The sequence below is a fragment of the Bacillus sp. WC2507 genome (assembly GCF_052656125.1).
Map to the genome: position 1 here is coordinate 4530264 of NZ_JBQXPN010000001.1, position 115343 is coordinate 4645606.

Sequence of the window (115343 nt, forward strand, 5' to 3'; positions counted from 1 at the left end):
TTGCTTTCTTTGTCTGCCTTCTTCTACAAATCCCATACGTTTGTACACCTTAATCGCTCTATCATTAACAGAAACTACGCCTAAGCAAATTTTCTCTAAACCTTTCTGCTCTTTAGCCCAACTAATAAGAAATTCAATTAGTTTCGTACCAATGCCTTGATTACAGTACGCCTCCCTTATCCCCATTCCCATTGTACCTGCATGTCGTAAGCGTTCTAGTTCATATCGATTGAAAATTAAAAAACCAACCACTTTTTTATCAACTTCATAAACTATGTAAAGATTACCTTTTTCATTACTTTTCCGTATCTTTTCAATTTCTGCATTACTATCATTTGGTAATTTATTTGGAGATACTATAAAAAACTTTGTAGTAGTTTCCAATAGTATAATTTCTTTTCTAATATCTATAATTGATTCTGCATCAATCTCTTTTGCAAATCGTATCACTAAATCACCTCGTACCTTTTTCTTTAAAAAATAACATTAAAACTATATAACGCTCAAAATGCAACATTACATATTGAGAATTTTTCCACTTTTGATACAATATCTTTACATCTATATAAAAGGAATGTATACAATGAATCCAATTTTAACAGCTGCAAAACAACTATTACATAAAGAAGAAACAATTTTATCTACTTTAAATTGTTCACTTACTGGCTATATAATTACGCATAAAGTTCCGCATCCAGGCATGCTACTTGCTACGAATGGAAGACTTCTCTTTTTTAGCCAATATAAAAACACATTCATTGCCGAATTTGATTATGAAAAAATTCTATCCATAGAAACGAAGAGAAGAATCTTTGATAAAAAAATAATATTTTACTATGAAGATGAATATATCACGCTGGGATACATTACAAGTTCAAATATTGAAGAATTCATAGACTTACTACGCAGAAAGTGCAAGACTAGTACGAGCTCATAATCAGTGGGGATCCCCCTGCTGATTCATTATTTTAACTCCTCCCACTTCACCCAAACTTCTCTCCCATTTATACGGTACGTATTATCCTCTCGATCCATAAACCCGTGCACAATAAACTCACGTCTAATCGTACAAAAATCATCATGGTATTGTTTTATAAATGTATTCATTTCTTTTTCCGTATATTGATTTCCAGCGTTTAATTTGCTAATTAAATGCTCTAACAATACTAGTTTTTTCTTCTTTTGACCTGGAATCGATTTTAAACGATCCTCTTTATCGAAAAAGTTACGGATAGTCGTATCCCTAAATTTCATTTCACTTTCAGTCATTTTATTGTCCCCCATTGATTTTTATACAATAAAACTTTATTGTTTGTCCTTACTATTCTTCTTCATTCTTTCACTTACAACATCCATAAAGTAATACCCACTAATTAGCACATAGTAAACTACAAGTATTCCTAGTGCATCTTTCATATTTATATATTTTTCTTTGTGAAACAAGAAAGATGATTAATGGATTTAAGATAAAATAATAAATAAGATTTCCTTTCATCATATCAACTCCCCTACCCTATGTTTCTCTGTAAATTGTTGTAAGTCCTTTTCACTTTTACTCCTCTCCTCCACACTTTTTTAATTTATTCATCATTTTTATAATTGTAACTTATTATTCAAATCAATAATTTCATATGGTAAATTATGTTATAATTAACTTATACATACTTTGGAGGGTACATAGTGAAAAAAGCTATTATAGTATTAAGCATCCTATATCTGATTTTAACTGTACATACAGGAGCTGTTCTTTTAGGAAAAGAAGATTATAGAAATGCTATCAATACATTAAAAAAAACGGAAGAAGTCTCTTCATTTCAATCTGCAAAAGACGGTGTAATTTTATTAAAAGGGACGTTAACTACTGCGCAACCTATTACAGAAGAAAAACTTCAAAATAAAGAATTCGCACTCCTTGAAATTAATACGTATAAACGCCGAAAGGCAAATTGGATAAACATTGATACTGAGCAGCATATTGCAAAGCAACTCTTATTAAACAATGAAACTCTTCCTACATTAAAAGAAATCCGTTTTTCAATGGAGCCAATTACACTGTTAGGAAAAGATATTTCTGCCGAAGATTACTCACTAAAAAAGGATGATACTCAATTAACAATTAAAGGTAAGGGCTACCGATATACAGGAATAGAAAACAAATCAGATACTCTTATTTTTGGTATAAAAAAAGGAGATACACTTGAAGGCTATAGTGGCTCAGAAATTCTAATAGGAAAAACAAAAGAGGATATTGCCAGGAACATGAAACTATATACTTTTGCTGAAAGATATGGTCCATTTGTTTGGATTGTAGCTACTATTCTCCTCATAAGTGTTGGTATACACTTGTTCCGTAAAAATAAAAAAACAAATAAAATTTCTCATCCAATAAAATAAAACCGATAAAAAAGGCACCTTTTCAGTGCCTTTTTTATTGGTCTTATTTACGCTTCAACCGATTGATTTTCAGCAATATTTTTAAACTGTCGTTTATGCATCCAAGTTAATGAGGCGATAGTTCCAAGTGATAACACAACGATGAAAATCATGAGTATTCCTATGTTTTGCCACATGAAGTTAAAGTCTCCACTTGATACGACTGCTTTCAATCCTGATACAGAGTATGTCATCGGTAACCAAGCGTTGAATGGTTGTAAAAACTTCGGAATCAATTCTAGTGGGAATGTTCCAGCACTTGTTGTAAGCTGAATAATTAATGTGATAATGGCAATAAAACGCCCTGCATCACCGAATGCTGTTACTAAACATTGAATTAATGCGATAAACGCTAAGCTTGTAACGATGCTAAAGAGTATAAAGTACGGAATGCTTTGTACTTCTACACCTAACCCAAATAGTAATATAACATCAGCTACTACCGCTTGAATAACTCCAACTGATAGTAAAACACCAAACTTACTAATAAACCAGCTAAATCCTGATTTCGGAACGCCGACTGTATCACGTAATGGATATACGATTGATAGTAGCAATGCCCCAACGAATAAACCGAGTGATAAGAAATATGGTGTGAATCCTGTTCCGTAGTTTGGAACTTCCGCCATTTTCTCCGTCTTCACTTTTACAGGACTTGCAAACATATCATACGTTTTATCGGTTCCTTTTACTTCACCCGTTTTCTCAGCCCCTTCGCCAAGTTTCTCAGCAAGTTCACCTGAACCGTCGTTTACTTTTACGAGGCCATCTGTCACTTTTCCTGAGCCGTCTGCTAGTTTATTTACGCCGTCGATTAGCTGGGTTGAACCAGTTGATAATGTACCTAAGCCTGTTGTTACTTGACCGGATCCATCTGCTAATTGCGTTATTCCGCCTGACATTTGGCCCGCTCCTGCAGATAATGTATCTAAACCACCTGTTACTTGGCTTGAGCCATCCGCTAATTTCGTTACGCCTCCAGATAATGTGCCTAAACCGCCTGTTACTTGGCTTGAGCCATCCGCTAATTTCGTTACGCCTACAGATAATGTACCTAAACCGCCTGTTACTTGGCTTGAGCCATCTGCTAATTGATTTACTCCACCTGCCATTTGGTTTGCTCCTGTAGATAATTGACCTAAACCGCCTGTTACTTGGCTTGAGCCATCTGCTAATTGATTTACTCCGGCAGATAATTGACCTAATCCTGCTGTCACTTTTCCTGAGCCGCTTTGTAATTGTGTTACGCCATCAATTAATTGAACCGATCCATCTTTTAATTTATCAGCACCTATTTTTGCATTATCTAATCCCTCACCAAATCCATAAAACTTACTAACAAATTCATTTTGTGCGTTCGTTAGTTTCTCAACACCACCCGCCAGAGTTTTCACCCCTGCTGGATTTGGTAATTGTTTTTGCAATCCATTTGTTGTTTGATGTATTTCGCCTGTTAATTGTTTTACTTCTTCATTTAATTTATTTGTTCCACCCGCTACTCCGGCAGCTTTTTGCTGAACTGTCGCTGTACTTTTTACAGCACTTGTTATGAATGGTTGTAACTGCTCTTGATATTCTTTTGGTAAACTTTCAATTTGCTTTTGTAAATTCGCTACATCTTGCGCTGCGTTTTTGGCATCTCCTGCTGTTGATTGTGTAAGTTCATTTAACTGATTTACATTCGCCCCAGCTCCATCTATTTTCTCATTTACTGTATTCAATATAGAAGGAACTTTCGACTGCATTTCCTCCAAGCCTGCAGCAGATTTTTGTACGTTACTATTTAAATCTTGCAATCCCTTTTGAATTTCTTGAGATCCTTTTTCTAATTGCCTTTGCCCTTCAGCAAGTTTTCCCATACCATTTGATAAATCAGTTGTTCCTGTTTTTAATTCGCCGGATTTACTTACTAATTGGTTCAAGCCACCGGTCACTTTCTCAGATCCATCACGCAATTCACCCGTTTTGCTATTTAACGTATTTAAACTTGCTGTTATTTTTCCGGAACCATCTACTAATTTTCCGATACCTGTTTGCATCTCACTTGTTTTGCTATTTAACGTATTTAAACCGTCTGTTACTTTTCCGGATCCGTCTACTAATTTCCCGATACCCGCATTGCTATTTAGTGCATGTAAACCATCTGTTACTTTTCCAGATCCGTCTACTAATTTCCCGATACCTGCATTGCTATTTAATACATGTAAACCGTCCGTTACTTTTCCGGAACCATCTACTAATTTTCCGATACCTATTTGCATCTCACCTGTTTTGCTGTTTAACGTATTTAAACCATTTGTCACTTTCCCAGATCCATCAAATAGTTTCCCTACTCCATCCTTCATCTCCCCAGACTTCCCTTGCAGTGTATGAAGGCCATCTGTCACTTTACTTGAACCATCGTGCAATTCACTTGATCCGTCGTGTAGTTTATTTGCTCCTTCCGCCCCATCTGCTAATCCTTTTGAGACGTCTTGAATGGAATCAAACATTTTCTCTGCATATGTTTTGGTTAACGTACTTGATACTTCAGTTTTAATCTTTTCAATGGCTGTTCCGCCAATTTGTGAAGATAAGAAGTTTAAACTTTCGTTTGGAATATATTCTAAGTTTAATGGTTTTGGATCATCTTTTAATAACGTTGTAGCGTTACTTGAGAAGTCATCTGGAATGCGTACTAACATGTAATACTTTCTACCTTCCATTCCTTTTTTCGCCTCTTTTTCACTTACAAATTCCCATTTAAAACTTGTATTATCTTTTAAGTTATCAACGAGCCCTTTTCCGACCTCAATTGGTTTCCCATCAAATACTGCACCTTTATCTAAATTGACTACCGCAACTGGTAAATCATCTAACTGTTTATACGGATCCCAAAAGGCCCATAAAAACATACCTGCATATAAAATTGGTACGAATAAAACCGCGATAATTGGAATTAATATTTTTTTACTTTTTATAATTTGTGTGAACTCTTTACGAAGTAACTGATTTCCTTTCATCATTTCTCCCCCTTTTTTTTGAATGACCAAAATGTTCATTTGGTCATTTTTACCCAAATAAAAAGGCTATACTTATTCATACATATGCCTTATCCCCGAATTTATACTATGCAAATGTTCCTTACTATGAAGTAAATATTTCTATTATCCCTCCTAAAATAAATATATGACCATTCTGTTCAAGTGGTCACTTTTTATAATAATAAAAGGATTATCTTAGTTTGACAATCCTTTTAATAAATAAAGTTCAAATAATTCTGCGATTTTTTCTTTTTCTAACGGTTTATGATTTTTTTCCCAATCAAAAATAAGCGATACGTATAAGCGAAGCATAATAAATGCTGTAATTTCTGGATCACATTTGCTAATTTCACCTTTTTCAATCGCAATCTTTAAATACGATTGAATGACAGAAACGATTTCCACATCTACTTGTTGCATCACTTCTTGTACTTCTTTCGTTCCCATATCACGTTCTTCTTGAATTAACTTAATCATGAGCTGATGTTCTTTTCTGAATTCTAATATGCTATATAATGCTCTATGTACATTTTCAAAAAATGAAACATCTGAACGAATTGCATGTTCTGCAACTTGCTTCATTTCTGTAATTAAATTAGAAATAATTTCACCAAATAGCTCTTCTTTATTTTTGAAAAAAGTATAAATCGTTCCTTTTCCTACATTCGCTAACTTCGCTACTTGATCCATCGTTGTTGCTTTATAACCGAACGCTGAAAAAGACTTTGTTGCAGCTTCAATAATAGAACGCTTTCGATCTATCGCCACATCGTCACCTCCAAAAATGACCAATTGGATAATATAGTCAATCAGTACATCTTTGATATTACCACACGCTTACATTCTATACAAGTTCTCTTTTTTATTATTTCCAGTATAAAAAATTCCAGTCAAGTTATATCATACTGTCCATAGTGTATCAGAAGAAAAGAGAAAAGGAAAAGGTGTTCTTGAGATATACATCTCAAGAACACCTTTTTATTATTTCAACATAGAAAGCATAACCTTCTCTAACTCTTCTTTATTTACATTCTTATCGAATACTGCTTCTCCTGGGTTCTCTAAACTATGATTAATAATAACGATTTGGTATGCACTATTTTTCCCTTTTGCAGGAACAATCATCTTCATACCTTGTAAATTACTATGCGAGTTATGAGTCGCATAGTATATTTGATTACCTTCTAGTTCGTACTGTTCAATGTTTTCTTCTACAACAAACAAAGCATGGAACGGATCTTTACTTTCCCCAAAAACTTGTGATTGAGAAATTGCATAATTTCCTTTTCCGTTTGTATATTCTAAATCAATAATTAATTCAGGTCTTCTCTTAATAAAATAACTTACCTTTTCATCCTTCAGATTGTATCCTTCAATTGTGTACGTTGGCTTCTTAATTTGAAAATCAACATGTTCCTGCGCTTCCTTCACCGTATAATTTAAAGATTCATGCACTTTGTCATCAAATGGTTTTGCTTGATCATAAAGTGCATATAATTTGTCACGATCAGCTTCTGTTAAACGCTCTTCTCTAAAAAATATTGACTCGTAGTCAGAATCTCTCGGAGCCCCTTTTTTCTGTATATTAATAATTTCTTTAGATAATTTTATGTACTGCTGGAATTCATCTTTTGTTAAAGCCTTTTCAGCTAAATATATATAATCTGTCTTTTGTTCATACACTCTTGCTGAATAATGATATTCTTTTTTCGCATTTTCTTCTGTACCATACAGCATATCTACAGCATTTTGGAAAGCATCCTTTGACTGCTCTACCTGATCCTCTTGTTTTTCTTGCCCTTCCGTTGCACGTGCGTTGAATAAAGAGAGGGATGCTATAGCAACTATAGCAATAACTCCAAGTAAAGAAAGACGATACGATTTCTTTTGGAACTTTTTAATCATAACGATTCTCCTTTTTAGTGTTCGTTTATTTCTACTTAAATTTGCTAGGCTTGGTGCTTGATAGGAATAGTGTTCTAGAAGGGTAATAATTGTATGACCGTATGCAATTTGCTCCTCTTTATCTATAAAAGTAAGCGCATATGCATCACAGGCTAATTCTTGATCTTCTCGCATACAGAAATAGGCGTACCAAAGAATCGGATTGAACCAATTTAATAGGAGTAAACTATACATAATCCAATTTACCGCTACGTCATTTCTCTTAATATGGGCTAACTCATGGTAAAAGACATATTGTAATTGTTGTTCATTTAATACTTTCATATGTTTTTTTGATAGTAATACTTTCGGACGAAAGAAACTAAATACGGTTGGACTCGCAATTTTTCCTGCTAGACGTAATGAAACTGCCTTCTTTATTTTCATAGACTGCTTACAGCGATTAAACACTGTAACGACCTGTTCATCTGTAATATCCGGTTGTTTCTTTATGTAAGAATATAAACGTCTATTTGTAATAAACGTTATGACTGCTAATATGATTACCCCAGCTAACCAAACATATAGAGCGATTTTGTATAAAGAAAATGCAGTCTGTTGTTCCGCACCCGCTTTTACTTCAGGTCCACTATTTTTTGTCACAGTTTCTGAATTTGATTCGAATTCCACTTTACGGTCGCTTTCTATGTTCACTATACTCTCAGTAGCCGGCATATTTTTTGGAATAACTTCCGACACACTAGAACTATAAGAAAGTAATGAATAAATGCTATAAGAGCTATCTGGTGACCATGGTAAAAGGAGTCTTATCATTAGTACGATCCACAGCATATATTGCCACCGGGGCGTTAATTTATTTCTAAATAGCACTTTTATACATAGAATAAATCCAACTAATATGCTAGCCATAAGTGACGTTTCTATAAGCCAATCAAAAAAATGAGGAAGGTATACATTTATAAGCGTGTCTATCATTGTTATCTATCCTTCCTCTTGTTCTCCTCAGTCTTCTCATCTAAAATGCGTTTCAGTTCATTAATATCTTCTGAAGATAATTTTTCCTCTTTTAAAAAATTAACAAGTAGTGGCTTAAACGCTGCGCCACAAAAACGCTTTAGCAAAGATTTCGTTTCAACTTGTAAATAATTATCTTGTGATACTAACGGATAATAAGCGTACATACGCCCTTTATCTTGATGGTAAGAAACGGCTTCCTTTTGTACTAACCGATTAATTAATGTCCGGATTGTTTTCGGTTTCCAATCCATTGCATCTTCCAGTTCTTCTATAATTTCATTCGCTGTTTGTGGAGAGTTCGACCAAAGTACTTTCATAATTTCTAATTCTGCTTCAGATATTTTAGGTAATTGATTTGTCATAGTATATTTCACTCCCTTGTATTACATTTGTAATCTATAACTAAGATTACAAATGTAATACTTAATTGTCAACCAAATTTTAGAAAAAAATACTTTCAACTAAACCTTACTTAACAACAAATTTCCCTTTTTTCAAATAATCAAATAAAAAAACCAAGAAAATCTTTACATTTAATAGTAATATAGAAAATAGACAAGTTTATCAAAATAGTGGAGGCTTTTTCAGTCATGATGCGTGCGCTTCGTTTAAATATAAAGCAAGCTTTTTGTAATCGTGTTTCTTTAATTATTATGTTTAGTGGATTCGTTCTTATTTGTATTTATCACTATTATTATGTAATTCGTTATTTAGGAGATCCAGCGAGTGGACCTATTTCAACAGATATGAAATGGATTGGATTTCGCGACAATGAAATGGACGTTTATTTGTTATTAATGCCAGTTATTGCGAGTTTTCCCTTTAGTACAAGTTACAATTCGGATAAGTCAGATGGTTTTAAACCGTTTGTGAGTAAGGGGATTTCTATCTTTACTTATTCAGTAACGAAATATATCGTTACGTTTTTTTGCGGAGGATTTCTTTATACGCTTCCATTCATCTTATCATTATTATTTTGCAAATTAACCATTCCAGACGGAGAACCTACAGCTGGTTCAGGCATCATAAATGATGAGGGAATGTTCGCAAACCTATATTTTGATGCACCTCTCACTTACATTACTGTATATATCGGAATTAATTTTTTATTTGCAGGTTTAATGGCCCTTTTAGGACTTGCTGCATCTGTATGGTCACAAAAGGACTATATGGCAATTCTCTTTCCATTTGCAGTTGCCTCCATTCCGTACGTCCTGCTAAATACAATACTTCCTTCAATAGGCGGAGCACCTTTTCATTTATATGATCCGAAACAACCATTGCAAGGCATGTCACCGTATATTTTAACGATGCAATGTACTTTCTTCCTTCTCGTTAGCTTATTCATGTATATACAAGGAGTAAAACGGGATCGAAAAAAATATAGAAGAAGACTGCAAAAAAGAGATCGGTGTAGAAAAGCGTTTCAAGCAATTTCAGACTAAATGATGATATGAATAAGAGCGTAATTCCCTAATTTAGCTTAGAGAATTACGCTCTTATTCTCATTTACATGTATCAATCTTATATTTTCAATACTCATATAATCATCCCCCCTTTACGGCGTACCTGCCAATCCCCATAAAATAACGACCGCCGCAAAATAAATCGCTTTAATACCTACAACTGAACATAATAAAATAATTGCATATTTACTTAATTCTCTTCTTGCACCTATTAAAGTAAAAATCACTGCCAAACTAAATGTTACATAGGACGATGCTGTATGTATTAAGTTATACGTAATGTCCAAATTTTGAGTAAGTCCTGTTATCTCCGCTACAAATTGGAGCATGACAATTGTACTAAAAAATATTGCAAGCTGATTCATTAACTTTCCATTTATTCCTGCTTGCATCTTTAACCTCCTTGTTAAAAAACTGAATTTTTAATCAATTTTAACATGATTTTCACAGAAAAAGAACGCTTAGTATATTAAGCGCTCTTTTTCAACTATTTAAGAAGCTTTCTTCAAATCGATTTGAGCAAGTACTGGGTCGTGGTCACTTACACGTCCATGTTCTTTCATAATGTTTGAGTTTAAGTGTACTGGATCTACAATTGTGTGTGGTGCGATGTTGTTTGTTACTAAAATATGATCTAACACTTGTGCATTTCCTTCATGAATGTACGTGTAGCGGTTCTCTTTCGGCACTGTGTTTAACATATTTTTTAAGTTTGTTCCTTCTAGTGTTTTTAGTGGTTTAGCGAACTCAAAATCGTTCATATCCCCTAACACAACAACTGGTGCATTCGTGTTCTTTTTCTGAATTCCTTGTACGAAGTGATTTACTTCTTGCGCTAATTGAATTCGTTTTTCTTCACTCATTAATACGAGCGGCTGCACTTTTCCAAATGGCGTTGCATCCCCTATTTTTGAGTTTAAGTGATTTGCAACGACAACAACGTTTTGTCCTTGGAACGTAAATTCTGCTGCAAGCGGTTTACGTGTACTTTCAAATAATGGGTTTTCATCTCCAATACGAACAACATTTTTATCAAGTAACTTCGGTACTGCTGCTAATTTCACGCGTGATGGGTTGTAGAAGAAACCGACGCGAATATTCGCTCCTGGTGCTCCCCCATCTAGATTATTATGCGGAGCAATTTCTACATACTCATACTTCGGTCCACGAATTTCTAGCACTGCATCAATGATACGTTTTGCGCTTAACGAAGCATCTGTTGTACCGTCATTAATTGTTCCATTATTATCTTGCATTTCCTCTACACCGATAATATCTGGCATTTTTAAATTGTATTTAATTGAATAGGCTAACGCTTTTACTTTTTCATCTGTTGTTTCTTTTTTATTCGCCGAGAAGTTTTCAATGTTATATGTAGCAACTGTTAACTTATCAAGACGAGGTTGAATATTTGCCCCTACTTGCTTAAATCCACCGTCCACTACAGATGGTAATTCTGTTACTGGTGAAATGCGGAACGAACCGTAATCATATCCTACTACCCCTGTTATATCTCCAGTGAAAGTATCTCCTACTTTTGCTACATAATCACGAGGTACCTTTACAGAAAGGCGCTCTGGGTTTAATTGATTTTCATCTAATAAAGGTGTGCCATATTTCGTTACGACTTTATCTCCACCATTTTTTACTGTTACATATAAATTCCCGTTTTTCTGAGGTGCAATAATTTTTGGCGTTGGCATCGTAACGCGCATACCTTCTACACTTTCATAAAAGTCGATTGCATCTTCATTTGGATCAAATAAACCGAATGCATCATTATCGATAATTTGATCAGGAATTTTCACACCGTTTTCCCCTAATACAATCGGTGCTGGTAAAGGTTGATCTTTTGCGATTACAGCAACACGGCTCGCCTTAATTTCCGTCGTCGTTAAGTCAGTTTCAAATCGTTCTGCATATCCAGGTCCAACGTATTCTTCTACTTCTCCATCAACTTGAATAAGATCTCCTACCGCTACATTCGCATCTTTTTTGTATACGTACATACCTTCTGACGTAGCTGGGTCATTATCCGGCTGATTATCTTCTATATAAAAACCATTTTTATCAAGCGCTGTGACAACGCCTTCCACATTGTATACTTTCTTCCCTTTGTAAGGAGAAATATGTGATTTTCCTTGAATATCATGAATACGAACCTGTTCATTGTTTACGATAATAAATGAAAACGTTGAAATTGCTGAAGAAGTAAACCCTTCTTTCTCTGCAATTGCTTTAATCACACTATTTTCATTCATTACAATTTGTCCGTTATAACGAACACTTTTATTTGTAGGGTTAGAGCCATCTAACGTATAGTAGATTGTTGCTCCTTCTGTATTCGTTGTTAATGTTACCGCTGTGCCCTTCGCAATTTCTCCGCCACCAGGCGAAGCTACTACATCGCTAACACGGTTTTGTCCTTCCCCTTGAAACTTATGAGCTGTTACGGATTTTAAACCTGGGCTACTAAAATATAATTCAAGCGTCCCTGTTAAACTAACTTTCTTCCCGATATTTTCAGGATGATCTTTCACGTTTACTGCTGCTCTCACATCGCCTTTTGGCAACTGAACAGGCATAATTTTGTCTGGATTCGTTTCATTTGGCGAATCCGCAATTGCTACGTTTGTATCATCAAACTTAGCCGGATCTTTCGTGTATTTAGAAGGACTTTGCGTATATCCGACAATATATCCTTCCACTGTCCCCTTCGTTTTCCCTTGCTGCTTAAATACTTGAATTGCTTTTTCTACTGACATAGAAGTCGTTTCTTCTGCCTGTGCTAAAGTTCCAGTAAATGAAAGCAATAGCAAGAATGATAAAAAGATACTTAACAATTTCTTCACAGCCATTTTCCTCTCCCTATTTCATATTTTCTCAGCATTTCTATCATATCAAATGATTCGTTATATAGAATGATATTTCGACAAATTTTACAAAAAATTTATTTAATTTACAAGCTTTCAAACTACAATACAAAATAATAATTTTACACCTTCTACGAATGCGAACTATAATAGTAGAGAGAGAAAACAGAAAATATCGAAATTTAATTGGCATGTAAAATGGATTCATTTGAATAGGAGTGATTGGATGGAAGTGCAAACAGAAACATACCGCGCAGCTATGAATGGAACATTAGAACGTCATTTTTCAGATATGATTGCCGTTATACCAACTAGAATTACAATTGAGCAGCTAAAACAGCGGCTAGAAACTGTCTCTACTAAAGTTGATGAGTTAAAAATTGTTTATAGTGATGAGACAAGCCTTATTGTTGAGTTACATATGGATGAAACAGTCATACCGTATGAACTGCATATTGATGAAACGAATGATCCTGAAGAATATAAACTGTACAATAGACAAGATTCCACAATCGTAGACCGTACTTTTGAAGATGCAGCTTATGGTACTGAAATTTTCACTCGCACGCTATTTGTAGGTGATGTACTGGACTGCTTTTTCCAGCAAATACAATTTTTATGGAACCTCGCTCCAGACTTATTATTTGTAATTGATTCAAGCGCAGCAATGAAAGTGATATCTAGAAACTATATTGAATATCACGTTGAAAATGAATTATTACCTGACATTCCTGACCTATACGTTATTCATTCTGTTTATGAAGACGATAAAGAAGGCGAGCCTACGCAATATTGGTTTCATACACACGGCCTTTTAAGAGCAGGCGTAACAGAAATAGAATTAATGATTCCAAATCGCATTTCTTCTTATTACGGCATTGGTGATCTCTTTCAAACATTTGCTAATAATGCCGTTGAGAATGGACAAGTCCCTATGAATGAGCCTATCGTTATCGCACATAGTCAGCAAGGTTCTATCCATACAGTAGCTGTTCCGTGGGAAAAAGGATTATCTTATATTGGGCATAAAACGAGTATGGATCAATTGTCTTCCATCGAGGATGAAGAAGTGAAACTACAACCAATAGATGCACAAAACGTATTCTTAGGCGGGATGGATGACCGAGATGAATACCATCAATCTCCATCCGTTCTCTTATTCAAATTTAATACTTCAGAAGAATATATTGAAAGTTTTTTCAAAGAACACGAGGAAGCTACAGGGCTTATGTTCTATAAAACAAATAGTGAAACCGACCGTATGGCTTACAATGCGAAGAATACTTTCGGGTATTTCAGCAATATTTTTCACATTGAACAATCAAATGAAGATTTTCGTTTCCTCGCTAAGTTTGGTGTCTCCTACGAAGAAGGAAAAAGTGAACATATGTGGTTTGAAATGCAAGACATTACGGAAGATTTCATTCAAGGAATACTCATTAATGAACCATATTTTATAAAAGATATGAGTGAAGGAAATAGTTATCATTTAGATTTTGATAACTTAACAGAGTGGGTTATTTATGCGGGAGATGCAGTGATAAAGCCAAATAACTTATATATGTTTATTGGCGAATAAATATTTTATATAACAAGCGAAACGCCTTCAATATGATTGAAGGCGTTTCATTTTATTGTGCAATTAATTCCGTATGCATTACTTTCTCCAAATGAGATAGCACACGCTTTGCGGCTTTCTCACCTTGATCAATACAGTCCGGAAGACCAGAACCAGCGTAAGAACTACCTGCCAAGTATATACCTGGCAACTCTTTCTCCATAAATGTTGTGAGTTTCTTCATTCGCTCGTTATGGCCTACTGTATATTGGGGCATCGCTTCTTTCCAGCGGCTTACGACTGTAAACTCTGGATCCTCTGTAATATCCATCGTCTTTCGTAAGTCTTCTAGCACAAGCTGAACGAGTTCCTCTTCTGTTTGTTCTACAACCGCTTCATCACCAGGTCGTCCAACGTAACAACGAAGAAGCGTTTTTCCTTCTGGCGTTGTATGTGGCCATTTTTTATGTGTCCACGTGCATGCTGTAATTGTGTAATCACTATTTCTTGATACGACAAATCCTGTACCATCGATATCACGCTGAATGGCTGATTTCGGAAAAGCCATTGCCACATTTGCAACTGATGTGGACGGAATGTTGCGGAAGAAACGAAACTGCTTGTACTGCGCGAACATAGATGGCAATACTTTATGTGAGCTTGCCACTACGACCGCGTCCACTTCTATTTCTTTTCCGTTACTAAGAATAATCGTATAGCCATCACCAAGTTTTGCAACTTTTTCAATGCGAGTTCCCTTTATTATCGTACCTTCATGTATCTTCGCTTCGAGAGATTCTACTATAGATTCTAAACCTGTTTTCACTGTTTGGAAGATTCCCTTTTTCGGTTCAGATGTCTCTTTTTTCGGAGCGAGCGTACGCATACCGAGTGAAATACTGCGATGTTTCTGCTCAATTTGATACATTTGTGGGAATGTTGACATTAAGCTCATTTCATCGATATCCCCTGCATAAATACCCGATAGTAATGGTTCGATTAAATTTTCAACCACTTCGTTGCCGAGGCGATGTCTGAAAAAATGCCCGAGTGATTGGTCAGATACTGGTTTTGATCGCGGCATTAACAGATCAAAACCAGCTCTTATCTTACCAATTGGGGAGAACAGCCTGGAAAATAGAAACGGCGTAATTTGCGTTGGAATTCCCATCATTGATCCGCTCGGCATTTTATGTAACCGATTGTTTACGAGGATAAATGATTGACCGGCCTTATTATTTACAAGTTCATCGCCAAGACCTAATTCTTTCGCTAATCTAGCTGCACTTTCTTTTCGTGCTAAGAAAGAATCCGGTCCGCGTTCAATTGTAAATCCATCTTTTCGAACGGTTTGAATTTTCCCGCCAAGTTTACCCGATGCTTCTATAAGTAATGTATCAATCGGCAAGTTCTTGTCACGAATATCTTTTTGTAAGTGATACATTGTTGTTAATCCTGTGATGCCACCGCCGATAATTACAACTTTTTTCCTCAAGCAGGCTCCCCCTTTCTTCTTACATTACAGATTCTTTTTTCTTTAATACAACATCTGTTAAGCAATCAATAAATGCATCCGATGCATTTGGCATTTCTGGACGATAATATTTCGCGCCAATTTCATCTGTCACAACTTTACACTCAAAGTCATTGTCATATAAAACTTCTAAATGCTCCGCAACAAATCCAACTGGTGCATACACGAATGAACTGTATCCATACTTTTCATTTAGTTCTCTCGTTAAATCTTGTACATCTGGACCAATCCAAGGATCTGGCGTGTTTCCTGCACTTTGCCAACCTACTGCATAGTTCGCTACTTCAGCACCTCTTGCAATATAATCCGCTGTTTCATTTAATTGATCTGGATATGGATCGCCCATTGCAATAATTTTCTCTGGTAAGCTATGAGCAGATACGATTAATACTGCTTTTTCACGCTCTGCGTCTGACATACCGTTATATATACCTTTCACTGCATCAACCCAGTACTGGATGAATTTCGGTTCTTTATACCAGCTATCAATGCCGTGAATTGTTAAGTTTCCAAGTTTCTCAGCTTCTTCTTGTGCTCGTCCTACATACGATTTCACGCTAAATGTAGAATAGTGCGGCGCAAGAACAAGTGCGATTGCATCTTGTATACCGTCGTTATGCATATCCTTCACTGCATCTTCAATGAAAGGTTCGATATGTTTTAAACCAAGATACATATGGTACTCTACTTCATCTTGTACTTCATTTAAACGCTGTTCTAACTTTTTAGCTTGCTCTAATGTAATAGTAGCTAAAGGAGAAATGCCACCAATTGCACGGTAACGCTCTGTTAAATCTTCTAGCATTTCAGGACTTGGCTTTCTTCCTCTACGAATATGTGTATAGTAACGTTCAATATCTTCTTCTTTATATGGCGTTCCGTATGCCATTACAAGCAAACCAATTTTCTTTTTCATACAGCTATTCTCCTTTACTTCGCTAACTGTTCTTTAGAGTATTCATGAATAAATGTAGTTAATTGTTTTAATGTATCTGGATTTACCTCTGGGAATACACCGTGACCTAAGTTAAAGATATAACCTGGCTCTTTCATCCCTTGATCTAAAATAGCTTTTACATGTTCTTCAATAACAGACCAAGGTGCTAGTAAGAATGAAGGATCCATATTTCCTTGTACCGCCTTATGAACACCGCGTGCACGTGCTTCTTCAATCGGTAAACGCCAGTCTAAACCTACAACATCAAGAGGTAAGTCATGCCATTCATTCACTAAGTGCGCAGCTCCTACGCCGTGCATAATCATTGGAACACCCATCGTACGAACTTCTGCAAAAATACGCTCCATCGCTGGTTTAATAAATATGCGGTAATCTGCTACATTCACTGTGCCAACCCAAGAATCGAAAATTTGAACTGCTTTTGCTCCTGCGTTAATTTGCGCTTTTAAATATGTAATAACCATATCTGCTAGCTTATCCATTAATGCGAACCAAGCTTTCGGCTCTGCATACATGAACGCTTTCGTATTATGATAATTACGAGACGGACCGCCTTCAATCATATAGCTTGCTAACGTAAATGGAGCTCCTGAAAAACCGATTAACGGTACGTCTAACATTTCAGTCGTTAATAAACGAATCGTATCTAATATGTACGGCACATCATCTTCTGGATTGATTTCCCCTAGTTTTTCTACGTCTTGTAAAGAACGGATTGGATTATCAATAACTGGGCCAATACCTGATTTAATTTCTACATCCACACCAATTGCAGGTAGTGGTGACATAATATCTTTATACAGAATTGCTGCGTCTACGTTATATTGATCAACTGGCAACTTTGTAACGTAAGCACATAGCTCTGGATTGTGTGTAATTTCAAATAAAGAATACTTTTCTTTTATCTTTCTATATTCCGGCTGTGAACGACCTGCTTGACGCATATACCATGCTGGTACATATTCGGTACGTTCCCCCCTACATGCTTTTAAAAATGTCTCATTTATAGTTCTTACCAAGACCCTTGCTCCCTTCCTTGCCAATGCTTTTGCTCTAAATACGTTCTATTCCGATATTTATCTTTTTTTACTATACAGCTTGTAAAAACAAAATGCATAACATTATGTACGTTGTTCATGAAATTGACACAAACATACGTAAAACCGCTTACTATTTTCACAACATTCTTATTATAGCACAGAGAAAAACTATGGTTTAGCTACTTTTGACTTTTCCCCTTCGCGATTCGTTTGTGTGTTATATGGTACAACGTAAAAACTAGGTTTTGAAAAGATGTTAACAAACTTTTCTTCATATTCTCCAGCACCGTTTACAGTGTCTACATGCGTATGAATACCATTTTCTACTCTATAAATTCGGTACATAATTCTTTCATCTGGAAGTGGTGTCCAGCTTAATTTCACTTTAAATAAACCGAAAGGGCTAAACGCTAATTTCATTTTCACATCTTCAATCTTGCGCAACCGAATTGGAGCACCGATTGTTTCCACACCTTCTGGTTTCATAAACTGCTCTTTCTGTTCTACATTTGCCTTCGTTAAAATTTTCTTAAACAATTTCGTTGCTGACGCACTTTCTCCTTGCAACTGATGCTCTTTATCCGTACGGTCATAACCAATCCAAACTGCACCTACTAAATTTGGCGTATAGCCAACGAACCACATATCTCTCGCTCCATTGTCGTCATTTGGTAAGGAAGTGGTACCCGTTTTCCCAGCTAACGCCCCGTTATATATACCTGCTTTCGCTGTCCCTTCCTTCACAACTCCTTCTAACATTTTCGTCATATACCATGCCGTTTGTTTCGAGAAAATTTTCGTTTCTACTTTTGGCGATTCTCCAATGACTGCGCCGTGTCTATTTAACACCTTTTCTATAACGTGCGGCTCAATAATAGCGCCATTTGCTAAAAATGCACGATACATTTTCACAAGGTCAAATGTTGAAACACCATTTTTCAATCCGCCAAGCGCTGTACTTAAACCAGCATCAGCAATATGAACATTGCCTTTCTCTAAATATTGCTTGCCTTCTTCTACCCCTAACTCATTTAATAAAGAAACTGCCGGTACATTTGCTGACTCTAAAATCGCATCGTACATCGTCATTTCTTTCGTATATTGACGATTGTAATTTCGAGGTTCATAACCTTCAAAAGAAGTTTTTTCATTCGTTAATAAAGAATACGGATTATATTTTTTCGTTTCGAGTGCTGGTGCATAGACAATCAGTGGTTTTAGCACAGATCCCGGCTGTCTTTTTGCAAAAACACGATTAAACCCTCTCGGGACATACTTTCTTCCGCCAATCGCAGCTTTAATTCCGCCCGTACGATTATCCATTAATAAAAAAGCACCTTGCGCCCCCTCTTCTTTACCAGGAAAATTCCTTGCATCTTGAAACTGGTTATACGCTACCTTTTGAATTTTTTCATCCATCGGTACGACAAACGTATATCCTCCTCGGAGTACCTCTTGATGAGACAACCCGTATAAACGAGCTGCTTCATCTATGACCATATCAATATACGGCATATATGCGAGCTCATTCTCATCTAAGTTTTTGTAAAGAGCAATCGTCTTTCCTTGATAACGTACGCTTTCTTCTGCAGTCAAATAACCTTGTTTATGCATAAGTGACAATACGAGATCACGGCGCTCCTTACTTTTCTCTGGAGAGAAATACGGTGAATATCCGTTTGGCGACTTCGGAAGGCCTGCAAGCATTGCCCCCTCTTCTACTGTTAAATCCTCTACATTTTTATTAAAATACAACTTTGCTGCAGCTTGAATACCATAAGCTCCATGACCAAAATAAATATGATTCATATACATTTCAAGAATTTGTTGCTTCGTATATTTTTGCTCTAATTGAAGGGAAATTGCGATTTCCTTTAACTTGCGTGTAAATGTTTTTTCACGAGTTAAAAAGACGTTTTTAGCGAGTTGCTGCGTAATCGTACTACCGCCCTCTACTTTTTCTCCAGCTAATGTATCTTTATAAAGAGCACGGAATATAGACGGGTAATCAATTCCTTGATGCTCATAAAAACGAGAATCTTCCACCGCAATAAACGACTGCTGTACATGCTTTGGAATTTGCTCGACTGGTACGATGTCCCTATTTTCTACATATAATTTCGTAATTTCTTTCCCTTTCTGGTCAACGATACGTGATGAAGAGTGGAAAACGAGCTGCTTTTCATCCATCATATAGCCACCAGCTAACACAATAAGTTTATAGAGTACAATCGCTAATACAATCGTTGCTAACCCACCTAATAAAGTCCACTTTACTTTCTTCATACATCGGCCTTCTTTCCAAATGATGGTACATTTATTATTTGAAAAAGAAGTATCTTTATGTATATAATCTTCGAAGTTTTTTACGAGAGTTGATATAATGGAAACAAACAATTAAGGGGGCATTAAAATGAAGGCTATTATTTCATACGAAACACCTCTAGAACAAGCACATTTCACTGCAAAAAATGATGAGAAGAATATGTTTTATAAAGAAAATACTGAAGAATCTGTAGAAGGATCACTTCAGTATGACGTACTAGACGCTGTTGGCGAATTTAACGGACAACCTGGCTATATCGTTTGTAACAACATTTCTGTAACAGACGAAGGTCGCCCTGTATTTGAAAACCGTTTTAAAAACCGCGCAGGCCTTATCGAAAACGAACCAGGATTCCAAGCGATCCGCGTTCTTCGCCCATTAAGTAACGATACATATGTTATCTTAACGATGTGGGAAACAGAGCAAAACTTTAAAGACTGGACAGAATCACGTTCATTTGAAAATGCTCATAAAAAACGCCCTGCACAAGCAGAGGGACAAGCTCAAGCGCATCCACATGCAGAGCAGCAAAAAAGTATTTTCTCTCGTCCGTCTTTTGTGACTACTTTTGATGTGTTAGTTTAGGTTTCGGCATTCGGCGTTGTCGGTATGTGAAATTATATTAACGATTTTCTGAATATATCTATCGTATCTTTGAATATATCAACGATTTTTCCAATATATCGACTTATCGACAAATCACGACACAAAAAAGGAAACACCATTACACACCGGTGGTTCCTTTTTCTTTATACCAATTATATATACGAAGCGCGTCTTCTTTTCGCATATGTTTCACATTATATCTATGCCCCGCTACTGATACGGCAGCTGTACATAACTCGTCTTTCTTTTGAAAACGCGACTGACTGTATCCTACTGCTTGAACATGCCTTCTTCGCATGATCCCTGTATATTTCGCAAGGCCACGGTATACCATGACTAACTGATTTTCTCGTATCATATATCCACCACTTTTATACCGAGCGTATGCAAGTAACGTAAATGTGATAAATAGTGGTATTAGCGTGAACAACGCAATATTTTGTTTAAAATATATACTCGCACCGATGATCGGCAGCGCAAGCACCGTACTTGTAATCCAGCCCATTATTACGTAACGGCGCAATGCATCCTTCGGTAAGTGAACGATTTCCTCTTCCATTTCATACGGCAACTGCAAATACGTAAGTAGCTGCTGGACATCTTTCTTTTTCATAAAAGGATGTAACATCACTTCATTTCCAGCCGATTCTATACTTTGAATGACTTCTACTTCAACAGAGCAATAACCGAAAGGCTGACGGAGAATTCCCTCTTTCACCGTAATCGCTTGAATGCGGTGTAATTTTAACACAAACTCTTTCTTATCAAATAACCCTTGCACGATGCGAACTTCATTTCCTTTTCGCTCTATTTTAAAGTTCGCATATTTTAACGCATAGCCAGCTGTTGAAATGACCCACGAAATCGCCATTAAAATCGCAGCCATAACGATTAATTCATATACACCGTTATCCATCACGTACGCTTCCACTTTATTAATAAGCCATTTTGGTAGAAATTGATTAAACTCTGAGTAAATAAGAAGAAGTCCAGAAAATACTAACCCGAATCTACCAGATGTAATAGATGCGAATAAAATTTCTTTCGCTGTTAACTGATAAACCGTCTTACTTCCTTCTTCCTCAGGCGCCTCTTCACTCACAATACTTCTTTCTTTATGTAATAATGCAATGAGTTCCTTCGCTTCCTCTTCTCTAATACCCGCTAACATCACTTCTGGCTCAGTCCCGCCGCCCGCTACTTCTATATTTAATTTCGTCAGTCCAAGCACTTGATAAATAATGTTAGAAGACGTACTAATATTTTGCACACGTTCTTTATTTAAGTAACTTTCCTTCTTTACAAAAACGCCGTGTTTAATATGTAAAATATTGTTTCCAACCCAGTACACTTTGAAATACCATTTTATAGCTGAGAAAATAGCCATAATAAATAATATGGCCAAGAGAACAAGATGAAATAAATACCAAGGTTTCACTTCGCCATCTGAGCGAAATAGAACAAGCAAAATAAAAGGCAACAAAGTCGCAACTCGAATACCTAACAATATCGTGATCGGATGTTGCCTCTTATACATCCTCATCACTCACTTTCGCAAGCTCTCCAATTTGTCTTTTCAACTGTTCTGCTTCTTCTTTCGTTAAGCCTGGAATACTATGAGAAGTTGCTGCTGTTGAAATATGTAATTCTGCTAAATTATATTTTCTCATAATCGGTCCTTGTTCAATCGTTACGTGCTGCACGCGAATCATCGGAATGAGCACGCGTTTTACAACGAACATTCCCTTTTGAATCTCAATCTCTTCTTCATTTAATCTGTAACTATAATAGCGTTGACGTAAATTTGGAAACACAAAATAATCAAGTGGGATAAATATAATAGCTCCTGTTACTAGCAAGCCAAACAACCAACCCCACCAATTAAAATTGATCATAAAAAAGAAATATGCAATTACGACTGCTAGTATAACCGCCGCCCCAATTAAAGCGTGAATTCGCCACACTTTCAGCATATTAGCATGAATCTCTCTTTCTAACGGCTGCATCTCATCACTCCAATTATATGAATTTATTAATTATATATTAGTTGGTATATACATATTTGTAAAATTATAGTTTTTACATCGTATCGATCATTTCTTTAAAATTCCCTTCATTAATGGCATACACTTGAAACTGAATGTAATCTATTTCATTCGTATCTGGTTTAGCAAATGGCAAAATGGTAAATTGAGAAGCTGATCTTCCTAACATATCTACAATCATAAGAGAAACGTCAATATATTCGAGATCTACACGGAATGCTACTGCTTCTCCCGTACATTCATACTCTTTAATCGCATCATAAGACTTATTCGCACTAATTAACATCACTTTTAATAGTTGGTTCAAATTTTCTGGTTTAAAATTAATCATATTCGCAGCTCCTTTTTTCAATAAAACACTACAAAAATAGTGTAATCTTATACTTTCATAGCTTCACACATCAATTATATTAAAAATAAAGCTAGTTTTTTATAAATTTTTTGATATAATTACTTACGGGAAAAGGGAAGAATTTTGTCTTCCCTTGTGTTTTTATTTGCATCTAGTACTTTTGCTAGATGCTTTTTTTTATGGAAAAAAGGTACCCTCATATACTTTGAGGATACCTTTTTCATCAATTTAGTGCATTTCAATAATTGTACCATCTTCGAATACTTTGAATACGCCAGTAAATCCTGGTCCAGCTGCGCCTTCTATTTTATATGTCGTACGCACTCTAATTTGATAATATTTCTTTCCATTCTCTACTTGCGTATGTTCTAGTGTGTAATCATAGTCTTCTTTATATTCATTTTTAATATATGCTTTAGCTTTCTCAAAAGTAAATGTATCTTGAGTCTTTCCTGTTTCTACCTTTTTATTATTTTCTGTCGCCACTTTTTGAGTCTTGTCTGCTTCTACTTTTTTATTATTTTCTGTCGCTACTTTTTGAGTCTTGTCTGCTTCTACCTTTTTATTACTCTCTGTCGCTACCTTTTGATTTTTTTCTGCCTCTGTTTTTTGAGTCTTTTCTGTTGCTACCTTTTGGTTCGTTCCTGCATCAGTTTTTTGTGCCTTTGCTGCTGTTTCACTCTTTGTAGTTTTTTCTTCTTCACTAATTTTCGTAACTAATCCTACTGCTTTTTTATTATACTCTTCAAGGTTCTTGTTATTTTTTGTTTCTGAAACTAGCTTATTTAATGTCTCTTTCGCTTCTGCATAATTTTTCTTATTTATTAACTCTTCACTTTTCGTCAGTTGCTCGCTATACTTCTTTTTTTGTTCTAAAATGGCTAGTAATGCTGTTCGTTCTTCCTTGGCCTGCTTTATAAGCGTAGTATTTCCATCCTTCATGTTCTCTACTTTTTCAAATGACTGAATTGATTCTTCTATCTTTGTTTCTTCTTTTAACTTTACTGCTTCCATCATGATTTTCGTTTGTTCTGCAAGCACTATTGCATCTGAATCGTCTTTTTTCTCATCCAGCGCTCGTTCAAACGATGATAAAGCATTCTTATATTCTTTATTCGTTAACGCGGTCTTCCCTGCATCTATTTCTTTTTCAAAATCTCCATTACTACATCCTGCTAACATTAAAAATGTAATCCCAATTACCGTTAATAACTTCCTCAATGTTTCTCCCCCTATGTATTCCTAAAACAATAACGTCATATGTATAAAAATCTGTGTAGTAATTAGACTGAAAGTAAATATGTACTACATTGTGTGTGGGAAAGGAAGTACATTTCATTTACTATCATTATTTAAAACTCCTAAATAGTTGGTAGTTGGTTTTCTTCTTTTAAGACAGAAAGGAATTTTAATAATGTGCGTAAAGCTCTCACCAGGCTCTTTACTACACACACTCTTATACACATAGAAAAACTCTTTTTTAATTTTATATATTCTCAGTTGATTGGATACGAAACCTAATTCGTAACATACCGAAAGACAAAAGAAAACAAACCGTAATATAAGTTACGATTTGTAACTCTTCTGTAACACAAATGTAACATAAGGTTTTTGAATATACAATAGTTTTTTTACATTATTTTCCCCAATCTACATTTTAAGGCGCTAATACAGTGCCAAAACGAGTTTCATCTCCACCTGCTATTGGACTATCATCCTTTGAATACTTTAGGAAATAGACCTCTTTTCTAAAGTACTCAAATTAATTACATAGATAACTCTTTTTTCACCCAAATATTACGAAGACCTTTAACCTTGTACTTTCACATTAAATATATATAGCTAACTTTTTTGATATAACCGCATTAAGAAAATAGGACGCACTTTGTCTTCCTTTTTGTTTTTATTGGTATCGAGTTCTTGTGCTAGATGCTTTTTTTATGCCAAATAAAATAAAAAATGCACCTCCAATTGTTAGACCGTGTCTAACAATTGGGGTGCACTTCAATACTTGAAGGATACCTTTTCACTTTTATTATCTCTGCTGTTTTCTACCTAATACGAGTAATCCAAAACTCATCATTACAAGAAATGCTCCCATATATGGTTCCACAGGCATTTTCTTTCCTGTCTTCGGTAATTCTTTTTCAGGTTTTTCTGGATTTGGTGTTCCAGGCTTCTCTGGATTCGTTGTTTCAGGTTTTTCTGGATTTGGTGTTCCAGGCTTCTCTGGATCCGTTGTTTCCGGTTTTTCTGGATTTGGTGTTTCAGGCTTTTCTGGATCCGTTGTTTCTGGTTTCTCTGGGCCTGGTGGTGCTAAAGAAGTCAATTTGTTTAATACTTCTAATTGAACTGAACTTATCATTCCCTTTGTAATTTCAAATGGAATTGGATGAGTTAATTTTTCATAACCTTTTGGTGCTTCTACTTCTACAAGTGTGTAGTGACCTACAGATAAGTCTGAGACTTTCGCTTTTCCTTCTTTATCTGTTGTTACTTTCGTTACTACTTTTCCTTTTTCGTCATGAACTTCAAACACTGCCCCTGATAATACATTCTTACTTTCAGCATCCATTTTTGTGATTTCTACTGAACCTTTATCTAACTTTTCATTCTCTACTTTCAATGATAAGACTTTCGTCATACCTTTTTTGATTTCGAATGATACTGGCTCTGTTAATTTTTTGTAGCCTGGTAAGCTTTCTTTTTCTACTAATTTATACTTTCCTACTGATAAATCTGAAATTGTTGCTTTTCCTTCTTTATCTGTCGTTACTTCTGTTACTACTTTTCCTTGCTCATCTTGTACTTCAAAGACTACGCCTTCTAATACTTTTTGGCTATCTTTATCTACTTTTGTTACTTCTACATTTCCCTTGTCTAACATTTCATTTTCTACTGTTAAAGCAAGAGATTTCGTCATACCTTTTTCAATTTGGAAAGTAATCGGATCTACCAATTGCTTATATCCTTTTGGTGCTTTTACTTCTACTAGCTTGTATGTGCCAACTGATAAATTAGTAACTTGTGCGTGTCCCTTTTTATCTGTCGTTATTTTAGCGACTACTTGTCCTGCTGCATCTTGAATCTCAAATACTGCATCAGCTAGAGCATCTTTCGTTTCTTTGTCTACTTTTGTAATTTCTGCATTTCCTACATCCACTAATTCATTTTCTACAGTCAATTGTAATGCTGTAACTCTACCTTTTTCAATTTCGAATGAAATTGGCTTTTCAAGTGGTTTGTATCCTGCTGGTGTCTCTACTTCTACTAACTCATACTTTCCAATAGATAAATCTGAAACGTTTGCTTTTCCTTCTTTATCTGTTGTTACTTTTCTTACTACTTTTCCTTTTGAATCACGTACTTCAAATACAACATTTTCTAATGGCGCTTTACTGTCTTTATCTATTTTTGTGATTTCTACATTCCCCGTATCTACCATTTCATTTTCCACAGTGAACGCTAGAGATTTTGTCATACCTTTTTTAATTTCAAATGGTACGAGCTTTTCTATTTTTTTGTAGCCTGGTAAACTCTCTACTTCTACTAGCTTGTACTTTCCTACTGATAAATCTGCAACTGTTGCTTTTCCAGCTTTATCTGTCGTTACTTTCGTTACTACTTTGCCTTTTTCGTCTTGAACTTCAAAGACTACACCTGCTAATGGTGCCTTATTATCTTTATCTATTTTTGTGATTTCTACATTTCCCGTATCTACCATTTCATTTTCTATTTTTAATGATAGAACTTCTGTCATACCTTTTTTGATTTCAAACGATATTGGTTCTGTTAATTGTTTGTAACCTGGTAAGCTTTCTTTCTCTACTAATTTGTATTTTCCTACAGATAAGTCTGAGACTTTCACTTTTCCTTCTTTATCTGTCGTTATTTCGGTTACTACCTTGCCTTGCTCATCTTGTACTTCGAAGACTACGCCTGCTAATGCTTTTTGACTATCTTTATCTACTTTTGTAATTTCTACTGAGCCTTTGTCTAACTGTTCATTCTCTACTTTCAATGATAAGACTTTTGTCATACCTTTTTTAATTTCGAATGATACTGGCTCTGTTAATTTTTTGTAGCCTGGTAAATTCTCTACTTCTACTAGTTTGTAACTTCCTACAGATAGATCTGAAATTTTCGCTTTTCCTTCTTTATCTGTTTTTACTTTCGTTACTACTTTTCCTTTTTCATCTTGCACTTCGAATGTTACGCCTTCTAATAACGCGCCACTTTCTTTGTCTACTTTTATAATTTCTACTGAACCTTTATCTACTAATTCGTTCTCTACTTTTAGTGATAAAATTTCTGTCATACCTTTTTTAATTTCAAACGATACTGGTTTCGCTAGTTTTTTATATCCTGGTAAGCTCTCTACCTCTACTAGCTTATATTTCCCTACTGATAAATCTGAAACGTTTGCTTTTCCTTCTTTATCTGTCGTTACTTTTGTTACTACTTTATCCTTTTCATCTTGCACTTCGAATGTTACGCCCGCTAATACTGCGCCACTTTCTTTATCCACTTTTGTAATCTCTACTGTTCCTTTATCTAACAGTTCGTTCTCTACTTTTAGTGATAAAACTTTCGTCATACCTTTTTTGATTTCAAACGATACTGGTTCTGTTAATTGTTTGTAACCTGGTAAGCTTTCTTTCTCTACTAATTTGTATTTTCCTACAGATAAGTCTGAGACTTTCACTTTTCCTTCTTTATCTGTTGTTACTGTCGTTACTACTTTTCCTTGCTCATCTTGTACTTCGAAGACTACACCTGCTAATGCTTTTTGACTGTCTTTATCTACTTTTGTAATTTCTACGTTACCCTTATCTAACATTTCATTTTCTACTGTTAAAGCAAGAGATTTTGTCATACCTCTTTCAATTTGGAAAGTAATCGGATCTACTAATTGCTTATATCCTTTTGGTGCTTTCACTTCTACTAGCTTATATGTGCCAACTGATAAATTAGTGACTTGTGCTTGTCCTTTTTTATCCGTCGTTATTTTAGCGACTACTTGTCCTGCTTCATCTTGAACATCAAATACTGCATCAGCTAAAGCATCTTTATTTTCTTTGTCTACTTTTTTAATTTCTACATTTCCTGTATCTACTAATTCATTTTCGACTGTTAGCTTTAATGCTGTTACTCTGCCTTTTTCAATTTCGAATGAAATTGGCTTTTCAAGTGGTTTGTATCCTGCTGGTGTTCCTACCTCCACCAACTCATACTTTCCAATAGATAAATCTGAAACGTTTGCTTTTCCTTCTTTATCTGTCGTTACTTTTCTTACTACTTTTCCTTTTGAATCACGTACTTCAAATACAACATCTTTTAATGGTGCTTTACTATCTTTATCTATTTTTATTATCTCTACATTTCCAGTATCCATCATTTCATTTTCTACTTTTAATGATAGTATCTTGGTCATGCCCTTTGTAATTTCAAATGATACTGGTTTTTCTAGCTTTTTATAACCTGGTAAACTTTCTATCTCTACTAATTCATACTTGCCTACAGGTAAATCTGCAACATTTGCTTTTCCTTCTTTATCTGTCGTTACTTTTTTAACTTCGTTACCTTTTTCATCTTGGACAACGAACGTTACTCCCGCTAGCGGTGCTTTATTATCTTTGTCTATCTTTGTTATCTCTACATTCCCCGTATCTACCACTTCATTTTCTATTTTTAATGATAAGATCTCGGTCATGCCTTTTGTAATTTCAAACGATACTGGCTCTGTTAATTTCTTATAGCCTGGTAAGCTTTCTTTTTCTACTAATTTGTACTTTCCTACTGATAAATCTGCAATTGTTGCTTTTCCATCTTTATCTGTTGTTACTTCTTTTACTACTTTATCTTTTTCATCTTGTACTTCGAAGACTACACCTTTTAATGCTTTCTGGCTGTCTTTATCTATTTTTGTAATTTCTACTGAACCTTTATCTAACTGTTCATTCTCTACTTTCAATGATAGGACTTCCGTCATACCTTTTGTAATTTCAAATGATACTGGTTCTTTTAGTTTCTTATAACCTGGTAAGCTTTTCGCCTCTACTAATTTGTACTTTCCTACTGAAAGATCTGAAACGTTTGCTTTTCCTTCTTTATCTGTTGTTACTTCTTTCACTACTTTATCTTTTTCATCTCGTACTTCGAAAACTACGCCTTTTAATGCTTTCTGGCTGTCTTTATCTACTTTTGTAATTTCTACTGAACCTTTATCTAACTGTTCATTCTCTACTTTCAATGATAGGACTTTCGTCATACCTTTTGTAATTTCAAACGATACTGGCTCTGTTAGTTTCTTGTAACCTGGTAAGTTTTTCGTCTCTACTAATTTGTACTTTCCTACTGAAAGATCTGAAACGTTTGCCATTCCTTCTTTATCCGTCGTTACTTTTTTTACTACTTCACCTTTCTCATCTTGAACTTCAAATTCGACACCCGCTAATACTGAACCGTTTTCTTTGTCCACCTTTGTAATTTCTACATTACCTTTGTCTGTCATTGCATTTTTTACTGTTATTGGGAATATGCCGTCCCCTGTTACATTTACTTCGAACTCTGTTTCTTTTAATTGGTATCCTTCAGGCGCTTTCGTTTCTTTTAACATATATTTCCCTGGCGCTAACGGTTTAGAGATTGCCTTACCATCTTTATCTGTAACAATATGCTCAACTACTACACTGTCTTTTACTATATCAAACTCTGCATTTGCTAATGGTTTTTCACCATTTTCCGAATCAATTTTCTTTAATTCAATTTGACCCTTCTGCAAAGTATTTTTGACTTCAATGGCTTTTGTTTCACCAGCTTGAAGTGTAACCTCTACTGGAATTGTTGATTTTTGATATCCCTCTGGCGCTACTGTTTCATAAATTTTATACGTCCCAGGGGCTAAAGTTTGAGGTACTGAAAAGCCGTTTTCGTCCGTTATCAGTTTTGCAACAACTTCATTTGCACTATTTCGAACTTCAAATTCGGCACCTTTTAACCCCTTGTTCGGATTCTCAGAATCTATTTTATGAATCGATACTGTACCGTCTTTTGGAGCTTCAGGCGGCGTAACAGTTACTTCTTTTGATGTTAATGTTTTATCATCAAAATGTAATTCCGCTTTATTAGGAATCTTCTTATCTACGTAAGAAGATAAATCTGCATTGGCTTTAATTTTCGCCTTAATATTCAAGTTAATTACCTGGTCTTCATATGACTTATAGTCAAAATTCTCACCAAACGTAAATGTTACTTCACTTCTTTGTTTATCTATATTTAACGTTCCTTTAGAAGTAATATCTTGGCCATTTTGATCATACACTTTTGCCTCTAATACTTCTAAAACATCTTCTAAATCATCACTAATTACCATAGATGTGTATTTAGGAGGATCGTTTGGTATATGTATACCAACTTGGTATTGAATAGCTTGATCGATTTGTGTTAACTGCTGATTCTCTACAAGTTTACCATTCTCATCAACTATATTTTTTTCAATGCTAGGTGGATTATTGTCACCTGAACCTGTTCCTCCCCCACCACTTACGAATACTTCTCCAACTTTTTCTTCAGTTACAATATTTTTACCTTCTAATTTCACAGTATTTTTATGAGGCTTTGCAGCAGGATTAGTAACCTTTGTTTTATATCTTAAAATATAACCTTTTGAACTGTCTGGAAACTCAATTGTAAATCCAGTTTTCGTTGCATTAATTCTAATTTTAGATAAATCTGCTGGCTTAACATTTGTTGGTGCATAGCCATCTTCAAATACAGCCTCTTCTAATACTAAGCTATTTGTAATTAATTCATGTCCAGGTCCTAATGTGTCTGTTAATTTAAGATCTTGCATTTCTGTTCCAGTTGCATTTACATATACCGTCCAGTCTGCAATTGAAGGATCTTCCTGATTATAAGAACCCCATTTCATTAGATTATCTGTATTGGGCTGTGGCTTCGGTCTCTCTGTCGTATTATTTACACTTACTTCTTTATTTACGATTTGACCATCAACGTTAAATTCTAATGGGATTTTTTTAATACCATCATATGCTTCTAGACCAAAATAAAATTCTACGAATAAAGAACCTTTAATGTTATTCTTTCCTTCTACGTAATCACCCATAGTACATGTCAATAGACCCTTTTTCATCTCACATGTACCAACTGTTTTTCCTTCAGCATCTTTTAAAGGAAAACTCATATTCATAAGATCTTTTCTAAATTCTTTTGGCATATCAATTGTGAATTGATCACCACTTTTTATTTTTTCTTTAGCTGACCACTTCACTTCTACTTTCATGCCATCTGAGGCTTGATATGGTTCAGACGTTGTACCATCAGTACGGGAGATATTAATCTCGTCCACTGGATTTTTTATCACAGCGGCTTGAATAACTGGAGCCCACACATTTAGCACTGAAAATAATACTAGAAAAACTAATGAAACCATTGAAATATGCCTTTTAGTACTTTTCATTTGCATAATTCCCTCCTATTTTTTATATTTATATAACAAAAAAAGACCGTCCGGTTGCATCAAAAATGTGCAACCAGACGATCTTAGTAACCAATATGTATTACCGTAGACTCTAAGCTTTGCGGCCTATCCTTTCGAATAGTGTGCTAAAAATATTTTTTATTCTTTTTTTGTTTCATTTTCCTCTTAAACCAAATATTACTATACCGTCTGGACGGTTATAATTCAATACTCTATAAAATTGTTCTATTTTTCTAATAAAAAAAAATAATTCACCACTGCATTAAATAAGTAATGGTGAATTATTTTACATTATATAGTTTGTATATTCTATTTATATGAATTATAGATAAGAGCTTGAATTACTTTTTCTCTTAATTCGGGGCTTAATCTTCCAACCCCTAAATATTCCGAATACCATAATCCATCTGCTGCTAATCTAATAATTGTGGCACAAACTGAATCTATCTCATCATTTTCTATTTTATGTTGCAGTTGCTGAAATGATTGTTGTAACGGTTCAAGTAATTCAGGTTTTAGCATTAATGCTGCCATCATACTACTACCCAGCTCTTCTACTCTTCTCTCATTACTTAATCTTTCCTCTACAAAAGAACGTACCCACCTTCCTTTCTTCTCTAAGTCTTCCGCTACTTTATTGTGAATAGCGTCTTGATACTCCTCGGTCCCTTTCAGTATCATGCCCTCTATTAAAGCCTCCTTGTTTGAAAAGTGATACAACAATCCACCTTTACTTATCCCCGCCTCTTTTGCTACCGCTTCTAAGGTTAATTTAGCAACCCCTTTACATTGCACAATTTGAGAAGCAGCTTCTAAAATCTTTTGCCGTGTTATACTTGTACTCATTCCTTTTTAAAACCCCATTTCTACTAAATTTATATAAATAGGTATCTTATTTTTAATATCGCTGAGTAATAATAAATATTTTCTTTATACAACAAAAGCTTCATTGCCTTTGAATTGTTCGTTACTTCTTCTATTAAAAATTTCCATATCATTCAATATGATAACATTAAATACACAAAGCTGACTATACATCTATACTTTTGTGTTTATTCCTAATATATCCATTAGTGAAATTTACTTCCTTCTTTTCACCTTATAAGACGGAGTTAATCCTTTCATCGTTGCATAAAAAAATGTTATTACTCTTGTTACATTGAGTAATAACATTTTTTTAAAGCTATTTAACAAGTTTGCTTCCAACTAGCATCCTTCACATCTTCACTAGTCGGCTTTCTAACTGATCCAACAAAACATTCCTCGCAAGCACCAAATACAATGAAATTTTTCTGTGCTTGCCTTAACGAAACTTCATTTGCTCCGCCTTCAAAGTCATGATCGTTAAACTGAAACTCATCATCTTCCCAATAACATATATTACAAATTTCATATGTACCTGGTGGTTCTTCTTCTATTGTTTTATATCCGCAGCATGGACATGTATGTTTCATTTTGTCACTCCATTATCAACTTTTTCTCCCATATATTCCGACTCACAAAGAATGTAACAGCGCAAATCACAGTTATCCCCATGAAAAAATTATTAGAATCTTCATATGTAGTTGGAATCCCTACCGTTACGAAAACGATACTAAAAGCTAAAAGTAGATATAATAATAAAGATATAATATAGCTCAATTTAAATCGTAAAATGATACCTCTAAACAATAGCTCACCAAGAAGACATCCACCTAAAATAATAGGTACTCCGAAATACAATGTAAGGACTCCCATTTGCGAAGTAGATTGAATTACCTTTCCAATTATGTTCGGCGACGTCCCCTCATTAAAATTTTCTATCCTATCATATAAATCAAGTGCCGTTACTGAAATAAAAAAACTTAATATAGAAAATGAATACGGAATTAAAAATTTGCTCACTCTCATTCACCTCACTTTTTCCCTTCCCCATATATTATTCATTATTTTTACATGAAAAAATAGCCCGTCTTCTGCAAAAGACGAGCCATTCCATTTAATTCTCACTTATTCTCTTCTTATACCAATCCTGCATTCTCTCCGCATCTTCTACTCTCGTATGCTCTAATTTATACTCCGATGATGCGTTAGAGAACTTATACGTACATAAATTTGCTCGGCGCTGGAAATATGATTGTGTCTTTTCCATTGATTGGACGTGTCTTCTTCTAACAAGTCCTGTATATTTTCCGACGCTGCGATATACAAGCGTGATTTGCTCTCCATTTACACTGTAACCATTTGTTTTAAATGTTGCGTATCCAAGTGTAAAGATGAGGATTGCTAGCGGAATTAATGCCCACATGATGTAGTGCTTTTCAAAGTATATACTTATCCCAGTAAGCGGGATTGCTAGCATTGCGAAGAAGATAAAACTATCAATGAGATAGCGGCGTAATGCTGTTTTTGGTAATGAAATAATATTTGTATTCAGTTCGTATGGTAATTGTAAATGCGCGAGTAACTGTTGTACGCGATCTTTTCGAATGATAGGATGCAGCGTAACTTTTTCTTTTTCGTCACCCAGTCCCTTACTTTGAATCACTTCTACTTGCACAGCACAATAGCCGAATGGCTGACGTAACATACTTTCTTTTATCGTAATACCTTGAATACGGTGCAATTTTAGTACAAGCTCTTTCTTTTCAAGCAAACCTTGCGAAATGCGGACTTCATCATTCCTTCGATTCACTGTGAAATCTCCATGTTTTAGCGCATAACCGATTGTCGATATAATCCACGAAAGGACGATCAAAATGGCTACCATGAAAATCCAGCCATATATATCATGTTCCATTACATACGACTTTACGCCATTCTCTATCCATTTTGGAATGTACTCATCTACTTGGTGGTACACGAAAAAGATTAATGAGAATAATAGTCCAAACTGACCAGATGTAACAGATGCTAATAAAATTTCTTTCCAAGTTAATTTGTATTCTGTCGCTTGTTTTTCTTCTGTAACGATTTCTTTTTCGACTACTTTTTCTGATGTATCTTCTGCTTTCACTTCTGGAGTTGGCTCATTTAGCATTGCAATAAGCTCTGTTGCCTCTTCTACTGTAATACCAGCTAAGCTAACTTCTGCATCATCGCCTCCGCCAGCTGTTTCAATCTGAATTCTCTTTAAACCGAGCATTTGATATAACACGTTAGAACTTGTGTTAATCGTTTGAACACGTTCTTTATTTAAATAGCTCTCCTTCTTCACAAAGAGCCCTTGTTTCACATGTAATACGTTATTTTCAACCCAATATATTGTGTAATACCATTTTTCAAGCGCTGAAAAAACGGTGAGTAAACCGAATCCAGCGGGAATTAAATACCAAAATGGGAATTTTCCGTTTAAGCTAAACATGAAAATAATGAGTGGTATAAAGTCTTTTATTTTTAATTCTAATAACATCGTAATGGGATGCTGCCTCTTATACATCCTCATCACTCACTTTCGCTAATTCTGCGATTTTCGTTTTCAACATTTCCGCTTCATACATCGTTAAGCCTGGGATGCTGTGAGAAGTTGCCGCCGTTGAAATGTGTAATTCTGCTAAGCCATATTTTCTCATAATCGGCCCTTGTTCAATCGTCACGTGTTGTACACGAATCATCGGCACTAATACGCGCTTTACGACGAAAAGACCGTGCTGAATTTCAAGCTCTTCTTCATTTAATTGATAACTGTAATAACGTTGACGTAGTTTCGGGAATAAGAAGTACGAAAATGGTGCGAACGCAACTGTTAGCCCAATCATCACATACAAAATCCACGCCCACCAATCAAACTTTATCATGAGGAAAAGGTAAGCTAAAATAACGAGGATACCAATCCCTTCTTCAATGACAGCACGAACTTTCCACACCTTGACCATGTCAGGGTGAATTTCATTCTTCAATGGATCCATGTAACCACTCCAAATCTAGTAATCTAATATATGAATACTCTCAAATTATATTTTACATAACTTTACAGGGAATTGAAATTCAATCTTCTTTCTTCTCGGGAATAAAATATCCGAACCAAAGTAGCCAAATGAAACCGATTAGCTTCATCCAACTTCCATCCGCTTGAAAAGCTTCTATCATGCCTGGAATTTTATACACTCCAATGAACCCAAGAAAACCGAGCCACCAGTTTTTTTGCATTTTCACTTTTATTCCTCCTTCATTACGTTTTTCACATTTTGAATCCAAATTTCTTTATACTTTAACTGGAATCCCATCAGCATGTAATTACTCATATTATCGATCACAAGCGCTAACGTATGAGCATTTTCTTCCGTTGCCTGTTGTGAAACAACGTCAAGTTCTACACCTTTCTTCAATAAATCGTGAAAACCATTTAAGAAATCTTCTTGTATTTCAAATAAGCGTTTCTGATACTTTTCATTTCGCGATGCAGTTACGATAAATTCATTTATAACGCGTAATATTCCTTCTTGCCCTTCATATTCAGAGAGCATATGTAAACCATCTGAAATTAACTTTTCTGTAAAGTTTTCTTTCGTATATTGTTCTTTATCGAAATAACTCACGAAATGATACCCAGAAAAAATTTCTTCAAATAAAAAATCGACTAACGCTTCTTTAGAAGAAAAATGATAATAAATAGCCGGTTTTGAAATACCTACCTCTTTCGCAATCATAGAAAGGCTCATCTTCTCAATACCGTGCTCTGCCATAAGTTTAAATGATGCCTCGACAATGTTTTGCGATGTTTGTAAATTCTTTGTCATACTGTACCTCACTTATTTTTACTTACCGGTCGGTAAGTAAATTATAAAATGAAACGAAATGATTTGCAAGTTAGTTAACGCTACGGAAGGAATTTATTGGTAAATACAGAAAAGTATAAAGTAAAAGCAACATATAACAATAAGGAGGATATTCCTATGGGACTTGGTGGTAAAGGTGGTAGTGGTAGTGGTGGCACTGGCGGCGGTGAAGCTGGACAAGATGGTAAGGGCGTTAGTAGCGGTTATATAGTACTCATTGTGCTCTTTATCATATTAATCGTAGCTGGAGTCGGCGGCTATAGTGGACTCGGTCTTTAACTTTCATCAGTAAGAAAAGCACTGGCTATATAAACGGCCAGTGCTTTCTATTTTCATTATTGATCATCCACAATAATATACGCTGTTCGGATTGGCCCATGTACACCTACGACAAGGTTCATTTCAATATCTGCGCTATTTGATGGACCAGAAACGAAATTCACACAAGCGGGCAGTTTTTTTCCTGATGTATTTTGGTCATGGATCATTTTTGTAGCTTGGGTTAATCTTGGCACGATCGTACTTTTAGGAACAATTGCAATGTACGACTCTGGAAGAAGGCTAACATGTCTTCCCTTTAACCCGTCATTAAATAGTACAACGGTTCCTGATTCTGCCAGGGTCATATCACTGAACGTAATGCCAAGGTCAGCAGCTTTCGCAAATGCTATGTCCTCTTCTTTATGATCCGATCCCCAAATACGAAAATGCGTTGTGCCTTCACTGTTGAAAAGTGGAGTAAGGCCGTACTCATGAAAGCGCTCATCGTTCGCATACATTGCGGATTTAATATTCCATTCTTTTAGTAAAGATTGAAATGTTTCAACTAGATTTTCCTTCGTTGTTCGCTTTACTTCTGTATGAATGACTTCGCAGTGCTCCATTAACTGTACTACAAGTTCGTCTTGCGCGAGTCCGTCAAAAACAGTCCACTGCGGGGCAAAAGACCATTTCGGCTTTTCCACTGCTTCTGGACGTTTCCTACCAAGCTTTTCTGATAATTGGAGTAAAAATTCCTCACGATTTTGGATGGCCATCATCGTTCTCCTTTACGTGTTTTTCAAACCACTTTCGAAACGGTTGTTTTTTCGGAACCGGGAAATCTCTCGCATCTGTCCAAGCTTTTAACGGCCCAATGCCACGCTCGATTTTATCACCTTTCGCAAGAGGTTTTAATGCATACGGAGCGCTCTTCGCCGCAAAAGAAAATAAGCTAGGACTCTTCACTACTTTTTCAAAACCTTTCATAGCCGCATTCCAAGCTACAGGTGATCGTTTTTCTTCTACAATGCGGCTGCGATGTTTAATTAATAAGTCGTGTAACGGGATTTTCACTGGACATGCTTCTGTACACGCACCACAAAGGCTAGAGGCATAAGGTAAATCCTTATATTCATCATATCCCCCTAAAAGCGGTGTTAACACAGCTCCAATTGGCCCTGGATAAATGGAGCCATATGCATGTCCACCAATATGCCTGTATACAGGACACACATTAATACATGCTGCGCAGCGAATACACTGTAGGACACTTTGGAATTCTGTCCCTACAATATCAGAACGACCATTATCCACAATAACTAAATGAAATTCCTCAGGTCCATCTGTCCCGCCAGGCTCCGTTAATCCTGTAATATAACTTGTTAACTTTTGTCCTACAGAACTTCGGCATAGAAGTGTTACTAAAACATCAAGCTCTTCCCATGTCGGAACAATACGCTCCATTCCCATAACTGTAATTAACGTTTTCGGAAGTGTCGTAGTAAGTCTTGCATTTCCTTCGTTTGCTACGATAGAAATGGACCCAGACTCTGCAACTGCAAAGTTACATCCAGTCACTCCTATATCCGCCGCGAAGAAATCATCTCGTAAATAGCTTCTTACAAACCTCGCCATTTCCGTAGGGTCAGATGTTCCAGTGTAATTTAACTTTGTTTTAAATATTTCACAAATATGTTCTTTATCTTTGTGAAGGCACGGAACAACAATATGTGACGGCGGATCGTGGTCGTTCACTTGTAGAATAAATTCAGCAAGATCTGTTTCTAACACTTCTGCTCCAGCTTCTTCAATTGCCTCATTCAAACTAATCTCTTCCGTTACCATCGATTTTGATTTCACAATTTTTTTCGCGTTTTTCTTTTTTACAATCTCTTTTACATATTCCCTTGCGTCTTCGGCCGTCTTTGCAAAATAAACAAAACCACCGTTTTTCTCAATATTCTCACTCAGCTCATATAAATAATAATCAAGGTTTTCTAATGTATGCTTTCGAATTTCTTCTCCTAAAGCTCGCCATTCTTCCCAATTCCCAAGACTCTCAGTCGCTTTTAATTTCTTGCCCCTAAGACCATCTTGTGCTTTCCTAACAGCCTGTCGCATAAATTGATCACCAATACCGGTTGCAGTACGTTTATGAAAGGGATCGTTCCCGATTTTCATTCCCATCTTTATTTCCCCCTCTTATTTTCGGTCTTCATTTAATACTTGAGCGATATGTTTTACATCAATTGGATAGCCATTTCGTGTTAAACGTCCTTTTATATTCATTAGGCAGCTACAATCCATCCCAATTAACAAGTCCGCACCGGTTTCCATAATATGCTTTACTTTTTCATCGACCATTTGTTCAGAGATTTCTGGCATCTTTACTGAAAATGTCCCTCCAAATCCGCAGCAATCATAATTGTGCGGTAGCGAAACTACTTCCAGTCCTTTGACACACTTTAATAATTTTTGCGGTGGTTCTTTAATTCCCATTAATCGGCTCATATGACACGATGTATGAACCGTTGCTTTTTTATGAAGCTCCGCACCTAAGTCTTCTTTCCCTAATACTTCAACGAGAAATTGTGTAAATTCATACGTTTTATTCGCAAGCTCCGTCGCTTTTTTCTTCCACTCCGCTTCACTGTCAGAAAATAAGCTAGAAAACTCGTGAACCATCATCGCGCAAGAACCCGATGGTGCCACAACATATTCTGAACTAGAAAAGACTTCAATCATATGTTTTGCAGCTGTTTTTGTTTCTTTCACGTACCCGCTATTATAGGCAGGTTGTCCGCAGCAAGTTTGGCTTTTAGGAAAATCAACTTCACAGCCTAAATCTTCAAGAATTTCGACGACATCACTTCCGACCTCTGGATAAAAAACATCTGCCACACAAGTGATAAAAATTGATACTTTCATATTTGCACCCCTACATACAATAAAATAAGCTCAAGTAACTCTATTTGTATATTATTGGTAAAAAGATAAAAAATATGAATAGAAATATGAAAAAAAGACTCTCAAATTTGAGCATAGTCATCAACTTTAAAAATGCATTGTTCTTAAAACGAAAAAACGAGTTGAATTCACATAAATAACTGTAAAAAAATTAAAAATTTTGTTTAGGGGGTACTTAAAGACCTTAGCTTGATAGGCATGTGACGGTGCCTCATGCTCACCAAGCTAGTTAGTGTCTGTTAAGTAAACCTTATGGATTTGTATATCTCATCCATCCACTTTCAGATTGTTTCGCTTTATACTTCCCATAAGACAGAAGCTTCATTGCCGAGCGATTGGCCGCATGAAAAACCAAGTTCAGCCTCCATTCTTCCTCCATTTCACTAGGTGGTGGATTCATAAAAAAACGCCATCCTTTCTTATGATTCTACAGAAAGAATAGCGTTTTTTTCATTTTAGGGGATTTTGTTCAACTGGAAAAGATACCCGAAATATTAAAATATCTTTGGCTAGATAACCACCTTTACACTGATTCCACCATCGCTCTACTGAATATCAAGTTCACTGCAATCACGATGACTGCACCGATAAGGGTTGCCAATACACGGTCGAACAGAATGATAAACTGGAACGGCTTGCCGGCTTCCATGATCAAAATAATGAGCGGAATCATGGTTGCAGAGTATACAAGATAATTTCGAACCTTTAGAAGAGGTCGAACACCTGCGAATAGTCCGATACTTATAACTACCCCCCAAATTGGTAGACTAGTTGCGAGAAGCAAGCTCGCAACAATCACGCCGATTACTGTGCCAAGCACTCGTTGCGTTGTTTTGATTGGAAAGAGTTCTATTTTCCGCTGAGTAAGAATCGCTACGGTAATTGCAATCCAATAGAAGTGGTGCTCGGGCCAAAGTATTCGCAATCCCTCAGCTATACCTAGACATAATGCGAGCCTGATTGGGAATTGCCAACCGGATAGGTGTGAAAGAGAATTCCGCCATAGAATGATTTTTTTCGATATTGGCCCTTTCACATCTCCATCTAACGATGATTTATAACAACGGTGTACCCAGATGCCTAGCACCAAGCTGATACTGACGGTCCAAATCGCCCCTGCTAAGATTGAAAAAATTAGTTCCATCCTGTACTCCGTCTGGTCGACCATGTTGAGGATGATGATCAGGAATATGACAAAGCGTGTTGTTGCCACCGCCAAGGCACGACTATATCCGCCAATTAACGCAGCAAGGCTTACTAGCAGGATCAAGACTCCAAATGTCAGATAGCCATGTCCGAAAGAGAGAACAGCAGCAATCGCAGCGAGCACTACTGATATTAGCGCTGATGCCAACTTTTTTCCGTGATTTATAAAACTCGAACCGACTTTCACGCTACTGACTGCCAAACTGCCGACCGATGCAGCAAAACCAAGAGCGGGATAGCCTAGAACTGTGGCGAACAGAACAGGTCCAGCCATACCTATGCCGGCGGAAATGAGTTCTACTATTTCTACCTTGGCCTCCTTAGACCAAGAAAACACTTGAGCCCTATATGTCTTTACATTCATCTATAGCACCTCTTCCGACCCAAAGAGTAGGGTATACAGTTTAATAATAGGCTCTTTCTTTAATCCATGGACATGTGGTGATACCTATATCCACCAAGCTAATATTTTGAAGTATCCCCAAAATGAAAATTTTATCTTTCCAGAGTTATTTATAATAATTCAGCTCATTTTTTTCGATATGGGGAAATGCCAATTTCTTAAGCTGCTGGCGATGTGGCGAGACCCTACTTATAAGTAATTGATTAGAGGTGGTACAGATATTGTTATGGTTTAATAAGATTTCCGTAAATATATTATAGAAACTGCGCTCCATTCCTTCATTCGACAGGGAATAATAAATATAAAAAAGAAGGCATCCTAACTGTGGAAGTTAGGATGCCTTCTTTCTTATAAAGCAAATCAATTTCTATTAAGCAATCGCATACGATAACAATTCATCGTCACTTCTCCAAGTCTTTGCAGTAATTGATAGTTCGCATATGCACCGACTGGGGCACCGATTATTGGTACGAGCTGAAGCATTTTTGCTAAATCGATATAGTCTCGGTACTCTGTTTGGAACTTTTCCCAGTCCATATGATTTTCTTCTTCTGTATCCCACGTTTCGATTGCTTTCCATATTTCTTTTCGGTGATCGTCACTTGAAAAAGCAAGTTGAAAAACATGAAGGATAAAAAGGCGCTCCTCTTTGTTACTTGTATCAAATCCGTACAATGTTGCGGCATCGAATAAAAATTTAATTTTAATGCCGAGTAAAAGCGGAAAGTCGGCAAGGCCAAGGAGAATACCACCTGCTCCCGTCCCTGCTCCTTCTGCCGCTGCTATTTTTTTGTACTCATCCATTTTTTTACGTACTTCGTCGTCTCGTCTTTGCAGTGACCAGTTCGTCTCTTTTAATTTCGGCTTTATAAAGTTTGACCCGGCACTAATTGTTTGCACCATCATCCGAATCGTTTCTGTTAATACTTTTTGTACTTTCGCCGGAATAAGCTGTTGTACTTTCGTCTGCACTTTCTTTGAGAACCGTGTCATCATAGAAGAATCTTTCATGAATGTAGCTTTCCACTGCTCCAGCTCTTTTATAACCTTCTCTTCATATGTAATCATAGGTTCATTCCCTTCAATTTAAACGCTCAATACGTTTTGCCCCGTACTGATAAACGAAACCGATACTAAATACTATGCTTACGACTAGTAAAATTCCCGTCATCATGAAATCTTTCGTCGCAAGGGCGAATATAACTGTAAATACAACGCTGCCGATCATAAGGATCGCATTTAATAAAGTAAGAAAATCTTTCTTCTTCTCTTCTCCCCCTACCGGATACAAATCAAGCCAAATCTTCATGCGGTGATGCTTCCATAAAGTTAATAGCTGATAACCGATTAAGTATAGGAAAATAAGGCTTACGATAAATCGTCCATATAAAAACGGAATGAAGTAAAGAATAACTCCTCCAAGCGCGAGCAGGCGCACATATAAGCCAAAATAGTTACCAGATCGTAAAAACGTTCTCGTATATAAGTATAAATATGTACGCTTCTCACCAATCATCGAAAGAATGAAATCAAGCCATTTTCTACGTGCTACTCTCTCTTTTAATGCTGGTACATCAACGAACATATTCGCGATGCGGTACAGCAGCATCATTTTCTTACCTTCTTCAGAAATTAAATACTCCCAGTTTAGCGGCTTTCCCTTCACCATTTGATGCAGGATAGCGAGATATAACACCATAAGAAGAACGATTCCGCCAATAAACATAACTGAAGTACGCTCTACAAGGAAGTATACAAATAAGCCGTTTAAAATAAAACGAATGAACCAATCAGCCCTTTGTATATTTTGATCTGTTAAAAATGATTTTTCCCATGCGACGAATAAGTTCCACGCTTTTACAATGACAAACGCGATTACAATCCATATGTAAGCTGCACCTGTTTGTTTCATTTGCTGGAAGTATAACGGAGCAAGCGCTGCCGCCACGATTGCGATTATGTATAACTGAATCATAAACGTAAAGAGAAATGCCTTTGTGAAGTAAGGTTTTAACTTTTCTTCAACTGGCAGTAAGTAAACGAGATCCGCTTCTTTTAATAACGTTTGGATGGATCCCGCCGTTAATACGAGACCAAGCAACACTGCCATAACGAGCGCTGTTGGAAACGAAGGTGTTAACGTTTGTAACCATTGCTGGTAATAGTAGGCTCCTGCGCCGATGATGAATACGAAAATAAATTTCAAATGATCATTAAATACGTATTTACTATATGTACGAACTTCTTTTAGAAAGTGACGAAATCGTTCTTTCCATAATGCTGTGCTATTCATAATCTTCTTCCTTCGTTAATGCAATATAAATATCATCTAACGTTGCACCTGGCATACTAAACTGTGATTGCAGTTCAGATAATGTTCCCTTCGCTCTTACTTCGCCTTGATGCAAAATAATAAACGAATCACAATAACGCTCTGCCGTCGCTAAAATATGTGTACTCATTAAGATTCCTGCACCACTCTTTTTCATTTGATCCATCATTTGAAGTAGGGATTGAATCGCTAACGGATCAAGCCCAACGAACGGTTCGTCCACGATGTAAAGAGATGGTTCCACTAAAAACGCACTCATAATCATTACTTTTTGTTTCATCCCTTTTGAGAAATGAGATGGAAACCATTTTAAACGATTTTTCATGCGAAATTCTTGTAATAGTTGTCCTACACGTTCTTCATATTGTTTTTCATCGACACCGTACGCCATCGCCGTTAATTTCAAATGCTCTTCTAGCGTTAGCTCGTCATATAATACTGGTGTTTCTGGGATGAACGAAAAACTCGAACGGTACGCTGTCATATCATCACGAATTGTTTTCCCATTAATTGTGACAGTTCCTTTTTTCGGTTCCATTAAACCGATAATATGTTTAATCGTCGTACTTTTACCAGCTCCATTTAAACCGATTAAGCCGACAAGTTCGCCTTTATTAACAGAGAACGAAACATCTTTTAGTACAGGTCGTTTCGTATATCCTCCTGTAACATTTTCTACACGCAATAACTCGCTCATACGACACCACTTTCTTCATTAGTATTCATTCTATATTCATCTTACCAAAAATGGCGCTGTACTACATAGTATCGATGTCTTAAAAAAAATTTAAATTTGTTAGCATATATTTTTACGAAAGCGGACATCATAATTAGTGAAGAAGGAACACATTGAAAAAGCGACCACCAATTGATGAGTACAACAACATAGTGAAGTCATCATGAAATGGGGTGTCCATGTTGGACAAAGAAATTTACACATAACCAGATCATTTGTTTCATTTTAGAAACGGGGTGTCTCCGAAAGAGCATATACTGTTTTAAAAAATAAACAATTTCCTTTTATAAAGATTGCAATTCATTTCACTTGAAAATGGGGTGTCTACGGCAGAAACTTTAGCCGATTTACCGTGCATTTCTTAAATAAATGAGGTGTCTGCGAAACGTAAATTACGATAATGCTTTTTCAATCCCTCTTCAGAAAACAGGAAGCTGAGTCAGCTTCCTGTTTTTCGTGTTTGTTCTCTTATATAATTATGGTAAAATACGGCTAAGGCTATTTGAAAGGATGAGATCAATGAATCATACAGCGGATAATTGTATTTTTTGTAAAATTATTGACGGGCAAGTCCCTTGCTCAAAAGTATACGAAGATGAACATGTGCTTGCATTTTTAGATATTAGTCAAGTAACAAAAGGACATACCCTTGTTATTCCAAAAGTTCACAAACAAGACATTTTTGCGTTAACGCCAGAAATCGCGTCACATATTTTTTCTGTCGTTCCGAAAATCGCAAATGCGATTAAAGCAGAGTTTAATCCAGTTGGCTTTAACCTACTTAACAATAACGGTGAAAAAGCTGGACAAACTGTGTTCCACTTCCACCTTCATTTAATTCCACGCTACGGTGAAAACGATGGTTTCGGTGCTGTTTGGAAATCACATCAAAATGAATACACAATGGAAAATTTACAAAACATCGCAAGTACAATTGCAAATAGTGTAAAATAGTGACACTATAATAAGAAGTAATACATAGCAAGCCACTTTCCTAAAGTGATTACATATTGCACGGCTTGTTTCTCCACTTAAGATGCCGGGGACTGTGCACTGCACACTTTTCTTTCCCTTGTCTTACAGATATGCATATTTTTTCACATCATGAATACGAACAAAAAATAAGGAGGTTTCCTTTTATGTCAAAAGCTAAATCCTTTATTACAGGTGTCATTTGCGGCGGAGCAGTTGCTGGATTAGCTGTTCTTTTCTCTACCCCTTCTTCTGGTAAAGCTATGCGCAGTAAGCTGAAAGAAAAAGGAACTGATATTAAAAAGACTTTAGCTGATATTACAGCTGATACAAAATTATTAAAACGTCAAATCGTTGAAACTGCTTCAGAAGGTAAAGAAGTGTTTCAAGAATTAAAAGACGATATGCACGATACGCTTTCTAACTGGAAGCAAGATATTTCTCAAAACAAACGACATATTGAACAAGAGATTTTGGACATTCAAAAATCAATTGAGAAACTGCAAGAAGCTGTTCCGGAAAAAGCGTAAACAAATTCCTGCTTAGTTTTTTGCATATAACAAATATTTTTTATATAAATTGACCTTAACACGGCATATCACATAGATATGCCGTGTTTTTATGCATTTACAATATATGTTATCACTTAACATGTATGGACAACACATGTATTCGTGACTCATAAACCGCTTCCATAGTTATGCATGATTTGTATAGAATGTCATTTTTTTAAAAAATTTTCACAATTCTCACAAAAAGACTTTATTAATTTTTATTTTACTGGCATAATAGATAGTAATGAAAAAGAATGTTAAAGTGGGTGAGTAAATGAAAAGTGGAGAAAAAGATTACTCGGTAAAAGAAGCGATGATTTTCAGCCAACGCATTGCTCAATTATCGAAAGCGTTATGGAAATGTGTAGAGAAAGATTGGCAGATGTGGATTAAGCCTTATGATTTAAACATCAATGAGCATCATATTTTAACAATCGCTTATCATTTAAAAGGGGCTTCTATTTCTGAGATTGCTAAGTTTGGAGTTATGCACGTATCAACGGCGTTTAACTTCTCGAAAAAGCTGGAAGAACGCGGCTATCTTGTATTCTCGAAAAAAGAAGATGACAAACGAAATACGTACATTGAAATTACAGACAAAGGGGAAGAATTACTACTTCGCTTAATGGAGGAGTATGATCCTGAAAATAATTCAGTGTTTAATGGGGCTCTTGCACTTCGTAATTTTTATGGGAAGTTCCCAGAAAATATCGAACTGATTGCTATCTTGCGTAATATTTATGGACAAGACTTCATCGATATTTTTGAGAAATCATTAGAAGATATTGAAGAGAACTTTACAGAATCCGATCAGAAGTTAGTTAAGAAGTAATCTATTTATTTTTTCGCAATCATGCTTAAGAATTCATTCATAAGCGGCTTAAATAAACCTTGTTTTGCTAGCGCTTCCGCAGTTTCGTGTACTTCGAGCTGATGTGGAAGCGCTTTTTCAAATTGATCTAACAGCGCATCGAACAAAAGAAGCCCTTCTGCTTTCTCCACTACATATTGCTCGTTCAGTATTTCACAAAGATTTAGTATACGTTCAATATCTTTTTTACGAGCTTTTTTCTTTATGATCAAAGAATAAAATGGACACTTTTCTTCATCAATCATTTTAAATAGTAGGTCTACGTAGTATTCAGCTTGTTCTAATCTTCTAACAACGTCCATTTTCTCCCTCACTTTCTAACACAAAGTCTTCTATTTCTGAATTTTATAACACGAACAAAATATCGTATGATACAATATATAAAGTATATGTATTTTAGCCAAAAGGAGGTCTCGCCTCATGACACTTATAACAGTTGTTTTTGTCGCATTCGCACTTCTTGTTATATTTTACACGAATTTCATGACACATACACTGTGTGAACGAAAACAAATAGCTGCGAGCCGCCAACCCGGTGTCTTTCGGGTTATTAATGTATGTATAACAATTTTATTAATTTCTAGTTATATAGAAATTATATTTCATGGAAAGTGAGGAAGGAAAGCCCTTTCCTCACTTTTTTCCTCTATAAGCAAATTATACCTACTATAACCAATAAAATAAACAGTACAAGTAATAAAATAAGTTGAGAATTCATCCCCATCCCCTCCTCTTTTCTATATATGCGGCATGCGCCCAATAGGCTACACCTTCAAAATCTGACACACACTGGTTAATTTTTCTTTATCAATATGAAATCGAGTCGAAATATGATATATTAAATTTTGTACATATTGCTTATACTATGAAATAAATGACACGCATCTTAACTTTATCCTCAGCCTCGGTAAGCCCTGTTAAGCGCGCTTTACCAACGAAAAAAGCAAAAGTATCAGTGAGACTTAATCGGGCTCTTATGAACCAAAATTCATTGGTGTGGGATAAATTAAAAATACATAATAGTAGGAGTGTTTATCGAATGAAGAAAGCTATGCTTGCCTTAGCCGCAACAAGTGTAATCGCATTATCAGCATGTGGAACATCATCATCAGACAAAATCGTTACATCTAAAGCTGGTGACATTACAAAAGACGAGTTCTACAATCAAATGAAGACACAAGCTGGTAAACAAGTATTAAACAACATGGTTATGGAAAAAGTACTTATTAAAAACTACAAAGTTGAAGACAAAGAAGTAGACAAAAAGTTCGATGAGATGAAAAAACAATACGGTGATCAATTCGATACACTATTAAAACAACAAGGTATTAAAGAAGAAACTTTAAAAACTGGTGTGCGTGCTCAATTAGCGCAGGAAAAAGCTATCGAGAAAACAATCACTGATAAAGAACTAAAAGAAAGCTACAAACCTGAAATTAAAGCAAGCCACATTCTTGTAAAAGATGAAGCGACTGCTAAAAAGGTTAAAGAAGAACTTGGACAAGGTAAATCTTTCGAAGAGTTAGCGAAACAATACTCTGAAGATACTGGTTCAAAAGAAAAAGGTGGAGACTTAGGATTCTTCGAACATGGTAAAATGGTTAAAGAATTCGAAGATGCTGCTTATAAACTGAAAAAAGATGAAGTAAGCGAACCTGTAAAAACACAATTCGGTTACCACATCATTAAAGTTACAGACATTAAAGAGCCAGAAAAATCATTTGAGCAATCAAAAGCTGACCTGAAAAAAGAGTTAGTTGCGAAGAAAGCACAAGATGGCGAATTCATGAACGATCTTATGATGAAAGAAATCAAAAAAGCTGACGTAAAAGTTGACGATAAAGATTTAAAAGATCTTTTCAAAGAGCAAAAAGCTGACGCTAAGAAAGACGAAAAGAAATAATGAATTGAAAAAAGCTTGGGCTTAGGCCCAAGCTTTTTTGTATACTCTTTTCTCTCGATAAATGAAATTATAAGGTTAATTCTCAAATAGATTAACCTTGGTCCTAAATATAGCAGTGATTTTTCAATTATATCGACTCACCAGTAAAAACTGACAGTGATTGCGATCCCCTCTTCAAAAACACAAAAAAACCTTGATCCACGTAGCACGGACCAAGGTTTATCTTATTATCATTGATTAAATGAAAAAATTATGTTAAATTAGTACAGAAACACGTTTTCTAAAATAGAAGGAACGTATTTATCCGTATCTTAATTTTACACCAAAACACATCTTCAGTCAACCCCTATTTTTCACTTTTAAAGGAGTGCTTATTTATGAATAAAAAACTTGATCTAGAGCAAAAAAGATTGGATACCGTAATAGAAACCATTACGGAGCAAATTGATAAACTGGAAAACGAAACTGGCAGACGCCGGGCAGAAGTAATCCATATTCGTAAACACTTCTGGGATGACGTGAAAGTGAATACTGATACTTTTGATGATTATCTTGAAACAGTTATCAACTTAAGACAACAAGCTCAGTCACTAGCTGTCACACAAATTACCCATAAGCACACCTTTAATCGACTTGCCGCATTAAGACGCATGCATAAAGCACCTTACTTCGGACGAATTGATTTCAAAGAAGAAGGAGAATCTGCTGCAGAGAAAATTTATATCGGCGTAGCTACACTTACTGATGCAAGCGGAGAAAACTTTCTTATATATGACTGGCGCGCACCCATTTCGAGTGTGTACTACGATTATCCACCAGGACCAGCCGAATATAGTACACCAGGAGGCGTAATCCACGGTAATGTGGAGAAGAAATTACAATACATTATTCAAAATGGCGAGATTGATTCTATGTTCGATACGAGCCTTACAATTGGTGATGAAATCTTGCAACAAGCGCTCGGAAAAGGTACGAACAAACATATGCAAAGCATCGTTGCTACAATTCAGCGCGAGCAAAATGAAATTATTCGTCACGATGAAGGCCGACTACTTATCGTGCAAGGAGCTGCTGGTAGCGGTAAAACGTCAGCTGCCCTGCAACGAATCGCCTACTTACTATATAAATATCGCGAATGGTTAAAAGCAGATCAAATTATTCTCTTCTCCCCTAACTCTATGTTCAACAGCTACGTATCTAACGTATTGCCTGAACTCGGTGAAGAGAATATGCAGCAAGTTACATTCCAAGAATATTTAAACCATAGACTAAGTAAGTCATTTGACGTTGAAGATCCTTATGAGCAATTAGAATATATGTTAACTGAAACGAATAGCCCTACCTATAAAACGAGAAATGCTAGCATTCGATTTAAAGCATCTACTCAATTTTTCGAGATGATTAGAGCGTACAGACAATCCCTTGAATCTTCAGGCATGCTATTTAGAGGAATGAAATTTAGAGGAAAACTAATTGTTTCTGCAAAAGAAATTACAGAGCAATTTTACAACACTGACTCCTCCCTCCGCTTCCATAGTCGAATTGAGAAGTTAACAGATTGGCTAAATAAACAAATAGATGCACTTGAAAAGACAGAACTGAAAAAGCCTTGGGTAGAAGAAGAAATTGAACTACTTAGTAAAGATGAATATCAAAAAGCTTATAAATACTTGCAGAAAAAGGGCGAGTTTGACGACAACTCCTTTCATGATTTTGAGAAAGAAACGAAAGTACTTGGACGTATGATTGTCCGCAAAAAATTGAAGCCACTTCGTAAAGGTGTTCAAACATTACGTTTCATCAATTTCACAGGAATATATAAACAACTCTTCACAGATGCATCATGGGTTACTGGAGAAAAACCGAAAGAGTGGGATGATATTTGCTCATTAACAGTAAACATGCTCGATGAAGGAAAGCTATATTACGAGGATGCGACTCCATTTTTACTTTTAAAAGAGTTAATTGAAGGCTTCCAAACGAACAGATCGATTAAACACGTACTCGTAGACGAAGCGCAAGATTATTCGCCGTTTCAGTTCGAGTTTTTGAAACGTCTCTTCCCTGCTGCAAGAATGACGGTACTTGGGGACTTTAACCAAGCGATATTTGCCCATGCGAGTGAAGCAGTGAATTTCAATACACTTACTAGCTTATACGGACCAGATGAAACGAACGGCATCAACTTAACTCGTAGCTATCGCTCAACAAAACCAATTATTGAATTTACACGTGCCCTCGTACCAGAAGGAGAGAACATTCACGCCTTTGAACGTGACGGCGAGAAACCTACAGTGACCAAAGTATCGAATGACAACGAACTGCACGAGCATATTACTGCCAAAGTTGCTGAACTACAAACAGAGCAGCACAATACGATCGCAATTATATGTAAATCCGCTGCCGAAAGTGCCGCTGCCTATGAGGCACTTAGTAGCATTGAAGGTATTAAACTTGTGAAGAGTAGCTCAGCCGAATATGAGCAAGGCATTGTCGTGATTCCTGCTTACTTAGCGAAGGGTATCGAATTTGACGCTGTTATTATTTACGATGCCTCTCAAGATGTGTATAGTGATGAAAGTCTACGCAGATTGTTCTACACTGCTTGTACGCGCGCGATGCATGAATTACAACTATATAGCGTTGGTGAGGTTAGTCCTTTTATACTTGGGGCTAATTCGGAGAGTTTTGAGCTTATAACGAAAACACCTTGATGATTCAAGGTGTTTCTTTTTTATGCAGGATTTACACCTTAAAAGTAGAATATATCAGTTTAGAAAAAGCTAAGGAGTGACAAGATGAACCATTATTTTATTGCTATTTATGACGGCGTATTTCCTACCGAAAAATTACATACCATTTTACAATCTAATCCTACTTTTACCGACCTAAACGTCCGCCCTCTCGCAATCTCATCACCAAGACCTTTCACATTATTAGTTGGCGCAGAACACAATGCACTCACAACTGGTATTACAGATACATATCATCTATTAACGAAAGAGTTACAAAAACTAGAAGAACAAGAAAAGTACTATTACGTATACGATTATAAAATTAGAAAGACTATCGACAATCCTACCGAAAAATGCTTTCCATTAGCCACAATCCATATAAGTGTTACGAAATTCCATAAGATGATTCAAAAAGTAAAAGACTTAAAACGCCCAGTATTTGCAGGTTATCACATCACTTCTCATGATGCAGACATACTTACAATTGATGTACTTCTATCTTCACCTTTATTAGATCCTAGCACTTCCGAAAAAAATGTGGAAGAATACGCTTATTTACAACAACTAACTGAATCGATATCTCGTTCTGAATTATGTATTTCTATTAAAGAGAGTGTACTTATTTAAACACGAAAAGAGGGTTATTTATGATAACCCTCTCCTACTATCTATTTACGTTTGTACTTGATCATAATAATGAATTCTTTTAGCATCAAGGTGTTTTTCTCATTCTAAACGGCATATCTTTACGTCGATATACACTCAGCACAATCCCCATTATAAATGCATGAAATAAAGTTGGTATCAATCCGTAGCTAATAAAAGGTAATGATATAGAAGTACGCGGTAATAATCCTAAAATCATGCCAACGTTATAAATGAAATGAACTACAAAAAGAGTCACTCCGCCAACGAGAAGCAATTTACCATAACCATCATTTATTTTATAAGCTATGTTCATTATTCTTACTGCAAAAAGAGAAAGAATCAGGACAAGAACTAGCGCAAGCACATATCCATAATAGTAAGTCAAACTCGCGAATACAAAATCAGTATGGGCAGCAGGGATAGACTTTATATTTCCATATGTACCAAACCAGCCTGCTGAAGACATCGCCTCTTGTAAACGTAAATCCCATTGATCATGCGCTGGGTTTATAAATCCTAAAATTCTAGCTATCCGGTATTCTTTTACGGCAGACCAAGAAAATAGATCCCTAATAATAAAGGGTAAAACTGGTAATATTGTAATAAGCCATGCCGTTTTCTTTCCTAGCTTACTCCACCAAAGCATAACGAATACCATCGTAATATAGATGAAAATTGGTAAAAGAATTGATATAGTTGAAAATAGATATAAAGAAAATACGTACAACATAAGAAGATGCATAAACTTTAACCTACTATTATTGAAAAAAGAAGCCCAAGCTAGAAAGAAGAATGGTATCGTCATTAAACAGTCAATTTTGATGGGGCCAATTTTTATTATTGCTTCCCCAATCACGTAACCAGTCGGAAAACATTTTATCATTAACAAGATAAGTACACCGATTGTATAAAACAGCCACCCGATCCTCTCTAACTTCCGATAATCAAGTAGCATGATCCCAACAGCTGTTGCAATGCCGAGAATAACAGAAATTAATTTGTTCATTAGTAAATCGTTTGTATGCCCAAGAGCGATTATTGGCAAAAACCCTAACCCCATAGCAGCCACTAATAAAATAAGTAAAAACCAATCCACCTTTGGCTTATGCAGTTTATTAAGTTCTTGCCCTAGTTTAATCGGACTTCCCATTTGTTCTACAGCTTTATTTTCAGCAATTTCCTCACTTAATCCTTTTTCTACCCATGTGTTCTTTGCCTGTTTTAAGTGAAAATCTAGTTCAGTTGCTACAAAGCTCTTTGCTTCTTTTGATTTAATATGATTCGTAACTTCGCTTACAAAACGTTCCCCTTTTTTATTCAATTTCGCCTCACTCCTGTACTAAGCCTTTTAATATAAATTGTGCCTTCGTAGCATTTTTTTCTGCCTTTCGCAGCATCTTTCTTCCTTTATCATTTAATTGATAATATTTAGCTCCCGCGTGATCCCAGCTTGATTGGATAAAACGATTCTGTTCTAGACGATGTAATACGGTATATAAAAACCCTTCATTTCCTTCGAATTTCCGAATCCCTCTCCCTCGTAGTAGCTGTGACAATTCGTATCCTGTTTTTTCATTACTGAGGAGTTGTAAAATCGCTAAAGAAATGTCCTCTTCTTTTTCGTTTGACGCATTGATTTTTTCGCGCACCCGCTTTCGATGCTGATCAGAAAAACTCAAATGTTTAAACGTTGTATTCTCCATTGATTTTCGCAGGCCTTTTAATCGATCTTCCATTTGATTATTCCTCCAATCCTTTCTTCAAAAGCTCCTTCGCTTTTTTCAGTCTCGTTTTTATCGTGTTTTCTTTCACGTCTATTACAATAGCAATCTCTTTAATTGATAATTCCTCATAATAAAATAGATAAATGACTTCTCGATATTTTATCGGTAAATTCATTACTGCAGAAGCGAGCTCACGGTCCTCCGCATTTTGAATGACAGTTTGTTCGACACTATCATTTTGAACCCCCATATAAGCAGATTCATCCTCTGTCACGATCACCTTTTTGTTATACCAACTTTTTATATAGTCCTTACATTGATTAATCGCAATTCTCCATAACCATGTTTTCACATTCGACTTCCCTTTGTATGTATGAAGAGATTTATAACATTTCACAAATATATCTTGCGTTACATCCTCCGCAACCTCTTTATTGTTCACATATGAATACACAAGCTGCAGGACTTCTTGTCCATACTTGTTCATAATTTCATCAATAAGGAGTTCCTTATCTTCTATTTCAAACGCTTCTATCGTTAATTCATCCACAGCATTTCCTCCTTCCCATATATTAGACGACGTACTGTATGGAAAAGTTTTATAAATTTATAAAAAAATACAGATGGCAATGTCCGTACCGTTTTGTTTAACCTTTATTTCAAGTACTCTTGATTTCATAAAATCCATGTAGCCCTTTAAACTCTGCATAGGAGACAGCCACTTATTTATAAGTACTACTCCATCTCCATCTAAAGTTCAAGCTCATTTTCACTTCCACATAATATTTTTAATCGTACTTATACTATATCTCTAACTTAAATCCACTTTCTCATGGTATAACTTCATTAATCTAGTCATTCGAATATAATGATAAAAACATGTACTATACGGAGGCCAAAACTAATAATGCCAAAGAAAAAAATCATAACTTTACTAACCACCCTAACATTAGCTTGCGGATGCACAGTAGCACTAGATTCGCCCAACCAAACTAGTACTGCTTCTCTAAAAACGGAGACTTTCACAGGATATGTTATTTCAATTGACACTGTATACATACTCGTTGCAGATACCCCTACAAAAAAGGAAGCACTTTCCTACTCCGAGGTGGAAGCAATGAAATTTATTCCAAATAAACTATTAAAACTTCCTATCGAAAAAAATAGGAATTATCAATTGGGGGATAAACTCGTTATATCTTTCGGCGCAACGACTAAATCTACACCTCCAATTGCAAATGATGCTACGATTGAAAAAATACCTAATGAATAGCAACCTTAGGAACTCTCGATTTCATCAATTACAACTCCCTTTTTAAAATAATATTTTTTTGCGAAATCATTCCCTCAGCAAATTACATATAATAAATCGAATAGTCATTACACTACATTCACCTAAAAAGCGTCTTCCTCCCAAGGCGCTCTTTCATTTTGCAATAAGGATTTTGCCTTCGTTTTCTATAGTCAATATTCCCCTCACCGCTAAATGAAAAAGAGAACTCATTTCACCGAGTCCCCCTTCTTCCTAACACTCACTTAAAGAGTCTAATATTTCATAACCATACAAAGATGGCTTGATAATATCAAAACCAATAAATCCTTCATACTTCTTATCCGCAAAATAAAATACAACATGATGAAATGCTACTTTTTGCAAATGATTTTCCTGAGAAACCCGAAATGAGTATATGTAGTTATTATCATTTGAAGTTTTCTTTATATATATTTTACTCCTATTTGTTAATCCTTTTAATTTACTTGCATTTTCTCCAAAAAACTCAATCCCAACTATACGATCAAATTGATCTATATCTAAATTCAATTTCGGATTTTCTTCCAATTCTTCAGTCGATTCAATCTCAATTTCTGAAGTAAATGGAATTACATACAGATATGCCATCTGGATTTCAGGGTCATAGGTAATTAATTTTTTCATGATACAACTCATATTGGTATCTTATTTTTTCATTAAATCTATCTTTATAAACTAAATATTAGGTTTTTTGGTTATAAAATACAAGTATAGTATTTGAAGTTCTATACATAACACAGCTGCTTTTTCTAGTTCTGCTGTGTATTTCATTTGAACGTTGTTATCAGTATCCCTATTTTTTTAATTATGTTTGTTTATTTAACAAGGAACAAATTGTAAGGAGAATTATAAGTTACTTTTTAATCATTTTTGAAAATGGCATTCCGAAAGTTGAATTAACAAAATCTGATGCTACATTCTTGATGGAACAACTTAATGAAATTAAAGAAAAGAAACGTAACTCGAATGAAAACCTTGACTTGTAGGAGGCTCACAAACAAGTTGTATATGACAAACCACACTTTACACAATAACCAACCATTTAAAACTAGGGCTTTTCATCCATATGTCTTGTTCCCTATTTTAAAACATAATACAATTAATGCGTAACTTAATAAGCTATAACTAGTAGGTGTGGTAATCATCTCTTCCATTTTGAAAAAAGGGGGAGGTGATAAAATGATCGCGATGTTTGTAATTAAATTAGTGTATGGTATCCTAACCGGAGCTGGCGTTGTCATCGGTAGAAGATACGTCGGTCCATGGCTAATTTCTGTATACAAAAAAGCGAGAACCACCCTGCTTCGTGGAAAAGGTAAGGGCGGTTCTCGGCTAAAACGTTAATGTAATTGTCTTATAACCGCACCTACTACCACCACAATAGCAAGTTAGGTTACACAAGGCAGAAGTTTCTCAGGCTTCTGTCTTCTTTATTTTATGCAAAATTCATACTAAATACTCTATCATCATTGTAACACATTTTATTTATTTTTAGTCAAGATGAAAAACACCTGAAGGGCTTCCCTCCAGGTGTTTCTCTATTTTATGCTAATGCAGCTGCCTGTTCTTGTTGATCTACAGGAATGACAGCGTCTGTTAATGCTTTTTCTAATTCAGCTGTGTATTTCATTTGCTCTTCTTTGCTCCAGCCTAGTTTCGCAGCCATGTAGTTAATTACTGCTTCTTTCCACTCATATACCCAGTGGATGTTGAAGAATACAGCGCCTCTACGGCGTACGAAGAAGTCAACTGGTTTTGCTGTCATTTCGTAATCCATTGCGTATACAAGTGGGATTAGAACGTCAAGCGGCATGTTGTATTCTTTCGCTTCGTCTTTATGTTTTTTCGCTAAGTCGAACAGTACGTCAACGTTAGAGCCGTAGAATTTCGCGAATTCTTCTGCTTGTGCTGTCGTTAAACCGTATTTCGTACCTTCGCCTGCTTTTTTCGCAACGAATGCTGGGAATCCGTGTGAACCATCTACATGTCCACCAGAGATTGGCATATGTTTCGTGTCGCTCTTCGGATATGCACTATGACCTTCTTTTTGTAGTAAGTTCGTTACGTAGTCTACTACCATTTCAGCCATTTTGCGGTATCCTGTTAATTTACCACCTGCGATTGTAATTAAACCAGATTCAGAAGTCCAAATTTCATCTTTACGAGAAATTTCAGATGCGTTTTTACCTTCTTCGTAAATTAACGGACGTACACCAGCCCAGCTTGACTCCACATCTTTTTCTGTAATTTTCACACTTGGGAACATGTAGTTAATCGCGTTAATGATGTATGTGCGATCTTCTGTTGTCATGTGTGGTACAGCTGCATCTTTATCATAGAACGTATCTGTTGTACCTACGTATGTTTTTCCTCCGCGAGGAATCGCGAACACCATACGTTTATCTGGTGTATCAAAGTAAATCGCTTGCCCTAATGGGAAACGTTTTTGGTCAATGACTAAGTGAACACCTTTTGATAATTGAAGTACTTTCCCTTTTTTCGAGTTATCTTTTTCACGAAGTGTATCTACCCAAGGACCAGCTGCGTTTACAATTTTCTTACCGTAAACTTCGTACACTTCTCCGTCTAGTAAATCGATTACACGTACACCGCATACTTTCCCATCTTTATATAAGAAACTGTCTACTTTTGCGTAGTTAACAGCTTTCGCACCATGCTCAATTGCTTCTTTCATTACTTCAATTGTAAGACGCGCATCGTCTGTACGATATTCTACGTAGTAACCGCCACCTTTTAATCCTTCTTTTTTCACAAGAGGCTCTTTGTTTAATGTTTCTTCACGGTTAAACATCTTTCTGCGCTCGCTTCGTTTTACACCTGCTAAGAAGTCGTATACACGAAGACCAATTGATGTACTGAATGATCCGAACGTACCGCCTGTATGGAACGGAAGTAACATCCACTCTGGTGTTGTTACATGGGGACCGTTCTCATATACGATCGCACGCTCTTTCCCCACCTCTGCTACCATTTTCACTTCAAGTTGTTTTAAATAACGTAGACCACCGTGTACAAGCTTCGTTGAACGACTTGATGTACCTGCTGCAAAGTCCTGCATTTCAAACACAATTGTTGATAACCCGCGTGTTGCCCCATCTAATGCAATACCAGAACCAGTAATACCTCCACCAATTACGATCACATCTAACTCTTGTTTATTTACTCCGTTTAATACGTCTTTACGTTGTGTACTTGAAAATTTCATGGTAATTCCTCCCTTTGATAACGAAAAAAGAGACCACAAACTCCGCTATAGATTTCGCCTCTATAGCGCGTTGTGGTCTCTCCAAATCTCCTACCGAATTATTAACTTGTCACCATTATAACACTGTTTATGATTATTTGAAAGCTTTTGTTGCTTCAATTGCTTTTTTCCATCCAGCATATAGCTCTTCGCTTGTTTCCGCTTCCATCGTTGGTTCAAAGCGTTTGTCCATATGCCACTGTGATTTAATTTCATCTTGGTTTTTCCAATATCCAACCGCAAGACCAGCTAAGTATGCTGCACCTAAAGCAGTCGTTTCGTTAATCACTGGACGCTCTACAGGAACATCTAAAATATCACTTTGGAACTTCATTAAGAAGTTATTTTTAACAGCTCCGCCATCAACGCGTAATGTTTTCAGTTCAATACCTGAATCTGCTTCCATTGCGCATAATACATCTTTCGTTTGGTACGCTAAAGATTCTAGTGTTGCACGGATGAAATGCTCTTTCGTCGTACCGCGCGTTACACCAAACATAGCACCGCGTACTTCACTATCCCAGTAAGGTGTACCTAAACCTACGAATGCCGGTACAACGTATACACCGTCCGTTGATTCAACGCGAGAAGCATATACTTCACTCTCACTTGCATCTTTAAACATGCGCATTCCGTCACGTAACCACTGAATTGCAGAACCTGCTACGAAAATACTTCCTTCTAATGCGTAGTTTACTTTACCATCTATTCCCCATGCAATTGTTGTTAATAGACCATGCTCAGAAGCTACTGCTTTTTCACCTGTGTTCATTAACATGAAGCAACCAGTTCCGTAAGTATTCTTCGCCATACCTTCAACGAAACAAGCTTGTCCAAATAATGCCGCTTGTTGGTCACCAGCTACACCTGCGATCGGTACATTTTGACCGAAGAAGTGATAGTCAATTGTTTCAGCATAAATTTCAGATGATGGACGTACTTCTGGAAGCATGCTCTTTGGTACTGTTAACATGTCTAGAAGCTCATCATCCCACTGTAAGTCATGAATGTTAAACATTAATGTACGTGATGCATTTGAGTAGTCAGTTACGTGCGCTTTACCACCAGATAGTTTCCATACAAGCCACGTATCAATTGTTCCGAATAATAGATCGCCGTTTTCTGCTTTTTCTCTTGCACCTTCAACGTTATCTAAAATCCATTTTACTTTCGTACCAGAGAAGTATGCGTCAATTAAAAGACCTGTTTTTTCGCGAACCATTTCGCTATAACCTTTTTCTTTTAACTCATCACAAATTTCAGCTGTTTGGCGAGATTGCCATACAATTGCGTTGTAAATTGGTTTTCCAGTCGTTTTATCCCACACAACCGCTGTTTCACGTTGGTTCGTAATACCGATACCAGCGATTTGTTCTGGTTTTACATCTGCTTCACTTAAGCAAGTTGCGATAACTGCTAAAATAGATCCCCAAATTTCTTGTGCGTTATGCTCTACCCAACCTGGCTTCGGAAAATGTTGTGTAAACTCTTTTTGAGCTGAATGAACAATTTCACCTTTTTTATTGAAAAGAATTGCGCGTGAGCTAGTTGTTCCTTGGTCTAATGAAAGAATATATTTTTTCATAATGGTTTCCCCCTATGCTACTTTTCTACTATTTGTGTTACTTTCACTTTTTTTACTTGTCATATAAGAGATTGCTAGTACAATCACAGTTGCGATAATCACATAAATAAGTGCTGAGTTTTGTTTTCCTTCAAATACAACTTGATGGAATAAACCTGCAAGTGATCCACCTAAAATTGGACCAACTACTGGAATCCATGCATACTTCCAATTTGAACCGCCTTTTCCTGCAATCGGAAGGAAGAAGTGTGCAATACGCGGACCTAAATCACGAGCCGGGTTGATTGCGTATCCTGTTGTTCCACCTAATGATAAACCAATACTTACAATTAAGAAACCTACGATGAATGGATTTAAACCATCTGCAAATTTATTTGCTCCAATTGCTAATATACCAAATACTAAAACGAATGTTCCAATCATTTCACTTAAAAGGTTTGTAAATGTGTTCGGAATTGCTGGACCTGTTGCAAATACACCTAATTTTGTTCCTGGATCTTCTGTTTCTTTCCAGTGTGGTAAGTAATGTAAATATACAAGAACTGCCCCGATAATTGCCCCAATCATTTGTGCTGCGATATAACCTGGTACGTCACTCCATGGGAACGCTCCCTTAAATGCTAATCCTATCGTTAAAGCCGGATTCAAATGTGCCCCACTAATTGATCCTACTGCATACGCTGCAACTGCTACCGCTAAGCCCCAGCCCATTGTAATAACAATCCAACCAGAATCTTTCGCAAACGACTTCTTTAAACTTACACCAGCGCAAACGCCGCCACCAAGTAAGATTAACAACGCAGTCCCTACTAACTCTCCTAAAAATGCTGACATAGTATCCCTCCACAATCAATTTAAACGCTTCCAAATGTGATAGAGGTAAAATGAATGGCCATTCGTTTTTGTCAAAAGAAAAAGACCCACAGCTTTGCACGCTTCTATATAAGTTTATATAGAAACAATGAAATGTGGATCTCTACTTTTCTCCGTCACGTTTATTAACTTGTCTATAATGTTAACCTCTCATGAAAGCGGTGTCAACAGAATTTTTTCACATTTTCGTCACTTTTTTTGGTAATGTTTCCATAGTTCGCGTTTTGATGTCGTAATTGCTGTCGCACCAGCATTTAACGCTTTCTCCACATCATCAACTGTACGAATGAAACCACCTGCTAAAATTGGTAAACCAGTGCGCTCCTTCACTTCAGTAATAACATCCGTTAACGCTCCTGGAAGCACCTCTATATAATCTGGCTTCGTCTTTTCTAAAAGATTACAACTCTTCTCCATTGCACTAGAATCAATTAAAAAAATACGCTGAATTGCGACAACACCCTTTTGCTTCGCCTTCATAATTACGCTCGCCTTTGTCGAAAGTAACCCGTACGGTCTAAACTCTTGGCATAAATATTCCGTCGCATGCCCATCACTCTGCAAACCATGAATTAAATCCACATGTAAAAACACCTTTTTACAATATTGCTTCGCAAGTGATATAACACTCTTCAATTGACCGACATGAATATCTAAAATAACGATATATTCATACGAACTATGTAATAGCTTTTCCAAATCTTTAATTTGCCTCACTGCCGGCAAAATCTTCTGTTCATGAAATTCCATTCTAAATGTCCCCTTCTTTATGTCATCCTATCCTTTATAGTACACAATTTAAGTGAAAAGAACAGCTAGTGTAGGGGATTTCTTTCCTCTATCTATATATTTTCTTCAACTTATCAGAAGCCGTGCCACCTATGATCATTAATATAAGAGGTAGAAAGTTCATTACATACGGTGCGTCCGCTATAATGGTAATGCTCGCTCCGGCAAATTTATTTAACATCCATACAACGATTTTTGTAAGAAACAGAAATACTCCCAGCATGAATAGACTATCGAAAAACACCTTCCATTTTGGATATGCTAATTGCTTACTATCTTCAATTACTTTCTGCGTCAACTCTTCATCACTCCTTAGCATCTCATCAATCGTAATACCGAACAGATCGCTTAAATGAATAATAATTTCGATGCTCGGATAGTTCTTTCCCGTCTCCCATTTCGAAACAGATTGCCTACTTACATGAATTTTTTCAGCCAAATCATTTTGCGACCAATTTCGTTTCTCTCGTTCTTGTTTTAAGCGTTCACTAAAAATCATACTGTGTTTATCACCTCTCTACGTCTAGTATGGACAAATAACTGATGAAGAGTAAAGCTAGTTGTCGTTGCGTAGCCTGTGCAACTTGTGCGTTACAGCTTGTAATGGCGCTATTTCATATGCTATACGATGTAGGTTTCATATATTTTTCTTCTATAATAATTTCCCGAACAATAATACAAAGAATTAATACTAATAAAGACTAAATGAGGCATAAAAAATACGCTATCCTTTCTTATCATTCTCCAGAAAGAATAACGTAAAGTTCCATTTTCAAACCTTTTCTTCAAAAAAAAGAAGCTAACAATAAATTGTTAACTTCTCAACTGAAAGTAAAATAGTATCTTTCCTTATCTTCTAATATCTAGGTTGTGATTGAATATTTGTAAGATGAACATCAAACATATCAATGATTTCAAGAAATCTATCAGCTTCACGGAAAACATGATCTGCCAATAATGGGTGAATGATGCTCTTTATTTTGCATTGCTCAATTAAATCACGTGCTGTTTTCTTAAAATCCCGAAGAGATGCAACCGACACACGATTTTGATCTAAAAATTGATCTAAAAGAGGGACTGTTTGGGATTGTGGTTTCATTGATTCTAAGTCAATTGCTTGATACATTAATGCATCAAAATCATTGCTAAAATTCCGAGCTGTATCTACAAGCTTTCTTTCCGATGGATCAAGAAGATGACCAATAAATTTAGCATGGTCTGCCATAATCCTTAGAAAGAAAACATTTTCTTTAATAATAGCATCAGGAAGAGCATCTAATTTCCCTTCATTTAATTCCATTAAACGTTTTCTAAAATAATCTGCTTCCCTACTTGTATGATCAACTAACAGCGGAAAGTTATTTTGTCCTGGCAATTTACATGTGAGAATCAACCCTAAAATTTTTCGTTTAAATCCCCAAATATTAGTTGCGGCTTGTTGTACTTCTGCATTAAATCTTTTTATTTGCTCAGGATCTGTTTCATTTGTATAGGAATGCGCTATTTGTTCAATATGTTCAAACAATCGATAAAATTGATTCGCCTCTTCAATTAGTTGCGTATCCTCGCATCTAAATCCAAGGCGAAGAAAAAAAGAATGCTCTTTCATAATCCTAGACCAAAAATGAATTTCATTTAATGAACGCTCAACAAACATTACAGATGTAACACCTGTATCAGGATGTAATGATGTTTCATCCCTATGCATTGTTAATCCCCCCCAGTAAATAACACGCTAGTTCCATTCTTATGAGTAGAAATATATATAAATACCATCAATAAAAGTTCATGATGAATTTCGTATACATGCTTTCCAAAAAGAAAAAGGCTACCACCTAGATGTAAAGTTCTACTAGATGGTAGCCATTCAAAATTTCTATTAAAGCAATACCGAATCCTTATCACTACTCTGATTACGTTTCTCACGCTCTTCTTCTAAGCGCTTCATATACACTTCGCCTTCTTTTTCGATAAACTCATTATCCATCTCTTGCTCTTTTTTTGAAGTATATAAAACCATGTAGCCACTTAGTACAATCCCAACAATTACAAGATACACCCACCATGGTAAAGTTTCCACTCCACTTCATTCCTTTCCTTAGACAAGCCTTATTAGTTTCACTGTATGAGGAAAGAAGTGGATTTATGCTTAAAATTTTATCGTTGTGGATTCTTCGCGAAGAACGCTTGTACATATTCCATAAACTCTATTGGTTCCTGGCGAAACGGCGCATGGTATCCTTTTTCAATAATATGGAACGTACTATTTGCAAATAGCTGATGATACAGCTCACCATTTTTCCAAGAAACGCTCTTATCGTGTCGTCCCCATATAATTAAAGTAGGCACCTTAATTTTATCAGCTTCCATCGCAATGCGGCGCTCTCTCATTTTCGTCAGCTGATCATAATGCTCTTTATCGTCGCGACTATTTTTTACTTCATCTTTATTATAATTCGTAATCTCTGTTACCGTTTGAAGATCAGTTGATAACGGCGGCACTTCATAACTTTCTTTTTGCTGGAAAGACTCTATTCCTGTAGAATCTGCCAAAATGAGATGCGTCACTGCATCCGGATATAAATACGCTAAATTGAGAGACATCTCTCCGCCCATTGAATGACCGAGCACCGCAAACTGATCGTATCCAAGCTTCTTCATTAACTTATAATATAAATTCACTTGCGCAGGAAACGAATACTGAAAATCAACTGGCTTAGAAGAACGCCCAAATCCTAAAATATCAACTGCGATAATTGTGTGATCTCGCGCAAGTTCCGGATAAATATCACTAAATCCATCAGAAGAACCACCAAACCCGTGCAGCATAAGTAAAGGTGGCTTTCCCTCACCAATTTGCTTAAAATAAATCGTCTGCCCATCAATCTGTGCCATACTCTCTTTCGTATTTATCTTCATCATAACAGTATCTTTCACTTCTCCAACCTTCGCAATCGGCTTATCAACGAAGTTACAAACGATTAACAAAACGAGCACAATACCGCTAATCATATAAAACTTAAACCGTTTCAACATTCCCGTCTCCTTTCTCTTGTTGCTATTTAAAGTTTTTACATTATTTGGTTTTTTTATGATTAATTTTAATTGTAACTATAACAGTTACAATTATACTAAAAAAATATTACTCACTGCCATTGTTAAAGATTACTTTGTAACTATTATAGTTACATATAAAAAGTAAGTCAATTATTTTATTCAATATACTTATAAAGCGAAAATAAAAAAAACAAGTATTTTTAGCTATCAGCCAAAAATACTTGCTCTCCTACTTATTACCTCTACTTTTACTCTTTAATAAATTCCTTTGTACTTCTCACTGTATCGATTGGACGAACTAATTTTTCGATTTCTTCACGTTTTGGCTCTAGGAATGGAGGTAATGATAACTTTTCGCCAAGTGTTTCGTATGGCTCATCTCCCATAAATCCTGGGCCGTCTGTTGCAAATTCAAATAAAATTTGTGGTGCAACTCTTGCGTATAATGACTCGAAGAAGTGACGGTCTACATAGCCAGATGAAGGAAGTCCAACGCTACCGATTCTCTCAATCCACTCTTCTAATACAGCGCGATTTTCTACGCGGAATGCAGCATGGTGCACTGTACCAAAACCTTGTCTTGCTTCTGGGAGAACTGTATTATGTTCTACAATGACAGAAGCACCATTTCCACCTTCGTTTACTTCAAATAAATAGAATTCTCCTTCTTGCGCAACCTCTTTAAATAATAGAACTTTTTCTAACACTTCTTTAAAGAAACTAAAGTTCGCGATTCGAATAAATACAGGTCCTAAACCAGTAATTGCATATTCTAATGGAACTGGCCCGTTTTGCCACGGTGTACCTGATTCGATCCCTTTATCTAATTCATCAGATATTAATTGATAGTGTTGATCATCGAAATCAACGAAAGAAAGAGTTTTCTTACCAAATTGCTCTTTAATGCCTGTATGCTCCACTTCAAGACGGTCAAAGCGTTTTACCCAATACTCTAATGCTGCATCAGTTGGAACACGGAATGAAGTTTTTGAAATTTCATTTGTACCGTGTACTCCTTTTGGAATACCTGGGAAGTCAAAGAATGTCATATCTGTTCCTGCACTACCTTTATCATCTGCAAAGAATAAATGATACGTTTGAATATCATCCTGGTTTACTGTTTTTTTAACTAAACGCATTCCTAAAACATGAGTGAAAAATTCATAGTTCTTTTCTGCACTACTTGTAATCGCTGTAACGTGGTGAATTCCTTTTAATTGGTTCATTTTATATTCCTCCAGTGGTTTTAAGTTTTATATTTTCTCTACTATTACTTCTCTTCAATAGGTGCTAAATTCGCTTCAATTTCTGCACGCTGTTCTTCTAGAAACGGTGGTAAATCCAGTTTTTCTCCTAAATGTTCCACATCTCCATCAACTGTAAATCCTGGTCCATCTGTCGCAATTTCAAATAGGATTCCGTTTGATTCGCGGAAATATAAGCTTTTAAAATAGAAACGGTCGATGATTCCTGAAGACTGGAAGCCCCTTTGTATCACCTGTTCTTCCCAATAAGCAAGCTCTATATCGTTTTTCACACGAATTGCTAGGTGGTGAATGCTACCGCGGCCCGGCTTTTCAGTAGGACCATCTAAATATTTCACAACGATTTCTCCAAAAGCTTCTCCTTTAATGGACTGAAAAATCGCTTCTTCGTCATTTCGGCTAAACTCTGTATAACCAAACATCTCTGTAAGTGTACTCGCCATTTTATCAAGTCTACGAACTGTCATTTCCACAGAACCCATTCCTTGGATTTGATGTTCAGCAGGAACTTCTGATTTCTCCCAAGTCTCCCAGTGCTCCACTTTTTCTCCGTTTGAAACGAGTAGTACTAAGCGAAGACCTTCAGCATCCTCAAATTGCAAAGCAGGACGATTTGCATATGTTGTCATTTCACTATGTTTCACATCAAATTCCTCAAATCGTGCTTTCCAGTAATGCAAGCTATCCTCTGAAGGAACAAGTAACCCAATTCGAGTAATCGCATTCGTACCACGGTATGTTTTTCCTACTAAAGGAATTTCGAAAAACGATAGTTCCGTACCTGGACTTCCTGTTTTATCTCCGTAAAATAAGTGATACATTGACGGATCATCTTGGTTCACTGTCATTTTCACGCGACGTAAACCAAGTACATTTTTATAAAAGTGATTATTTTCATTTGCATTTTTCGTAACCATTGAAATGTGATGATGCCCTTTAATTTCATACATTGATAATTCCTCCGCTTCATTTTACTAGTCAAGTGATAATTAAAAAATAATATGCTTCTTAGCTTTTCAATTTATTCTCATTATATTTTTGTAAATTCATCTTAGTTTTTACTGAATAAGTTACTTCGTTTTTTAATCGAAAGCAAGTGAGTGTATGTTTTTCATATGACTCAATCGCTTTCGTTACTATCACTTTACAACTCAAGTGATTAAAAAGCAAGTGAAAAATCTCGAATTTGAGATTTTTTTAGTTAAATAATATTTAGGGTGTAAAATCATTAATTTCTGGATAGCGTCACTATCAAACTAAAGACTCATAGCTCCCCATGCCCATCAAGCTAACAAGAATACACTACCCCAAAACGATAAAAATGAACTTCGTTGCTATAAAAGATAATTTTTTTGTTCCGAGGGGATTATAGAATTTTATATCTTTACAATTATTTATGGGGAGTTAATTCATTTTTTCAAGAATAAGTAATTTCTTAAATAAAAGGTCACGTACCTCTTCCTTATGATAATTAATTTTTGGTGATTGATAAGAAATTTAATGAATGATTATTCGAATATGCTTTCGTAAATCTTAAATGTAGTTTTTGGATAATGTTTGGTCAAGTTGATACTAATACCCTCGATAAACGAAAGAAAATTAAGAGTATTCCGAGAGAAAGCAATTAAAAAACGCTCTTAATTTATTTAATTGAGTTATCCTTTCATGCAAAAATCTGATTATTCATGTAATTGACATTCCATTAAAACGCTCATTTACAGACGAACATTATTCAAGTGAAGCCCTCTATAATTCAATTACAACACCTTGAAAGTTTCTGATACTATCCTGATCACACTTTTTATATTTAATGTTTTAAGGAAAAAAGCTATACTATAAGCGAAACTAAAAATCAGAAAGGAAATACCAGAACATGGAAAATTACTTGCTATTTATCCTTACAGCACTCCTTATTATAATGATGCCTGGTCCCGGTTTTGCTTTAGTTACAAAAAACACTATCTCTCATGGTAGAAATGGTGGGATAAAGACCGTCTTAGGAACGGTATCTGGAATGATGATTCATACAATAATGGCTACACTAGGACTCTCTGCTATCTTAATGAAATTTGCTATGCTATTTACATTAATAAAATATGCTGGGGCATTTTATTTAATTTATTTAGCTGTAAAGTCAATTAAAAGTGCCTTTTCTAAAAAAGAAGATATGTCAGGTTCAGTGGAAATAAACTCTAAGGATATTGGAACGGTTAAAAGTTTTAGACAAGGATTTACCACGGCAATCTTAAACCCAAAAACGGCTGTATTTTTCCTTAGTTTTCTACCCCAATTTATTGTGAGTAATCAAAGTCATTTCTTCCAATTTCTTTTGTTGGGATTCACATTTACGACTTTGACAGCAATATGGTATTTACTTTATATCTCTCTAATACGTCAATTAAGAACTTTTTTAAGAAAAGAAAAGGTGAACCGTACAATAGAGGGTATTACTGGCACAGTATTATTAGTATTTGGAGTTAGGTTATTTTTCCAAAAATAAATATGTAATAGAGAGATTTTAAAGCTTTCGGTTTTTCCAATAAATGAAGCAATATAAAAAGTATGGCTTTCAAACAGTAAAAAAGTTAACAAGCGGGTGCGTTTGTGGAGTAAGCTTCAATAAAATAACCAAACTTTTTATAAAAAAGTGAATCGATTATATTAAATAAGAACATGTTTTGATTAACATGTTCTTTATATTTGCCTCTATATCATGATGGTTGTTTTTTGGCCGCGATGGTATTATTACGGAAAACGATCCAATCGAACAAGAAAAACGTATTAAATACAATGATTTAATCACCAATTCTGTAATTTTTCAAAATGTAGTAGATATCACTATAATTTTATGGCAACTAAAAAAGAAGATTATCGCTTTTCACGCCAAGATTTAGAAAGGCTAAGTCCTTATATGACTATGCATATAAAACGCTTTGGGGATTATGTAATTGATTTACAGAAAATCCCCCAACCAATAGAAGAAGCAATCCCTTTATAAACTCAATAGGTCAAAGTTGGAAAAAAGGAAGTCTATGGCCTATTTTTACACGTATCTCGGCTGTACCCCATATTGATATAAAGGCGTTATCCTTTCCTATGATTTCTCAGAAAGAATAACGCCTTTTTCTTTTTAGGGGGTATTTTGTCTAGTTAGCTTAATAGCGATGTGGTTCTACCCCTTATAAATGTTACAAAAATCTTTCAAATAGCTCTAACTTGCACAATGCTTCCCGTTAATATAATACGCTGATTCTGTGAAAACCGTAAATACAACCTCTACTTCTGGAAGTCCAAAATCCATTATATAAGTAGTAATGGCCTTGGCAAATCGATCACGAATTTCCTGTCCACGCTCGAACCATTTCACTTCAATAAGAGGAAACGCTTCTATTTCTTCTCCATTGAATACAAACGTAGAACTTGGTAGTTCCAACGTAAAATTATCCGTACCACACTCACAAATCTCTGCGAGCTCTTCTACTAATGGCTTGCTTATGTGTTTTAATTGTTCAGTAGTAATTCCACGAAACACAACATGCGGCATGTGAATCCCTCCGTTAGATAGTTTTATATTTGCTCACATCATAGCACAATTTATTTTGCTACACTAGAATCTATTGAAGCAATACAAGTATTGTAACTATTTAAAACATGTGAGAGCTCGGTAATTGGGTAAATAAAAAATGCCTTATCATTCTCCCTGTAAGGAGGCATGAGAGGATCTCTATTAGGAAAGGGATGGTGCGCTTATATATTAAAAAAAGAAAGGACACCCTAAAGTGCCTTCCTCCGACTTGATAACCACTTTAATTTTAATAACATTGGATATTATTTTACCACGTTAAGTAATATTGGTCATTGAGAAAGTCAAATACGTAGTGTTCATATATAGTGACCCCTAGGATCAAACAAGATTTAATACAGTTTTTTGGTTGATCCAAAAACAAACGAGAAATCTAAAACCGCGCCAGAATAGGAATGTATGAAAAAATGCATAGGTCCATAGAACGAAAAAAGGAGGTTCCTCCTTTTCCTTGCTGCTGATAATGAGACGTTATGTAAACATGAAATGAATACTTTATGCAATCAAAATACCTTTCATTATCTATATTCTTGATGTGGTACAATCTGGATAAAAGGTAGAAGGAGAAAGACAATGAAAGAAATTATTAAAGAGATTGTTTCCAAAAACAAAAGATACAAGGTTCAAGTGATCAAACGAAATAATGGTTTTTTCACTACAGAAGTTTTTGCTTGGTTTTTGGATTATGAATATGAGTATTGGGCTCCTATTAAACAAGGAATATCGTTAATTGATACAGAAAAACACGCTATAGCCATAGCAATGGAAGATTTAAAGGTATATTCAGGTGAGAATGATTAGTGAGTGTAGATTACTATGAAAGTCATTGTTTCTTTAAAAAACACATTAAGAATCTCGTTATTAATCAAAATTATGCAAAACAATAAGTTGTTACATTTTCGTTTTATGATAATATAGAGATATAGAGATTTCAGAAAATATCATCAATATTTTATTTTTATATAAGGAGAGACTTAATATGTTAAAACAAATTTTATTAGAAGAGAATGAAAAAGTGAAAAATCAAATTAAAGCTTATTATAAATATAGCAATTTGACTTCTCTTTCAATGTTAAGCGGTATAATTTCTAATTCTCCTGATGTATTTGGATTATTGTTATCAACAAATAAAAGAATAATTTTTTATACAGAAACAATGAAAATGAATAAAATTCTTTTTGAAATTAAACATGAAGAACTCATAGAATTTAAAGAACAGAAGCAAACTGTTGGTTTATTTAAGAAGATTCCTTCAATTGTTATTTGTCATGAAAAAGGGGAAGAAGTTTTTTCAACAATGGGAGATTTAGAAAAGTTTTCTGAATTAAAATGTTTTTTTGATGAAATTACTACGAATCACGGATAAAGCAAATATATTTACTTCCGAGAACGATAATTATGTAAATAAGCTGTCCATATGGACAGCTTATTGTATTTTTTGCTTAGCATATTTTTTCTGAAATGCTGGCGGTACTCCGATCTAGTCGAGGGAAGGCACCTTAGGGTGTCTTTTTTATATAAGGATCCCTCTCACCTTTTAACAAAAATAGATGCTAAACAAGTTTCAACTCTTATTTTTAGGCCTGTTATACAGGCTGAAGCGATTCTAAGTATCTGCCATATTAAAGTTGATATGCTCCCATTCTAGTGGTGAGATATGTTTTAATCGTTCTTCGTTAACCCCATGCGTACTTCTTAACCATTTCATTTAATTTTTAATAAAAAAACAGCCTCACTAAGCGTATTAACACTTAATGAGGCCATTCGATTCACACTATTAATTATGGAACGTCGGCTTATAGAACGAACGATTATCAAGAGCAAAGACACGTTCTGTGTATTCGCCTGGTTTTGTGCGTCCTAATGCGCGGTCCATCATGTTCATTTTTGCATCTAAGTTATCGATGTAATGCAGAATTTCTGCCTCTTTTACTAATGGTGGTTTTGGGCTACCCCATTCTGCTTTTCCGTGGTGAGAAAGGACGATGTGTTGAAGAATTAATACTTCTTCTGCATCGATTTGCAATTCGTCTGCAGCTTTCCCAATTTCGTTCACCATAATAGAAATGTGGCCTAGTAAATTTCCTTCTAACGTGTATGTTGTGGAAATTGGACCAGATAATTCGATTACTTTACCAAGGTCATGTAAAATAACGCCTGCATATAGTAAGTCTTTATCTAATGATGGGTATAGAGCTGAAATAGCTTTCGCTAAATCAAGCATCGATACGACGTGATAAGCTAGTCCAGATACGAACTCGTGATGATTTTTCGTCGCTGCTGGATATTCTAAAAATTCATTTTGATGCTTATTTAATAAATGTCTTGTTAGACGTTGAATGTTCGGGTTTCTCATTTCAAATATGTATTGCGTAATTTTCTCGACCATATCTTCTTTTTTCACTGGTGCTTTTTCTACGAAGTCTGAGATGTCCGTTACTTCATTTTCATTCGCAACTCGGATTTGTTTCACACGTAATTGAATACGTCCTTTGTAGTTTAGAATGTCACCAGCTACTTTAACGATTGTTTCCGCTACATATTGTTTCTCAACTTCTGGTGATACGTCCCATAGCTTCGCTTCAATATCTCCACTTGGATCTTGTAAGATTACTGTTAAAAACGGCTTTCCATTGCTTGCTAGACCTTTTGTCGCTGTTTTAATTAACAAGAAAACATCGACTTGTTCACCAACTTCATATTCTGCAATTTTCTTTTTCATTCGAATTCCTCCACCATATCAGTTACTTTTAGTATAGCACACTACAACTCATTTTCTTTACGCTTATGCGTTAATTTTATAATCTGTTTTTCTGTAAAATATGTTAGCAAATGTGCATGACATGTAAAGAAGATGACTTGTCTATCTTGCGCAATTTCCTTTATTAGTTCAATCGTACGATTCGTCCTTACCGCATCAAAATGCACGAAACTATCATCAATAATAAACGGATAATCATGCTCAAATGTTTTCGCTAATGCAAATCGTAACGATAAATATAACTGCTCTGCTGTCGCTTGGCTTAGTTCATGACTGTAAAAACGCATACCATCGTTACGTTCCACAATAAAAGGTTCCGCCTCTGACGGTGAAAAGATTTTACTATATCGCCCGCCTGTTAAATAGACGAAATACTCTTCTGATTTTTGTAAAATACGAGGAAGGTGTACCTCATGATAATATTGCTTCGTTTTCGTTAACACTGTCTTTGCGGCCGCATAAGCAGCCCATTTCTTCACCTGTTCACGCACTTGCGCTTTTTTCATTTCCCATTCGTGCATTAAATCGCCGTACGTACTGCCTTCTTCTAAATTCGCAATTTCCATACGATGTTTCGCAATACGCTCTGTCAGTTCTTTTTCTTTTGCCAGACAGTTTTGCGCGGCTGTCATTTCTTGCTTTAATTTTTCATCATAACCGTCAGCTTCATAATGTTCAGCTAATGATAAACTCGTTAAACGTTGTTCTAAAAGATCAATTTGCGGTAATAAACGACCCACTTGTTTCTCAGCATCTTCACGTTTTTCCGCCAGTTTACCTGCCTCTAAAAACATCTCTTCACCTGTAGCCTCTGCAATATGCCATAAACTATCTCGTTCTACTAACAGTTGCTTTAATTGCTCTTGCATAAACTCATATTCTTCTTGCCATTCCGCTAATTTCTCTTTTAGCTGCTTACAAGTTTGGCGCTTCTCTTTCTCATTTTGCATACGACTTTGTGCCTCGTGCAGCTTACTATATTCTGCGCTACCGATAACAGTTTCTAGTTTATGTTCAAATTGCGAAATCATTTCATATAATGAAGATTTTCGCGCGCCTTGCTTCTCTAATTCACGATATAATTGCTGCATTTTTTCCATACGCTCAAACGCCGGCAATATGTGCGCATACGTATAAAATTCAGGGAACATATAACGTGTTTTATATGCATGTACTTGTTCACTAATGCGGAACGTTTCTCTCTCCCATTCCTCATACGATGAAACGACTTTATCATATGCGCGCTCCATTTGCTGTAATTTATATGACTCACGCTCAAATAGCTTACGAATCTCTTCATCTTTTTCTAACTGATAGCGCACAGACATTGCTTCTTCACTTTGTCTCCCGCCAGCACTTTGCTGAAGGGTAAGGAGTTCTTCTTGTAATCCACTTGACGGATCTTTATATAAAACAAGGGCAAGAATAATCCCTACAAAAACAATAACACTAATAAATAAAAGCGGGCGGTAATCTATAAATAGACTCGCGAATAAAACAACTGTGTTAATAAGCAGTAACAGAAGACAAACTCTTTGCCACTGCTTTTTCTTTTGCATAGCGGCTCCTGCTTTTTCCTCATACTTGCGCTTCATTCGCTCAGCGCCCATACCGATAAATGCCGCGTCTTGGAACGACTTCTCTTTCTCACTTAACGCATTTCGCTCTTCATCCACTAACATTTGTTTCTGAATCTGTCTTATATTTTCTTCTTGTTCTTCTAGTTGCTCCTGCGCTACTTTAAAACGATCATCAAGCTGTACTTTTTGTGTTTCTAACTCGCGCGCCTTTTGCACCGTTTGCGTAATCAGCTCTTTCGTTGCCAAACTCATATCAAACGAAAGAACTGTTTCTTTTTCAAAAGCAGCACCAATTTGCTGCTCTAGTTCTGCCAGTTCTTCTTTTATATTCGTAATCGTTCCTGTCAAATCACGCATTTCTTGGCGTGCATTTTCATACGACATATGCTGCATACGAAGTTCTTCTACGTAACTTTCTTTTTGTAAAAACGCTTCATCTATTTGAATCGATTCCATTTCCGATTGCACATTCTCTATTTTTTTATGGAGCGAATCAACTTGTAATTGGAGCGGCTCCATCTTCGCCTTAATCGCTTCATAACGTGCCATCCCGTTTACAGGAAACTGCCCATTCTCGTTTTCTAACACTTTCTCATGCACACGCTTTTCAATAACGAGAGGCTCTAGCGCTGCTAATATTTCATAATCTTGCTTTCTCTTTTCTGCACTCTCTTTTTCCGCACGAACAGAAGCAAGTTTCTCTTCACTTTCTTTTAACTGCTCCACTTGCTTTTCATACGTGCCAATTTTCCCTTGCCACTCTTTCATCTTCTCTTCAAGCTTCTTCATCTCTTGCAGTGACACGTTAATTTCTGGTTTTCGCCCACTCGGCTTAAAACGCTGATCCATTTCTTTTTCTAACTTTTTATCGAGCTGCAATAATGCATCACTTCCGACTGCACTTGCCGAAAATAAATAATTGCCGATATCCGCTTCGCCAAGCTGATGAATGTTTTGAAGACCATGCATATCAAAAGAAAAGACCGATTCGAATAAACTTTCATTCATTCCGCTTAATATATCGTGTAAAATCTCCTCGCCGCCCGTTTTCCCGTCTTCAAAATAAACGGTTACCTCACCAGCTGCCGTCTTTGGCAATCGTTCAATTTTCAAACGACCGTACTTCTCTGTTTGCACAGTCATCGCACCGCCATACTTGCCGCCTTCTTTCGGCTCATAACGGCGCTGTCCTCTCGTCGGAAAACCGAATAAAATACTTTTCATAAACGAGCGAATAGTCGATTTGCCCGCTTCATTTTCACCGTATAAAACAGTCAGCGACGAAAGATCCATTTCCACATTTTCTAATTTTCCGTATCCATAAATATGGAGTTTTTCAATTCTCATTTCTTATCCCTCTCTTGCTGGAATAATTGCTCTAAAATAATATTTTCTGCTTCTTTTTGAATCTCTTTCTTCTCTTCTTCTGTAAAAGATTCAATACTATTACGCGCTACAGGAGATGTCCAAATCGTGCGCAACACGCCGTCCATATTAGTGAAAGCTTCTAACTCTTTCAGCACACTACCGACGAAATGATTTTCTTCTTTCAAACGCTCGATTTCCGCAAAAGAAACCGTCTCATTTTTCCACTTCATCGCATATACAAAATCTTTTCGCTCTTCGCTAGACGCTAAAATATGAAAAATTTCTTCGACACGCTTGTCTTCACGTAAATATGGAGAAAGTGGGCCCTGCCCTGTAAATACGACAGTTAAAAGCGTCCCTTCCTCTTCTCTTCGGCACTCATTCATCGCAGTTGACACAGCCGTCATAAGATCATCAATCGTTTCAAGTCCATCAATACTCACTTCTATCTCATCCCATACAACATCTGCCGTATGGAAAAATGAACATTGCGATCCCTGTTTCGTGAGTTCAATAAGGTACGCACCTTTTTCTCCCGTTTCCTTCCGATGACGCCCTTGTATATTGCCCGGATAAATAATGTACGGCTCTTCTGATAAAATCTCACGTTTATGTATATGGCCAAGGGCCCAATAATCAAACTGCTTTTCTTTCAGCTCACGAATTTGAAACGGCGCATAGCGATTATGCTCTGCATCCCCTTCAACACTTCCGTGAAGCATGCCAATATGAAAAGGCGCATCACTCATTTTCGTATACTGTGCTGTCATATTATCCGTTACCGCTTGCTGCAAATAACTGAACCCGTAAATAGAAGCTAATCGCTCACCATTTTTATAAAATGACTTCTCTTCTGCATACGGCTCTGTAAACACGTGAACATTTTCCGGAAACTCAATAGCTGCCCAGCTTCCCCCTAAATGATCGTGGTTACCGTGAATAATAAAAACGGGAATATCGTACTGCGAAAGTCTCTTCATTTGCTCGCGCACAAACACTTGCGCTCTCAAACTTCTCGTCTCCGCATCATACAAATCCCCGGCTAGTAATACGAAATCAACGCGCTCTTGAATCGCTTTATCAACAATACGCTCGAACGATTCAAACGTACTTTGTTTCATTCTCTCCCAAACAGACTGTGGTACATTCATCTCCATCCCTTTAAACGGACTATCCAAATGCAAATCAGCCGCATGTATAAACTTCACTTGTTTCACAAATAACGATCCTTTCCTTTTCCGTACTTTACTACGAATAGTAAATCTAGTGTCCATAAAACTTCCCCTCTATTTTAACACGCAATGTCATATATTTCTTTGCATATTCTAGTGATTTATGCCAAAATAGTTATAAGATTCTGATTTTTATTATTGGAGGGAATTTTCATGGGAGTATACGTTCTAACAGTCTTTGAAAAAGATGGTTCGAAAGCATTAGACGAATCATTCGAGGCGGCAACTGAAAAAGAAGCGAAAGCAAAAGGTGAATCTATTTTACAAGAAAAAGGATTGTATGAAAAAACACATCGCTGCACATCTTCTGCAGGTAAGCTCGTTTTATTCCAGCGCTAAAAAAAGAAGCGTTATCCGCTTCTTTTTCACTCTACTATATCTTCGTCACACCACGTAAACACCACATCTAGAATGCGATTACCGATACGTACGCGTTTATTCCATTTTCCTGTTTGGATCTGATGTTGCAATTCTGCTTTCATCTTTTCCGTCCAGTCGTGAATCGTTTCACTACCGTCGTACGGATATACGCTTGGAAACTCTTCCTGCAGTAGATGCAAGCTCTCTGCATCAAAATGAAAATGGAAGAAGTAGTTTGCTGTAAGCGATGGTTCTTGCAATCGTAAAAAATGATCATCAACTTGCTTTCTATTTCGATAGAAAGTAAAGATATTCACTTTACCGCTCGTAATTTGGTCAATTTGAATTTCGTGCTTCTCTATAATCACGTCTTGCCCACCTCGTTGTATACTATCTTTAGTATATATGTCTTTTGCAACAAAGTTAACCATTTTCGCGCGAAATTCATTTCCTTCATTATTATCCCGTACCTCCAAGTACGATCAGAACAACTAAAAACAAAGTTGAAGGGGAGCGATCACATGTATTTCGGAAGCAAAGGTTGGTATGTAAAAGAACTTAAAAAATTAGGCATTCGTACTTATGAAGGTAAAAAACTAGAATCGTATCGTACGCATGTGTTATCTAGTTTACTTGAGAGAATGAAGAAGGCTTCGGCTTAATAAAAAATAGAAGAAGCTACTTTTAAAGTAGCTTCTTGCTTTTGAAAAACTTACTATCCTTTGTACCAATCATAGCCTAAATGAATAACATTCGCCTCCATATAAGACAATGAATTCTCCTCAAGAAACGTCTCATAGTCCACAAAATTCTCCATTCCAAATTTATCATTCTGAAACCACATTGCATCACATTCATCACAAACATATACAACTTTATTTATATCTTTAATTTCTGCTTTATAGACGAGACCATTTCCATCACACCTTGGACAAACTATTTTCCCTTTAAATAGCTCCATTTAAAATTCCTCCATCACAAACTTTTAAAGCCTTAACTATATAATAGAATTAATAATTGTTTTTTTAAGCCATATATTTTATTTTGTAATTATTTTTGATTTTTTTCTTTTATCTTCTCAACTTCACTTTTTATATCCTCAGATATGGCCACATCTATATTCCCTTTATACTTCTTGTATTCTTGAAATAACATATTTGCATTTTGGTTAAATGTCATTAGGGTTCCACTAGGTGATTCTGTTTGCTCTTTTAAGGATGTAATAGTTCCATACATCTTTTTGTATTCATCATACAGTTCTTTATATTTATCTGGATTTTCTTTTGCCGCTTCAGAAACAGTTTTTAATTGCCCTTCCATATCACTATATATTGCAGCGGCTTGAGAAATTATCGAATCATGCGATTTTTTCTTCGCATTTACAGCTATATTAAAATCTCGACGATCATCAATAGCTTGAGACCAAGTCTGTGAATATTGTGGTAAAACCAAATCAGCAACAAATCCCATTAGTTCGCTATTATGATAAAATTCTGCTGCTGCTTGAACATAACTAACTTCACGTTTCTTCTTTTCTTCCGCTTCTTTAGCATTTTTTTGTAATACATTCATACTCACAAGAGCTATGATGATTACAATAACACCTAAAATCCCTCCGATTATCTTTTTGTTCATGTTGATTCCTCCATTTATGTAAGAGTTGTTAATTTATATTGATAAAAGCAAAATAAAAGCACTCTTTCGAGTGCTTTTCACTATTCAACTTTTAATGTAATTTCTTTACCTGTCATACCGCCACGAGCTTTTAAAACTAATCCTTGTGCGTCAGCAGGAACATCAAAGATAATTTTACCTGTTTGAGATAAACCAGGGTTAAGCTGTTTTAAGAAGAAATCAGACTGACCACCGTTACCTACATCAAAAGCCGTTTGAGCTTGAGTAGAGTACGTAAATTCACGATCTTTATTATCAACTAATTTGAAGCTGTTCGCATCAACAGTAATAGCATCTTTTTGATTATTTGTAACTGTAACTTCAACTACTTTAAACACACCTTGTGCTTTTTCTTTTAAATATTCGCCACCTACAGAATCTACAGACTCAACAGACCCTACAGCAATTTTAACATTAGAAGACTCACCTTCTTTAGCAGTTGGAGCTTTCGTTTCTTGCTTTGACTCATTTGAAGATTTTTCTTTCTTATCATCTCCACCACCTAATGATGCTGCAATGATACCTAGTACGATTAAACCGATAATTCCTAAACACCCAAACTTAAAAATTTTACCCATTAAATATTTCCTCCAATTATAATATGTAAGATTTACAAAAATCATAATATCAGATGACCCAGTTGTATTGTGTCGTTTTTTGTCGAATGAAATAAATATTACACTGGAAAAACCAACTTTTTAAGGTATATTATTCTTTTTTTACCTTTATATAGATGAAAAAACACCTTTTATAAAAGAAACCTCTTAATTTCTTTCTATAACTGTAATTTTCTCATTTTTCCAACAAATACTTCTGTACATTTTTCTATCCTCTATTTAAAATTTCTGTTTCTTTTTATACCTTTCAAAAAATAACACCCAAAATCAAAAATGCTATAATAAACCCAATCAAACTAAGGGGGCACATTTATCTTGCGCGGAACATGCATTCAATTTCACGAGTTTGGCAACCCAAAAGATGTACTACAAGTTGAATATAAAAATATAGAACCATTAAAAGATAATGAAGTGCTAGTTCGTATGTTAGTTAGACCGATTAATCCATCTGACTTAATTCCCGTTACCGGAGCGTATGCACATAGAATTCCCTTACCTAACATACCTGGTTATGAAGGTGTTGGTATTGTAGAAGATGTAGGAGCTTTTGTTTCTAGAGATCTTATCGGCAAACGTGTTTTACCTTTACGCGGAGAAGGTACTTGGCAAGAATATGTGAAGACCTCCGCTGATTTTGTAGTCCCTATTCCTGATTCGATTAATGATTTCACAGCGGCACAAATGTATATTAATCCTCTTACGGCGTGGGTTACGTGTACAGAAACGCTAAACTTACAACGTAATGATGTTGTATTAGTGAATGCTTGTGGATCCGCTATTGGGCATCTATTTGCACAGTTATCACAAACTTTAAACTTCCGATTCATTGCCGTTACAAGGAATAATAAGCATACAGAGGAGTTATTGCGCCTTGGTGCTGCATATGTAATTGATACTTCCACTGCCCCACTTTATGAAACCGTTATGACATTAACAAACGGGATCGGTGCGGATGCTGCGATTGATTCTATCGGGGGACCAGATGGAAATGAATTAGCTTTCTCCTTACGTCCAAACGGGCACTTTTTAACGATCGGTCTTCTATCAGGAATACAAGTGAACTGGGCAGAGATTGTCACGAAAGCAAAAGTGCACGCGAACATATTTCATTTACGACATTGGAATAACGAAGTATCACCATATAAATGGCAAAAAACGTTTCGTCACTTAATTCGCTTAGTTGAAAATAAACAATTACGTTTAATGAAAGTCCATTCTACGTATGACTTAGCGGATGTGAAAACAGCGGTTGATGTCGTGCAGTCTGCTGAGAAAACGAAAGGAAAAGTGTTTTTGACGAGTTATTGACTACAATTGAAGGAGTCTTTTTGATGGGCCATTTAAATAGACTAGATAGTACGTTTAGGAATACCCAATTGTAAGTATCTGGTATAATCCTATTAAAAGGTGAAAGGAGACTCTAATATGTGGTTACTCACGGCAATTGCTCCCGTTTTAATAGTCGGTGGGATCGTATTATATGTGATTGGAAGGTTGAAACATAAATATAACAACGGCACCTTAGGTAAGAAAAAATCAAAAAATGCTCAAGTTTTATTAGATAGTTTAATACCTATAGGAATGCTTTTCGGCTGTATAATCGGTTTAATTTTCGGCATGTTTTTACCGGATTTCTCGCTGCTTTCCATTAGTTTAGGAGCTGGAATCGGCTATTTATTTGGATTTTTTGCTTATGAAATGTATAGCAAGAAAGGAAACAGTTTTTCATAATTCAACGATTGCAGACTAAGTGATGACAAAAAAATCCCCTCAAAGCATAAACTTCAAGGGGTGAGCCTGTTTTTTATTTAATTATATACGTACAGCTGTACCACTTACAGCAACCATTAACATTCCATCACGAACAACTTCATAATCTACGTCAATACCAACGATAGCGTTCGCACCTTTTTGTTTTGCAAGTTCTTTCATTTCATCCATTGCGATATCACGAGCTTCTTTTAGCTTGCTTTCATAAGAACCAGCACGACCACCGACAACATCACGAACGGAAGCGAATAAATCGCGGACAATATTTGCACCCATAATAGCTTCACCATTTACAATATCGATATACTCAATAATTTCTTTACCTTGAATTCCAGACGTTGTTGTTACAATCATGACTGACACTCTCCTATAACTTATAATTTTTGATTAGCTTTCTTATGTCTTTATTATGACATGGAACAAGCAACGAATCTATTGAATTACCTTACAGGAGTGTGACAATTTTGTAAGAATAAAACGCCTATTATGTTTAATAAAGCGCTTTAACATTTGGATACATAAATGATTCTCTATTTTCTCTCCAGTCCTTTTCTACTTCTTTGAAAGTTGGTCGTCCTAATTCTTCATTGTTTTCCTGTTTACGAAACCATCTCTTCACATACTGATCTCCATTTTTATTTTGAACTGTACAAAGGAAACTATTACTACTATCCTTTAATATTTTCACAATCACGAATAGACACCTCTCTCTTTTTCAATAACGTAATAGAACTTGATCTTTTACTATAAGCCCTTCCTCTCTTATAGTCATACGACTCCTCGGTCGCGCCAAAGTTGTAAGACCAAAAACGATATTCACTATGTTTACATTTTTCATCATTTTATTTAAAGAAATCAGAGTTATAAGCATTATGCTTATCAAATATTTTATAAATTTCTAACTTATCATCTAATTTTGCATCTACTAAAATTAATATATTTCCATCGTAAATGTATTCTTCATATTTCTTAGCGTGTTCTTCAGGGATTCCTAAGCCGATAAATGCTCCTATTAAACTTCCAGCTCCTCCGCCAATACCGGCTCCTCCAACAGCTGCTGCGATAGGTCCCGCTGCTACGATTGGACCCATCCCAGATACGGCAAGTATGCCAAGGCCGGTTAATAAACCACCGAGTCCGCCTGCTACTCCTCCTGCCACAAGCCCTGTCGCTGAAAAGATATCCGCTTTATGTGCAGTTTCATTATTTACTTTTTCACCCGATTTTTCTTCCAGATGTTCAATTTCCTTTTGATCCTTCGCAATAGCTGAAATGTTATCTTTTGCATATCCTTTTTCATTTAATTCATTAATAACGAGTGCCGCATCATCAATTGTTCTAAAAATACCTACTATTTTTCTATCTACATCCATAACTATTAACCTCCTAAAGTTTTATATATTGTATCTTTATCTTTCTTCATTTCTGTATACACTAATTTTCTTATTAACATAACCATTTACGAAAAAAGCGAATAGTAAAAGCATTACAAGCGAACTACTTAACAAGTAAATTAAATCAAACGTAATATCAATCATCATTTCATTCATGTATACCAGACTCCTTTTTATTTAAAGTAAAAGTATATTTTTATAGACTAGAAATCTTATCATTCCTCTTCAGCCAATCTCTTTGTAGTATATGTATACCCTTCGTAACCCTTTCTAAACCTAAAAAACTATAATTATATTTTTTCGTATTTATATGTTTAACATTTTTTAAAACGGGTATGTTTATATTGTTATGCTTACTATACAGAAAGGAATATTTCGATGAATGCCATTCACTCTACTACTATTTCTTATAATGAAACACCTACAATAACTCAGATTCATCATTTTTATGCTTTAATGACAACATTTCAAACGAATTTATTTATAAGTAAACACGGGACACTTACTTCTATTAAAAACTTAAGTACATTAATATCCTTTTTCCTTACTGTAAAAAAGAGAGAGCTTGTATTATTTATCTTTGAAGGAATAGATGCAAAAAAAGCTTTAAGAACACTCTTTCCTTCTTAAAAGTTTTATAATCCCCCTATTCCCTCGATTGTTACTTTTCACATATCTTTTTATATTTCAAAATGATTTCCTCTATTCAAAACGAGACCCCCTAATACAATAGGGGGATTTCTAGTTTGGCCTTACGAAAACTGATATAATATATATTACGTTTTTCATTCTTTACAATAGAAAACTTTTACTAACCTTGAAGGTAGGAATTTTTAATGAACCCGAAAGCAAAATTTAGTATTCGCTACAAAATTATGGCTGGTTACTTAGTTATCATTTTGTTCTTACTTATTTCTTTCATTATGCTAAACAATGAGATTTCTAATTTACAAAAATCTCGTAATTTTATTATTGATCACGATTTTAAAGTTCTTAATTTAACGAATCAAGTAGAGAAAGAGCTGCTAACAATTGAAAATAAAGCGAAAGGATTTATCACTTCTAATAACCCTAATTACGTTCAATCCCTTAACGCTACGGAAAAGGATTACGAAAAACATTATCAAGATCTTTTTGCTTTATTAGAGGATAACCCCTCTCAGCAAGAAAAATTAAAACAGATTAATGAAAACATTACTAGTTGGATTAATAAAGAGATTCACCCATTCATTACGAATCACAATAGTAATAACATACAAGCAATCGACACGACTCAAATTCAATCATTACAATCACAGCTAACTAACTTCCGTAGTGTAGAGGAGCAACTAACAAAAAAAAGAGCTGCACAATTAGATACTGAAAATAATAAATTAGAACTTTGGTTATACAGTTTATTGTTCTTACTTTCTTGTATTTCTATTATCATTTCACTCTATATTTCGAATTCCATTACAAAAACGATTAAAAATGTAATTCAAGCTATTACATCCATTTCTTCTAAAGAAAAAATTACGGAAAGAATTCATGTAAACACCCATGATGAAATAAAAGAGCTTGCTCATACAACGAACCATCTACTAGACGAAATATCTAAAAGAGAGTGGTTACAAACCGAGCTTGCAGAATTAATTTTAATGTATCAAGGTGTACCTTCTATTGAGATGTTGGGTAACAAAATTCTTAGTGGAATGATACAAAAAACGCAAATCTCTTGCGGTGCATTCTATGTACGTGAAGAAGTTGAAGAAACTGTCTACTATGTGAAAAAAGCTTCTTTCGCCGATCAAATTTCTGATATTGGAAAACAATCCATTAAAATGGGTGAAGGTTTAATTGGGCAATGTGCTTTAGAAAAACAAAGCTTTATTCTTCGAGACATACCCGAAGAGTTTCGTTACGTTACTACTGGATTATTAGAAATACGTCCCAAAAATCTACTAGTCATCCCTATTTTATTTGAAGATGAAGTTATCGCAGTAATGGAGTTAGTAAGTGTAACTGAGATTTCAGATTTACATCAAGATTTAATTCAACAAACCGTTGATAATCTAGGCTTAACAATCCATAGTATTATGGGACGTATGCGAATTCAAAATCTTTTACATGAATCACAAGCAATGACGGAAGAGTTGCAAGTTCAATCAGAAGAATTGCAAACACAAGCTGAAGAACTACAAATGCAAGCCGAAGAATTAAGAACAACGAATGAACAATTAGAGTCTAGAACTGAAGAGGCCGAGCAGAAGACAACTGACTTACAAATTGCTAAATCAGAATTAGAAGAAAAAGCAAGCGAGTTGTTACGTAGCTCAAAATACAAATCAGAATTCCTAGCAAATATGTCACATGAATTACGCACACCGTTAAATAGTATTTTACTATTATCTGAAATGTTAAGAGAAAATCATGATAATCATTTATCTGATGATGAAATTGAATTAGCAACCGTTATTCATTCATCAGGGAAAGATTTACTTACTTTAATTAATGACATACTAGATTTATCTAAAGTAGAAGCCGGAAAACTAGATGTCATTTTTGAAGCAACGAACATAAGTGACATGGCAGCAAATATGCATCAAAACTTTTTACATATAGCTGCACAAAGAAATGTCGAATTTACGATTGAAGACAGTGATACAATTCCTGATCTGTTTTATACAGATGCAAAACGGGTTGAACAAATTATTAAAAACTTATTATCCAATGCATTTAAATTCACGGAAAAAGGATCTGTCTCTTTACATTTCGATTCAATAGAAACAACCAATTTGAGTCATGATATGCAGTCTATCAGTAATGATTGGATTACAATTTCAGTAAAAGATACTGGTATTGGTATCGCTAAAGAACAGCATCAACTTATTTTCGAAGCCTTTCAACAGGCAGATGGAGCAACGATTCGAAAATATGGTGGTACAGGCTTAGGTTTATCTATTTGTAAAGAGTTTGCTAGATTATTAGGTGGTTGGATTACGTTAGAGAGTCATATAGGAGAAGGCAGTACTTTTACCGTATATATTCCTAACCTTCCAAATGGATTACATGATATACAGGTATCCAATTTAGAAGTCGCAGCAACGATAGATGACGTTATTCCTGCTGAAGTTGTCGAGGAAACTATCGTTACTCCAGAAACAAATAACGTCTTCCAAGAGAAAACTATTTTAATTGTCGATGATGATCATCGAAATATATTTGCATTACAAAATGCATTAGAAAAACAACATGCCAACATTATTACTGCACAAAACGGCATAGAGTGTTTAGACATACTAAAAAACAATATAAATATTGACCTTATTTTAATGGATATTATGATGCCGAATATGGACGGTTATGAAACGATGGAACATATCCGAATGAACTTAAGGTTACATGAAATACCTATTATCGCATTAACTGCTAAAGCAATGCCAAATGATAAAGAAAAATGTTTATCTGCTGGCGCTTCAGATTATATAAGTAAACCATTAAATTTACATCAACTCTATTCGGTAATGAGTGTATGGTTAATAAAATAAGTGAGGTTTAGTTTAAGTGGAAAATAAGTATTATAATTTTGATCCATCTGTAGATATGGATAAGCGCACGAACTTAGAAATTGAATTACTATTGGAAGCGGTATTTAAACTATCAGGATTTGATTTTCGACAATATGCTCGCACATCTATTTATAGAAGAATTTGTAATCGAATGCAGCTCTCTAATATCCCTACCATTTCAAAATTAATTGAAAAAGTAATTCATGAGGAAGGGGTTTTAGAACAGTTATTAAATGATTTCTCCATTAATGTAACTGAAATGTTCCGTAACCCTAACTTTTTTAAAGCGCTAAGAGAGCATGTGATTCCTGAATTAAAAAAGTATCCTGAAATTAGAATTTGGCACGCTGGATGCGCAACTGGTGAAGAAGTATTATCAATGTCCATCTTACTTCACGAAGAAGGATTAAGTGAAAAAGCTGTTATTTACGCAACAGATATGAATACAGATGTGTTAGAGAAAGCAAAACAAGCTATCCTTCCGTTAAATAAAATGCAAACTTATACGAAAAATTATTTACAAGCTGGTGGTACACAAGCATTTTCTAACTATTATTCAACAGATAATCGTTTCGCTTATTTTAATCCTTCTCTTTTACAAAACATTATTTTTGCGCAGCATAATTTAGTAACTGATCAATCTTTTAACGAATTTCATATTATACTTTGCCGTAACGTTTTAATTTACTTTACGAGTAAACTTCAAAACCAAGTACAGCAACTATTTTATGAAAGTTTAGGTCACAATGGATTCCTATGTTTAGGAAATAAAGAAACTCTTCGTTTTTCAGATATAATGCCGCATTATATCCAATTTAATCCTAACGAACAAATTTATCAAAAAATACAATAAAAGCGTATGAAATCCTCTGTTTGGATTTCATACGCTTTTTATTTCGCATTCGTTTGTATCATAATTAGACACATATCATCTGATTGTGCTTTCTTCTGTTCTTCCTTATAAAACCCTTCTATCTCTTCTTCTAAATCTCCCCATTTTCTTCCTGTAAAAGTGCGTAGTTTCTCTTCAGACTCAAATTCATCATTTGCAATTGCTTCAAGTACACCATCTGTAAACAATACGATTTGAGCGTTCTTCTCAAAAGGTATAACTGTCTTCTGAACTTTTATTTCATCAAAAAATCCTACCGCACAACTCCCGCGATCTAGTTCAACTACATTTGTTTCATCAACTAAAACATATCCAGAAGGATGTCCTGCATTTACATATTCAATTGTTCTATTTTCTGTATTCACTACTAAGTATATCGCTGTAAAATAATACGGAATGTTGTCATTCTCATTATGTAAAAGAGTCATATATTTATTTAAGTCTTTAATAACGAGTTCTGGATCGATTAAACATTTAATCGTTTCACGTAATACAGACGAAATAAACATACAAACTAATGAAGCAGATACACCATGTCCCATCACATCTAATAATATAATACCGTAGCGATTTTCATCGATTTTATACCAATAATACATATCTCCAGCTAGTTTAAATGAAGGTAAGTAACTTGCTTCAATTTTTATATGCTCTTCTCTTAATGGGCTACTTAATAAGTTTCTTTGTACTTGTGTAGCTAAATCTAGTTCATTTCGAAGATTTTCTTCTTGTTCTTTATGCCAATTTAATTCCGATTTCAAGCGTAATGCTACACGCATACGCGCTAACAATTCAACTTTATTTATAGGTTTCGTAATATAATCCATTGCCCCCATATCAAGAGCCTCAGCTAATTTATTCGCATCTTCTAAAGCTGTTACAAAAATAATAGGAATATCTTTACACTTCTCCTCTTTTTGTAATCGCCTACAAACTTCAAGTCCATCAATTTCAGGCATCATGATATCTAATAAAATTAAATCTATTTCATTATGCCTGGAAGAATCTTTTCCAAAATGAATGTATTCGAAAAGCTCTTGTGCAGAATTCAGCGATACAAGATCCTGATATCCGGCTTGTTTTAAAATTTTTTCAATTACAAAGATGTTAACCGGATTATCATCGACAATTAAAATGGACACAAGTTATTTCCCCTTTTCGTATTTAAAATGTAAATCTATTATCATTTTCTATTTTTCTAGTATTACATACTCAGTTATAAAATGAAAATTTCCTACTCAAACATATTTTTTATACAGAAAAAGAACAAACCCCCAGAAATGAGAGTTTGTTCTTTCACTCTATAAATTTCCACTTTTAATTTAGCACCATTGCTTTATCATTTAAAAGACGATCCAATTCTTCCATATGATTTGTTTCATCTGCAATCATATCTTCTAACTTTACAACTAACTCTGTCATATTTAATTTCGCTGCCTGTTCTTTTCTCGTTTCATAACGCTTAATTGTTTCATATTCTGATTGTCTAGCGTATTCTAACATTTCTCTAACATCTTCTACTTGTTTCACTGGTAAAGGGATTGTAGTAGGTGTACCACCTAGCGTCTTAATTTTCTCCGCTAAATATAGGGCATGTCCTTGTTCATCACTAATTTCAGATTCAAAGAAAGGTTTTAACACTTGTCTATATATACCAGAAACTGTAGCTGCATTATGGTTATACATAATAATTGCTGAGTATTCTCCTGCTAAGTCTTCATTCAATCCTTCGATTAGTTCTTTCACATCGTGTGACATTTTCATATCTCCTCCTATACTTAATAACTACCCCTTTTCTCATGTTTTAAACATAATTATTTAAAATTTTTATGTATCTAAAAACGCCGCTTGCTTCAATTTACTTATCGCTTGTCTTTTAATACGAGAAACGTGCATTTGTGAAATACCTAACCGTTCCCCTGTATCCTTTTGATTTAAATTTTCTCCAAATATATAATGAATAACACTCTTTTCTGTCTCATTTAATACGTTAAAAATATCCTCTAAAATGAGACGTCTTTCTGTCTGTTCATATCCTTGCTCTACTTCACCTACAGATTCAATTCTCGCTACCGAACTTCCATCAGATGAATTTTCTACTACATCATCTAAGGAAGATACTCGATAATTATTTTTAGCATCCATAATTTCTAGAACTTCCTCTTCTGATAGTCCTAAATGATCCGCAATCTCTATAATCTTCGGTGAACGTTGCAGGTGATCTGTTAGCTCCTCTATCGCAAGTTTAATTTTCCCGCCCAAATCTTTAATTCGCCTCGGAACATGAATGCCCCATGTTTTATCACGTAAATACTTCTTTATTTCTCCTACTATCGTAGGTATTGCAAACGGCTCAAAAGCATTCCCTATCGAATAATCATACCTTCTTATTGCGCCTAAGAGCCCTAACATCCCTACTTGTATAATATCCTCATGCATCGGCCCGCCTTTCGAATAGCGATATGCAATGGAATATACGAGATTTTTATAATGGTCAACTAACCTTTCCTGTGCTTCATCACATTGGTTTTGTTGAAATTCTGCAATTAGTTTAATAACGTCTTCTTTAGTAAGAATTGTAGGTTGAGATTGGATTTCCATCATTCTCCACCTGCTCTCTTTGTATATATTTTGTCATTAAAACTGTCATGCCCTCATCATGCATGATTTGTATATCATCCATTAACGTATTTATTAAATATAAACCTAAACCATTTTCCGGCAAGTTCTCTACTGGTTTATTAATATCATACGGACCAACTTTACTTTTTAAGGTGCTAAAATCAAAGCTAACCCCATTATCCGCAACCATAATTTCTAATCGATCTTCATATAGACCAAAGACAATTGTAATCTCTCCAACGTCTTCTTTATATGCATGTTGTACAATGTTTGTACATGCTTCACTAATAGCAATTTTCATATCTTCTATATCGTCATAAGCAAAGCACATTCGATTCGCAACACCAGCCATTGTTAAACGAATAATAGCGACATATTCTGCCTTTGCAGGAATTTTCATTTCTATCTTTTCAAATCTCTCCATCATCCCTAGTCACCTTCTTTCTACTTTTTCAAAATCGGAATTCAAATTTAATATTTCTGTTAACCCTGTAATATCAAATAATCTCTTTAACCTTTTAGATACACCAATAAACTCTAGTTTTCCATCATTTTTCTTAACTGCTTTTAATAAAGCTATAAAAACGCCTAAACCAGTACTATCCATATACTCTACCTTATTAAAATCTACTACGATATAAACCTCTTTCTCGCTTGCAATAGGCATAATCTTATTTTTTAAATCTGATGCCGTATACGCATCAATTTCACCATTAAGTTGTACCGTATAACCTAAATCATTTTGCAAAATATTTATTGCCAAATTCATCATTTCCGCCCCCTTATCTCAAACTTTTACTATTTAATTACCCATAAAAATTAGTTTTAAACATATTTTTTTATTTTTATTATAAATAAAGTGAAACTTTAATCAGTGGGGGTTTTGTTCATCCCCCACTGATTATTAGTTGAACCAATCGGACTTTTACGGACAGTTGATCCCCCACCTAACTTCTTTGCTTCCGCTGAATTTTGAGGTGGGGGTCTTACTGCCCGTTAAAGCGGGATAAATTTTCTACACCTTTCCCAGCTTCATGCTTAAAAAATACTAACAAATGTTTAAACCTTATAAATTTGTGTATGTATTATGTATAAACATTATTTTTAGGGGGATCTATCTATGGAAGAGCACAACTTTAAAAAGGGAGATTTCGTTCAATTTTCTTATCGACACGATCATGCTACAAAATTAATTGGTTCCATTATTAACATACTAACGAATACAATTGTAGTGGATATAGGTAATAGCGAGGACTTATCTCATATAGAACCAAGGCAGGTCGTAAGAATAAATAATTGTAAGAAAGTAACGATGGTTTAATACATAATAGAAAGTGTAATTTTCATGAGTGGGGAATTCTTTATTCCCCACTCATTCCCATGCAGATTACATAAAAAAAGCATCCAAATTATTTTAATTGGATGCTTTTTTATGTATTTTTATCAGTTTATTAACTTTATAGCTATATATAATAAACTTAAGATTACTATTCATTATCATACTTACGCTTTCCGTAGCATTCTAGAGAAGAATGTAACGATTAAAATAAAGACGATTGCACCTAATAACGCTGGAAGAACAAAAATGCCTCCCCATTCAGGACCCCAATGACCAAATAACGCACTACCTACCCAAGATCCAATTAAACCAGCAATCACATTACCAACTATACCTAAAGGAAAGTCTTTTCCTGTAATCATTCCAGCTAACGCCCCAATAAGTCCACCTACAATACACGTAATAATAAGTCCCACAATTAGACCTCCTATATTATTTTTATAATGGATTTATCAAGCTTTGGTATGTAACCAAAGCTTGATAAACATGTATTATTCTTTATGATCCAATTCATCACTTATCTTTTGTTTCACTTTTCCGACTTTTTCTTTTATCGTTCCCTTCGTCTTCTCCCACTTCCCTTCATTTTTCAACTCTCTATCTTCTGTAACTTCACCAATTCCTTCTTTTACTTGTCCTTTTTTCTTTTCAACTTTACCTGTAATTTGTTCTTTTAGCCCGCTCTCACTCATATTTCCAATCTCCTTTTCGTAATAGATTTATAGATATAAAGGATACAAATTTAAATAGAATACGTGCATCTTCTTTCTTGTAACCATTCACCGACTCTTTCTAAATCCTTAACGAATAACAAGATTTTCCCTTCATCCAGCTTTTCTTCGTAGAAGTTCGCTTCTTCCTCATTAAGCCCTAACTCCTGCATCTTATTTCTTAACTGATCTCCCGTTTTTTGAAAGACATTCATAATGCTTGTTCCAAGTCCTTCCTCTTTTATACCAATTGTATTCACGTCTGCATTGTCTGCGATTCTATCTGTCCTTTCTTTCTCATGTGTTAATACGTAAATATCTTTTTGGTCTATTCCTTTCTTCACTAGATCATTCGCTGCGTTCATGACCTCTTTCTCCGTAATAAATTCATATACAAAAGGTTTACTATACTTCGTTTCCATCTTTAACTTCCTCCTTTAAAATGAATTATTTGTTATATTATATGTAGTACACCCATTTTCGAAATATTAAACATAAAATATGAAAAAAGTTATGTAAATTTTGATTTTGATAGAGAATGAATAGCGTGATTTACCACTTTAAAACATCTTCCCCTTACAATAACTACCTAAAATAGCAGAAAATTGTTATAATTAAACGTAAGGAGGGATACTATGAAAAAAATCATATCTATATGCACTCTAACCGCTCTATCGTTCACTTTAATAGGCTGTACAAGCACCTCGGCTACAGATAAAGCTTCACAAGTTAAGCAAGAACATACACAAAATACATTTCAATTAAATTCCGCTAATATTACAGACATTGAAATACTCCAAACAACAAATCATACTACTTCCAAATCTCAAACAGATAACGAAGAAATGATAAAATCTATCGTTTCAGCAGTTCAAAATGGAACACCTAAAACAATCACTTTAGATCAAAAAAAGAGAGAATCTGCACATTCTACTATTACCGTTACATATAAAGATGACTCAAAAGAAGAATTTCTTGTTTGGGTTGATAATAAGGAGCAAATTACAATTGCTAAAGATGAGAAGAAAGATAAAGTAAAAGGTGTGACGGTGAACATTAAAGATGCTAAAATGATGAAAGATTTTTTTAAAACTCTAATATAGTTGATGTTAAAACAAAAGAGCAGGATATAATCCTACTCTTTTGTTTAATCACGTCCAATAAATGGACTTTTACAAAATCTATTTAAGGTCTAATTTTGCTAAATCATGTTGTAAAACATTATTTCCTTCTTGTGGGTTAAATACGATTGCACTAAGACCAAAAACATTCGTAACAACATCTCTGTCTTTTGGACGAATGATTCTTACTTCATAAGCAAAAAGTCCTGGAGGAAGAGCTGCTGAACGAAAAGTAACATATCGATTAGGTGCCAATGTTTGTGTTGAAGGGTCTACTAATGGTAACAATACCGGAGAACCCGATGACCAATCAAACATTTCAACTGTTACTCTATGAGTATCATCTGGATCAACATTCATAGCCTCAACAGTAAGAAGTAATGTAGCGGAATGTCTACGTAATACACCCGTTGATAAAATTTCATTATGATGTTTACAACGTTTTCCAGGAGGATAACCATAGCCATAACTCATATCAATTCCCCCTTTCCTTTACAATTAAGGACAAGTATTCCTTATAATATATAATGCTATTATTATTTTTAGTGAAAGGTATAAAAGCGGATTTCTATCTGCATGTTTGGATATTTTGTTTTTCATTTATTCGCCCTTAAAGAATCATATAGATTCTCCTGTTTTTCCTTTGAATTCCTTCTAAGAATAAATCTATTTTGAAAAGGACCTGCTCCATTTATTCGTAAAAGCATAAAGTAAATGGAATCCGTTAAAACACATGAGTGAACCTTTGTTTTCCCTCTCCTATTTAAAGGAGGAACTGTTATGGGATTTGGTGGTAGTTGTGGCGGCTGTGGCTTCGCTGGAGGATTTGCTTTATTAGTTGTATTGTTTATTCTATTAATCATCGTTGGAGCGGCATGCTTCTGCTAAAAAACTATCGAAAAGACACTCATGTGAGTGTCTTTTCTTCATAAAAAAATCCCCCCGCAATGTGCAGAGGCCATGCCTATTAACTTAAGAATTCAGAATTACCCCAAAACGAGAAAATGAGCTTTTTTGTTACAAGTTAGCACAAAATTTCGTTCTGGAGGTTCGATAAAATTTTAGCTTGATGACAATAGGACTGAACCCCTAATACTTTATATTAATAATGACTCTTTTCATGAAACAAAACTCAGTTATCAGTCTAAACCATTTTTTAGATCTAACAATAACAAGTGTGCTTCTTTACCTTTCAGATAGTCTCTATTATTCTAATTTCTTCATTTCTTTCATCCGTTCTATATCCTTTTCTGAAGCATTTTCTATTTTATACAGTTCATAGCTACCCTTTATCTCATCTATCACTACAAATTCAACTTCATTTCGAACATAGCTTTTAGTTTTCCCCTTTTTATAACCAATAACATTATCTAATATAGTTTCTCCACTATCTTTTTTATATAAATTATAGCTAACAGGTGGACGGCCAATTACATACTTATTATCAGAAAATCCGACTATATCATCCCTCCCTAATCCTGTCGAAACACTCCAGACAAAAATAATCTGAAATATAGAATAAACAACAATACCGCATAAGAAAAAAAATACGATTAATTTTTTAAAAATTTTTAAAGGTATCCTGCCCAAAAAACATTCCCTCCCATTTCACCTCGAGATAGCAAGAACAAAACTTGAATTTTGTACGCTAAGGAACCGAATTTTTTAGATTGTTGAAATCAATCCCCCGTCAGTGCCATAAGAAAAAGAGTTACCGCAGTAACCCTATTGTTTATAATACACGTCATTGGGAGAAGCTATGGATGAATAAAGTCAATCTATGAAATTTCCCACAATCTTTTAACTCCCACCAATTCCTGTCCATTGAATTCCATCCTATATATATCTGGTTTTGATGTCTGTAGTAAAAAATTCAAATCATACTTACTGTCATAATACCCCATCATCAAAGTCATTATAGCTCCATGAGTGCCTAATACTATTTTCTGTCCTCGATAGGTGTTTAATAATTCTTTTAAGACTTTTATAGCACGTTTCTGACAGTCGACATTAGCCTCTCCTCCCATTAAAGCAAAGTCGGGGTCTAAGAATGACTTTTTTATTAAAGGGAATAATTCTTTATCCGACATTCGTTCCTCTTCAGCAATAAAAATTCTTTCTTTTAAGTCCTCAAATACTAAAACTTCTTGTCCTATTTGCTTCGCTAACTGCTGAACGGTTAGAATTGAACGATCGTATGGACTTGAGATAACAACGTCGATTCCCTCATCTTGTAATGCATCTGTTATTCGTTGAACATCTAATTTTCCTTTTTCAGTTAATCCTCTTGTTTTTTCTTTTCCAAACTTTGGTGAATCCCCGTGTCTCACCATATATATAAAAGTTTTCATAATTGCCTCCATTTTTTCAGTTTTCTGTATAATCGCCCCCCTATATTAGCATATATATCCAATACAGTCTCCTTAAAAATAACAGAAAACTGCGAATTCGAAATAGACCATTATCGTAATGTAAAACAGGAGCGATTAGAGTGCCAACTATATAGAAAGATAATCACTATTTTCCTATGTTCCTCTACAATGTTTAAAATGCACCAAATTCTTTTACAAAAGAAAAAAAGAATTAAGTGAATATGAAGCGATAAGGATGATTACCACAAAACTTAACCTAGTAAAATAATATTCGAATGGAAATTCATACGTATTATGAAACGTAAAATGTTTCAACTCGAAGGAAGGCACCTTACAGTTGTCTTTTCTTTATATGTAAAAAAAGCCCACCTATTTCCGTAGGCGGGCTTTATCTTTATTACACAATAAGAAAGTATACTCTCTTTTCCCTTGAATTTTTATGTAATTATACATATTCATAAATATAGAAGAAGTAAAATATCCCAAAACTAAAAATGAGCTACATTCCCCTAAGATAAAGTTGTTATTACAGCATATCTTCCACGTTCAACTTAGTTATCATTAGCATGTTTTTCTACAAAATCAAGAATTCTAGCATTAACCTCGTTAGAGAACTCACCATTGATTGCGTGAGATGCATTTTTCCAGTTCACTATATCGATATCTTTCACATATTTTTCCCCAGTTTCAACTGCTTTTACCGAATTATGCATCGTACTTTTTTCAGCCATTAATGCAAGCACTGGAATATTGATATTTTTTAAGTCTTCTTTACTAAATAGATCAGGTGCTGGTGTTTTCAATTTATAATTACGCATACCCGACTCAATTAACTTAGCGATAGGCTCATCGTCATTTATCTCTGCTCCCCCAGAAACATAGCTTAACATCTTTTCTCTTATAAACTTAGGTACAATAGGAACGGAAGCTGGAATAGATGCTAGAATCATCTTTATGGATATTTGCGCAAATACAAAGACTGGGTCCAATAAACTAGCCGTCGCAATATGCTCAGGATTATATCTAGCCAAGTTCATTGTTGTCCACCCTCCAATGGAGACACCCACGATATGCACTTTTTCTAAACCTAATCCTTCAATTACTTCATTTAACCATTCTGCTTGTTGTTTTTGGTTTTCGATCACCTTCGTTTGCACACTCATTCCAGGTTCACCGAGTAAATCTATTGTGTAAACAGGCCTTTTCTCCCTTAACCCTTCTAAATTTGGTACCCACATTGGAGTAGATGCACCACGTCCAGGGAGTAAAAGTATTGGTTCCTTATGTTTATTTTCCTCTTTAGTAAAATAATAAGTACGAATTGTGCCATATGTAGTTTCTATATCTTTCGTATCGTTAGGTTCTGGAAGAAGTGCCATTGATTCATCGTAGGCAATTTGAAAATCTTCTTTCCCTTTTTCAGATATAAAGTGACCAATCTTATTATCATCTCTCTTCATTTTAATTCCTCCTTTCTACAAATATATGGATGAACTTTATCTATATATTCATGGGAATCATCCATTGAAGATTTAACTTCTTTAGGTCAAAACTGTCATTTGGAAAAAAGAAAAAGACACCCTAAGGTGCCTTCTTCCGACTTGAACCATCTTAATTTTAATAATATGTATTGGACTCCCATCCAACTATTATTTTACCACATTAAATTGTTTTGTTTATTGAGAAATACAATAGTTTATGTATGCCGGTCTTCTGTATTAGATATTTTTGTAATCCATACAATGATTAACAAGGGAACAAGCTATTAATTAAAGGTAAAACCACATGCTAAACCGGTATAACATACCAATAAAATTCACATTGTATATCTTATATATTACGTAGGAACCGAAAAAAAGGAATTAGTTCATAATTATGGTGAAGAAGAAGCCATAGTGGTAGTTCTAGTGAGGTTTTTACTAAATTAAGGTACGTACTTTTTCAAATTATATATACAATGAAATTAAACCAGATATAACAATCAATGGAAGAATTACTGCGAGTTTATTTTTTAGAGGGACACGTTTGTCTGGGACGCCTGGGTGGATAACAAAAGCAAGTAAAACAATTGCTCCAATAATACCTAAAAGTATATGAATGATAATCATCCTCCTAAGGAATATTATTATCATTAAGTATATCACACTCAAAAATAAAAAAGGTATTAAACACCAATTAAAACTAAATATACCAAAAATAAATTGAAACTATAATCAGTGTTTTTTCCTTCCCCACTGATTATTAGCCTCCACGAATTGGGCGTTACGGTTAATAAATAGCAGGATAAAAGTAGAGAAAGTAAAAGAGGAGTGAAATTTCACTCCTCTTTTTTACTTGCGGATTTCAACACGCATTAGATCGCTACTAGAATTTTGCTTCTCTAAGCTTATCTCTATTTTAAGATTGTTTTTATTAATATCAAATGTACCTGTGCGTGTATTAGAAGCCACTATATTATCAATCTCTGTACTCAAATCTAAGTTTGGATTTATCATAGTGATCCACTTTTTCCCTAACTCTAGTAACGCCGTATTACCTTGACCTCTATCAATTACAAAATTAACAGTATAGTTATTTTCATCATCGCCCCTGACAGTGAAATTCCCATAGAATTCTGGAATCCCCTCTAATACCGGAGAGAATAAAACGACCTCTGAACCTGGACCGCCTATCGCTGCATACTTTAATTCCGCATTATATTTTGTGTTGATTTGAGTAACAAAATTTTGTGCTTCCTTAGATACAGATCTTTTCAGTACAGATGAGCTCTCCATCCAACCTTCATAATAATAAATATCATCGTCTGCTAACTCTTGCGGGATAACAGTAGGCTTTGACTCAGGCTCTTTTTCTGGTTTTTCAAATTTAATAATTGCATTGTATAAGAATTGTGCATACTGCTCACGAGTTACAATTTTGTAAGGTTCAAACTTATTATCACCCGTGCCAGCAGCAATTTTATTTTCTTGTAATGCGCTGATAGCATTTGTTGCCCAGTAATTTTTATTTACATCTTTAAAAGTGGTAGTAGATGTTGCTTTTAAATGAAAAGCATTTGTTAATACAGCAGCCAATTGTTCACGCGTTAAAATACTATCTGGACCAAATCTTCCATCACCAAATCCACTTATAATACCAGCTTTACTAAGAGTTAAAATCTCTTTTTCAAACATATGATTTTTCACATCTGTGTAAGGGTTTGGTAAGTTAGGTTCATCCGTTGGCTTCAAGTAGGCATATAACATTCTAGCTACTTGTCCGCGTGTAATACTATCACCAAAACCAAATATTCCATTTCCATAACCCGATACAATATTTTTCTCTTGCAAATCCATAATCGCTTTATAAGACCAGTGATTTTCAGGAACATCTTTAAATCCTGTTGTGTTTTCTGCTTGCACATTTGTTAGAGGCGCTAGTGTTGTTGATGCGATAACTGTCCCCGCCAAGATTAGTTGTTTAAAATTCATAATTGAATCCCCTTATCCTTAAAATAAAATGTTCATAAAGAATATTGCACACATCTTCTTCCATATTAACATATAAAAACCTTAATTTAGGTTGATTTTGGATATTTTAAGCATATTATTCCATTTGATATTGTTCGCACAATAAAAATCATAATAACTTGTTTCCAATGCGCATTCTTTCCCTTTATCCATTTTAAAAAGATACCATTTACGAACTCAAAAAATCCCCTCAAGGCGTCAGCTTTAAGGGGATTTCTTCTATCATCTTCTCTCTTCATACAACCGATTTGCTTTATACGAGCAAACAAAATACATACATGTCACAACAGGGATAAACGTCCAAAACAGTCCTCTCATTAATGCAAATGGCGTTTCAAATAAGAATGACCATAGAAATGATACGCCTTGCTTATCCCATAATCCTGGCGTCAAGTATAGTTCTTTCGGATTTACAAATGCTTCTACATTAATCGTATTATTATACATAAATAGAAATAATATCGGCAAATAACAAATCGCTAATTCTAAAAAGGTTTTAGATAGACGTTTATACTTCCCTGCTCGTGACATTGGATCTGAAAAAATGTCATCTTCACTTTCTTCATTTACCTTTTTAAAATAGTACGTACCTGACCACCGATTACCAGCTATATGCTCCCAGCCACTATCTTCAAATAATGTGCAGTAATTAATAAATTCACTTTTTCTACTAAATACTCTATGGTCTATTCTAATCGTCGCATCTTCCGGCTCTGTATATCTAAATGTATAACCAAATGTATTGCTTTCTAGTTGATAGCCTTTCCAAGCCATCTCTTCTAACCATTTTTCCTCTTTCTCAAAGTCTAAAAAGAATTTCAATCTCCACATCATCGTTTCCCCCTAACTATACGTGTAATAAACTCTTTGTAACCTCAATAATGTGTTGCATTCTCATAAAGTCTAAGTGCAATACTTCTTTCCCACGTTCCGTAATGACATACACTTTTCTTCGTTTATCTTCACTTTTCACCGATTCTATTAACCCTTGTTTTAATAAATTTTCAACCGCACCATACAATGTACCCGCTGCGATTTTCACTTGATGATTACTCAGTTCCTCCACCTTTTGCATAATTAAATAACCATGAGCTGGCTCTAATAAAGCTAAAAGAACGTAATACGTTGTTTCCGTTAATGGTAAATTTTTATCTCTATTCATAAAGACCTCCAATGTAACGATAAATATATAGCCAAACTATATAGTTCAACTGTATAGTTTCATTTTATACAGTTAGACTGTATATGTCAAATACAGGAATAATTTTATAACCCATAACAAAAAACGCTATCTTTTTAAAAGATAGCGTTTTTCATATTATCATTGCTTATTCTTCGCCTTCATTTGTTCTTCGTAAACAAACTTCGCGGTCATAAAATCGTTAGGAAAATCTTTTAATGCATTCTTCATCACGTTCAATTCTTCTTGTGATTTGATCTCTACTCCGTTTAAGAAATCAAATGCTTTTGATTGTTCATCCGCAACAAAGTTTTGCGTCATATAGTCATCTTGGAAGTCTTGCTTCGCTTTTTCTTTCACTTTGTTCATTGCATCTGTTTTATTTATACTTTTCACAGGATTTGCGAATGCGCCTGTAGGCTGTTCTGGTTTCGGCTCTTCTTTCGTTTCCGGCCGTGGAGCTGGGGCTGGTTGTTGCTTAGGTTGTTCTTGTTGAACTGGCTGTTGTACTACTTCTTGCTCTTTTTTCGCTAATTCATCTTTTAACTTCTTAACTTGCGCATCAAGAGATTTTTTTTCAGTTTCTAATACACTCATATCACTTTTTAACTTTTGCATTTCTTCATAATGTTCATCTACTAATTTATTGTATTCTTTCTCAGTGTACATTTTTTCACTAGTTGATGTCGTTTTTCCCTTCGCAATAACTACATTAATAATTACAAGTAACACTATGATTCCTATTAACGCAGCTAAAATCTTCTTTTTGTTCATTATTAATCCTCCAAAATGTAAAATTACCAAAGTTATCATAACAGATGCAGCTATGTTCCTTTGTCATATTTTGTCGAACTAAAATAATAAAAAAGCATCTAAAACAGATGCTTTTTCCCATTCTCACTACATAAACGTAATCGTCACTAAAGAATATCCTTCTTTTGCATTATACGGCTCAGCTTTATAAGAAACACGGTTCGCCCCTTGCGGATAACCGATTTCTCCAATTACTTTTTTCACATCTTGCAATGCGCCATCCATTGATTGTTTATAAAGGATTTCGATTTTTGGTGACTTTTCGTTATAACGTTGCTGCATTTTATTTTTGAATTCATTATAGTTATTTGCGATGTATTCATTTCCTAAATAATTTAATTTTGTATCTTTTAAAATTTGCTGATATGCAGGGTTTTTCGTACTACCTGCCGCAATTTTATTTGTTAATGTACTATAATAATTTGTTGTAGCTTGCGGATAATCATTTCTGTTCCACTCATGATTTCTTGCGATTTGCTCATCTGATAAGTTGAAATAGGAATACGTTACGCGGCCTTGTTCATCTGGCACTGGATCATCGAATGTTGTATCGAGGTGATACCATTTGTTTTCGATTTTCACCAAGTTCCAAGCATGAGGCTGACCGTCTCCAGTTCCTACTACAAAGTGGTTCTCAATTCCAGCTTCTTTTAATAATTGATAGGTTAATAGTGCGTAACCTTGGCAAACCGCAGAACGATTTACGAGCGCTTCATATGCTGTGTAAGCTTTATAAGACGTATCGTAAGAAATATGTTTTACGACATAATCATGAATCGCCTTCACTTTTTCATGATCATCCATTCCAACTTGCGTAATAGAAGAAACAATTGCCTTTGCTTGCTTCATTACATATTCCGTTTGTTCTTTCGTTTCACGATATGTAATCTTTAACGTAAACGTATAATTTCCAGGTGATCCAGAAATGCCATATGAAACATTCGATCTATTATAATTTGTATACTCATTTTTACTTGCGACTTCTTTATAGGCGTTGAAAAGTGTCTTCATTACTTCTTCCTGATTACTATTTTTCGTTTTATATGGAAGTGTAATATTCGTTTCGTACGCATTAATACGCTTTTGCACTTCATCTTTAAATGCTGCTAATAATGCCGCATCCCCTGTATCTTGCACCGCAACTTCAGGCTTTTTATATTTCAAAGTATTATATAAAAACTGTGCATACTGTTCACGTGTTACCGTTTTAGATGGCTCAAATTTTCCTTCGCCTGTACCAGAAGCAATTCCGGTTGACTGCACTGCGCTAATAGCGTTTTCACCCCAAAAACCATTTGGAACATCATTAAATGTATGCTTTTGTTTCGCAGAAAGATGGAAAGCGTTTGTAAGAATTTGTGCCATTTCTGCGCGATTCACAGGAGCTTTCGGTCTAAAATTCCCTTTCTCATCCCCTTTAAATACCCCTGCATTCGTTAACATTAAAATTTCCTCAGGAAACATCGTAGAGTTCTGATTAATATCACCATAAGGATTATTAAACTTAGATCCGTCTTTTAATATGTAAAGAGTATTATTATTACTAAACGTTCCGCCTTGTTTATTCGGTAGCATAACTCGATACACTAAAGCAGCTACTTGCTCCCTCGTCGCAACATCTCCAAAACCAAATATTCCATTTCCATAACCAGAAATAATATTTTTACTCGCTAAATCTTTAATTGCCGGATACGACCAATGCGATGTAGGCACATCAGAAAAAACACCCGCCTCAGCAGCTCTCACATCACTGCCATTTGTATACAATAAAGCGCCACCAATAAGTGATAATGATGTAATTGATTTTAATAATTTTGTGTACATAATTCCTTCTCCCAATACGTTCTCTATTTTATATTTTGTCGAAAAATCTAAAAGAATATGACAAAACATATTATACTATTAAAATTTTTTGAAGGATATATTAAGTTTTGAAATATGCAAAAACTCATATTGTTATAAGAATTCATAGTGATATTATGTTGTTTTACTTGCGAATATATAAAGGGCTATGGTGTCTTATGTCGAAAACATCATTTATAACCAGGTTGCTTTCGGAATCGTTGACACGAAATTTCATGTTAAATTCAAATAAACAAGGAACCTATTAGTCGGTTCCTTGTTTATTTGGCTAAAACAGACTTCTTTGGAGAACCCAAATAAAAGTTAAATCAACTCCTATTTAACATTTCCCTTCAGATATATAACAGTAAAGAATACATCATCACGGTGTCAGCAAGCAAAAGTGTATTCTGCATTTCTGAAAACAGTAGATGGCAAATTGTGACCTGCTGAATCTGCTAAGAAAGAATATACAAGAACATCCTTAACATCATCTTTATTTCCACTAATGATAACATCAAGAAAATCTTCTATTTGGAATTCTGGAGTAAACAATACAATCTTAGTCGTTCTGTTTGGTTCTAAAGAAACAAAAGTACGAGAAATTTCAACTAATTCATTTTGAGTTGGGAAAGAAATGTTTCGACTTCTCTTAACAGTTACCGTTACATTACTAGTATGACAGCGTGAATCATTGTTTAACATAATGTTGAGAGCAGTTGGAATAATCCCATTTTCAGAAACCGGAACTCGAAACACTCCAGTAGATTTATGAGCCATATAATCACATCCTTTCAAAATAAAATATACTTACAGTATATTAGATGCAAAAAACGTTCATTTTGATAGGGACAAATTATGTGATTAATATATTTATAATAACCCTTGGTATTACTAAGCCAATGTTTTAAAAGATTAACAAATATCGCGAGAACCAATCGAATGTATAGTAAAAGTAAAAAGAATAAGGTGTCTAAAAGGCCCCCTATTTTGAGCCAATAATGAGACATTATGTTAATCTTATATGTATAGTTGTACAAAATCGAGAAACTTAAGGAGACAGATAAATTTTATGAGGAAATTATCCATATTACTTACTTTCATTCTAGTATTAGTCAGTGTTATGGCTGCTTGCACACAAGATAAAAAAGATAGTGCCATTGAAAGTGGTCCAATAGAAGAACCAACCGCAAAAAATGAAAATGAAGAAGTAATAAATTTTGAAGAAAAAGAAGATATGAGCCGCTTGGAACAAGGTATTTTATTAGTTGGTGAGAGTGTTAAGGGAGGCTATTACTTGACCGCCGTTCAAAGTGCATATTTAAATGCTAGCAATGATTCCGTCGTTGTTAATGTCTCTGTAAAAAATGTACGAGGTCAAACGATTGGACTATCAGAATTAAAATATAACTTAAAAGATGAAAAAGACGGAAAGGCCTATGAAGGAAAAGTGCTTGATCAAAACCTTTCTGATATACAAGTTAAACCAAATGAAACGGTAGAATTGAAAATAGCTTTTGAAGTACCAGGTACCGCAGATGAATATATGTTTTATATTGAAAGCTCTTTAGATCCTCTAGGAGCACACTGGAAAATCGATAAGCTGCAATCACAAAAAAACTCTAACTAATTCGTCATGGCGATTTAGTTAGAGTTTTTTTGTTTGAAGTATTCACGAGTATCTACCCTTATCTTTTCAGGTAAAACAATATCAAGTTCTTTATCTAACCATGCAAGAGTCTTTTTACGGAGAAACTCACGCATGTGTTCTTCTGCTTCAAGCATTACTAAGTTAATTGTACAAGAAGAATTGCTAGGTTCACAAGAATTACAAGCCTCATCTCGATATAGTAGACCATTCTGTACAATATTTTTACATTGAAAAATAGGTTTCGGGCCTTCGACAGCTTCTATTACATCCCAAAAAGAAATATCTCCTGGAGACTTAGCTAACCTATATCCTCCCTTTACACCTGGGACAGAACTCACAATGCCAGCTTTAGATAATTTACCGAAAACTTTTGAAAGAAATGTTTCAGAAAGTCCTTGGAACTCTGCCAAATCTTTTATTCCAACACTTTCCTTGGAAGGAGTATTAATTAAATAAACTAAGCAATGCAAGGCATATTCAACCCCAACACTATATTGCATATACAAATCACCTGCTTTTTATTTTAAGGGTTATCAAATTGTATCTTAGGACCATTTAGAATTTTAGTCAAATAAAGTGGAACTTTAATCAGTGGATGGTGTTCATCCCCCACTGATTATCAGCCCTCACCAATCGGGCTTTTAGAATAGTATGTATTTCATTTGACAAAAATAATTTCAAAGTTTATATTAAAGACTAAGTTAATCGGCGATTAACTTAGTCTTCAATTAAAACGTAAAAACTTTTAAAAAGGGGAAATACAAATGAACAAAACACTTATTATAAACGCACATCCGAAAGTGGATGATACATCATCAGTCAGCATTAAGGTTCTTAACCACTTTTTAGTATCTTATAAAGAATTCATTCCTAATAATGAAACGATTGAACAGATTAATTTATACGATGATGTAGTACCAATGATAGATAAAACTGTTTTAAGCGCATGGGAAAAACAAGGAACTGAACAAGAGTTAACCGGTGAAGAACAAAAAGTAACGGAGCGTATGTCCGAAATTTTACAACAATTTAAAAGTGCAAATACGTATGTTATCGTATTACCTTTGCACAATTTTAATATTCCATCAAAGTTAAAAGATTACATGGACAATATCATGATTGCACGTGAAACATTTAAATATACTGAAACTGGATCAGTGGGACTACTTAAAGATGGAAGAAGAATGCTTGTTATACAAGCAAGTGGAGGAATCTATACAAATGATGATTGGTATACAGAAGTGGAATACTCTCATAAATATTTAAAAGCAATGTTTAATTTCCTTGGTATTGAAGATTATCAAATCGTTCGTGCACAAGGAACAGCAGTACTAGATCCAAATGAAGTATTACAAAATGCCTATAAAGAAGTTGAAGAGGCTGCTTCTAGATTGGCTAACAAATAAAAGTTTTCACTGGAAGAATGATGGTTATCAATAAAGATCCCCTCCACCTTAAGGCAGAGGGGACTTTCCAATTCCTACTTCAAACTACCCGCAATCTCCGTAAAGATAACTCCAAGTGCATGCGCACCTGCATCTGGATAGCCTAAACTTCTTTCACCAACTGTACCGGCGCGGCCCATGCGAGCTACGATTTCTTTCGTATACTCTGCGCCTTTGACCGCTGCTTCTGCTCCTTTTTCAAAGGCAGTTTTCATGTCTTCTTCGTTTGAAGCGCTAGCTAACCAAGAGTCTACACATGGAGCAAGTGCATCAACAAGTGTTTTGTCACCAACTACTGCTCCTCTACCGAATGACCTTTCACCTATAAAATCTGCTATCTCTTCTTTTTTCCTATATTTGCACCAGAACCTTATTTTTTAATCAACATTATTTAACTGACTCTACTTGTTTTTCTAATTCTCTTCCAAGGAATGTAGCAAGTTCAAGCATACCAAATTGATTCGCTACAGACTCTGCGTCAGAATTATAGTTTGTATTTGTATTAATATCATACGTATAAATTGTTCCATCCGCACTGCGAATAAATTCAATACCAGCAACGGTAATCTCATTTTCTTTCAAAAACTCTTTGTATTGTTCAATAATTGGCTCTTGGAAGTCTGATATAATTTCAAATTTTGTTGACGTCTCTTTCTTACCCTCTTCTCCTACTGGGCAAAAAGCATCTTGAATCGAACATGCATCTGCTGGACAAAGTTCAAATCCTTCTGATGTATCTACTTTAACCGCATATACAAACTGGCCCCCTACAAACTCACAACGTGTAATATATGATTCGGGTGCTTCAATATATTGCTGGATTAAAGTAATTCCATCAATGGGTTCTTCAAATGCCGGACCATCCAAATATTGTTCTAAAGCATCAATGGAATGAAAGAGTTGAACACCAAGGCCTTTACCTGCACGGTTATGCTTTGTAATGAACGGTACTTCCCCTAACTCCTTTGCTGCTTTTACTATATGATCACGGCCAACAGCACCAATTGTTTTCGGCACTTGTATCCCAAATTTTCTTAATGCTGCATATTGATTCAATTTACTTACTTCAAGGCGTAATGCACGAGATCCGTTAAATACTGTTCGTCCGTGTCCCTCTAGCCAAGCAAGAACACCTTCAGTCAACTCAGGTGCATATCGATGCCCTCTCGTATGTGAAGAAGCACTCATGCGGCTATAAAAAACACCTTTGGGAGGTTCTTGTTCTAATGAAAGTGTTCCTTCATTTAAAAGCCATTCCTCATACGGTAACTCCAGTTCTTCCAACCTTTTCACTAAATGATCCGTCCATTCCTTATTCTCATGTAATATGTAAATTTTACTCATTTGTAATCAATTCCTTTCTTTTTGCTTCAACTAATGGCATCACTTTTTCAGAAAATCGTTTCATCTCTTCAAGCTGCGGTGAAAATTGTAAAAGTAATAACGTAACACCCACTTTTTCAAAAGCAAGTATCCTTTCTGCAATTTGTTCTGGTGTTCCGATTAAATTAGGACGTAACCCGCGATTAGATACGGAATAATCATTGAGCTTCACTTGCTGTTCCAAATGCGATTTACTAATAAAGTCTTGGTAACCCGCATAACCTAACGCATCGTCTTTCACATCCGTTATGCGTCTCCATTCTTCTAATGCCTCTTCTTCTGTATCACGACAAATGACGTAAGCCGCAAGCCCGAATGACTGCAATGGCTCCTCTGTAACTTTCTTTCTACGATTCTTCATATCTTCTATTTTCACAGATACTTCTTCCACTGTTCCCCCGTGCATTACATATGCATCCGCGTGATTTACAATGACCTCTTTTCCTCGCTCACTCTCACCACCTGCATAAAGCTTAATTCCTTGTTTCTGAACAGGTTTTGGACTTAAATGCGTATGATGAAGCTCATAAAAGTTCCCTTTATAAGAAAACTCTTCTTCTTTCCAAAGCTCCTTCAAAACTGTTACAAATTCCTCTGTGCGATCATATCTTTCATCATGTGCAGTAAATACTCCGCCGTACTGTCTGGCTTCTTCTTCCCACCATGCCGAAACTACATTCAATGTAAAACGGCCATTACTTAATTGATCGATATTTGCTGCCATTTTCGCTGTAACTGCTGGATTATGGAAGCCAGGTCTTACAGCTGTCATAATCTCTAATCTATCCGTCACTGCTGCAAGTGCTGCCGCAGTTGTCCACGCTTCTAAACTTGGTGCTGAAACACCTTTTATATCATTTAAATTTAATTCTGCAATAAGTGTTGTTGAAAAACCTAATTGTTCTGCCTCTTGCGCTGCTTGTTTTGCATACTCAAACGTAGGCGGCATAGATTCATCATCTACATTTCGAAGCCATCCCCCAAAAATCGGTAACCAAAAACCGTACTCCACTACCTATTCCCCCTTTATCCCTTAGCCATAAAAAAAGGCTACTCTTATCGAAATAAGAGTAGCCTTCTTGACTAAGGGAACCGCTCTTATCTTTCAGGTGTTTCTTCACCTGCAGGATTTGGCACCTTTCGTCTAAAACGAGGTTGCCGAAGTTTCATAGGGCCCGTCCCTCCACTTCTCAACATAAGAATTGTTTGTGTGATTTTCATTTATTATAATCATCAGAATAATAAAAATCAATATTTTAATACTTATTTTTCCGATATACATTAAATGATATATGAAAAACCATATTGTTATAGAGATTTATAAGGGTATTATGTTGCTTTACTTGCGAATATATAAAGGGCTATGGTGTCTTATGTCGAAAACATCATGTATAACCAAGTTGCTTTACTTCTATCTTAAAAACACAGCAAAAGAGGTGTTAGTAGCATGAAAAATAAACGATGTGAGAATTGTGGTTCTACTACATTTAAAGAAGGAAGAGTTGGATCTGCTTATCATGCATATGTTTGTGAAGATGATTCTAGTAGGCTCTTTTCAGTAGGGAAACGTTGCAAACTCTTAACTACATTTTGTTTAGAATGTGGTGAGGTGAAATCATTTAGAGTGGAGAAGCCGGAGATATTTAATGAATAAAACATTAGAATCGAGATGTCCTTCAACCTAATTCTCTTGGTAGACGTGGTTGTAGTTAATACAAATACCATTCCGGTGGAGGCACCATAGGGTGTCTTTTTTTAGTCAGGAATAAGTTTTTACTGCGGTACATATGAAAATAAATCATCTGATTATAAAAATAAAAAAACGCTCATTTGAGCGTTTCATCTATATAATACCTAATAATTACTTTTTCTTCACTTTGATCTAATAACTCTTTATACTTCAATATTACGTCAGCCCCACGGCTCTCCATGCGTATATTGTATAACGCTTGTTGTATTAACCTTTGATTGTTCCGTTGAAACATTTACTCCATATATAATTCCTGAAAACAAATTATATGAACTATGAGCTAATATAGCCGAAAAAAGACCGTATCTTAAGAAAAGTAAAGCATATATAAATAGAATGCGAAATTCAATACACTAGGCTCATGCATGAGTGCAGACACAAAACTTGTAGACAATATCCATACCCAAACGTATTTACTGTTTCTTTCTACAAATAAATTTAAATACAATTTATTAAACACATTAGAATGCTCTTTCGCATTATTAGCCAACCATAATATTGCTGCATAAGGCCCATATCTTTTCAAAATACAGTGGTTTTCATATGTCCCTAAAATTATAACAATAACTTTTCTACACCTACGCCATCTATTAATAACAGTTTCAAAGAAGGTGATATTTTAATTGCTTCTTCGATATCTAAATCTCCAAAATCCACCATATATAATCCAAATCCTTCTTTTCCATTTGCATATAATAGCACTTTCCCACCTTCATCATCACCAATTGCAAGTGAGTTAGGTATATATTTTTGGATATTATGAGCTTCATTCATCTCTATACAACCCGCTGGACTCCAAATACGGATATATATTTCATTATTTACATTAATCTCTGCATCTGTACAATGTTGAATTATCTCTATATAATCTGAAGGAACATCTATTGATGAAAAACCTTGTAATTCTTGAATCGTTTCTTTAGTTGCTGGAGGTTCTTGTGTTTCTAAAGTGAAAACTGCATTTAAGTTCTCAAGTATACTCATTAATACTCAATCCTTTCATATTTTACTTTTAACTTATCAAGCATTCTATATTGTTGTTCTAAAGTTCCTCTAATAGTTTCTTTAGAAAATCCCGCTTTTTCAAAATCAGAAACTATATTCTTTAATTCCTCTTGTAAAGAAGAGCCCCATTTTCTATTTCCTAAGGCTACACGTTCATCACGTCTCAAGTTCTGCGCATTAGTAATAATAGTATGTGGTAACCCCTTTCCTGTTTCAATCGTCACTGTTGGTGCAAGTTTTGGATCATATCCATATTTATATGAGAACTCACGTTGCTTCTTTTAAAATCCTTATTTCATTATTTATAAACATACATATCTTTACGGAGAAATCATCTAGCGAAATTATATATCAATCAACTACAGAAAAACCCCTCCACCTTAAGGCAGAGGGGACTTTCCAATTCCTATTTCAAACTACCAGCAATCTCCGTAAAGATAACTCCAAGCGCATGTGCACCTGCATCTGGATAGCCTAAACTTCTTTCGCCAACTGTACCGGCGCGGCCCATGCGAGCTACGATTTCTTTCGTATACTCTGCGCCTTTGACCGCTGCTTCTGCACCTTTTTCAAAGGCAGTTTTCATGTCTTCTTCATTTGAAGCGCTAGCTAACCAAGAGTCTACACATGGAGCAAGTGCATCAACAAGTGTTTTGTCACCAACTACTGCTCCTCTACCGAATGACCTTTCACCGATCGATTGTATGCCTTGCAGTGCTACTTGCAACATTTCAGCGAACTCTTTCACTGTTAGCTCACGTTTTTCGCCTGCTGCTTTACTAGCTGCGCGGAATGCACCGCCCCAAATTGGACCAGATGCGCCGCCGCAATGTTCCATAATAATCATGGAACAACCGTCAAGGAATGATCCAATCGTTACATTCTCTTGTCCTACAATAGATTGCCACTCACGTTTTAATTGCTTAAATCCTTTTGCAACACTCATTCCGAAGTCGCCGTCACCAGCATGCGTATCTAACTCACAGAACGGTACTTCATTTTTAATAATAATATCACTCATTTTATCAACGAGATAAATCATGTTGTTTAATGTGATGACATTATCTTTAATAACAGCGTGCTCTTCCGCTGTTTCTATTTCAAAGGAAACTTCTTTCTCTTCTACATCTTCAAGTACATTCACGTACTCTACACTTTCAACCGGTCCATCTACTTTAAACGCAGGTGTATTACACTCTTTAGATAGTAATGTTTTTAGCTCATCGTCTAATTTCATTACTGTTAAAGACATACCTGCCATATCGATACTCGTCATATAGTTACCGACAAATACTCTATTAATTTTAATGTTTCTAGCAGCTAATTCTCTCGTAACTGCGTTGTTAAATAGGTAAAGTTCTTGCAGTGGTGTTCCGCCAAAACCGTTAACTAGAAGCGCAATTTCTTCGCCATCTTTTACTCCTAAATCTTTTACAAGATCATTTGTCATACGGTTCGCTAATTCATCTGCTGACATCGTTTTTTCACGTTTAATTCCTGGTTCACCGTGAATACCTACGCCGTATTCCATTTCATCTTCCGCAAGTGTGAAAGTAGGTGATCCGCTCGCTGGAACTGTACAAGACGTTAACGCTAAACCGATTGTACGCACGTTAGCCGCTGCTTTTTCCGCTACTGCTTTCACCGTTCCTAAATCCATACCTGCTTCCGCTGCTGCGCCGGCAATTTTATGAACGAGAATAACGCCCGCAACGCCGCGGCGTCCTACTGTATACAGACTATCTTCTACCGCAATATCATCGTCCACTTTTACGTAGTCGACTTCAATTCCATCTTCCGTCGCTAAATGAGCTCCGTTTTTGAAATTCATAATATCGCCGCTGTAATTTTTAATAATTAATAACGTACCTTTTTTACTAGCTGTCTCTTTAATCGCTTGATATACCTGAATTTGTGATGGCGAAGCAAACACATCTCCGCACACTGCCGCATCTAACATTCCTTTTCCGACTAGTCCTGCATGCGCTGGCTCATGACCACTACCGCCGCCACTAATTAACGTTACTTTGTTTTCGTTCATTTCTTTCTTCTTAATGACTTTATATTTTTTCAAAAGCTCAAGCTCTGGATGAGCCATAACCATTCCGTTACACATTTCCATTACTAATGTTTCTGGTTTGTTTATAATCTTTTTCATTGTGATTATCCCTCAATTCCTTTAATATATTGTGATATATTTGAAATCTTCTTCTTACTACTCATGTTAAAATGAAAGCGTTTTATAGTAAACGGACAAAATGGACAATCTGTCTAAAGACACCGCTCTCATTTATAGATAGGATTTTTATATTAATAACATTCTAGGGATGATTTAGATGACCTCTTCTATAATTTCTAAAAAGATAATCGCGAACTCATTGAAATATTTAATGGAAACAGAGTCGTTTCATAAAATATCAGTGAGCGATATTATGTTACACTGTCAAATGCGTAGGCAAACTTTTTATTATCATTTTAAAGATAAATTCGAACTATTAAGCTGGATTTATAAAGAAGAAACGAAAGAAAATATTATCGACTTTCTCGACTATGAAACATGGGAAAACATTTTTGATTTATTATTTGATTACTTTTATGAAAATCAAAAATTTTACCGAAATGCTTTTAAAGTCATTGAGCAAAACTCGTTTAATCACTATTTATTTGAGCATACGAAAAACTTATATATGAAAATTATTGATGAACTATCTATGAGCTGTGGATTCAGCCTTTCTGATGAGACAAAAAATACGATTGCCTCTTTTTATAGTCACGGCTTCGTTGGAACGATAAAAGATTGGATTGAAAGCAAATGCGAAGTAGATCCGTCCATTATGTCTTCACTCATGAAAAATATGATAAACAATCAATTACTACTATTACTGGAGCAATCAGCAAAGTAATTAAAGGGTGGCAAAAGCAATGAAAAAGATTATGAATGATGTACAAAATATCGTTCAAGATATGCTGCATGGCTTTTATTTTGAACATGACGACAAAGTAAATTACGACGTACCAAACAACATCATTTATGTAAAAGATATCGAAAAACTGAAGCAAAACGTTGTCATCATAAGCGGCGGTGGTAGCGGACATGAGCCAGCTGATATTGGTTATGTAGGAAAAGGAATGCTTACGGCAGCAGTAAACGGCAGTATCTTCACTCCGCCTACAGTCGAACAAATTGTAGCGGCTACTCGCCTCATGCCAAAAGAAAAAAGTATTTTATTCATCATTAAAAACTTTAAAGATGACGTTGAGAACTTCCTAGCAGCAATGCAAATCGCAAAAGAAGAAGGAAGACAAATTGAACACATCATCGTAAATGACGACGTTTCAATTGAAGATGATGCTTCTTTTAATAAAAGAAGACGCGGCGTCGCTGGCACTGTTTTCGTTCAAAAAATACTTGGTGCGGCCTCTCTTGAAGGTCATTCTTTAGAAGAACTAACAGCACTCGGCCGTTCTATCACCGAAAACTTACACACATTAGGAGTCGCCCTTTCACCTGCAAACAATCCAGCGAAAGGAAAAGATTCCTTTTCATTAAACGATGATGAAGTGTTTTACGGCGTCGGCATTCATGGTGAAAAAGGTTACCGTAAAGAAGCACTATCCTCTTCTGAAATATTAGCGATCGAACTAATGAATAAATTAAAAAGCATTTACCGCTGGAGAAAAGGCGACAACTTTGCCATCCTCATTAACGGACTAGGCGCAACGCCACTAATGGAACAATACATTTTCGCAAATGACATTCGCCGTTTATGTGAACTGGAAGGATTACAGATTACATTCGTAAAGGTCGGTACCCTTCTAACTTCTTTAGATATGAAAGGTGTTTCGCTCAGTTTGCTTAAGGTGGAGGATTTGGATTGGGTGAAGTGGTTGAAGGAAAATACGGAAACTGTTAGTTGGTAATACAAAGAAAATAGGATGGCTTCAATTGGCCATCCTATTTTTGTACGTAATTCACCTATTTAAAAAAATTCAATTACTAAGGAATTCTGCCTTCAATATTACAGCAAATTTACATTAAAAATGTAAATCCTCATTTCCTTGGTATTTTCCTTTATTACGTCTTTGTCTTATGAATAATTCTGCAACAATTAAATTGGGTACCCACGCTAACCAAGCAATAATAGCGTAGCTAAATTCAAACCGCTCTATTCCAAATAGAACGATAAACAACGGTAGCCAAATTCTTAATGTAACTGCCGCAAAGGTTAAAGCGTAATTTCTAATCATCCACTTTCGATGTTCTTTAATTTTTTTATTCTTAACTCTATGTAATGCTTGATATGCTGATGTTAGCCAAAATACGGATAACAAACCGAAACCTAGCTTCGCTACAAATCCTCCCGTAGCATAAAAGGATAGGTACAGTCCAGAAACGCCGCCTAATAATATACCAACCATATAGATTCTCCCAACTATTCGATGACGGTTGATATTCCTTTCTCTAAATTTTGTGGATAATGTAAACGGACCAATTACTAATGCTACTATACTAGTTGTAATATGTATAAATAACATACTATACCAGAACTCACTTAATTTAGACCCATACATAAGCTTCGCTTTTACAAGTCCTGTTTGAAATCCATCCATAATAGAATATTGGACAACAATATAACTAGCTACTAAAAAAGCAAAACAAGTAAATACAAACCAAATTTTCCTGTTCAAATTTTACTGCCTCCTTATTACATGAAGGAATTAGATTATACATTACTGTTCATTCTAGGAAAAAATAAAAAAGCCTTCTAGCGAAATGAAGTGAACCCCGAAAAAGGAACATGTAATAGATTAATATTTCAAATATAACATATATATATATTATATTTGAAATATTGTTAGAGGTACTGAAAAAGATAAACGGTACTGAAATGGGGTTTTTCTAATGGATATGTTACAACAAGTAATAGATAAATTTAAGTTGAATGTGTTATCAGTCGAGAACGTTCCTGAGTCTTTTAGTTCAACTGTATATAAAATCCAGCTAATTAATCATCGTACGGTATATATAAAAATTCCTTATTCCAAAGTAAAGCTTGAACGTGAGTATACTGTACTTAAACGATTACACAATGAGCTACCTGTACCAGAAAGATTAGACTATTGGGAAGGTAATGAAGATGTCACTGGTGCTTTATTATTATCCGAAATCAAAGGTGTTCCGATTACAGAGAAGGTGGATACGGCTTTAGCTTATCCTATCGGAGTACACCATGCCATGCTGCATGCAATCATTCCAAATGAGCAGGATTTCAAAAGCTCTGTTTCCAATGTATATGGGAAATGGTCTGAGTTTATTGAGCGACAATTTTATTCCTTTGCAGAAGATGTAAAAGAAGTGATTGATCCTTGTTTATACGAACAATCATTGAAGCATTTTGACCGTCAAGTGAAATTACTTCCAGCTCCAGATGGACCTAGTTTTATACATATGGATTTTCGACCAGGTAATATTTTAGTTCATGAAAATCAAGTAGTCGGCATCATTGATTTTGAAAGTGCCCGAATTGGTGCAACCGAAATAGACTTTACAAAAATTAATAGTGATATTCTCATGAAATCTCCTGGAACATGGGATGCATATAAAAAAGGCTATGAGTCCATTCGTCCACTTATTAATTTACAAGAAGTTTTACCGTTTTATCGCTTTACCGATGCGTTTAATGCCATTGGTTGGTGTAAAAGAAGAGGTATTGAAGAGCATCAAGCTTTTTTACAGGAGAGTGTAGCCTATTTAAACGTTTTGTTTATGAAGGAAGCATAGTTGAAAGAGAATTATTAAACGTCAATAACTGATGTTTCATTTATAAAGATTTTTTCACATTTCATGATTCAACAATCGGACGCAATTGAGGAAGATACGCAAGTATAAAATGATCAAACTTTTTTATGTAAAAACATCTATATAAATTTTACAAACTAAAAATTTATATAATAAAAACCCTCAAGT

At 35.3% G+C, this 115343-nt stretch carries 118 protein-coding genes, 5 pseudogenes and 2 riboswitches (1 of these 125 only partly in view); of the genes and pseudogenes, 36 read left to right on the forward strand and 87 right to left on the reverse strand.

The genetic code is table 11. The features are described 5' to 3' along the window. Nucleotides 1–450: the 5' portion of a GNAT family N-acetyltransferase gene (locus tag ACUN28_RS23910; RefSeq protein ID WP_016088973.1), read on the reverse strand. Its footprint begins 60 nt before the window's first position; 450 of the gene's 510 nt are visible here — the first part of the coding sequence; its start codon is at nt 448–450; its stop codon lies off the left edge, out of view. A 133-nt stretch (nt 451–583) separates the two neighbouring features. On the opposite strand from ACUN28_RS23910, the gene ACUN28_RS23915 reads away from it, so the two are divergent. Continuing rightward, a complete protein-coding gene (locus ACUN28_RS23915) occupies nt 584–937 on the forward strand; it encodes a PH domain-containing protein (RefSeq protein WP_016088974.1) in 354 nt (117 codons plus the stop codon). 26 nt (nt 938–963) lie between these two features. On the opposite strand, the gene ACUN28_RS23920 is transcribed toward ACUN28_RS23915, so the two are convergent. Both ACUN28_RS23920 and ACUN28_RS23925 read right to left on the reverse strand, forming a co-directional pair. Continuing rightward, complete coding sequence (locus tag ACUN28_RS23920) at nt 964–1269, reverse strand: DUF2087 domain-containing protein (RefSeq protein WP_016088975.1); 306 nt, start codon at nt 1267–1269, stop codon at nt 964–966. A 36-nt stretch (nt 1270–1305) separates the two neighbouring features. Beyond that, a pseudogene (locus ACUN28_RS23925) lies at nt 1306–1498 on the reverse strand (hypothetical protein). Nucleotides 1499–1680: 182 nt separating this feature from the next. On the opposite strand from ACUN28_RS23925, the gene ACUN28_RS23930 reads away from it, so the two are divergent. Beyond that, on the forward strand, nt 1681–2394 hold the full coding sequence (locus ACUN28_RS23930; RefSeq protein ID WP_016088976.1) for a hypothetical protein: 714 nt from the start codon (nt 1681–1683) through the stop codon (nt 2392–2394). 47 nt (nt 2395–2441) lie between these two features. Here ACUN28_RS23930 and ACUN28_RS23935 read toward each other — a convergent pair whose 3' ends face one another. From ACUN28_RS23935 to ACUN28_RS23950, 4 genes are all read right to left on the reverse strand, one after another. Then, on the reverse strand, nt 2442–5435 hold the full coding sequence (locus tag ACUN28_RS23935; RefSeq protein WP_016136594.1) for a YhgE/Pip domain-containing protein: 2994 nt from the start codon (nt 5433–5435) through the stop codon (nt 2442–2444). A 216-nt stretch (nt 5436–5651) separates the two neighbouring features. Then, nucleotides 5652–6224, reverse strand: a complete 573-nt coding sequence (locus ACUN28_RS23940) for a TetR/AcrR family transcriptional regulator (RefSeq protein ID WP_016088979.1) — start codon at nt 6222–6224, stop codon at nt 5652–5654. A gap of 213 nt (nt 6225–6437) precedes the next feature. Then, nucleotides 6438–8336, reverse strand: a complete 1899-nt coding sequence (locus ACUN28_RS23945; protein WP_016088980.1) for a M56 family metallopeptidase — start codon at nt 8334–8336, stop codon at nt 6438–6440. 2 nt (nt 8337–8338) lie between these two features. Further along, nucleotides 8339–8740: a BlaI/MecI/CopY family transcriptional regulator gene (locus ACUN28_RS23950; RefSeq protein ID WP_000184503.1), complete on the reverse strand. Its 402-nt coding sequence runs from the start codon at nt 8738–8740 to the stop codon at nt 8339–8341. 228 nt (nt 8741–8968) lie between these two features. Here ACUN28_RS23950 and ACUN28_RS23955 point away from each other — a divergent pair, with 228 nt between their 5' ends. Next, on the forward strand, nt 8969–9823 hold the full coding sequence (locus ACUN28_RS23955; RefSeq protein WP_016088981.1) for a hypothetical protein: 855 nt from the start codon (nt 8969–8971) through the stop codon (nt 9821–9823). A gap of 113 nt (nt 9824–9936) precedes the next feature. Here the strand turns inward: ACUN28_RS23955 and ACUN28_RS23960 are convergent, their stop codons facing one another. Further along, nucleotides 9937–10236 (reverse strand): hypothetical protein, encoded by a 300-nt coding sequence (locus tag ACUN28_RS23960; protein ID WP_016088982.1) that lies wholly within the window; start codon nt 10234–10236, stop codon nt 9937–9939. Nucleotides 10237–10335: 99 nt separating this feature from the next. Next, the gene (locus ACUN28_RS23965) at nt 10336–12702 is read right to left on the reverse strand and encodes a DUF6359 domain-containing protein (RefSeq protein ID WP_016088983.1); all 2367 of its coding nucleotides are present in this window, start codon (nt 12700–12702) and stop codon (nt 10336–10338) included. Nucleotides 12703–12943: 241 nt separating this feature from the next. Between ACUN28_RS23965 and ACUN28_RS23970 the strand changes: the two genes are divergently transcribed. Beyond that, complete coding sequence (locus ACUN28_RS23970; protein WP_016088984.1) at nt 12944–14296, forward strand: DUF4026 domain-containing protein; 1353 nt, start codon at nt 12944–12946, stop codon at nt 14294–14296. A 52-nt stretch (nt 14297–14348) separates the two neighbouring features. Here ACUN28_RS23970 and hemY read toward each other — a convergent pair whose 3' ends face one another. The 4 genes from hemY to ACUN28_RS23990 form a co-directional block, all read right to left on the reverse strand. Further along, entirely contained in the window at nt 14349–15770 is a 1422-nt protein-coding gene (hemY, locus tag ACUN28_RS23975; protein ID WP_016088985.1) for a protoporphyrinogen oxidase, read from the reverse strand. A 19-nt stretch (nt 15771–15789) separates the two neighbouring features. Continuing rightward, the gene (hemH, locus tag ACUN28_RS23980) at nt 15790–16725 is read right to left on the reverse strand and encodes a ferrochelatase (protein ID WP_016088986.1); all 936 of its coding nucleotides are present in this window, start codon (nt 16723–16725) and stop codon (nt 15790–15792) included. Nucleotides 16726–16739: 14 nt separating this feature from the next. After that, nucleotides 16740–17786, reverse strand: a complete 1047-nt coding sequence (gene hemE / locus ACUN28_RS23985) for a uroporphyrinogen decarboxylase (protein WP_016088987.1) — start codon at nt 17784–17786, stop codon at nt 16740–16742. 189 nt (nt 17787–17975) lie between these two features. Next, a complete protein-coding gene (locus tag ACUN28_RS23990; protein WP_016088988.1) occupies nt 17976–20093 on the reverse strand; it encodes a transglycosylase domain-containing protein in 2118 nt (705 codons plus the stop codon). A 127-nt stretch (nt 20094–20220) separates the two neighbouring features. On the opposite strand from ACUN28_RS23990, the gene hmoB reads away from it, so the two are divergent. Further along, entirely contained in the window at nt 20221–20718 is a 498-nt protein-coding gene (gene hmoB, locus ACUN28_RS23995) for a heme-degrading monooxygenase HmoB (protein ID WP_016088989.1), read from the forward strand. Nucleotides 20719–20857: 139 nt separating this feature from the next. On the opposite strand, the gene ACUN28_RS24000 is transcribed toward hmoB, so the two are convergent. The 12 genes from ACUN28_RS24000 to ACUN28_RS24055 form a co-directional block, all read right to left on the reverse strand. Further along, nucleotides 20858–22276: a PH domain-containing protein gene (locus ACUN28_RS24000; RefSeq protein WP_016088990.1), complete on the reverse strand. Its 1419-nt coding sequence runs from the start codon at nt 22274–22276 to the stop codon at nt 20858–20860. Next, nucleotides 22269–22745, reverse strand: coding sequence for a PH domain-containing protein (locus tag ACUN28_RS24005; protein ID WP_016088991.1), 477 nt, complete (start codon nt 22743–22745; stop codon nt 22269–22271). Before ACUN28_RS24005 ends, ACUN28_RS24000 begins: the two co-directional genes overlap by 8 nt. Before the next feature lie 73 nt (nt 22746–22818). Further along, the gene (locus ACUN28_RS24010) at nt 22819–23115 is read right to left on the reverse strand and encodes a hypothetical protein (RefSeq protein ID WP_016088992.1); all 297 of its coding nucleotides are present in this window, start codon (nt 23113–23115) and stop codon (nt 22819–22821) included. Nucleotides 23116–23364: 249 nt separating this feature from the next. Next, nucleotides 23365–24357 (reverse strand): hypothetical protein, encoded by a 993-nt coding sequence (locus ACUN28_RS24015; RefSeq protein ID WP_016088993.1) that lies wholly within the window; start codon nt 24355–24357, stop codon nt 23365–23367. Nucleotides 24358–25171: 814 nt separating this feature from the next. Continuing rightward, the gene (locus tag ACUN28_RS24020; protein ID WP_098506147.1) at nt 25172–31624 is read right to left on the reverse strand and encodes a SpaA isopeptide-forming pilin-related protein; all 6453 of its coding nucleotides are present in this window, start codon (nt 31622–31624) and stop codon (nt 25172–25174) included. Nucleotides 31625–31683: 59 nt separating this feature from the next. Beyond that, a riboswitch (cyclic di-GMP riboswitch) is annotated at nt 31684–31776 on the reverse strand. Between the two features lie 172 nt (nt 31777–31948). Beyond that, nucleotides 31949–32485, reverse strand: a complete 537-nt coding sequence (locus ACUN28_RS24025; protein WP_016088996.1) for a TetR/AcrR family transcriptional regulator — start codon at nt 32483–32485, stop codon at nt 31949–31951. Nucleotides 32486–32826: 341 nt separating this feature from the next. Further along, a complete protein-coding gene (locus ACUN28_RS24030) occupies nt 32827–33093 on the reverse strand; it encodes a CPCC family cysteine-rich protein (RefSeq protein ID WP_016088997.1) in 267 nt (88 codons plus the stop codon). A gap of 4 nt (nt 33094–33097) precedes the next feature. Further along, entirely contained in the window at nt 33098–33523 is a 426-nt protein-coding gene (locus ACUN28_RS24035) for a hypothetical protein (protein ID WP_016088998.1), read from the reverse strand. A gap of 94 nt (nt 33524–33617) precedes the next feature. After that, a complete protein-coding gene (locus ACUN28_RS24040; RefSeq protein WP_016088999.1) occupies nt 33618–35057 on the reverse strand; it encodes a PH domain-containing protein in 1440 nt (479 codons plus the stop codon). Next, entirely contained in the window at nt 35050–35526 is a 477-nt protein-coding gene (locus ACUN28_RS24045) for a PH domain-containing protein (protein WP_000371356.1), read from the reverse strand. Before ACUN28_RS24045 ends, ACUN28_RS24040 begins: the two co-directional genes overlap by 8 nt. Nucleotides 35527–35605: 79 nt before the next feature. Beyond that, nucleotides 35606–35773 carry a hypothetical protein gene (locus ACUN28_RS24050; protein WP_000783815.1) on the reverse strand — a complete coding sequence of 56 codons (168 nt, stop codon included), beginning with the start codon at nt 35771–35773 and terminating at the stop codon, nt 35606–35608. A gap of 2 nt (nt 35774–35775) precedes the next feature. Further along, a complete protein-coding gene (locus ACUN28_RS24055; protein WP_016089000.1) occupies nt 35776–36357 on the reverse strand; it encodes a TetR/AcrR family transcriptional regulator in 582 nt (193 codons plus the stop codon). Between the two features lie 156 nt (nt 36358–36513). Here ACUN28_RS24055 and ACUN28_RS24060 point away from each other — a divergent pair, with 156 nt between their 5' ends. Then, nucleotides 36514–36675: a sporulation protein YjcZ gene (locus ACUN28_RS24060; RefSeq protein WP_116329237.1), complete on the forward strand. Its 162-nt coding sequence runs from the start codon at nt 36514–36516 to the stop codon at nt 36673–36675. Nucleotides 36676–36731: 56 nt separating this feature from the next. On the opposite strand, the gene ACUN28_RS24065 is transcribed toward ACUN28_RS24060, so the two are convergent. From ACUN28_RS24065 to ecsA, 8 genes are all read right to left on the reverse strand, one after another. Further along, on the reverse strand, nt 36732–37433 hold the full coding sequence (locus ACUN28_RS24065) for a LutC/YkgG family protein (protein WP_016133848.1): 702 nt from the start codon (nt 37431–37433) through the stop codon (nt 36732–36734). Further along, on the reverse strand, nt 37414–38844 hold the full coding sequence (locus tag ACUN28_RS24070; protein ID WP_016089003.1) for a LutB/LldF family L-lactate oxidation iron-sulfur protein: 1431 nt from the start codon (nt 38842–38844) through the stop codon (nt 37414–37416). Before ACUN28_RS24070 ends, ACUN28_RS24065 begins: the two co-directional genes overlap by 20 nt. A gap of 15 nt (nt 38845–38859) precedes the next feature. After that, complete coding sequence (locus ACUN28_RS24075; protein WP_016089004.1) at nt 38860–39585, reverse strand: (Fe-S)-binding protein; 726 nt, start codon at nt 39583–39585, stop codon at nt 38860–38862. Nucleotides 39586–39874: 289 nt separating this feature from the next. Next, on the reverse strand, nt 39875–40024 hold the full coding sequence (locus tag ACUN28_RS24080) for a hypothetical protein (RefSeq protein ID WP_016089005.1): 150 nt from the start codon (nt 40022–40024) through the stop codon (nt 39875–39877). Nucleotides 40025–40147: 123 nt separating this feature from the next. Further along, nucleotides 40148–41194 carry an FUSC family protein gene (locus tag ACUN28_RS24085; RefSeq protein WP_016089006.1) on the reverse strand — a complete coding sequence of 349 codons (1047 nt, stop codon included), beginning with the start codon at nt 41192–41194 and terminating at the stop codon, nt 40148–40150. Nucleotides 41195–41593: 399 nt separating this feature from the next. After that, on the reverse strand, nt 41594–42301 hold the full coding sequence (gene ecsC / locus ACUN28_RS24090; protein ID WP_000634133.1) for an ecs operon protein EcsC: 708 nt from the start codon (nt 42299–42301) through the stop codon (nt 41594–41596). Nucleotides 42302–42314: 13 nt separating this feature from the next. Then, a complete protein-coding gene (ecsB, locus tag ACUN28_RS24095) occupies nt 42315–43526 on the reverse strand; it encodes an ABC transporter permease EcsB (protein WP_016089007.1) in 1212 nt (403 codons plus the stop codon). Continuing rightward, entirely contained in the window at nt 43519–44262 is a 744-nt protein-coding gene (gene ecsA, locus ACUN28_RS24100) for an ABC transporter ATP-binding protein EcsA (RefSeq protein WP_033659641.1), read from the reverse strand. The genes ecsB and ecsA overlap by 8 nt, the downstream gene beginning before the upstream one ends. A gap of 558 nt (nt 44263–44820) precedes the next feature. On the opposite strand from ecsA, the gene ACUN28_RS24105 reads away from it, so the two are divergent. From ACUN28_RS24105 to ACUN28_RS24115, 3 genes are all read left to right on the forward strand, one after another. Beyond that, nucleotides 44821–45255 (forward strand): HIT family protein, encoded by a 435-nt coding sequence (locus tag ACUN28_RS24105; protein WP_016089009.1) that lies wholly within the window; start codon nt 44821–44823, stop codon nt 45253–45255. 185 nt (nt 45256–45440) lie between these two features. Then, a complete protein-coding gene (locus ACUN28_RS24110) occupies nt 45441–45803 on the forward strand; it encodes a YtxH domain-containing protein (protein ID WP_016089010.1) in 363 nt (120 codons plus the stop codon). A 298-nt stretch (nt 45804–46101) separates the two neighbouring features. Further along, the gene (locus ACUN28_RS24115) at nt 46102–46659 is read left to right on the forward strand and encodes an HTH-type transcriptional regulator Hpr (protein WP_000834918.1); all 558 of its coding nucleotides are present in this window, start codon (nt 46102–46104) and stop codon (nt 46657–46659) included. A 5-nt stretch (nt 46660–46664) separates the two neighbouring features. On the opposite strand, the gene ACUN28_RS24120 is transcribed toward ACUN28_RS24115, so the two are convergent. After that, entirely contained in the window at nt 46665–47000 is a 336-nt protein-coding gene (locus ACUN28_RS24120; protein ID WP_000383651.1) for a DUF1878 family protein, read from the reverse strand. Between the two features lie 118 nt (nt 47001–47118). On the opposite strand from ACUN28_RS24120, the gene ACUN28_RS24125 reads away from it, so the two are divergent. After that, nucleotides 47119–47313, forward strand: a complete 195-nt coding sequence (locus tag ACUN28_RS24125) for a hypothetical protein (RefSeq protein ID WP_000172690.1) — start codon at nt 47119–47121, stop codon at nt 47311–47313. A gap of 31 nt (nt 47314–47344) precedes the next feature. On the opposite strand, the gene ACUN28_RS24130 is transcribed toward ACUN28_RS24125, so the two are convergent. Beyond that, nucleotides 47345–47458, reverse strand: a complete 114-nt coding sequence (locus ACUN28_RS24130; RefSeq protein ID WP_002007073.1) for a hypothetical protein — start codon at nt 47456–47458, stop codon at nt 47345–47347. A gap of 279 nt (nt 47459–47737) precedes the next feature. Between ACUN28_RS24130 and prsA the strand changes: the two genes are divergently transcribed. The 3 genes from prsA (at nt 47738) to ACUN28_RS24145 (ending at nt 51963) form a co-directional block, all read left to right on the forward strand. Next, the gene (prsA, locus tag ACUN28_RS24135) at nt 47738–48601 is read left to right on the forward strand and encodes a peptidylprolyl isomerase PrsA (protein ID WP_000710056.1); all 864 of its coding nucleotides are present in this window, start codon (nt 47738–47740) and stop codon (nt 48599–48601) included. A 377-nt stretch (nt 48602–48978) separates the two neighbouring features. After that, nucleotides 48979–51315: an RNA polymerase recycling motor HelD gene (helD, locus tag ACUN28_RS24140; RefSeq protein ID WP_016089011.1), complete on the forward strand. Its 2337-nt coding sequence runs from the start codon at nt 48979–48981 to the stop codon at nt 51313–51315. Nucleotides 51316–51399: 84 nt separating this feature from the next. Beyond that, on the forward strand, nt 51400–51963 hold the full coding sequence (locus ACUN28_RS24145; RefSeq protein ID WP_001017112.1) for a hypothetical protein: 564 nt from the start codon (nt 51400–51402) through the stop codon (nt 51961–51963). An 85-nt stretch (nt 51964–52048) separates the two neighbouring features. Here ACUN28_RS24145 and ACUN28_RS24150 read toward each other — a convergent pair whose 3' ends face one another. From ACUN28_RS24150 to ACUN28_RS24160, 3 genes are read right to left on the reverse strand one after another with little or no spacing between them, the layout of a single operon-like run. Further along, a complete protein-coding gene (locus ACUN28_RS24150; protein ID WP_016089012.1) occupies nt 52049–53305 on the reverse strand; it encodes an FtsW/RodA/SpoVE family cell cycle protein in 1257 nt (418 codons plus the stop codon). Nucleotides 53306–53312: 7 nt separating this feature from the next. After that, the gene (locus tag ACUN28_RS24155) at nt 53313–53720 is read right to left on the reverse strand and encodes a PadR family transcriptional regulator (RefSeq protein ID WP_016089013.1); all 408 of its coding nucleotides are present in this window, start codon (nt 53718–53720) and stop codon (nt 53313–53315) included. Nucleotides 53721–53724: 4 nt separating this feature from the next. Then, the gene (locus ACUN28_RS24160; RefSeq protein WP_016089014.1) at nt 53725–54258 is read right to left on the reverse strand and encodes a sigma-70 family RNA polymerase sigma factor; all 534 of its coding nucleotides are present in this window, start codon (nt 54256–54258) and stop codon (nt 53725–53727) included. A gap of 357 nt (nt 54259–54615) precedes the next feature. Between ACUN28_RS24160 and ACUN28_RS24165 the strand changes: the two genes are divergently transcribed. Next, a complete protein-coding gene (locus ACUN28_RS24165; RefSeq protein ID WP_001124850.1) occupies nt 54616–54981 on the forward strand; it encodes a DUF3221 domain-containing protein in 366 nt (121 codons plus the stop codon). 252 nt (nt 54982–55233) lie between these two features. Here ACUN28_RS24165 and ACUN28_RS24170 read toward each other — a convergent pair whose 3' ends face one another. Beyond that, nucleotides 55234–55644: a DUF2283 domain-containing protein gene (locus ACUN28_RS24170; RefSeq protein ID WP_016089015.1), complete on the reverse strand. Its 411-nt coding sequence runs from the start codon at nt 55642–55644 to the stop codon at nt 55234–55236. A 555-nt stretch (nt 55645–56199) separates the two neighbouring features. On the opposite strand from ACUN28_RS24170, the gene ACUN28_RS24175 reads away from it, so the two are divergent. Continuing rightward, entirely contained in the window at nt 56200–56364 is a 165-nt protein-coding gene (locus tag ACUN28_RS24175; protein ID WP_000561154.1) for a hypothetical protein, read from the forward strand. Nucleotides 56365–56563: 199 nt separating this feature from the next. Here ACUN28_RS24175 and glpD read toward each other — a convergent pair whose 3' ends face one another. The 10 genes from glpD to ACUN28_RS24225 form a co-directional block, all read right to left on the reverse strand. Then, on the reverse strand, nt 56564–58246 hold the full coding sequence (gene glpD, locus ACUN28_RS24180) for an aerobic glycerol-3-phosphate dehydrogenase (RefSeq protein ID WP_016089016.1): 1683 nt from the start codon (nt 58244–58246) through the stop codon (nt 56564–56566). 133 nt (nt 58247–58379) lie between these two features. Continuing rightward, nucleotides 58380–59870, reverse strand: a complete 1491-nt coding sequence (glpK, locus tag ACUN28_RS24185) for a glycerol kinase GlpK (protein ID WP_016089017.1) — start codon at nt 59868–59870, stop codon at nt 58380–58382. A 12-nt stretch (nt 59871–59882) separates the two neighbouring features. Then, entirely contained in the window at nt 59883–60704 is an 822-nt protein-coding gene (gene glpF, locus ACUN28_RS24190; protein WP_016089018.1) for a glycerol uptake facilitator protein GlpF, read from the reverse strand. Between the two features lie 228 nt (nt 60705–60932). After that, on the reverse strand, nt 60933–61493 hold the full coding sequence (gene glpP, locus ACUN28_RS24195; protein WP_016089019.1) for a glycerol uptake operon antiterminator GlpP: 561 nt from the start codon (nt 61491–61493) through the stop codon (nt 60933–60935). A gap of 88 nt (nt 61494–61581) precedes the next feature. Next, entirely contained in the window at nt 61582–62031 is a 450-nt protein-coding gene (locus ACUN28_RS24200) for a helix-turn-helix domain-containing protein (protein WP_016136591.1), read from the reverse strand. A 357-nt stretch (nt 62032–62388) separates the two neighbouring features. Beyond that, the gene (locus tag ACUN28_RS24205) at nt 62389–63240 is read right to left on the reverse strand and encodes a DUF2935 domain-containing protein (protein ID WP_016089021.1); all 852 of its coding nucleotides are present in this window, start codon (nt 63238–63240) and stop codon (nt 62389–62391) included. A gap of 171 nt (nt 63241–63411) precedes the next feature. Next, a complete protein-coding gene (locus ACUN28_RS24210; RefSeq protein WP_000449230.1) occupies nt 63412–63612 on the reverse strand; it encodes a sporulation YhaL family protein in 201 nt (66 codons plus the stop codon). 77 nt (nt 63613–63689) lie between these two features. After that, the gene (locus ACUN28_RS24215; RefSeq protein WP_033659809.1) at nt 63690–64565 is read right to left on the reverse strand and encodes an alpha/beta fold hydrolase; all 876 of its coding nucleotides are present in this window, start codon (nt 64563–64565) and stop codon (nt 63690–63692) included. 272 nt (nt 64566–64837) lie between these two features. Continuing rightward, complete coding sequence (locus ACUN28_RS24220) at nt 64838–65815, reverse strand: ring-cleaving dioxygenase (protein WP_016089023.1); 978 nt, start codon at nt 65813–65815, stop codon at nt 64838–64840. A gap of 44 nt (nt 65816–65859) precedes the next feature. Continuing rightward, entirely contained in the window at nt 65860–66804 is a 945-nt protein-coding gene (locus ACUN28_RS24225; RefSeq protein WP_016089024.1) for a ring-cleaving dioxygenase, read from the reverse strand. A gap of 923 nt (nt 66805–67727) precedes the next feature. On the opposite strand from ACUN28_RS24225, the gene ACUN28_RS24230 reads away from it, so the two are divergent. Together ACUN28_RS24230 and ACUN28_RS24235 are read left to right on the forward strand one after the other, a co-directional pair. After that, entirely contained in the window at nt 67728–68354 is a 627-nt protein-coding gene (locus ACUN28_RS24230; protein ID WP_000432978.1) for a LysE family translocator, read from the forward strand. A 217-nt stretch (nt 68355–68571) separates the two neighbouring features. After that, nucleotides 68572–68852 (forward strand): annotated as a pseudogene (locus ACUN28_RS24235) (Tn3 family transposase); the annotation flags it as partial. A 213-nt stretch (nt 68853–69065) separates the two neighbouring features. Here the strand turns inward: ACUN28_RS24235 and ACUN28_RS24240 are convergent. Then, nucleotides 69066–69398, reverse strand: coding sequence for a DUF1904 family protein (locus ACUN28_RS24240; RefSeq protein ID WP_016089025.1), 333 nt, complete (start codon nt 69396–69398; stop codon nt 69066–69068). Between the two features lie 612 nt (nt 69399–70010). On the opposite strand from ACUN28_RS24240, the gene ACUN28_RS24245 reads away from it, so the two are divergent. Then, nucleotides 70011–70238 carry a hypothetical protein gene (locus ACUN28_RS24245; RefSeq protein WP_016089026.1) on the forward strand — a complete coding sequence of 76 codons (228 nt, stop codon included), beginning with the start codon at nt 70011–70013 and terminating at the stop codon, nt 70236–70238. A 178-nt stretch (nt 70239–70416) separates the two neighbouring features. Then, nucleotides 70417–70803, forward strand: coding sequence for a hypothetical protein (locus tag ACUN28_RS24250; RefSeq protein WP_016089027.1), 387 nt, complete (start codon nt 70417–70419; stop codon nt 70801–70803). Between the two features lie 411 nt (nt 70804–71214). Here the strand turns inward: ACUN28_RS24250 and yhaM are convergent, their stop codons facing one another. From yhaM to ACUN28_RS24265, 3 genes are read right to left on the reverse strand one after another with little or no spacing between them, the layout of a single operon-like run. Continuing rightward, complete coding sequence (gene yhaM, locus ACUN28_RS24255) at nt 71215–72159, reverse strand: 3'-5' exoribonuclease YhaM (protein WP_000726648.1); 945 nt, start codon at nt 72157–72159, stop codon at nt 71215–71217. Between the two features lie 41 nt (nt 72160–72200). Continuing rightward, nucleotides 72201–75125 carry an ATP-binding protein gene (locus ACUN28_RS24260; RefSeq protein ID WP_016089028.1) on the reverse strand — a complete coding sequence of 975 codons (2925 nt, stop codon included), beginning with the start codon at nt 75123–75125 and terminating at the stop codon, nt 72201–72203. Beyond that, nucleotides 75122–76363, reverse strand: a complete 1242-nt coding sequence (locus tag ACUN28_RS24265) for a DNA repair exonuclease (RefSeq protein WP_033660134.1) — start codon at nt 76361–76363, stop codon at nt 75122–75124. The genes ACUN28_RS24260 and ACUN28_RS24265 overlap by 4 nt, the downstream gene beginning before the upstream one ends. A 168-nt stretch (nt 76364–76531) precedes the next feature. Here ACUN28_RS24265 and ACUN28_RS24270 point away from each other — a divergent pair, with 168 nt between their 5' ends. Then, a complete protein-coding gene (locus ACUN28_RS24270; RefSeq protein ID WP_000539551.1) occupies nt 76532–76717 on the forward strand; it encodes a YhzD family protein in 186 nt (61 codons plus the stop codon). 26 nt (nt 76718–76743) lie between these two features. Here the strand turns inward: ACUN28_RS24270 and ACUN28_RS24275 are convergent, their stop codons facing one another. Then, entirely contained in the window at nt 76744–77106 is a 363-nt protein-coding gene (locus ACUN28_RS24275; RefSeq protein ID WP_016136590.1) for a hypothetical protein, read from the reverse strand. A gap of 153 nt (nt 77107–77259) precedes the next feature. On the opposite strand from ACUN28_RS24275, the gene ACUN28_RS24280 reads away from it, so the two are divergent. Further along, nucleotides 77260–77400, forward strand: a complete 141-nt coding sequence (locus ACUN28_RS24280; protein WP_000273536.1) for a YflJ family protein — start codon at nt 77260–77262, stop codon at nt 77398–77400. Between the two features lie 53 nt (nt 77401–77453). On the opposite strand, the gene ACUN28_RS24285 is transcribed toward ACUN28_RS24280, so the two are convergent. The 3 genes from ACUN28_RS24285 to ACUN28_RS24295 form a co-directional block, all read right to left on the reverse strand. After that, complete coding sequence (locus ACUN28_RS24285) at nt 77454–77699, reverse strand: hypothetical protein (RefSeq protein ID WP_016089031.1); 246 nt, start codon at nt 77697–77699, stop codon at nt 77454–77456. 89 nt (nt 77700–77788) lie between these two features. Beyond that, nucleotides 77789–78373: a hypothetical protein gene (locus ACUN28_RS24290; protein ID WP_016089032.1), complete on the reverse strand. Its 585-nt coding sequence runs from the start codon at nt 78371–78373 to the stop codon at nt 77789–77791. Nucleotides 78374–78453: 80 nt separating this feature from the next. Continuing rightward, complete coding sequence (locus ACUN28_RS24295; protein WP_016089033.1) at nt 78454–78990, reverse strand: DUF4352 domain-containing protein; 537 nt, start codon at nt 78988–78990, stop codon at nt 78454–78456. Between the two features lie 351 nt (nt 78991–79341). Between ACUN28_RS24295 and ACUN28_RS24300 the strand changes: the two genes are divergently transcribed. After that, nucleotides 79342–80337 (forward strand): zinc-dependent alcohol dehydrogenase family protein, encoded by a 996-nt coding sequence (locus tag ACUN28_RS24300; protein ID WP_048894636.1) that lies wholly within the window; start codon nt 79342–79344, stop codon nt 80335–80337. Between the two features lie 117 nt (nt 80338–80454). Further along, nucleotides 80455–80760: a hypothetical protein gene (locus ACUN28_RS24305; protein WP_016089035.1), complete on the forward strand. Its 306-nt coding sequence runs from the start codon at nt 80455–80457 to the stop codon at nt 80758–80760. 81 nt (nt 80761–80841) lie between these two features. Here ACUN28_RS24305 and ACUN28_RS24310 read toward each other — a convergent pair whose 3' ends face one another. From ACUN28_RS24310 to ACUN28_RS24325, 4 genes are all read right to left on the reverse strand, one after another. Next, the gene (locus tag ACUN28_RS24310; protein ID WP_000637510.1) at nt 80842–81153 is read right to left on the reverse strand and encodes a YbjQ family protein; all 312 of its coding nucleotides are present in this window, start codon (nt 81151–81153) and stop codon (nt 80842–80844) included. A 136-nt stretch (nt 81154–81289) separates the two neighbouring features. Next, nucleotides 81290–81493, reverse strand: a complete 204-nt coding sequence (locus tag ACUN28_RS24315; RefSeq protein ID WP_016089036.1) for a DUF4028 family protein — start codon at nt 81491–81493, stop codon at nt 81290–81292. 148 nt (nt 81494–81641) lie between these two features. After that, on the reverse strand, nt 81642–82172 hold the full coding sequence (locus tag ACUN28_RS24320) for a general stress protein (protein WP_016089037.1): 531 nt from the start codon (nt 82170–82172) through the stop codon (nt 81642–81644). Between the two features lie 36 nt (nt 82173–82208). Further along, nucleotides 82209–82349 carry a hypothetical protein gene (locus ACUN28_RS24325; RefSeq protein ID WP_016089038.1) on the reverse strand — a complete coding sequence of 47 codons (141 nt, stop codon included), beginning with the start codon at nt 82347–82349 and terminating at the stop codon, nt 82209–82211. A gap of 222 nt (nt 82350–82571) precedes the next feature. Between ACUN28_RS24325 and ACUN28_RS24330 the strand changes: the two genes are divergently transcribed. From ACUN28_RS24330 to ACUN28_RS24340, 3 genes are all read left to right on the forward strand, one after another. After that, nucleotides 82572–82823 (forward strand): hypothetical protein, encoded by a 252-nt coding sequence (locus tag ACUN28_RS24330; protein WP_016089039.1) that lies wholly within the window; start codon nt 82572–82574, stop codon nt 82821–82823. Between the two features lie 206 nt (nt 82824–83029). Continuing rightward, nucleotides 83030–85720, forward strand: a complete 2691-nt coding sequence (locus tag ACUN28_RS24335; RefSeq protein ID WP_016089040.1) for an ATP-binding protein — start codon at nt 83030–83032, stop codon at nt 85718–85720. Between the two features lie 16 nt (nt 85721–85736). Next, entirely contained in the window at nt 85737–86594 is an 858-nt protein-coding gene (locus tag ACUN28_RS24340; protein ID WP_016089041.1) for a CheR family methyltransferase, read from the forward strand. A gap of 38 nt (nt 86595–86632) precedes the next feature. Here ACUN28_RS24340 and ACUN28_RS24345 read toward each other — a convergent pair whose 3' ends face one another. The 5 genes from ACUN28_RS24345 to rsbV all read right to left on the reverse strand — a co-directional run bounded on the left by ACUN28_RS24345 (nt 86633) and on the right by rsbV (nt 90027). Beyond that, nucleotides 86633–87775: a fused response regulator/phosphatase gene (locus tag ACUN28_RS24345; RefSeq protein WP_016089042.1), complete on the reverse strand. Its 1143-nt coding sequence runs from the start codon at nt 87773–87775 to the stop codon at nt 86633–86635. 175 nt (nt 87776–87950) lie between these two features. After that, complete coding sequence (locus ACUN28_RS24350; protein ID WP_000017756.1) at nt 87951–88391, reverse strand: ferritin-like domain-containing protein; 441 nt, start codon at nt 88389–88391, stop codon at nt 87951–87953. A gap of 69 nt (nt 88392–88460) precedes the next feature. Then, nucleotides 88461–89237, reverse strand: coding sequence for an RNA polymerase sigma factor SigB (sigB, locus tag ACUN28_RS24355; protein WP_016089043.1), 777 nt, complete (start codon nt 89235–89237; stop codon nt 88461–88463). After that, complete coding sequence (rsbW, locus tag ACUN28_RS24360; protein WP_016089044.1) at nt 89200–89682, reverse strand: anti-sigma B factor RsbW; 483 nt, start codon at nt 89680–89682, stop codon at nt 89200–89202. The genes sigB and rsbW overlap by 38 nt, the downstream gene beginning before the upstream one ends. Nucleotides 89683–89688: 6 nt before the next feature. Then, the gene (gene rsbV, locus ACUN28_RS24365) at nt 89689–90027 is read right to left on the reverse strand and encodes an anti sigma b factor antagonist RsbV (RefSeq protein ID WP_016089045.1); all 339 of its coding nucleotides are present in this window, start codon (nt 90025–90027) and stop codon (nt 89689–89691) included. Between the two features lie 348 nt (nt 90028–90375). Between rsbV and ACUN28_RS24370 the strand changes: the two genes are divergently transcribed. Continuing rightward, on the forward strand, nt 90376–90576 hold the full coding sequence (locus tag ACUN28_RS24370) for a methyltransferase (RefSeq protein WP_000390991.1): 201 nt from the start codon (nt 90376–90378) through the stop codon (nt 90574–90576). A gap of 182 nt (nt 90577–90758) precedes the next feature. On the opposite strand, the gene ACUN28_RS24375 is transcribed toward ACUN28_RS24370, so the two are convergent. The 3 genes from ACUN28_RS24375 to ACUN28_RS24385 all read right to left on the reverse strand — a co-directional run bounded on the left by ACUN28_RS24375 (nt 90759) and on the right by ACUN28_RS24385 (nt 91726). Continuing rightward, nucleotides 90759–91010, reverse strand: coding sequence for a GlsB/YeaQ/YmgE family stress response membrane protein (locus ACUN28_RS24375; RefSeq protein WP_000522903.1), 252 nt, complete (start codon nt 91008–91010; stop codon nt 90759–90761). Between the two features lie 75 nt (nt 91011–91085). Next, nucleotides 91086–91286, reverse strand: coding sequence for a CsbD family protein (locus ACUN28_RS24380; RefSeq protein ID WP_016089046.1), 201 nt, complete (start codon nt 91284–91286; stop codon nt 91086–91088). 50 nt (nt 91287–91336) lie between these two features. Further along, nucleotides 91337–91726: a general stress protein gene (locus ACUN28_RS24385; protein ID WP_016089047.1), complete on the reverse strand. Its 390-nt coding sequence runs from the start codon at nt 91724–91726 to the stop codon at nt 91337–91339. A 213-nt stretch (nt 91727–91939) separates the two neighbouring features. Between ACUN28_RS24385 and ACUN28_RS24390 the strand changes: the two genes are divergently transcribed. After that, nucleotides 91940–92407 (forward strand): hypothetical protein, encoded by a 468-nt coding sequence (locus tag ACUN28_RS24390; protein WP_016089048.1) that lies wholly within the window; start codon nt 91940–91942, stop codon nt 92405–92407. A gap of 78 nt (nt 92408–92485) precedes the next feature. Here ACUN28_RS24390 and ACUN28_RS24395 read toward each other — a convergent pair whose 3' ends face one another. Continuing rightward, complete coding sequence (locus ACUN28_RS24395) at nt 92486–92899, reverse strand: hypothetical protein (protein WP_016089049.1); 414 nt, start codon at nt 92897–92899, stop codon at nt 92486–92488. Nucleotides 92900–93205: 306 nt separating this feature from the next. Between ACUN28_RS24395 and ACUN28_RS24400 the strand changes: the two genes are divergently transcribed. Continuing rightward, entirely contained in the window at nt 93206–93313 is a 108-nt protein-coding gene (locus ACUN28_RS24400) for a YjcZ family sporulation protein (RefSeq protein WP_000505670.1), read from the forward strand. 318 nt (nt 93314–93631) lie between these two features. Here ACUN28_RS24400 and ACUN28_RS24405 read toward each other — a convergent pair whose 3' ends face one another. Together ACUN28_RS24405 and ACUN28_RS24410 are read right to left on the reverse strand one after the other, a co-directional pair. Continuing rightward, nucleotides 93632–94015, reverse strand: coding sequence for a hypothetical protein (locus tag ACUN28_RS24405; protein WP_016089050.1), 384 nt, complete (start codon nt 94013–94015; stop codon nt 93632–93634). Between the two features lie 188 nt (nt 94016–94203). Further along, complete coding sequence (locus tag ACUN28_RS24410) at nt 94204–94776, reverse strand: histidine phosphatase family protein (RefSeq protein WP_016089051.1); 573 nt, start codon at nt 94774–94776, stop codon at nt 94204–94206. 96 nt (nt 94777–94872) lie between these two features. Between ACUN28_RS24410 and ACUN28_RS24415 the strand changes: the two are divergent. Then, a pseudogene (locus tag ACUN28_RS24415) lies at nt 94873–95059 on the forward strand (IS4 family transposase); the annotation flags it as partial. A gap of 289 nt (nt 95060–95348) precedes the next feature. On the opposite strand, the gene ACUN28_RS24420 reads toward ACUN28_RS24415, so the two are convergent. The 7 genes from ACUN28_RS24420 to ACUN28_RS24450 form a co-directional block, all read right to left on the reverse strand. Beyond that, nucleotides 95349–96257 (reverse strand): alpha/beta fold hydrolase, encoded by a 909-nt coding sequence (locus ACUN28_RS24420; protein ID WP_016136588.1) that lies wholly within the window; start codon nt 96255–96257, stop codon nt 95349–95351. An 870-nt stretch (nt 96258–97127) separates the two neighbouring features. Further along, entirely contained in the window at nt 97128–98267 is a 1140-nt protein-coding gene (locus tag ACUN28_RS24425) for an S-layer homology domain-containing protein (protein WP_016089053.1), read from the reverse strand. 261 nt (nt 98268–98528) lie between these two features. Further along, nucleotides 98529–99140 (reverse strand): DUF2812 domain-containing protein, encoded by a 612-nt coding sequence (locus tag ACUN28_RS24430; protein WP_016089054.1) that lies wholly within the window; start codon nt 99138–99140, stop codon nt 98529–98531. A 13-nt stretch (nt 99141–99153) separates the two neighbouring features. After that, complete coding sequence (locus tag ACUN28_RS24435; protein ID WP_001078066.1) at nt 99154–99468, reverse strand: PadR family transcriptional regulator; 315 nt, start codon at nt 99466–99468, stop codon at nt 99154–99156. Nucleotides 99469–99627: 159 nt separating this feature from the next. Beyond that, a complete protein-coding gene (locus ACUN28_RS24440) occupies nt 99628–100260 on the reverse strand; it encodes a hypothetical protein (RefSeq protein WP_016089055.1) in 633 nt (210 codons plus the stop codon). Nucleotides 100261–100386: 126 nt separating this feature from the next. Further along, a complete protein-coding gene (locus ACUN28_RS24445; protein WP_016089056.1) occupies nt 100387–102123 on the reverse strand; it encodes an S-layer homology domain-containing protein in 1737 nt (578 codons plus the stop codon). Between the two features lie 408 nt (nt 102124–102531). Next, the gene (locus ACUN28_RS24450; protein ID WP_000940657.1) at nt 102532–102921 is read right to left on the reverse strand and encodes a hypothetical protein; all 390 of its coding nucleotides are present in this window, start codon (nt 102919–102921) and stop codon (nt 102532–102534) included. A 292-nt stretch (nt 102922–103213) separates the two neighbouring features. On the opposite strand from ACUN28_RS24450, the gene ACUN28_RS24455 reads away from it, so the two are divergent. Then, complete coding sequence (locus tag ACUN28_RS24455; protein WP_016136587.1) at nt 103214–103771, forward strand: DUF4352 domain-containing protein; 558 nt, start codon at nt 103214–103216, stop codon at nt 103769–103771. Between the two features lie 14 nt (nt 103772–103785). On the opposite strand, the gene ACUN28_RS24460 is transcribed toward ACUN28_RS24455, so the two are convergent. Next, nucleotides 103786–104292 carry an RrF2 family transcriptional regulator gene (locus ACUN28_RS24460; RefSeq protein WP_002140648.1) on the reverse strand — a complete coding sequence of 169 codons (507 nt, stop codon included), beginning with the start codon at nt 104290–104292 and terminating at the stop codon, nt 103786–103788. Between the two features lie 264 nt (nt 104293–104556). On the opposite strand from ACUN28_RS24460, the gene ACUN28_RS24465 reads away from it, so the two are divergent. Next, nucleotides 104557–105198, forward strand: a complete 642-nt coding sequence (locus ACUN28_RS24465) for an FMN-dependent NADH-azoreductase (protein WP_016089059.1) — start codon at nt 104557–104559, stop codon at nt 105196–105198. A gap of 74 nt (nt 105199–105272) precedes the next feature. Here the strand turns inward: ACUN28_RS24465 and ACUN28_RS24470 are convergent. The 3 genes and pseudogenes from ACUN28_RS24470 to ACUN28_RS24480 form a co-directional block, all read right to left on the reverse strand. Further along, a pseudogene (locus ACUN28_RS24470) lies at nt 105273–105563 on the reverse strand (DAK2 domain-containing protein); the annotation flags it as partial. A gap of 61 nt (nt 105564–105624) precedes the next feature. Next, a complete protein-coding gene (locus ACUN28_RS24475; RefSeq protein ID WP_016136585.1) occupies nt 105625–106581 on the reverse strand; it encodes an ATP-grasp domain-containing protein in 957 nt (318 codons plus the stop codon). Then, on the reverse strand, nt 106574–107632 hold the full coding sequence (locus ACUN28_RS24480; protein WP_016136584.1) for an LLM class flavin-dependent oxidoreductase: 1059 nt from the start codon (nt 107630–107632) through the stop codon (nt 106574–106576). The genes ACUN28_RS24475 and ACUN28_RS24480 overlap by 8 nt, the downstream gene beginning before the upstream one ends. Nucleotides 107633–107715: 83 nt before the next feature. Further along, nucleotides 107716–107822, reverse strand: a riboswitch (SAM riboswitch). Between the two features lie 245 nt (nt 107823–108067). On the opposite strand from ACUN28_RS24480, the gene ACUN28_RS24485 reads away from it, so the two are divergent. Beyond that, on the forward strand, nt 108068–108274 hold the full coding sequence (locus tag ACUN28_RS24485; protein WP_016136583.1) for a hypothetical protein: 207 nt from the start codon (nt 108068–108070) through the stop codon (nt 108272–108274). 651 nt (nt 108275–108925) lie between these two features. Here ACUN28_RS24485 and ACUN28_RS24490 read toward each other — a convergent pair. The 3 genes and pseudogenes from ACUN28_RS24490 to dhaK form a co-directional block, all read right to left on the reverse strand. Continuing rightward, nucleotides 108926–109354: an SMI1/KNR4 family protein gene (locus ACUN28_RS24490; protein WP_016136582.1), complete on the reverse strand. Its 429-nt coding sequence runs from the start codon at nt 109352–109354 to the stop codon at nt 108926–108928. Next, nucleotides 109354–109620: pseudogene (locus ACUN28_RS24495) on the reverse strand (pre-toxin TG domain-containing protein); the annotation flags it as partial. The pseudogene ACUN28_RS24495 and the gene ACUN28_RS24490, both read right to left, overlap by 1 nt. A 161-nt stretch (nt 109621–109781) precedes the next feature. Beyond that, nucleotides 109782–111533 (reverse strand): dihydroxyacetone kinase subunit DhaK, encoded by a 1752-nt coding sequence (dhaK, locus tag ACUN28_RS24500; RefSeq protein WP_016136580.1) that lies wholly within the window; start codon nt 111531–111533, stop codon nt 109782–109784. 178 nt (nt 111534–111711) lie between these two features. Between dhaK and dhaS the strand changes: the two genes are divergently transcribed. Together dhaS and dhaQ are read left to right on the forward strand one after the other, a co-directional pair. Beyond that, entirely contained in the window at nt 111712–112278 is a 567-nt protein-coding gene (dhaS, locus tag ACUN28_RS24505) for a dihydroxyacetone kinase transcriptional activator DhaS (protein WP_002166228.1), read from the forward strand. Nucleotides 112279–112297: 19 nt separating this feature from the next. Continuing rightward, entirely contained in the window at nt 112298–113296 is a 999-nt protein-coding gene (gene dhaQ, locus ACUN28_RS24510) for a DhaKLM operon coactivator DhaQ (RefSeq protein WP_016089061.1), read from the forward strand. 114 nt (nt 113297–113410) lie between these two features. Here the strand turns inward: dhaQ and ACUN28_RS24515 are convergent, their stop codons facing one another. Beyond that, the gene (locus ACUN28_RS24515; protein ID WP_016136579.1) at nt 113411–114064 is read right to left on the reverse strand and encodes a DUF2306 domain-containing protein; all 654 of its coding nucleotides are present in this window, start codon (nt 114062–114064) and stop codon (nt 113411–113413) included. A gap of 214 nt (nt 114065–114278) precedes the next feature. Between ACUN28_RS24515 and ACUN28_RS24520 the strand changes: the two genes are divergently transcribed. Beyond that, nucleotides 114279–115157 carry a phosphotransferase family protein gene (locus tag ACUN28_RS24520; RefSeq protein WP_016136578.1) on the forward strand — a complete coding sequence of 293 codons (879 nt, stop codon included), beginning with the start codon at nt 114279–114281 and terminating at the stop codon, nt 115155–115157. Nucleotides 115158–115343: the final 186 nt, after the last annotated feature.

Bases quoted from the DNA above. Each gene is read 5' to 3' on its own strand.
- ACUN28_RS24430 (WP_016089054.1), bottom strand. From the start codon at position 99,140: ATGATGTGGAGATTGAAATTCTTTTTAGACTTTGAGAAAGAGGAAAAA.
- ACUN28_RS23990 (WP_016088988.1), bottom strand. From the start codon at position 20,093: ATGAAGAAAGTAAAGTGGACTTTATTAGGTGGGTTAGCAACGATTGTA.
- ACUN28_RS24520 (WP_016136578.1), top strand. From the start codon at position 114,279: ATGGATATGTTACAACAAGTAATAGATAAATTTAAGTTGAATGTGTTA.
- ecsA (WP_033659641.1), bottom strand. From the start codon at position 44,262: ATGAGCGAGTTATTGCGTGTAGAAAATGTTACAGGAGGATATACGAAA.
- ACUN28_RS24310 (WP_000637510.1), bottom strand. From the start codon at position 81,153: ATGATTGTAACAACAACGTCTGGAATTCAAGGTAAAGAAATTATTGAG.
- ACUN28_RS24145 (WP_001017112.1), top strand. From the start codon at position 51,400: ATGAACCATTATTTTATTGCTATTTATGACGGCGTATTTCCTACCGAA.
- glpD (WP_016089016.1), bottom strand. From the start codon at position 58,246: ATGAAATTTTCAAGTACACAACGTAAAGACGTATTAAACGGAGTAAAT.
- ACUN28_RS24330 (WP_016089039.1), top strand. From the start codon at position 82,572: ATGAATGCCATTCACTCTACTACTATTTCTTATAATGAAACACCTACA.
- ACUN28_RS24325 (WP_016089038.1), bottom strand. From the start codon at position 82,349: ATGAATGAAATGATGATTGATATTACGTTTGATTTAATTTACTTGTTA.
- ACUN28_RS24485 (WP_016136583.1), top strand. From the start codon at position 108,068: ATGAAAAATAAACGATGTGAGAATTGTGGTTCTACTACATTTAAAGAA.
- ACUN28_RS24440 (WP_016089055.1), bottom strand. From the start codon at position 100,260: ATGAACAAAAAGAAGATTTTAGCTGCGTTAATAGGAATCATAGTGTTA.
- ACUN28_RS23965 (WP_016088983.1), bottom strand. From the start codon at position 12,702: ATGGCTGTGAAGAAATTGTTAAGTATCTTTTTATCATTCTTGCTATTG.
- ACUN28_RS24245 (WP_016089026.1), top strand. From the start codon at position 70,011: ATGAAAGAAATTATTAAAGAGATTGTTTCCAAAAACAAAAGATACAAG.
- ACUN28_RS24155 (WP_016089013.1), bottom strand. From the start codon at position 53,720: ATGGAAGATCGATTAAAAGGCCTGCGAAAATCAATGGAGAATACAACG.
- ACUN28_RS24460 (WP_002140648.1), bottom strand. From the start codon at position 104,292: ATGCAATATAGTGTTGGGGTTGAATATGCCTTGCATTGCTTAGTTTAT.
- ACUN28_RS24410 (WP_016089051.1), bottom strand. From the start codon at position 94,776: ATGAAAACTTTTATATATATGGTGAGACACGGGGATTCACCAAAGTTT.
- sigB (WP_016089043.1), bottom strand. From the start codon at position 89,237: ATGATGGAAATCCAATCTCAACCTACAATTCTTACTAAAGAAGACGTT.
- ACUN28_RS24110 (WP_016089010.1), top strand. From the start codon at position 45,441: ATGTCAAAAGCTAAATCCTTTATTACAGGTGTCATTTGCGGCGGAGCA.
- glpK (WP_016089017.1), bottom strand. From the start codon at position 59,870: ATGAAAAAATATATTCTTTCATTAGACCAAGGAACAACTAGCTCACGC.
- ACUN28_RS24055 (WP_016089000.1), bottom strand. From the start codon at position 36,357: ATGACAAAGAATTTACAAACATCGCAAAACATTGTCGAGGCATCATTT.
- glpF (WP_016089018.1), bottom strand. From the start codon at position 60,704: ATGTCAGCATTTTTAGGAGAGTTAGTAGGGACTGCGTTGTTAATCTTA.
- ACUN28_RS23920 (WP_016088975.1), bottom strand. From the start codon at position 1,269: ATGACTGAAAGTGAAATGAAATTTAGGGATACGACTATCCGTAACTTT.
- ACUN28_RS24230 (WP_000432978.1), top strand. From the start codon at position 67,728: ATGGAAAATTACTTGCTATTTATCCTTACAGCACTCCTTATTATAATG.
- ACUN28_RS24070 (WP_016089003.1), bottom strand. From the start codon at position 38,844: ATGGGAATGAAAATCGGGAACGATCCCTTTCATAAACGTACTGCAACC.
- rsbV (WP_016089045.1), bottom strand. From the start codon at position 90,027: ATGATGAATTTGGCAATAAATATTTTGCAAAATGATTTAGGTTATACG.
- ACUN28_RS24200 (WP_016136591.1), bottom strand. From the start codon at position 62,031: ATGATTTTTAGTGAACGCTTAAAACAAGAACGAGAGAAACGAAATTGG.
- glpP (WP_016089019.1), bottom strand. From the start codon at position 61,493: ATGGAATTTCATGAACAGAAGATTTTGCCGGCAGTGAGGCAAATTAAA.
- ACUN28_RS24175 (WP_000561154.1), top strand. From the start codon at position 56,200: ATGATCGCGATGTTTGTAATTAAATTAGTGTATGGTATCCTAACCGGA.
- ACUN28_RS24425 (WP_016089053.1), bottom strand. From the start codon at position 98,267: ATGAATTTTAAACAACTAATCTTGGCGGGGACAGTTATCGCATCAACA.
- ACUN28_RS24290 (WP_016089032.1), bottom strand. From the start codon at position 78,373: ATGAACAAAAAGATAATCGGAGGGATTTTAGGTGTTATTGTAATCATC.
- ACUN28_RS24400 (WP_000505670.1), top strand. From the start codon at position 93,206: ATGGGATTTGGTGGTAGTTGTGGCGGCTGTGGCTTCGCTGGAGGATTT.
- ACUN28_RS24205 (WP_016089021.1), bottom strand. From the start codon at position 63,240: ATGCATAGGGATGAAACATCATTACATCCTGATACAGGTGTTACATCT.
- ACUN28_RS24295 (WP_016089033.1), bottom strand. From the start codon at position 78,990: ATGGGTAAAATTTTTAAGTTTGGGTGTTTAGGAATTATCGGTTTAATC.
- ACUN28_RS24120 (WP_000383651.1), bottom strand. From the start codon at position 47,000: ATGGACGTTGTTAGAAGATTAGAACAAGCTGAATACTACGTAGACCTA.
- ACUN28_RS24445 (WP_016089056.1), bottom strand. From the start codon at position 102,123: ATGTACACAAAATTATTAAAATCAATTACATCATTATCACTTATTGGT.
- ACUN28_RS24490 (WP_016136582.1), bottom strand. From the start codon at position 109,354: ATGAGTATACTTGAGAACTTAAATGCAGTTTTCACTTTAGAAACACAA.
- ACUN28_RS24380 (WP_016089046.1), bottom strand. From the start codon at position 91,286: ATGAGTGAGAGCGGGCTAAAAGAACAAATTACAGGTAAAGTTGAAAAG.
- ACUN28_RS24335 (WP_016089040.1), top strand. From the start codon at position 83,030: ATGAACCCGAAAGCAAAATTTAGTATTCGCTACAAAATTATGGCTGGT.
- ACUN28_RS24225 (WP_016089024.1), bottom strand. From the start codon at position 66,804: ATGTATGAAATTAAAGGGCATCATCACATTTCAATGGTTACGAAAAAT.
- ACUN28_RS24450 (WP_000940657.1), bottom strand. From the start codon at position 102,921: ATGGCTCATAAATCTACTGGAGTGTTTCGAGTTCCGGTTTCTGAAAAT.
- dhaQ (WP_016089061.1), top strand. From the start codon at position 112,298: ATGAAAAAGATTATGAATGATGTACAAAATATCGTTCAAGATATGCTG.
- ACUN28_RS24165 (WP_001124850.1), top strand. From the start codon at position 54,616: ATGCCAAAGAAAAAAATCATAACTTTACTAACCACCCTAACATTAGCT.
- ecsB (WP_016089007.1), bottom strand. From the start codon at position 43,526: ATGAATAGCACAGCATTATGGAAAGAACGATTTCGTCACTTTCTAAAA.
- ACUN28_RS24220 (WP_016089023.1), bottom strand. From the start codon at position 65,815: ATGAACCAATTAAAAGGAATTCACCACGTTACAGCGATTACAAGTAGT.
- ACUN28_RS24320 (WP_016089037.1), bottom strand. From the start codon at position 82,172: ATGGATGTAGATAGAAAAATAGTAGGTATTTTTAGAACAATTGATGAT.
- ACUN28_RS23935 (WP_016136594.1), bottom strand. From the start codon at position 5,435: ATGAAAGGAAATCAGTTACTTCGTAAAGAGTTCACACAAATTATAAAA.
- ACUN28_RS24045 (WP_000371356.1), bottom strand. From the start codon at position 35,526: ATGGATCCATTGAAGAATGAAATTCACCCTGACATGGTCAAGGTGTGG.
- ACUN28_RS24020 (WP_098506147.1), bottom strand. From the start codon at position 31,624: ATGCAAATGAAAAGTACTAAAAGGCATATTTCAATGGTTTCATTAGTT.
- ACUN28_RS24025 (WP_016088996.1), bottom strand. From the start codon at position 32,485: ATGAGTACAAGTATAACACGGCAAAAGATTTTAGAAGCTGCTTCTCAA.
- ACUN28_RS24420 (WP_016136588.1), bottom strand. From the start codon at position 96,257: ATGAAGAGAGATGATAATAAGATTGGTCACTTTATATCTGAAAAAGGG.
- ACUN28_RS23955 (WP_016088981.1), top strand. From the start codon at position 8,969: ATGATGCGTGCGCTTCGTTTAAATATAAAGCAAGCTTTTTGTAATCGT.
- ACUN28_RS24435 (WP_001078066.1), bottom strand. From the start codon at position 99,468: ATGAATAGAGATAAAAATTTACCATTAACGGAAACAACGTATTACGTT.
- ACUN28_RS24285 (WP_016089031.1), bottom strand. From the start codon at position 77,699: ATGGAGCTATTTAAAGGGAAAATAGTTTGTCCAAGGTGTGATGGAAAT.
- ACUN28_RS24105 (WP_016089009.1), top strand. From the start codon at position 44,821: ATGAATCATACAGCGGATAATTGTATTTTTTGTAAAATTATTGACGGG.
- ACUN28_RS24350 (WP_000017756.1), bottom strand. From the start codon at position 88,391: ATGTCACACGATGTGAAAGAACTAATCGAAGGATTGAATGAAGACTTA.
- ACUN28_RS24170 (WP_016089015.1), bottom strand. From the start codon at position 55,644: ATGAAAAAATTAATTACCTATGACCCTGAAATCCAGATGGCATATCTG.
- hemH (WP_016088986.1), bottom strand. From the start codon at position 16,725: ATGAAAAAGAAAATTGGTTTGCTTGTAATGGCATACGGAACGCCATAT.
- ACUN28_RS23945 (WP_016088980.1), bottom strand. From the start codon at position 8,336: ATGATAGACACGCTTATAAATGTATACCTTCCTCATTTTTTTGATTGG.
- ACUN28_RS24075 (WP_016089004.1), bottom strand. From the start codon at position 39,585: ATGAAAGTATCAATTTTTATCACTTGTGTGGCAGATGTTTTTTATCCA.
- ACUN28_RS24475 (WP_016136585.1), bottom strand. From the start codon at position 106,581: ATGAGTAAAATTTACATATTACATGAGAATAAGGAATGGACGGATCAT.
- ACUN28_RS24370 (WP_000390991.1), top strand. From the start codon at position 90,376: ATGGAAGAGCACAACTTTAAAAAGGGAGATTTCGTTCAATTTTCTTAT.
- ACUN28_RS24390 (WP_016089048.1), top strand. From the start codon at position 91,940: ATGAAAAAAATCATATCTATATGCACTCTAACCGCTCTATCGTTCACT.
- ACUN28_RS24115 (WP_000834918.1), top strand. From the start codon at position 46,102: ATGAAAAGTGGAGAAAAAGATTACTCGGTAAAAGAAGCGATGATTTTC.
- ACUN28_RS23970 (WP_016088984.1), top strand. From the start codon at position 12,944: ATGGAAGTGCAAACAGAAACATACCGCGCAGCTATGAATGGAACATTA.
- ACUN28_RS24040 (WP_016088999.1), bottom strand. From the start codon at position 35,057: ATGTATAAGAGGCAGCATCCCATTACGATGTTATTAGAATTAAAAATA.
- yhaM (WP_000726648.1), bottom strand. From the start codon at position 72,159: ATGAAAAAGAAAATTGCAGAATATGAAGTTGGTGAACAAGTCGATGTT.
- ACUN28_RS24270 (WP_000539551.1), top strand. From the start codon at position 76,532: ATGGGAGTATACGTTCTAACAGTCTTTGAAAAAGATGGTTCGAAAGCA.
- ACUN28_RS24250 (WP_016089027.1), top strand. From the start codon at position 70,417: ATGTTAAAACAAATTTTATTAGAAGAGAATGAAAAAGTGAAAAATCAA.
- ACUN28_RS24030 (WP_016088997.1), bottom strand. From the start codon at position 33,093: ATGAAACATACATGTCCATGCTGCGGATATAAAACAATAGAAGAAGAA.
- dhaS (WP_002166228.1), top strand. From the start codon at position 111,712: ATGACCTCTTCTATAATTTCTAAAAAGATAATCGCGAACTCATTGAAA.
- ACUN28_RS24260 (WP_016089028.1), bottom strand. From the start codon at position 75,125: ATGAGAATTGAAAAACTCCATATTTATGGATACGGAAAATTAGAAAAT.
- ACUN28_RS23950 (WP_000184503.1), bottom strand. From the start codon at position 8,740: ATGACAAATCAATTACCTAAAATATCTGAAGCAGAATTAGAAATTATG.
- hmoB (WP_016088989.1), top strand. From the start codon at position 20,221: ATGAAGGCTATTATTTCATACGAAACACCTCTAGAACAAGCACATTTC.
- ecsC (WP_000634133.1), bottom strand. From the start codon at position 42,301: ATGATTACATATGAAGAGAAGGTTATAAAAGAGCTGGAGCAGTGGAAA.
- dhaK (WP_016136580.1), bottom strand. From the start codon at position 111,533: ATGAAAAAGATTATAAACAAACCAGAAACATTAGTAATGGAAATGTGT.
- ACUN28_RS24385 (WP_016089047.1), bottom strand. From the start codon at position 91,726: ATGGAAACGAAGTATAGTAAACCTTTTGTATATGAATTTATTACGGAG.
- ACUN28_RS24060 (WP_116329237.1), top strand. From the start codon at position 36,514: ATGGGACTTGGTGGTAAAGGTGGTAGTGGTAGTGGTGGCACTGGCGGC.
- ACUN28_RS24280 (WP_000273536.1), top strand. From the start codon at position 77,260: ATGTATTTCGGAAGCAAAGGTTGGTATGTAAAAGAACTTAAAAAATTA.
- ACUN28_RS24305 (WP_016089035.1), top strand. From the start codon at position 80,455: ATGTGGTTACTCACGGCAATTGCTCCCGTTTTAATAGTCGGTGGGATC.
- ACUN28_RS24065 (WP_016133848.1), bottom strand. From the start codon at position 37,433: ATGGCCATCCAAAATCGTGAGGAATTTTTACTCCAATTATCAGAAAAG.
- ACUN28_RS24080 (WP_016089005.1), bottom strand. From the start codon at position 40,024: ATGAATCCACCACCTAGTGAAATGGAGGAAGAATGGAGGCTGAACTTG.
- ACUN28_RS24125 (WP_000172690.1), top strand. From the start codon at position 47,119: ATGACACTTATAACAGTTGTTTTTGTCGCATTCGCACTTCTTGTTATA.
- ACUN28_RS24005 (WP_016088991.1), bottom strand. From the start codon at position 22,745: ATGCAGCCGTTAGAAAGAGAGATTCATGCTAATATGCTGAAAGTGTGG.
- helD (WP_016089011.1), top strand. From the start codon at position 48,979: ATGAATAAAAAACTTGATCTAGAGCAAAAAAGATTGGATACCGTAATA.
- ACUN28_RS23960 (WP_016088982.1), bottom strand. From the start codon at position 10,236: ATGCAAGCAGGAATAAATGGAAAGTTAATGAATCAGCTTGCAATATTT.
- ACUN28_RS24000 (WP_016088990.1), bottom strand. From the start codon at position 22,276: ATGTATAAGAGGCAACATCCGATCACGATATTGTTAGGTATTCGAGTT.
- ACUN28_RS24395 (WP_016089049.1), bottom strand. From the start codon at position 92,899: ATGAGTTATGGCTATGGTTATCCTCCTGGAAAACGTTGTAAACATCAT.
- ACUN28_RS24010 (WP_016088992.1), bottom strand. From the start codon at position 23,115: ATGATTAATTTTAAACCAGAAAATTTGAACCAACTATTAAAAGTGATG.
- prsA (WP_000710056.1), top strand. From the start codon at position 47,738: ATGAAGAAAGCTATGCTTGCCTTAGCCGCAACAAGTGTAATCGCATTA.
- rsbW (WP_016089044.1), bottom strand. From the start codon at position 89,682: ATGATGGAGAGATTTGAAAAGATAGAAATGAAAATTCCTGCAAAGGCA.
- ACUN28_RS24085 (WP_016089006.1), bottom strand. From the start codon at position 41,194: ATGAATGTAAAGACATATAGGGCTCAAGTGTTTTCTTGGTCTAAGGAG.
- ACUN28_RS24455 (WP_016136587.1), top strand. From the start codon at position 103,214: ATGAGGAAATTATCCATATTACTTACTTTCATTCTAGTATTAGTCAGT.
- ACUN28_RS24240 (WP_016089025.1), bottom strand. From the start codon at position 69,398: ATGCCGCATGTTGTGTTTCGTGGAATTACTACTGAACAATTAAAACAC.
- ACUN28_RS23915 (WP_016088974.1), top strand. From the start codon at position 584: ATGAATCCAATTTTAACAGCTGCAAAACAACTATTACATAAAGAAGAA.
- ACUN28_RS24465 (WP_016089059.1), top strand. From the start codon at position 104,557: ATGAACAAAACACTTATTATAAACGCACATCCGAAAGTGGATGATACA.